At 33.1% G+C, this 115343-nt stretch carries 96 protein-coding genes and 1 tRNA gene (2 of these 97 only partly in view); 33 read left to right on the top strand and 64 right to left on the bottom strand.

The features are described from left to right. Both DFQ09_RS01105 and DFQ09_RS01110 read right to left on the bottom strand, forming a co-directional pair. A protein-coding gene (locus DFQ09_RS01105) for a Na(+)-translocating NADH-quinone reductase subunit F (protein ID WP_115807747.1) crosses the window boundary here: on the bottom strand, positions 1-14 show its 5' end (the start). 364 nt of this gene lie to the left of the window's left edge; only the first 14 of its 378 coding nucleotides appear in the window; its start codon is at positions 12-14; its stop codon lies off the left edge, out of view. 20 nt (positions 15-34) lie between these two features. After that, positions 35-901 carry a DUF4846 domain-containing protein gene (locus tag DFQ09_RS01110; RefSeq protein WP_115807748.1) on the bottom strand — a complete coding sequence of 289 codons (867 nt, stop codon included), beginning with the start codon at positions 899-901 and terminating at the stop codon, positions 35-37. Between the two features lie 126 nt (positions 902-1027). On the opposite strand from DFQ09_RS01110, the gene DFQ09_RS18805 reads away from it, so the two are divergent. From DFQ09_RS18805 to DFQ09_RS01130, 4 genes are all read left to right on the top strand, one after another. Then, positions 1028-1306 (top strand): hypothetical protein, encoded by a 279-nt coding sequence (locus tag DFQ09_RS18805; protein WP_179348099.1) that lies wholly within the window; start codon positions 1028-1030, stop codon positions 1304-1306. A gap of 248 nt (positions 1307-1554) precedes the next feature. Further along, the gene (locus tag DFQ09_RS01120; protein WP_181897125.1) at positions 1555-1932 is read left to right on the top strand and encodes a cupin domain-containing protein; all 378 of its coding nucleotides are present in this window, start codon (positions 1555-1557) and stop codon (positions 1930-1932) included. A 115-nt stretch (positions 1933-2047) separates the two neighbouring features. Beyond that, positions 2048-3535 (top strand): sensor histidine kinase, encoded by a 1488-nt coding sequence (locus tag DFQ09_RS01125; RefSeq protein ID WP_115807749.1) that lies wholly within the window; start codon positions 2048-2050, stop codon positions 3533-3535. Continuing rightward, positions 3528-3929, top strand: coding sequence for a response regulator (locus DFQ09_RS01130; protein WP_115807750.1), 402 nt, complete (start codon positions 3528-3530; stop codon positions 3927-3929). The genes DFQ09_RS01125 and DFQ09_RS01130 overlap by 8 nt, the downstream gene beginning before the upstream one ends. 159 nt (positions 3930-4088) lie before the next feature. Here the strand turns inward: DFQ09_RS01130 and nqrF are convergent, their stop codons facing one another. The 6 genes from nqrF to DFQ09_RS01160 all read right to left on the bottom strand — a co-directional run bounded on the left by nqrF (position 4089) and on the right by DFQ09_RS01160 (position 10220). Then, positions 4089-5402 (bottom strand): NADH:ubiquinone reductase (Na(+)-transporting) subunit F, encoded by a 1314-nt coding sequence (nqrF, locus tag DFQ09_RS01135; RefSeq protein ID WP_115807751.1) that lies wholly within the window; start codon positions 5400-5402, stop codon positions 4089-4091. Positions 5403-5410: 8 nt separating this feature from the next. Next, positions 5411-6154 (bottom strand): NADH:ubiquinone reductase (Na(+)-transporting) subunit E, encoded by a 744-nt coding sequence (gene nqrE, locus DFQ09_RS01140; RefSeq protein WP_115807752.1) that lies wholly within the window; start codon positions 6152-6154, stop codon positions 5411-5413. 75 nt (positions 6155-6229) lie between these two features. After that, the gene (locus DFQ09_RS01145; RefSeq protein WP_115807753.1) at positions 6230-6874 is read right to left on the bottom strand and encodes an NADH:ubiquinone reductase (Na(+)-transporting) subunit D; all 645 of its coding nucleotides are present in this window, start codon (positions 6872-6874) and stop codon (positions 6230-6232) included. A gap of 6 nt (positions 6875-6880) precedes the next feature. Then, positions 6881-7630: a Na(+)-translocating NADH-quinone reductase subunit C gene (locus tag DFQ09_RS01150; RefSeq protein ID WP_115807754.1), complete on the bottom strand. Its 750-nt coding sequence runs from the start codon at positions 7628-7630 to the stop codon at positions 6881-6883. A gap of 3 nt (positions 7631-7633) precedes the next feature. Beyond that, the gene (locus DFQ09_RS01155) at positions 7634-8860 is read right to left on the bottom strand and encodes an NADH:ubiquinone reductase (Na(+)-transporting) subunit B (protein WP_115807755.1); all 1227 of its coding nucleotides are present in this window, start codon (positions 8858-8860) and stop codon (positions 7634-7636) included. A 10-nt stretch (positions 8861-8870) separates the two neighbouring features. Continuing rightward, on the bottom strand, positions 8871-10220 hold the full coding sequence (locus DFQ09_RS01160; protein WP_115807756.1) for a Na(+)-translocating NADH-quinone reductase subunit A: 1350 nt from the start codon (positions 10218-10220) through the stop codon (positions 8871-8873). 163 nt (positions 10221-10383) lie between these two features. Between DFQ09_RS01160 and DFQ09_RS01165 the strand changes: the two genes are divergently transcribed. From DFQ09_RS01165 to DFQ09_RS01180, 4 genes are all read left to right on the top strand, one after another. Beyond that, positions 10384-11637 carry a type IX secretion system plug protein gene (locus tag DFQ09_RS01165; protein ID WP_115807757.1) on the top strand — a complete coding sequence of 418 codons (1254 nt, stop codon included), beginning with the start codon at positions 10384-10386 and terminating at the stop codon, positions 11635-11637. Between the two features lie 171 nt (positions 11638-11808). Beyond that, a complete protein-coding gene (gene apaG / locus DFQ09_RS01170) occupies positions 11809-12195 on the top strand; it encodes a Co2+/Mg2+ efflux protein ApaG (protein WP_115807758.1) in 387 nt (128 codons plus the stop codon). A gap of 327 nt (positions 12196-12522) precedes the next feature. Continuing rightward, positions 12523-14148 carry an L-glutamate gamma-semialdehyde dehydrogenase gene (gene pruA / locus DFQ09_RS01175; protein ID WP_115807759.1) on the top strand — a complete coding sequence of 542 codons (1626 nt, stop codon included), beginning with the start codon at positions 12523-12525 and terminating at the stop codon, positions 14146-14148. A gap of 146 nt (positions 14149-14294) precedes the next feature. Next, a complete protein-coding gene (locus DFQ09_RS01180; RefSeq protein WP_115807760.1) occupies positions 14295-15983 on the top strand; it encodes a T9SS type A sorting domain-containing protein in 1689 nt (562 codons plus the stop codon). 77 nt (positions 15984-16060) lie between these two features. On the opposite strand, the gene DFQ09_RS01185 is transcribed toward DFQ09_RS01180, so the two are convergent. Both DFQ09_RS01185 and rsmG read right to left on the bottom strand, forming a co-directional pair. Continuing rightward, entirely contained in the window at positions 16061-18628 is a 2568-nt protein-coding gene (locus DFQ09_RS01185) for a toxin-antitoxin system YwqK family antitoxin (protein WP_115807761.1), read from the bottom strand. 167 nt (positions 18629-18795) lie between these two features. Then, positions 18796-19425 carry a 16S rRNA (guanine(527)-N(7))-methyltransferase RsmG gene (gene rsmG, locus DFQ09_RS01190; protein ID WP_115807762.1) on the bottom strand — a complete coding sequence of 210 codons (630 nt, stop codon included), beginning with the start codon at positions 19423-19425 and terminating at the stop codon, positions 18796-18798. A gap of 144 nt (positions 19426-19569) precedes the next feature. Between rsmG and DFQ09_RS01195 the strand changes: the two genes are divergently transcribed. Next, positions 19570-20667, top strand: coding sequence for a fatty acid desaturase family protein (locus tag DFQ09_RS01195; protein ID WP_115807763.1), 1098 nt, complete (start codon positions 19570-19572; stop codon positions 20665-20667). Between the two features lie 32 nt (positions 20668-20699). After that, positions 20700-21884, top strand: a complete 1185-nt coding sequence (locus DFQ09_RS01200; RefSeq protein ID WP_115807764.1) for a pyridoxal phosphate-dependent aminotransferase — start codon at positions 20700-20702, stop codon at positions 21882-21884. A 106-nt stretch (positions 21885-21990) separates the two neighbouring features. On the opposite strand, the gene DFQ09_RS01205 is transcribed toward DFQ09_RS01200, so the two are convergent. The 5 genes from DFQ09_RS01205 to trkA all read right to left on the bottom strand — a co-directional run bounded on the left by DFQ09_RS01205 (position 21991) and on the right by trkA (position 26101). Then, positions 21991-22245: a hypothetical protein gene (locus DFQ09_RS01205; protein ID WP_115807765.1), complete on the bottom strand. Its 255-nt coding sequence runs from the start codon at positions 22243-22245 to the stop codon at positions 21991-21993. A gap of 180 nt (positions 22246-22425) precedes the next feature. After that, positions 22426-22704 carry a hypothetical protein gene (locus DFQ09_RS01210; RefSeq protein WP_147298303.1) on the bottom strand — a complete coding sequence of 93 codons (279 nt, stop codon included), beginning with the start codon at positions 22702-22704 and terminating at the stop codon, positions 22426-22428. Positions 22705-22828: 124 nt separating this feature from the next. Next, positions 22829-23077, bottom strand: coding sequence for a hypothetical protein (locus DFQ09_RS01215; protein ID WP_115807767.1), 249 nt, complete (start codon positions 23075-23077; stop codon positions 22829-22831). Between the two features lie 164 nt (positions 23078-23241). Next, positions 23242-24744 (bottom strand): TrkH family potassium uptake protein, encoded by a 1503-nt coding sequence (locus tag DFQ09_RS01220; protein WP_181897126.1) that lies wholly within the window; start codon positions 24742-24744, stop codon positions 23242-23244. Positions 24745-24751: 7 nt separating this feature from the next. Further along, on the bottom strand, positions 24752-26101 hold the full coding sequence (gene trkA / locus DFQ09_RS01225) for a Trk system potassium transporter TrkA (RefSeq protein WP_115807769.1): 1350 nt from the start codon (positions 26099-26101) through the stop codon (positions 24752-24754). 135 nt (positions 26102-26236) lie between these two features. Here trkA and ubiE point away from each other — a divergent pair, with 135 nt between their 5' ends. Beyond that, on the top strand, positions 26237-26968 hold the full coding sequence (gene ubiE / locus DFQ09_RS01230) for a bifunctional demethylmenaquinone methyltransferase/2-methoxy-6-polyprenyl-1,4-benzoquinol methylase UbiE (RefSeq protein WP_115807770.1): 732 nt from the start codon (positions 26237-26239) through the stop codon (positions 26966-26968). A gap of 2 nt (positions 26969-26970) precedes the next feature. After that, the gene (porT, locus tag DFQ09_RS01235; RefSeq protein WP_115807771.1) at positions 26971-27687 is read left to right on the top strand and encodes a type IX secretion/gliding motility protein PorT/SprT; all 717 of its coding nucleotides are present in this window, start codon (positions 26971-26973) and stop codon (positions 27685-27687) included. Here porT and DFQ09_RS01240 read toward each other — a convergent pair. After that, complete coding sequence (locus DFQ09_RS01240; protein WP_115807772.1) at positions 27674-28408, bottom strand: TrmH family RNA methyltransferase; 735 nt, start codon at positions 28406-28408, stop codon at positions 27674-27676. The two genes, porT and DFQ09_RS01240, sit on opposite strands and share 14 nt — an antisense overlap. 218 nt (positions 28409-28626) lie before the next feature. On the opposite strand from DFQ09_RS01240, the gene tamL reads away from it, so the two are divergent. The 3 genes from tamL (at position 28627) to accD (ending at position 33542) form a co-directional block, all read left to right on the top strand. Continuing rightward, positions 28627-31158, top strand: a complete 2532-nt coding sequence (gene tamL / locus DFQ09_RS01245; RefSeq protein WP_181897127.1) for a translocation and assembly module lipoprotein TamL — start codon at positions 28627-28629, stop codon at positions 31156-31158. Positions 31159-31318: 160 nt separating this feature from the next. Further along, the gene (fbaA, locus tag DFQ09_RS01250) at positions 31319-32386 is read left to right on the top strand and encodes a class II fructose-bisphosphate aldolase (protein ID WP_115807774.1); all 1068 of its coding nucleotides are present in this window, start codon (positions 31319-31321) and stop codon (positions 32384-32386) included. A gap of 298 nt (positions 32387-32684) precedes the next feature. Continuing rightward, positions 32685-33542 carry an acetyl-CoA carboxylase, carboxyltransferase subunit beta gene (gene accD / locus DFQ09_RS01255; RefSeq protein ID WP_115807775.1) on the top strand — a complete coding sequence of 286 codons (858 nt, stop codon included), beginning with the start codon at positions 32685-32687 and terminating at the stop codon, positions 33540-33542. Between the two features lie 69 nt (positions 33543-33611). Here accD and DFQ09_RS01260 read toward each other — a convergent pair whose 3' ends face one another. Both DFQ09_RS01260 and DFQ09_RS01265 read right to left on the bottom strand, forming a co-directional pair. Continuing rightward, complete coding sequence (locus DFQ09_RS01260; RefSeq protein WP_115807776.1) at positions 33612-34724, bottom strand: sensor histidine kinase; 1113 nt, start codon at positions 34722-34724, stop codon at positions 33612-33614. Positions 34725-34857: 133 nt separating this feature from the next. Continuing rightward, the gene (locus DFQ09_RS01265; protein WP_115807777.1) at positions 34858-35964 is read right to left on the bottom strand and encodes a sensor histidine kinase; all 1107 of its coding nucleotides are present in this window, start codon (positions 35962-35964) and stop codon (positions 34858-34860) included. A gap of 191 nt (positions 35965-36155) precedes the next feature. Between DFQ09_RS01265 and rpsO the strand changes: the two genes are divergently transcribed. The 9 genes from rpsO (at position 36156) to rpe (ending at position 46131) form a co-directional block, all read left to right on the top strand. After that, on the top strand, positions 36156-36425 hold the full coding sequence (rpsO, locus tag DFQ09_RS01270; RefSeq protein WP_020895709.1) for a 30S ribosomal protein S15: 270 nt from the start codon (positions 36156-36158) through the stop codon (positions 36423-36425). Positions 36426-36622: 197 nt separating this feature from the next. Next, on the top strand, positions 36623-38878 hold the full coding sequence (locus DFQ09_RS01275) for a polyribonucleotide nucleotidyltransferase (protein ID WP_115807778.1): 2256 nt from the start codon (positions 36623-36625) through the stop codon (positions 38876-38878). Positions 38879-39119: 241 nt separating this feature from the next. Next, entirely contained in the window at positions 39120-40556 is a 1437-nt protein-coding gene (locus DFQ09_RS01280; RefSeq protein ID WP_115807779.1) for a glycosyltransferase, read from the top strand. 297 nt (positions 40557-40853) lie between these two features. Then, positions 40854-41660 carry a pyrroline-5-carboxylate reductase gene (proC, locus tag DFQ09_RS01285; protein WP_115807780.1) on the top strand — a complete coding sequence of 269 codons (807 nt, stop codon included), beginning with the start codon at positions 40854-40856 and terminating at the stop codon, positions 41658-41660. 7 nt (positions 41661-41667) lie between these two features. Beyond that, the gene (gene proB / locus DFQ09_RS01290; RefSeq protein ID WP_115807781.1) at positions 41668-42447 is read left to right on the top strand and encodes a glutamate 5-kinase; all 780 of its coding nucleotides are present in this window, start codon (positions 41668-41670) and stop codon (positions 42445-42447) included. 103 nt (positions 42448-42550) lie between these two features. Continuing rightward, positions 42551-43750, top strand: coding sequence for a glutamate-5-semialdehyde dehydrogenase (locus DFQ09_RS01295; protein WP_115807782.1), 1200 nt, complete (start codon positions 42551-42553; stop codon positions 43748-43750). Positions 43751-43838: 88 nt separating this feature from the next. Beyond that, a complete protein-coding gene (locus DFQ09_RS01300; RefSeq protein ID WP_115807783.1) occupies positions 43839-44213 on the top strand; it encodes a hypothetical protein in 375 nt (124 codons plus the stop codon). A 95-nt stretch (positions 44214-44308) separates the two neighbouring features. Then, positions 44309-45172, top strand: a complete 864-nt coding sequence (locus DFQ09_RS01305) for a sigma-70 family RNA polymerase sigma factor (RefSeq protein WP_020895716.1) — start codon at positions 44309-44311, stop codon at positions 45170-45172. Between the two features lie 296 nt (positions 45173-45468). After that, positions 45469-46131, top strand: a complete 663-nt coding sequence (gene rpe, locus DFQ09_RS01310; RefSeq protein ID WP_115807784.1) for a ribulose-phosphate 3-epimerase — start codon at positions 45469-45471, stop codon at positions 46129-46131. Between the two features lie 461 nt (positions 46132-46592). On the opposite strand, the gene DFQ09_RS01320 is transcribed toward rpe, so the two are convergent. From DFQ09_RS01320 to DFQ09_RS01465, 29 genes are all read right to left on the bottom strand, one after another. Further along, complete coding sequence (locus DFQ09_RS01320) at positions 46593-47012, bottom strand: CBS domain-containing protein (protein WP_115807786.1); 420 nt, start codon at positions 47010-47012, stop codon at positions 46593-46595. 98 nt (positions 47013-47110) lie between these two features. Then, on the bottom strand, positions 47111-49447 hold the full coding sequence (locus DFQ09_RS01325; protein ID WP_115807787.1) for a GumC family protein: 2337 nt from the start codon (positions 49445-49447) through the stop codon (positions 47111-47113). Between the two features lies 1 nt (position 49448). Beyond that, a complete protein-coding gene (locus tag DFQ09_RS01330; protein ID WP_115807788.1) occupies positions 49449-50207 on the bottom strand; it encodes a polysaccharide biosynthesis/export family protein in 759 nt (252 codons plus the stop codon). A 72-nt stretch (positions 50208-50279) separates the two neighbouring features. Then, entirely contained in the window at positions 50280-51401 is a 1122-nt protein-coding gene (locus DFQ09_RS01335; protein WP_115807789.1) for a glycosyltransferase family 4 protein, read from the bottom strand. A 91-nt stretch (positions 51402-51492) separates the two neighbouring features. Further along, complete coding sequence (locus tag DFQ09_RS01340; RefSeq protein WP_115807790.1) at positions 51493-52242, bottom strand: glycosyltransferase family 2 protein; 750 nt, start codon at positions 52240-52242, stop codon at positions 51493-51495. After that, the gene (locus DFQ09_RS01345) at positions 52243-52794 is read right to left on the bottom strand and encodes a WcaF family extracellular polysaccharide biosynthesis acetyltransferase (protein ID WP_115807791.1); all 552 of its coding nucleotides are present in this window, start codon (positions 52792-52794) and stop codon (positions 52243-52245) included. Between the two features lie 14 nt (positions 52795-52808). Continuing rightward, on the bottom strand, positions 52809-53759 hold the full coding sequence (locus DFQ09_RS01350; RefSeq protein ID WP_115807792.1) for a UDP-glucuronic acid decarboxylase family protein: 951 nt from the start codon (positions 53757-53759) through the stop codon (positions 52809-52811). Positions 53760-53763: 4 nt separating this feature from the next. Next, complete coding sequence (locus DFQ09_RS01355; protein ID WP_115807793.1) at positions 53764-54921, bottom strand: glycosyltransferase; 1158 nt, start codon at positions 54919-54921, stop codon at positions 53764-53766. Positions 54922-54926: 5 nt separating this feature from the next. Next, positions 54927-55910 (bottom strand): glycosyltransferase family 4 protein, encoded by a 984-nt coding sequence (locus tag DFQ09_RS01360; protein ID WP_115807794.1) that lies wholly within the window; start codon positions 55908-55910, stop codon positions 54927-54929. Beyond that, on the bottom strand, positions 55894-57171 hold the full coding sequence (locus DFQ09_RS01365; RefSeq protein WP_147298305.1) for an O-antigen polysaccharide polymerase Wzy: 1278 nt from the start codon (positions 57169-57171) through the stop codon (positions 55894-55896). Before DFQ09_RS01365 ends, DFQ09_RS01360 begins: the two co-directional genes overlap by 17 nt. A gap of 535 nt (positions 57172-57706) precedes the next feature. Beyond that, positions 57707-58810, bottom strand: a complete 1104-nt coding sequence (locus tag DFQ09_RS01370) for a glycosyltransferase family protein (RefSeq protein ID WP_115807796.1) — start codon at positions 58808-58810, stop codon at positions 57707-57709. After that, positions 58807-59820: a CgeB family protein gene (locus DFQ09_RS01375; protein WP_115807797.1), complete on the bottom strand. Its 1014-nt coding sequence runs from the start codon at positions 59818-59820 to the stop codon at positions 58807-58809. The genes DFQ09_RS01370 and DFQ09_RS01375 overlap by 4 nt, the downstream gene beginning before the upstream one ends. Positions 59821-59828: 8 nt before the next feature. Then, positions 59829-60857, bottom strand: a complete 1029-nt coding sequence (locus tag DFQ09_RS01380; protein ID WP_115807798.1) for a glycosyltransferase — start codon at positions 60855-60857, stop codon at positions 59829-59831. Continuing rightward, complete coding sequence (locus DFQ09_RS19135) at positions 60857-61609, bottom strand: acyltransferase (RefSeq protein WP_115807799.1); 753 nt, start codon at positions 61607-61609, stop codon at positions 60857-60859. The genes DFQ09_RS01380 and DFQ09_RS19135 overlap by 1 nt, the downstream gene beginning before the upstream one ends. Before the next feature lie 193 nt (positions 61610-61802). Then, complete coding sequence (locus tag DFQ09_RS01390) at positions 61803-62750, bottom strand: glycosyltransferase family 2 protein (protein ID WP_147298306.1); 948 nt, start codon at positions 62748-62750, stop codon at positions 61803-61805. 12 nt (positions 62751-62762) lie between these two features. Next, positions 62763-63698 carry a glycosyltransferase gene (locus DFQ09_RS01395; RefSeq protein ID WP_115807801.1) on the bottom strand — a complete coding sequence of 312 codons (936 nt, stop codon included), beginning with the start codon at positions 63696-63698 and terminating at the stop codon, positions 62763-62765. Positions 63699-63708: 10 nt separating this feature from the next. Beyond that, complete coding sequence (locus tag DFQ09_RS01400; RefSeq protein WP_181897128.1) at positions 63709-64452, bottom strand: acyltransferase; 744 nt, start codon at positions 64450-64452, stop codon at positions 63709-63711. Beyond that, positions 64449-65330 carry a glycosyltransferase family 2 protein gene (locus DFQ09_RS01405; RefSeq protein WP_115807803.1) on the bottom strand — a complete coding sequence of 294 codons (882 nt, stop codon included), beginning with the start codon at positions 65328-65330 and terminating at the stop codon, positions 64449-64451. The genes DFQ09_RS01400 and DFQ09_RS01405 overlap by 4 nt, the downstream gene beginning before the upstream one ends. Beyond that, positions 65317-66465: a glycosyltransferase family 4 protein gene (locus DFQ09_RS01410; RefSeq protein ID WP_115807804.1), complete on the bottom strand. Its 1149-nt coding sequence runs from the start codon at positions 66463-66465 to the stop codon at positions 65317-65319. The genes DFQ09_RS01405 and DFQ09_RS01410 overlap by 14 nt, the downstream gene beginning before the upstream one ends. Next, complete coding sequence (locus DFQ09_RS01415) at positions 66466-67119, bottom strand: DUF1919 domain-containing protein (RefSeq protein ID WP_115807805.1); 654 nt, start codon at positions 67117-67119, stop codon at positions 66466-66468. It abuts the gene before it with no gap. Positions 67120-67123: 4 nt separating this feature from the next. Further along, the gene (locus DFQ09_RS01420) at positions 67124-68584 is read right to left on the bottom strand and encodes a lipopolysaccharide biosynthesis protein (RefSeq protein WP_115807806.1); all 1461 of its coding nucleotides are present in this window, start codon (positions 68582-68584) and stop codon (positions 67124-67126) included. 24 nt (positions 68585-68608) lie between these two features. After that, a complete protein-coding gene (locus tag DFQ09_RS01425; protein WP_115807807.1) occupies positions 68609-69604 on the bottom strand; it encodes a GDP-L-fucose synthase family protein in 996 nt (331 codons plus the stop codon). Between the two features lie 227 nt (positions 69605-69831). Then, a complete protein-coding gene (locus tag DFQ09_RS01430) occupies positions 69832-70182 on the bottom strand; it encodes a four helix bundle protein (RefSeq protein ID WP_115807808.1) in 351 nt (116 codons plus the stop codon). 256 nt (positions 70183-70438) lie between these two features. After that, on the bottom strand, positions 70439-71554 hold the full coding sequence (gene gmd / locus DFQ09_RS01440; protein ID WP_115807809.1) for a GDP-mannose 4,6-dehydratase: 1116 nt from the start codon (positions 71552-71554) through the stop codon (positions 70439-70441). A gap of 195 nt (positions 71555-71749) precedes the next feature. Further along, positions 71750-72547 (bottom strand): 3'(2'),5'-bisphosphate nucleotidase CysQ, encoded by a 798-nt coding sequence (gene cysQ, locus DFQ09_RS01445; RefSeq protein WP_115807810.1) that lies wholly within the window; start codon positions 72545-72547, stop codon positions 71750-71752. A gap of 274 nt (positions 72548-72821) precedes the next feature. Next, entirely contained in the window at positions 72822-74078 is a 1257-nt protein-coding gene (locus DFQ09_RS01450) for a sulfate adenylyltransferase subunit 1 (RefSeq protein WP_115807811.1), read from the bottom strand. Positions 74079-74172: 94 nt separating this feature from the next. Next, positions 74173-75078, bottom strand: a complete 906-nt coding sequence (gene cysD / locus DFQ09_RS01455; RefSeq protein ID WP_115807812.1) for a sulfate adenylyltransferase subunit CysD — start codon at positions 75076-75078, stop codon at positions 74173-74175. 5 nt (positions 75079-75083) lie between these two features. Then, positions 75084-75674, bottom strand: coding sequence for an adenylyl-sulfate kinase (gene cysC, locus DFQ09_RS01460; protein ID WP_115807813.1), 591 nt, complete (start codon positions 75672-75674; stop codon positions 75084-75086). An 8-nt stretch (positions 75675-75682) separates the two neighbouring features. Continuing rightward, positions 75683-76111, bottom strand: coding sequence for a DUF2061 domain-containing protein (locus DFQ09_RS01465; RefSeq protein WP_115807814.1), 429 nt, complete (start codon positions 76109-76111; stop codon positions 75683-75685). Positions 76112-76745: 634 nt separating this feature from the next. Here DFQ09_RS01465 and DFQ09_RS01470 point away from each other — a divergent pair. The 6 genes from DFQ09_RS01470 (at position 76746) to DFQ09_RS01490 (ending at position 89671) form a co-directional block, all read left to right on the top strand. Beyond that, positions 76746-80318: a T9SS type A sorting domain-containing protein gene (locus DFQ09_RS01470; RefSeq protein WP_115807815.1), complete on the top strand. Its 3573-nt coding sequence runs from the start codon at positions 76746-76748 to the stop codon at positions 80316-80318. A 442-nt stretch (positions 80319-80760) separates the two neighbouring features. Then, positions 80761-85764 carry a GEVED domain-containing protein gene (locus tag DFQ09_RS01475; protein WP_115807816.1) on the top strand — a complete coding sequence of 1668 codons (5004 nt, stop codon included), beginning with the start codon at positions 80761-80763 and terminating at the stop codon, positions 85762-85764. A gap of 677 nt (positions 85765-86441) precedes the next feature. Further along, entirely contained in the window at positions 86442-86603 is a 162-nt protein-coding gene (locus tag DFQ09_RS18815) for a hypothetical protein (RefSeq protein ID WP_179348046.1), read from the top strand. Positions 86604-86622: 19 nt separating this feature from the next. Beyond that, a complete protein-coding gene (locus tag DFQ09_RS01480) occupies positions 86623-87762 on the top strand; it encodes a phosphoenolpyruvate carboxykinase (ATP) (protein WP_147298307.1) in 1140 nt (379 codons plus the stop codon). A gap of 28 nt (positions 87763-87790) precedes the next feature. Further along, a complete protein-coding gene (locus tag DFQ09_RS01485; protein WP_115807818.1) occupies positions 87791-88843 on the top strand; it encodes a nucleotidyltransferase family protein in 1053 nt (350 codons plus the stop codon). Between the two features lie 255 nt (positions 88844-89098). Next, positions 89099-89671, top strand: coding sequence for an outer membrane beta-barrel protein (locus DFQ09_RS01490; protein WP_115807819.1), 573 nt, complete (start codon positions 89099-89101; stop codon positions 89669-89671). Between the two features lie 71 nt (positions 89672-89742). Here the strand turns inward: DFQ09_RS01490 and DFQ09_RS01495 are convergent, their stop codons facing one another. Continuing rightward, the gene (locus DFQ09_RS01495) at positions 89743-90600 is read right to left on the bottom strand and encodes a zinc-dependent peptidase (RefSeq protein ID WP_115807820.1); all 858 of its coding nucleotides are present in this window, start codon (positions 90598-90600) and stop codon (positions 89743-89745) included. Positions 90601-90836: 236 nt separating this feature from the next. Between DFQ09_RS01495 and DFQ09_RS01500 the strand changes: the two genes are divergently transcribed. Next, entirely contained in the window at positions 90837-92156 is a 1320-nt protein-coding gene (locus DFQ09_RS01500) for a sugar MFS transporter (protein ID WP_115807821.1), read from the top strand. Positions 92157-92316: 160 nt separating this feature from the next. On the opposite strand, the gene DFQ09_RS01505 is transcribed toward DFQ09_RS01500, so the two are convergent. Beyond that, positions 92317-93621: a Glu/Leu/Phe/Val family dehydrogenase gene (locus DFQ09_RS01505; protein WP_115807822.1), complete on the bottom strand. Its 1305-nt coding sequence runs from the start codon at positions 93619-93621 to the stop codon at positions 92317-92319. 385 nt (positions 93622-94006) lie between these two features. Beyond that, complete coding sequence (gene nhaA, locus DFQ09_RS01510) at positions 94007-95317, bottom strand: Na+/H+ antiporter NhaA (protein WP_115807823.1); 1311 nt, start codon at positions 95315-95317, stop codon at positions 94007-94009. Between the two features lie 298 nt (positions 95318-95615). Here nhaA and DFQ09_RS01515 point away from each other — a divergent pair, with 298 nt between their 5' ends. Together DFQ09_RS01515 and DFQ09_RS01520 are read left to right on the top strand one after the other, a co-directional pair. Then, a complete protein-coding gene (locus DFQ09_RS01515) occupies positions 95616-97205 on the top strand; it encodes an FMN-binding glutamate synthase family protein (RefSeq protein WP_115807824.1) in 1590 nt (529 codons plus the stop codon). Between the two features lie 297 nt (positions 97206-97502). Beyond that, a complete protein-coding gene (locus DFQ09_RS01520; RefSeq protein ID WP_245940303.1) occupies positions 97503-99584 on the top strand; it encodes an FUSC family protein in 2082 nt (693 codons plus the stop codon). A 107-nt stretch (positions 99585-99691) separates the two neighbouring features. Here DFQ09_RS01520 and DFQ09_RS01525 read toward each other — a convergent pair whose 3' ends face one another. The 14 genes from DFQ09_RS01525 to DFQ09_RS01590 all read right to left on the bottom strand — a co-directional run. Next, positions 99692-100216 (bottom strand): hypothetical protein, encoded by a 525-nt coding sequence (locus DFQ09_RS01525; RefSeq protein WP_115807826.1) that lies wholly within the window; start codon positions 100214-100216, stop codon positions 99692-99694. Between the two features lie 101 nt (positions 100217-100317). Next, positions 100318-100689: a hypothetical protein gene (locus DFQ09_RS01530; protein ID WP_115807827.1), complete on the bottom strand. Its 372-nt coding sequence runs from the start codon at positions 100687-100689 to the stop codon at positions 100318-100320. 715 nt (positions 100690-101404) lie between these two features. After that, positions 101405-101478 (bottom strand) — tRNA-Arg (locus tag DFQ09_RS01535). A 39-nt stretch (positions 101479-101517) separates the two neighbouring features. Then, positions 101518-101967, bottom strand: a complete 450-nt coding sequence (locus DFQ09_RS01540) for a GatB/YqeY domain-containing protein (RefSeq protein WP_115807828.1) — start codon at positions 101965-101967, stop codon at positions 101518-101520. A gap of 165 nt (positions 101968-102132) precedes the next feature. Then, positions 102133-104064: a cell division protein FtsZ gene (gene ftsZ, locus DFQ09_RS01545; protein ID WP_115807829.1), complete on the bottom strand. Its 1932-nt coding sequence runs from the start codon at positions 104062-104064 to the stop codon at positions 102133-102135. A 123-nt stretch (positions 104065-104187) separates the two neighbouring features. Continuing rightward, positions 104188-105519: a cell division protein FtsA gene (ftsA, locus tag DFQ09_RS01550; protein ID WP_115807830.1), complete on the bottom strand. Its 1332-nt coding sequence runs from the start codon at positions 105517-105519 to the stop codon at positions 104188-104190. Positions 105520-105522: 3 nt separating this feature from the next. After that, positions 105523-106245: a cell division protein FtsQ/DivIB gene (locus DFQ09_RS01555; RefSeq protein WP_115807831.1), complete on the bottom strand. Its 723-nt coding sequence runs from the start codon at positions 106243-106245 to the stop codon at positions 105523-105525. Further along, entirely contained in the window at positions 106232-107584 is a 1353-nt protein-coding gene (gene murC / locus DFQ09_RS01560; RefSeq protein WP_115807832.1) for a UDP-N-acetylmuramate--L-alanine ligase, read from the bottom strand. The genes DFQ09_RS01555 and murC overlap by 14 nt, the downstream gene beginning before the upstream one ends. After that, positions 107581-108678 (bottom strand): undecaprenyldiphospho-muramoylpentapeptide beta-N-acetylglucosaminyltransferase, encoded by a 1098-nt coding sequence (gene murG / locus DFQ09_RS01565; protein WP_115807833.1) that lies wholly within the window; start codon positions 108676-108678, stop codon positions 107581-107583. Before murG ends, murC begins: the two co-directional genes overlap by 4 nt. Continuing rightward, complete coding sequence (locus DFQ09_RS01570) at positions 108678-109868, bottom strand: FtsW/RodA/SpoVE family cell cycle protein (protein WP_115807834.1); 1191 nt, start codon at positions 109866-109868, stop codon at positions 108678-108680. The genes murG and DFQ09_RS01570 overlap by 1 nt, the downstream gene beginning before the upstream one ends. Before the next feature lie 88 nt (positions 109869-109956). Continuing rightward, positions 109957-111294, bottom strand: coding sequence for a UDP-N-acetylmuramoyl-L-alanine--D-glutamate ligase (gene murD / locus DFQ09_RS01575; RefSeq protein WP_115807835.1), 1338 nt, complete (start codon positions 111292-111294; stop codon positions 109957-109959). 51 nt (positions 111295-111345) lie between these two features. Continuing rightward, a complete protein-coding gene (gene mraY, locus DFQ09_RS01580) occupies positions 111346-112587 on the bottom strand; it encodes a phospho-N-acetylmuramoyl-pentapeptide-transferase (protein WP_115807836.1) in 1242 nt (413 codons plus the stop codon). Positions 112588-112645: 58 nt separating this feature from the next. Further along, positions 112646-114109, bottom strand: a complete 1464-nt coding sequence (locus DFQ09_RS01585) for a UDP-N-acetylmuramoyl-L-alanyl-D-glutamate--2,6-diaminopimelate ligase (RefSeq protein ID WP_115807837.1) — start codon at positions 114107-114109, stop codon at positions 112646-112648. Then, on the bottom strand, positions 114106-115343 hold the 3' portion of the coding sequence (locus DFQ09_RS01590; RefSeq protein WP_115807838.1) for a penicillin-binding protein. Its footprint extends 721 nt past the window's final position; the window shows 1238 of its 1959 coding nt (coding positions 722-1959); the start codon falls outside the window, past its right edge — the gene reads right to left on this strand; it ends in the stop codon at positions 114106-114108. The genes DFQ09_RS01585 and DFQ09_RS01590 overlap by 4 nt, the downstream gene beginning before the upstream one ends.

Raw genomic sequence — 115343 nt, forward strand, 5'->3', positions numbered from 1 at the left:
AGTGGTTTACTCATTATGCAAAGATACAAACTTGCTATTTAAAACGCACAAATTTGGAGCTTCCAAACGTATAATTTGAAACTGAAATCACAGCATCATCTTCTAAATGATACCATGGAGAAATCGTTGAATCTACAAGATTTTTAACCAGATGTACACTTTGCGCTGGAGTATTGCCTTGAGACAATAAAAATAACTTTTCCCCTTTAGTATTAATAATCTCATCTGTAATCATAACAATATGTCCGGGAGAACCTCCTTTAATAAGCATATCACCGATTTTTAAATCTTTAGCGGCAACGGATTCTAACTCGTTGTAAAGTGATAAAGTCCCAGAATACATGTAAATTAAATTCAAATATTTATAGAAGTTTTCTTTTGAAGTATTGGCACTTGCCGTTTTATGAAACCTTACTTTATTACCGTTAATTTTAGGCCTATACCCTTCTGCATATTTAGTCCAAGAACAATAATGCCCTGAGGTAAATTTGAAACCAATTTCATCCTTTCTGTTATTGTCCCAAAGGTATTCGCTTCTAATTCTAATTAATGCATCTGCACATTGTTGTAATCCGTTTTTAGGCACAGGAACTTCTAAAATTCCGATATGACCTCCTTGCCAAAAATAATTGGTATCATCGTAATTGATAATTTTACTTCCGAAGGGTTTTAGTTTGTAGTTTCTGAGATAATCTTGAAAACTTCCTTTTTTATAAGTTACACGTTTATAGCTTTCGGGTAAATTCACTCGCGAAGCAATCGTTAAACTATCCTTATTAACAAGGCTAGGAGTTTCGATACTCGATGTAACTATAGTAACCGCTTTTTTTACAGGTTGAAACTGAAAGGCTAAAACAGCAAGCGATGCCAATATAAAAAGGATGAGTATAACTTTCTTCATACTTAAACTAACGCAAAAGTTATGATTTTTCGTATGTTGACCTTTGAATTACAACTCGTTATTGTACGACTTTTTGATTAATTCAGCTTTACTATTAATCGCTAAAGCCTTGTAGATGTTTTTAATATGTGTACGAACTTGTATCTATGGAAACAAACAAATCATTGGCAATCCTTTGACGACTTAAATACTGAGACATTCGACCTTACATGCAATTATAAAGAGTTACTGAATAATAAAAATTTCGAATTATTAAACCCAATTGGTGTTGCATTAATTGACTATTACAATCAAATCTCTTTATTTGAAAGAGACTTAAAATTGTATTATTTTTATTTGTCTTGGACGCAAAAATCGACTAAAAACCTGATTGCTGATTTAGAAAAAGAATACGGAATCTTTTAGTACGAAATTAGACTTTACACCAGATGTCATTGATTTTAGAAAAATCATAGAAATGAAGCCATAAATAGAACTCATTGAGACCTAATAAAAATAGACCAACATATAAAAATAAAATATCAGAATTATGAAAACATAATTACTGGTATTTACCGTATTCGGATCAAGAACCGCAAATTAGACTTCTCTAAATCACAAACTAGTAATGGATAACATTCCTGAAATGATTATCTTGCTTGCAAATGAATTGAATGAAACAGAAACTTGCTTTTAAACTCGTTTTCCTTATTGCAATAGGGTTTTCAAGTTGCAAAAATAAAAACGCATTACCAGATCCTTTAGAGGCAGGTTGGAAAGGTAATGCTGTATGCGAAGTTTTAGAAGATAATAAAGAACTTAGAGTTCTTAAATGCACTTTTGAGCCAGGTGTAGGCCATGAGAAACACTATCACAATCCACATGTTGGTTACACTTTAGTTGGAGGTAAATTTAGAATTACTGATCATACAGGGACGCGAGAAGTCAATGTACCAACAGGTTATACCTTTAGCAAAGACTCAATAACATCGCACGAAGTTTTAAATATTGGAGAAACCACGTCTGTTTATTTGATTATGGAATACAAATAATATAAGTTATTTCCTACAAAAAAATCACCTTTATCGTTTTATTTAGTCATTTAGTACTGGTTTATTCCGAATTAAAATTTATATTTGCCTTTTAACCCCCTATAACTCATCTATTTTGTCTATCCCTAATACACAAAACAAGAGTAGTATTGATTTGTTAGATTTTATCCAAGAACGTGCCACCATTGGTACTTGGGAATATAATCCTATATCTACTATTCTAAACTGGAGCATTCAAACAAAAAAAATACACGAAGTTCCTCTAGATTATATTCCTAACGTTGAAATTGGTCTCTCTTTTTATAAAGAAGGCTACAGTCGAGATACAATCACTAGATTATTTACCAATTGTATTGAAAACCACAAAGATTTTGATATTGAAGTTCAAATTATCACCCATACAGGAAAAGATAAATGGATAAGAGCAATAGGCATAGCTGTCGTTGAAAATGACAAATGCGTTTTAGTTCAAGGTTTATTTCAAGATATAGATAAAACAACAAAAGATTCAAAAAAACTAGCCTTTAAAGAACTTCAACTTAGAAGAACATTTGAAACTGCTTTAGTTGGAATGGCCATCGTAGATTTAGAAGGTAATTGGCTTGAAGTTAATAAAAGTCTATGTGAAACTTTTGGTTATAGTAAAGAAGAAATAGAAAAGTTAACCTTCATGGATATTACACACCCTGATGATTTACGAAAAGACTACAAGGCCATGATGAGTATGATTAGTGGTAACATTGATCATTATGAAACTGAAAAACGTTATATAAGTAAACAGCAGGAAACGATTTGGGCGCAGTTATCTACATCAATTGTGAGGGATGACAAAGGACAACCACTACATTTCGTTGCTCAAATAAATGATGTTACTGAAATAAAAAAAACGAGCAAAAAGATTTCACAATTATTGACTACAACCGAAGATCAGAATAAACGTTTATTAAATTTTGCTCATATTGTATCGCATAATCTCAGATCGCATTACGGTAATTTAGATATGTTATTAGATATTGTAAAAATGGACTTACCAGAAACTACAGATAATGAGATTTTCCCTTTAATAAGTATGGCTGTAAATCATCTCGGTGAAACTGTAGAAAATCTAAACGAGGTCGCTGCAATTAACATTCAAAAGGATCTAAAAACAGAACCATTAAACCTACTAGAGAATTTTAATAGAGCATATTCTAGCATTTCTGCACTCATAATAGATTCTAAAACTACAATTTCTATAAATATTGATCCTAATATTGTAGTGAAAGCAGTACCCGCCTATTTAGATAGTATTCTATTAAATTTTTTAACCAATGCCATCAAATATAAAAAGCCTACTGAGCCCGCAAAAATCGAAATAAACACAAGAATTAAAGATCGTTTTATCGTATTAGAAATTAGGGATTATGGTCAAGGTATTGATTTAATCAAATATGGAGAAAAACTATTTGGCATGTATAAAACATTCCATAAGCACGATGACTCTCGTGGTTTAGGTTTATTTATAACTAAAAATCAAGTGGAAGCCATTGGTGGAAAAATTGAAGTAGAGAGTGAAGTTAATGAAGGAACAACCTTTTATATACATTTAAAAACACATGAATAAAATTGACGTAGCATGTATCATCGATGATGACCCAATATTTGTTTTCGGCGCAAAAAGAATGATGGAATTATCAGATTTTTGTAACTCATTTATGGTATTTAAAAATGGACAAGAGGCCCTAAATAGTTTAAAACCAATAATGATTGCTGGTGAAAATGTTCCGGATATTATACTACTAGATATTAACATGCCTATAATGGATGGTTGGCAGTTCTTAGAAGAGCTTGTTAAGATTGAATCTCATAAATTGCTTACTATATACATCGTAAGTTCTTCCATTGACCCAGCAGACATAAATCGCGCAAAACACTATAAAACGATATCTAATTACATTATAAAGCCCATTTCTACAGATACGTTAAAAGAAATATTACAAATAGAGTTGGCCAAATAAAAATAGCCACCGTCTTTATATTAAAATCGAAGCTTGAAATTAGATATTAAATCTTTAGAAATTTAAGCAAAAAAAAACCAACTCTTCTGAGTTGGTTTTTTTTTATAAAGATTCTACTTTTAAAAGTAGAACGACAATTTTAAACATAGTGTCTTAAGACTAGCCGCCAAAGTCATCAAATCTAATGTGCTCATCCGGAATTCCGAAATCTTCACCCATTTTTTGAACGGCTTGGTTCATTAATGGTGGTCCACAGAAATATAATTCAATATCTTCAGGTGCTTCATGATGACTTAAGTAATTATCTATTACACAATTGTGAATAAAGCCTACGAAACCATCACCTTCCTCATCATTAATATCTGTTTTAACTTTCCAGTTATCACTTTCCATTGGCTCTGATAATGCCAAATAGAATTTAAAGTTTGGAAAATCTTTTTCTAAAGCTCTAAAGTAATGGATGTAAAACAATTCAGCTTTAGAACGTCCACCATACCAATATGTTACTTTACGACCTGTTTTTATAGTTCTAAATAATTCATATAAATGCGAACGCATTGGAGCCATACCTGCACCACCACCAACATACAACATTTCTGATTCAGAATCATTAATAAAGAACTCACCGTAAGGTCCTGAAATTGTTACTTTATCTCCTACTTTTTGATTAAAAATATAAGATGACGCAATTCCTGGATTTACATCCATCCAGCCACCTTTGGCGCGATCAAAAGGAGGAGTAGCTACACGTACATTTAGCATAATTCGTCTTCCTTCTGCAGGATAAGAAGCCATAGAGTAAGCACGTTCCACAAGCTCTTCGTTTTTCATAACTAAAGGCCATAACCCAAACTTTTCCCAATCTGACTTAAACTTATCTGGTTCACCTGGATGATCTTCCGGATGCGCAGTAACGTCCATATCAGCATATTTAACTTCTATTTCTGGAATTTCAATTTGAATATAACCTCCCGCTTTGTAACCCATATCTTCAGGAATTTCAACTACAAATTCCTTAATAAACGTTGCTACGTTATAGTTAGAAACAACCGTTGCTTCCCATTTTTTAATACCGAATACTTCTTCAGGAATCGTAATCTCCATATCCTGCTTTACCTTAACTTGGCAAGATAAACGAGCACCTTCTGCTAATTCCTTTCTAGAAAAGTGAGGTGTTTCTGTTGGAAGTGCTTCACCTCCACCATTTAAAACATGACATTCACACTGAATACATGTTCCACCACCACCACAAGCAGATGGTAAGAATATTTTTTGAGCTCCTAAAGTACTTAATAAGGTACTTCCTGAAGCTACTTCTATCTCTCTTTCACCATTGATAGTAATTTTTACTGGTCCCGAAGGAGACAGTTTTTGTTTCACTACAAGTAAAAGCGATACCAATAATAAAGTAACTACTAAAAACGCGACAACTGTAGCGATGACCGTTCCTATTGTGCTTGCTGCTAATACCATATTCTTAATTAATTTTTATCTGAATCTTTTATTGTTTCAATCGCAAGACTAGACGCCTCGTCCTTTTTCTCATCAGCAATAGCTGTAACCATGCCTACCGTATTTTCTACAGTTTCTTCTGTTGCTTCTTCTTCACCTCCTGTAAGCATACCACCGAAGCTCATAAAACCAATTGCCATAAGTCCTGTTATAATGAATGTAATCCCTAAACCTCTTAAAGCAGGTGGTACATTACTATATCTAATTTTTTCTCTAATTGCAGCAATGGCTACAATCGCTAAAAACCACCCAATTCCAGATCCAATACCATAATTAAGTGCTAAACCTAAAGTTTCAATTTCACGAGATTGCATAAATAAAGACCCACCTAATATGGCACAGTTTACTGCAATTAATGGTAAGAATATACCTAGTGAATTATACAATGATGGAGAAAATTTCTCTACAATGATTTCAACTAATTGCACCATCGTTGCGATAGTTGCAATAAACATAATGAATGATAAGAACCCTAAATCGTAATCTGCATACTCTGGTCCTAACCATATTAAGGCACCTTCTTGTAATAGATACTGATCTAATAACCAGTTTAAAGGCACTGTAATTGCTAATACAAAAATTACGGCAGCTCCTAATCCTACTGCTGTAGATACTTTTTTAGACACTGCTAAGTAAGAACACATACCTAAGAAGTATGCAAAAACCATGTTGTCTACAAATATCGATTTAAAAAATAACTCTAAATGTTCCATATATTTTGTTTTTAGTTGTTAGTCTTTAGTTGTTGGATACTGCTATCAACAAACAACTAGTAACTATAAACTAATTTAGTCTTCTATTAATTCTTTATTTCTACTACGTTGTACCCAAATGATCAAACCAACTACAATTAAAGCCATTGGAGGCAAAACCATAAATCCGTTATTCTCATAGCCAATAGCGTATAATCCTGTTTTTTCCACAGAATCTCCAAGTACTTTAAACCCGAATAAAGTTCCCGAACCTAAAAGCTCTCTAAAGAAACCAACGATTATAAGGATTAGACCATACCCCGCTGCATTACCAATACCATCTAAAAATGATTGCCATGGTTTATTTGCTAGTGCAAAAGCTTCAAAACGTCCCATTATAATACAGTTGGTAATAATTAAACCAATAAATACTGAAAGCTCTTTACTTAAACTATAAGCAAATGCTTTTAATACTTGATCTACAATAATAACCAAAGTTGCAACAACTATTAATTGTACAATAATTCTAATTTTAGAAGGAATGATATTTCGCATTAAAGAGATAACTACGTTACCTACACTAAGTACGAAGACCACAGAAATAGCCATTACAATAGATGGTTTTAACTGTGCTGTAATCGCTAAAGCAGAACAGATACCTAAAACCTGAATGGTAATTGGGTTGTTATCCGCTAAAGGATCTAATATTAGTTTACTATCTTTTTTTGATAAAAGTCCCATACTTTTTTAGTTTAATGTCTTGAAATAAGGCACGTACATTTTTAAATCTTTCATAATCATTGCGGTTACACCATCACCTGTAATTGTTGCTCCTGCAATGGCATCTACTGCATTGTCGCTTTTCCTTTCATTCTTAGGATCTGCATTTCCTTTAGCTACATTTATTCCTTTAAAGACACCTGCATCATTCAATAAATGTTCTCCTGCAAAATCATCCATAAAGTATCGTTGTTTAATCTCTGCACCTAAACCTGGTGTTTCACCTGCATGGTCAAAAAACACACCTTGTATTGTCATTGATTTATCAACGGCTACAAACCCCCAAATAGCATCCCATAAGCCTTTACCTCTAATAGGAATTACATAGATTGGGTTACCATCTTTTACTCCTTCAAACAAAGGTAATTTCCTTGTATAATTAGGATCTTTTGCTTTTGTTTCTTCTTTCTTAATATCTATTAAATATGCTTCAGAATTTTCAGTAGCCTTAGTACCTTCAATTACATATTGCTTAGTAATAGTGTTCGTAAATTCTTCTTCTACTTTATCTGTAGAAATGAATGCAACATCACTTGTACCTTCATTGGCATTAATGCCCATGGCATACAATATATTCTGTTGTTTTTCAAAACGTTTATTAGCATCCACTAAAGGTTTTAAGCCTGAAGCAAGTCCTGCAAGTATAGAACCCACTACCAACACCATAACAATGGCAAAAATAATGGTATAACTATTTTTTTCTGTATCGATTGCCATAATTTAAGCTGTTTTTAATTTTGCTCTTTTTAATCTTCTTTTCACATTGCCTTGCACTACATAATGATCTATGGTTGGTGCAAATACATTCATTAACAATATTGCTAACATCACTCCTTCTGGGTACGCTGGGTTAAATACACGAATCATAATAGATATAAAACCTATTAGGAAACCGTATATCCATTTTCCTTTATTAGTTTGAGATGCGGTAACAGGATCTGTTGCCATATACACAATACCAAATGCCATACCTCCAATTAATAAATGATGCCAGAACTCAGTACTCATTAAGCCGTAAAATTTACTTGTATCTGTGATCCATCCTGCTGCTACGACTAGGTTAAAGATATACCCCATTACTAAAGCACCAATAACAGAACTTAGCATTATTCTCCAGCTTCCAATTTTTGTAAAAATCAGAAATAAACCACCTAACAAGATTAACAATGTAGATGTTTCACCTATTGAGCCAGGAATAAAACCGAAAAACATATCCATTACGGAATAGTCAACTCCATGCGATTGGGCTAAACTACCTAAAATAGTTTCTCCTGAGATCGCATCGGCCGTTGAGCCATTTGCTATTTCTCTAGTTCTTTCTACAGCTCCTTCTACCCAAACTTTATCACCACTCATCCAAGTAGGATAAGCGAAGAACAAGAATGCTCTAATGGTTAATGCAGGATTTAAAATATTCATTCCTGTACCTCCAAATACTTCTTTACCAATAACAACACCGAAAACAACTGCAACAACTAACATCCATAATGGAATATCGATTGGTACAATTAATGGCACTAACATCCCTGTTACTAAGTATCCTTCTTCAACTTCGTGCCCTTTAATAACGGCGAAAAGAAATTCAACACCTAAACCAACACCATAAGAAACAAGTAGTATCGGTAATATTTTCCAGAAACCTAGAGAAAAATTCTGTAATGTCCAGAATTCACTGCTAAAGAAACCACTTGTTACCGCTTCTATTTCTCCTGCTGCTACATAATGCTGATAACCTGCATTGAACATACCAAAGATTAAGCACGGAATTAAAGCCATAATTACCGTGTTCATAGTACGTTTTAAATCGTCTGCCGCCTTGATATGTGTACCACCATGGGCAGTATCATTAGGCGTATAAAGAAATGTATGTAAGGCATTGAAAGCCGGAGCCATCTTAGTTCCTTTATATTTTTCTCTTAAACTATGTAAGTTTTGTTTTAAACCCATTATCTATTTTTTAACCGATTTCTTCTAACATTAAATCCAAGCCTGCTCTAATAATTTGCTGATGTGGCTGCTTAGACACACACACAAATTCTGTTAAAGCAAAATCTTCTGGTGCAACTTCGTACATACCTAAAGCTTCCATTTCATCTAAATCTTTATACAAGCATGCTTTTAAGATTTGCATTGGATATATATCTAATGGAAAAACTTGTTCGTAATTACCTGTAAGAACAAAATTTCTATGTTCACCATTCATATTGGTATTTAGATCGTATTTTTTATTTGGTGTTAACCAAGAAAAAGTTAAAGCTCTAGTATTAGATACTTTATCAAAAACGGGTTTATTCCATCCAAATAATTCGTAGTCATTACCTTCAGGGATTACAGAAATTATATTGCTATAATAATCTAAATAACCATCTGGCTGAACACGTTTTCCAGACAATACATTTCCTGAAATAAAACGATCATTACCATCTCTTTCAACTCCGTTATCATAAACCATAGTTGAGATTTCCGAACCTAATTTTGTTCTAAAATAACGTGGTTTTTTAACTGAAGATCCAGCTAAAGCAATAATACGTTCAGCGTTAAACTTACCTGTTAACAACAACTCACCAATAATTACTAAATCTTGTGCATTAACGGTCCAAACTGTTTCTCCTTTATTAACAGGACTAACCTTATTAATTAAAGTACCGACATTACCTGATGGATGTGGGCCAGAAACGTTATGTGTTATTGCATTTTGCAAATTAGCTAGAGGTGACTTAGAACTGCCTATTGAAATATGAACTCCGCCTTCTGTTAATTTAGACAACGCAGTTACTGCCGCTTGCAATTCAGCTTCTTTACCTGCCAAGGTAAAGTCTAAATTAGCTGCTAGAGGCGCACTTGCGTAACCCGAAATAAAGATAGCTTTTGGCGTACTGTCTGCTTTTGCTACAACATCGTAAGGACGTTGCTTAATAAAAGCCCAACAACCTGAAGCTAACAAATGAGCTTTAGTTTTTTCTGCATCTGAAGCCAAATCAAACTTACCATGATCTACATAAGTTTGTTCTTTATCTGCTGTTATTTTAATAGCGTCTATACGACGTCTTGGTCCACGTTGCACTTCCGTTATTTCACCAGAAACTGGAGAAACAAATTTCATTGTTTCGTTATCCTTGTTATAAAATAAAGTCTCACCTGCTTTTACACGTGCCCCTTCTTTTGCAACAAGTTTTGGAATAATACTGTGGAAATCTTCGGGTTTTATAGAGTAGAAATTGCTAATAATAGCATTCTCTGTCGTTTGCTCGGCTTCGCCGACCAACCTTATATCTAAACCCTTTTTAATTTTGATGTCTTTTGACATATACTTAAAGATTAGTTACCTAAAAATCGGTGCAAATTTACGAATTAATGCTTAAAAAAGACCCAAAATAAAGCTTCTTTTTTATTTGTAATGATTATAAATAAGAGATTTGTGTTAAGGCACAGATTTTGATTATATTTATACGCTTAGATTTCAAAATAAAATGAAAAAAAACCTTTTTAGCCTTTCAGTACTATTACTATTTCCTATAATTCTGCTCTCTCAAGTTGTTGAAGAACTTAATCCGCCAGATTTTATAAAAACAGTAACCTTTAAGAGTAACACCACACAAGGACAACTCCCTATTTTAAAGCTTGGTGAATCTCTTATGTTAGAGTTTGATGCCTTAACAGGTGATGAAGAAGACTTTTATTACGTTATTGAACATTTTAATTTTGACTGGACTCCATCTAATCTCGTGAAGTCAGAATACCTGAGTGGACTAGACAATCAACGTATTTTAGATTACGAGAACTCTTTTAATACGTACCAAATTTATTCGCACTACAATTTAGTCATTCCAAATACGCAGACACGAGGATTATTGAAAAGCGGAAACTATATGATTTCTATTTACGATGATTATGATGAACTGATGTTTAGTAGAAAATTTATGGTTTACGAAAGTCTAGCTAGTGTTGGTGTCAATGTAAAGCGCTCTAGAGACGTTAAAGTTATTGCAGAAAAACAATCTGTAGATCTTGTCATCACTACTAATGGCATGAACCTGAATAACCCATTAGAAACCATTAAAACACTTATTATTCAAAACAACAATCTCAATACGGCAATTTCAGATCTAAAACCACAATACACACTGGGCAACGAACTTATTTATCGTTACGATACTGAATCTGCATTTTGGGGAGGAAACGAATACCTGTTTTTTGAAAACAAAGATGTTAGAGCAGCGAACGTTGGCGTTCAATTTATTGAGTTAAGGGATCTTTATCACAACTATCTATACACTAATATTAATCGTAAAAACAGACCCTACACCTATAATCCAGATATTAACGGAAACTTTTTAGTCACTATTATAGATAGAGACAACCCTGATATTGAGGCCGATTATGTGATGGTTCACTTTTCATTACTACAAGAGGAATTGAAGTCTAAAGACATTTATGTTTATGGTAACTTTAACTATTATATGCTTGAACCCTTAACTCAAATGTTTTTTAATCCTGAAAGCAAGCGTTATGAAACCACACTTTTATTAAAACAAGGCTTTTACAATTACAAATATGTGACCGTAGACAAAAAAACAGGAGTGTTAGACGAGGGAGCTATCAGTGGTAATTTTTGGGAAACCGAAAACAATTATAAAGTTTTGGTGTATTACAAAGATCTTGGTTCGCGTTACGACAGACTAATTGGTTTTGGGGAAGCGACTTCTGTAAACATTTCTAATTAAAACTTTTATAAGCGATCCATTATTAAAATAAAAATAACAGCAAGAACTATTAACATATTCACATCACCTACCACATTTATAACCAATTTGTTAAAAATGGCATCCTCTCAACCGATTTATAACGCTTCATTAAAAAAATATGCTATTTTAGCATAGAACAACATCCCAATCATGGTACAACAAGTAACTAGCGGCATAAAAATCACTGTAGAAACCAATTTTGAAGGTACATTTTATAAAAACTATAAAGTACACTTCGCCTTTGGCTATAAAGTCACTATTGAAAACCAAAGTAAAGATTCTGTTCAATTGAACTCTAGACACTGGAAAATACTCGATGCCTTAAATAATGAAGAAATTATTGAAGGTGAAGGTGTTATCGGCAAAAAACCTGTATTAAAACCAGGGGAATCACACACTTACAATTCAGGCTGTTTATTAACCTCGCCTTTTGGCGCTATGAGCGGTCATTACAATATGATCAACTTATCGAAAACCAACAATTTTAAAGTCTATATTCCTTCTTTCAAATTAAGCGCTCCTTTTGCACTTAATTAATTCTTAGAATCTCACTTTTTTAATAGACAATATCTCCTTTTAAAAATCAATAGTCATAATATTGAGTTTATCTTGTGAACCTACAGGATTGTTGCTGCAATAACCACAATCCTAACAAATTACCATCATAAGTTATTTCGAATACCAACGTCAACAGGTAACACATTAGCTTGACGATTCGATAGAAATATTATCCACATTTCTGACCCTAGATTACAACGACTATATTTCCAATCTTCACACAACTATAACGTTTGAAAGAAATAATATCTTTTAAAAATCGTACATTTGCACTTTCAAAATTCAAACTAAAAAAACAAATATATTATGGGAAAAGGATTCTTTAATGTACCAGTAGCAGTTAACGAACCTGTTATGTCTTACGCACCTGGTTCTGCAGAACGTAAAGCAGTTTTAGAGGCTTATAAATCAATGTTTAATTCTAAGGTTGAAGTTCCTTTATACATAAATGGAAAAGACGTAAAAACTGGAAATACCAGAACTATGTCTCCTCCACACGATCACCAACACGTTGTAGGTGAATACCATTTAGCAGAAAAAACACATGTTGAAGACGCTATTTCTACAGCACTAGAAGCACGTAAATCTTGGTCACAAATGCCATGGGAACAACGCGCAGGTATTTTCTTAAAAGCTGCAGAATTAATCGCTGGTCCATATAGAGCTAAGATTAATGCTGCAACAATGATTGCACAATCTAAAAACATTTATCAAGCTGAAATTGATGCCGCTTGTGAACTTATAGATTTCTTACGCTTTAATGTTCAGTTTATGTCAGACATATACATGGAGCAACCAGAAAGCACTAGTGCAGCATGGAACAGAGTAGAATATAGACCTCTTGAAGGTTTTACGTACGCTGTAACCCCTTTTAACTTTACAGCGATTGCAGGTAATCTACCAGCATGTATGGCTTTAATGGGTAATGTGGTCGTTTGGAAACCAAGTGATAGCCAAGTCTATTCTGCAAAAGTAATTATGGATATTTTTAAAGAAGCAGGTGTACCAGATGGTGTTATCAATGTTGTTTTTGGAGATCCTGTAATGATTACAAATACAGTATTAGCAAGTCCTGATTTTTCTGGTTTACATTTCACAGGTTCTACGCATGTGTTTAAAGAACTATGGAAGCAAATTGGAAACAATATCCACAACTACAAGACATACCCAAGAATTGTTGGAGAAACAGGTGGAAAAGATTTTATAGTAGCACACAAAACAGCAGATGCTAAACAAGTAGCAACCGCTATTGCACGTGGTGCTTTTGAATTTCAAGGTCAAAAATGTAGTGCAGCCTCTAGAGCTTATGTGCCTAAAGGAATTTGGGCAGATGTAAAGAAGTATTTAATTGAAGACTTAGAATCTTTCAAAATGGGCTCTCCAGAAGACATGAGTAACTTTATTACGGCAGTCATCCATGAAGGTTCTTTTGATAAATTAGCTAAATATATTGATGCAGCTAAAGCAGATAGCGATGCAGAAATCATTGCTGGTGGTAACTACGATAAATCTAAAGGTTACTTTATTGAGCCTACAGTCATTGTAACTACAGACCCAAAATACACTACAATGTCTACAGAATTATTTGGTCCTGTAATTACAATATATGTGTATGAAGATGAAGCTTACTCTGAGACTTTAAAATTAGTTGATGAAACAAGTGAATACGCATTAACTGGTGCTATTATTTCTAGAGACAGATATGCTGTTGAAGAAGCTACAAAAGCGCTTCAGAATGCCGCAGGAAACTTCTATATAAACGACAAACCAACTGGTGCTGTTGTTGGTCAACAACCATTTGGTGGAGCTAGAGCTTCAGGAACAAATGACAAGGCCGGAAGTCCTCAAAATTTATTACGTTGGGTATCTCCAAGATTAATTAAGGAAACATTTGTAACTCCGACAGATTATAGATATCCTTTTTTAGGATAATACCAACACTATATTAAAATTTAAATCCTTAGAAGTTATATACTTTTAAGGATTTTTTTTGCTTTTAATAGAAATCACATTTATAATCAGCAATTTACAAATCAAAGTTTGTATCTTTTCGAGATAACAATTCAAATTCTGTACTTATGAAAAAACATTACTTTATTCTTTTATTATTGTTACCTTTTCTAAGTGTTGCTCAAATTTCGATAACTTCTGGAATTACTCCAGATTTATCTGCTTATGGAGAAGCCACAAACTATCCTGGCGAAGGTGAATATCAAATATTTCTAAGTCCAGATAACATTTTAGACCAACCTATTTTTGTAGTTGATGGTTTTGATCCCGGAGACGCAAGAGATATCAATGGCTTATATAACTCATTAGACTTTGTAGGAACAGCCGGAAATCAAAATTTAGCAGACTTGGTAAGAGCTGAAGGATTTGACGTTATCATCTTAAACTTTCCTACATATACAAGAACAGCTGATGGTGCAACTGTAGATGGAGGAGCTGATTTTATGGAACGTAATGCTATGATACTAGTAGAACTTATTGAAACTATAAACGCAGATAAAGCTGGAAACAGCCCTGAACAAAATGTAATTATTGGCCCAAGCATGGGTGGAGTAATTGCGCGTTATGCATTAAATTACATGGAAGCAAATTCAATAGATGCAGATACCAGACTTTACATCTCTTTTGATTCTCCTCATCATGGAGCAAATGTCCCAATTGGCTTACAACATCAATTAAACTTTTTAGCCAATAATAACACCACTGGAGTTGCAGAAGTACAACCTTTAATAAATGGACTATTAAAATCCGCAGCAGCAAGACAATTACTGACAGATCATTTAGAAGCTCATTTATCTGGAGCAGATTTAGTATCGTTTGATCCAGCACTTAAATTACCCGTAGCACATCCTTTCAGAGGTATATTTGATACTAATATTAATGCATTAACCCCATCTGGATTTCCAGAGATGACAAGAAACGTCTCAATAATTAACGGAAGTGGCATTAACAATCCGTACTTCGCTATAGGGAATTCTGGACCAACGGTTACCAATAACTATCCCGTAATAAGCACCACACTAGATGTTCCTTTTTCTATTTTTACAGCTAACATTATAATTGATGTGAATTTTACTCCGGAGGCAGGAGAAACAAATACCGTTAGTAGTATTTCAATAGAATTATTTGGATCTGAAATTGAAGGTTCTGAAGCAGAAAGTGAATCTTTTAGTTATTCTGATGGTGTAGATGCTGCGCCAGGAGGTTTATTTGATTTATCCGGATTTACTGGTGAGTTAGGAGCCGACGGAGGAGTTGCAGGCGATTTTGTAAATGCCCTCGCTATCGATAAATTTAATTTTATCCCTTCAGTTAGTGCTTTAGCAGTAGCGTTTGCAAATGACGAAATAAATTGGAACCATACCATAGATTTAGAGGGTTCTAACCCAACAACGGACACGCCCTTCGCCAATACATTTACCCCAAACGATAATGAACCACATGTTCAACTTACCGAAGCCAATGTCGCTTTTGCTTTAGACGAAATATTAAATATACCATTACGCGTTTCTGATTCAGAATTATATTCCGTAAAACTAGAGAAAAATCCTATTAAAAATGAATTAGTACTTCTTTCTAATCTAAATAGTAAAGCCTCTATTTTAATCAGTGACTTAACAGGGAAAATTGTTTACAGTTCCTCTAAAGAATTAACAGGCAGAGATGTTATAACTATTAATTTAAACTCAGGTTTTTACATTTTAAATATCACCAGTGAAGTTAGTACGTTTACAACCCGATTTATAGTCAGCAAATAAAGTTCCTATTTCCACTAAAAAAAGACCGTTTAAATAAGTTTAAACGGTCTTTTTTTTTGCCCTACAAATTATAGCTTTTAGTATAATGATTCTGGGTGCAGGTAATCGATGTAGACATTTAATTTATCAATGTATTTCGTGCCGTAACCTTCTTCCACTTTTTCTTCAGCGTAAAAGAGCGTTTCTTCTTTTTCGCCAACTAAAGTTAATTGTACGATATCCTCTTTTCGTTTTAAGATAATATAGGCCACCCTGTTGTCATATAAACTATGGGCCGATAAATAAATGACACCCGATTCTAATTTATAGTTTTTTACTACGCCACGATGTTGCTCTTTTCCGTTTTTATCATAACGAATGACTTCACCATCAATATAATTTTTATTTAAGGAATATTGTAATCGCTTATGATTAGAATCTATATGATATGCTATTGTTTCAGCAAGCTCTCCATCTTTATAGGTTGACACATTTTTGCCATGGAGATCATAAGAAATACGTTTCGTAATGAGACCATTTTTATAAATTTCTTGCGTAGACTTACTATTATAACCTACAGGTAGCACCTTAGTGCCTTCAAAAGGCTTTCCGTCTTTATATATAATGCTAGAGACCTCTTTTCCGTCTTCGTTATAATTGATAGATTTCCCCTCTAAAATATCGTTCTTATACGTGCTTGTAAATTGTAATAGACCAGACTGATTGTAAAGATTAAAAGAGCCTTCTTTTTTATCATTCACATAATGCCCCTCTTCTAGAACAATTTCGTGATTATAATTAAACTTCTTATAAGTTCCATTACGTTTTCCTTCTTTTACAGTGTACATAACTCTTGAGGCCATATCGTACATTTCACCATCCCAAGGTAATTTGTTTTTAAAATTAACTGTAGCTAAGACCTCTCCATACTTATCAAAGAAGGTAGCACAACAGTTAACATCAACGTCTTCGATTAATACAGGATCAATAACGCCGTAAGCTCTTCCCACACCATAATCAAACCGTTTTGACGCCACTAAATCACCATTTTTTTCCTCTTTAATAAACCTTATTTCATCTGAGAGATTGAAAAATTCATATAATTTACCATGCTTTTTATCATAATCGTAAGTACCTATTAATTCGTTTTGGTCATTGTAAAACTCCCCTAGTGTTTTATCATAATCCGTGTATGTGATATCGCTTTGTTTAGCCCCATTACTGTAATAGTTTACCTCTCTCGTTTTACTATATTGATCAGCATTATAGTATTCGGTGACCTTAAAATCGACTAAATTATCTTTACCCACTTGTTTCGTTATAAATTTAGTCCGCTCAATAACGTTACCTTCTTTATAAGTTTCAATATTTGAAATTTTAGAATCGTAACCAATTTCGTAACGTGTACCATTTAAAGGTTGCGCATATCTATTTTTGTACTCCACTTTTAAGATTCCCAATACATCACCATCTTTATTATAAAAGACCTCTTCTTCTTTATTCTTTTTACTAAAGAGAACATTAGTATCCGTATAATATTTTAGTTCCTCTATAAGTTCCCCTTCTTTGTAAGTTGATGTTTTGTTTCCTTTAATTTCTACACCAGTATATGGGTAATAGCTTTTATAAATCATTCTAGACAACTCATTACCTGCTTCATCATAACTAACTTGAAGCTCTTTAATGTTGTTAGTATATGTTGTTAGGGATTTTATCTTACCGCCATCATAGTATAGTTCTTCTTTTTCAAGTAGACCGTTATTGTAGGTTCTAGAAGACAAAATTTGCCCCATGACCTCTTCCTTATAACTGTACGAAAATACAATTTCGGTGCCTTCCATCGGTTTTAAATAGTCATTGTGAAGATTGTAAATAACACTTCCTATTTCGGTTCCATCCTCAGTAAAATATGTCTTTTTATATTCTGGTTCAGTTTGGAATTTTGTCCGAATCTGACCATTAGGATAATAATCCTCGTGACCTAACAACCTCTCAAACGGATAATAGTTAATTTGCTTCACTCGCATAGGGTCAAAATAATAAAACACTTCAACCCCTTTTCGAAATCCATTTTTTAGAGTATTAATTTCACCAATGGCATCCCCTTTTTTATCGTAGTATTTCGTTCTAAAATGACCTTTTTTAAGCGTTCTGAAACTTTCGTAACGAATTCCGTTTATATCATCGTCATACACAACCTCTTTTACGGTATCGTTTTTAACTTCAGTATAAATGCGATTAGTCAATTGAGTATGATTCTGAGCACCAGATTTGATCAGGCCATTTTTATAAATAGCCTTTAATTTCTTGTCATTTAAAAAGGTAATAAACTCTCCATCTAATCTGTTTTTGGTGTAATTACCTTGTTGGTATAACTTGCCGTCTTCCGTAAACCAGCTCACTTTTTCTACCCAAAAATCCTTATCTTCATACTTAGACAATCCGCTCATTTGCTTTTGGCCCGAAATGTAATAATCTTCAACCCTATAAAAATCACCCTCTTTTTTAACTGGTGGCCTAAAAAAAATAGCACTATCTTTTATAGTGTGTTTCCAAGACCTGTTGTAATAAATGGTGTCTTGTTGGGCGTCCAAATTTAAAGGCATAAAGAAAACGCTGACCATAAATAGAAGTACAGCAGTTTTAATAGAATTTGATAAAATCATTGTTGAATAAATTTTAAAATGAGATCGATATAATTTAAAAAATACATCTATTTGATTAACGCATTTCAGCGTCATAAATTTTTAGCTCGTGAATTTCTCAATACTAAACATAGGTCAACAGTCTGTTTCTAAAAGTAGTATTTAGACAACCCCAAAACTACTACTTATTAAGCTTTGAATTTTAATGGTAAATGAATTACCTTTTTAGTTTCAAAAAACGCTTCATCAAAATAATCAGAAAGCAAGAATGCTTTAACCGTTTTATACTGCTTCAATTCCTCAGTTAAATCACCTCCTTTTAAATAAAGGATACCATTTTTCAACTCATTTTTCTGAGTACGGGCTACTTTTCCTTTTACCCAAGTCGTAAATTCTGGCATCGTCGTTACAGCTCTACTTACAATAAAATCGTAAGTTTCATCTATAGCTTCTACTCTACTATGCGTTGTTTTTATATTAGTAAGTTCTAATTCTTCAGCAACTGCATTAATAACTTTTAGCTTTTTATTGATACTATCTACCAAATGAAATTGACATTCTGGAAACAAAATCGCCAAAGGCACTCCCGGAAATCCTCCACCTGTACCAACATCTAAAATTGAAGAACCTGGTGCAAAGTTGATCACTTTAGCAATACCTAGAGAATGTAAGACATGTCTTAAATATAACTCATCAATATCTTTACGAGAAATCACGTTGATTTTACTATTCCAATCTTTGTATAACGCTTCTAAAGCTTCAAATTGTTGAATTTGAGTTTCAGTTAAATTTGGGAAGTATTTTAAGATCAATTCCATTTTTAAAAATTTTAGCAAAAATACTTAATTTTAATCTGCATAATTTAACGTTCGTCGAATAAGGTTGCTTTTTATTTATTAACTATCTTTGCATTGTTATAATGATTTACAATCCCTAACGTTATAATATAAAAAACTGATTAAATGGCACAACAAACCGTAAAATTCTCTCGAACGGATTCTGCAAAGTTCTTCAGAACACTTAACAAACGCGTTAATAGTTACTTCAAAGACAACAATATAAAAAAAACAGGAAACTGGAAACTATACACAAAGGCTATAATAATGTTTACATTATTACTTGGACCATTAGTAGTATTATTAACGGTTGACAACATACCTGTATGGCTTCAAATTATATCCATGATGATTATTGGTGTTGGAATGGCAGGAGTGGGCATGAATGTTATGCACGATGCCAACCATGGTTCCTTTTCTAGTAAAGAATGGGTAAACAAATTGATGGGAAGCAGTATTCATATATTAGCTGGCAACGATTACAATTGGAAAGTACAACACAATGTACTACACCACACCTATACCAATATTCAAGGCCATGATGAAGACATTGATGCCGGACGAATAATTCGTTTTTCTAAACATGCTAAATGGTTAAAGATTCATAAATACCAAAAATATTACGCCTTCTTATTATACGGATTACTAACTGTGAATTGGGCGATTACAACAGATTTTAAGCAAACGTACCAATACCTTAAAAGAAAATTATCTTATGGTGAATTTCCTAATCCTGCGACACAATGGACGAAATTAATTATTGGTAAGATATTATACTATTCTATTTGGGTTGTATTACCATTGGTTTTAGGTTATGCATGGTGGCAAGTATTAATCGGATTTTTAATTATGCATTATACAGCTGGTATGATTCTAAGTGTTGTTTTTCAATTAGCACACGTTATGCCAAATACAGAAATGCCTATACCAGACGAAAATGGAAACATGAAAAATACTTGGGCAATTCACCAATTATTTACAACGTCTAATTTTTCACCTAAAAGTTGGATTGTTGAGTTTTATACTGGAGGTTTAAATAGACAAGTTGAACATCATTTGTTTTCAAATATTAGTCATGTTCACTATAAAAACATAGCAGATATCGTAAGAGAAACAGCACATGAATTTAGTTTACCTTATAACGAATATAATTCTATTTGGACTGCTATTTCAGAGCATTATCAACAACTAAAAGAATTAGGTAGAAAGCCAAGTATGGCATAATATAAGTTCCAGTTTTAAAACAACCAACCACAATGAATCAACTATCGGATAGAATTAATAATCTAGCCACCTCAGCTACGCTTGCTATGGCAGCAAAAGCTAGAGAACTTAGAGCAGAAGGAAAAGACATTATTGGATTAAGTTTGGGAGAACCAGATTTTAATACACCTGATTTTATTAAAGATGCTGCGATTGAAGCCATCAACCAAAACTACAATAGCTATACCCCTGTAGATGGTTATGTAGAATTGAAAGAGGCGATTATTACAAAATTTAAACGGGACAATAACCTTAACTATACCTTACCACAAGTTGTCGTTTCTACAGGTGCAAAACAATCATTAGCTAATATAGCTGCTGTAATGCTTAATCCTGGAGACGAAGTTATTTTACCTTGTCCGTATTGGGTGAGTTATAGTGATATTGTAAAATTAAGCGATGGAGTTCCTGTGGAAGTTCAAACCTCAATTGATAATGATTTTAAAATGACAGCCGAGCAACTAGAAGCTGCCATTACACCAAAAACTAAAATGATTTGGTACAGTTCTCCTTGTAACCCAAGTGGTTCTGTTTATAGCAAAGCTGAATTAAGAGCTTTAGCTGATGTGTTGAAAAAGCACCCAAATATTTATATCGTTTCAGACGAAATATATGAACATATTAATTTTAAAGGAGGTCATTTTAGTATGGCTGAATTTGAAGACATGTTTGATAGAACTATAACCGTAAATGGAGTGTCTAAGGCATTTGCCATGACAGGTTGGAGAATTGGTTACATCGGAGCACCAGATTGGATCGCTAGAGCATGTAACAAAATGCAAGGTCAAATTACGAGTGGTGCCAATTGTATTGCGCAACGTGCCGTAATTACCGCTTTAGAAGCAGATCCATCAAGCATTAAGTATATGGTTGATGAATTTAAAGAAAGACGTTCTCTTATATTAAATTTATTGAGCGAAATCGACGGTTTTAAAACCAATGAGCCAGAAGGAGCATTTTATGTGTTCCCTAATATCTCTTCATACTTTGGAAAGACTATAAAGGGAAAAACAATAAATAACGCCTCTGATTTTTCTCTATTTTTACTTGAGGAAGCTTTAGTTGCCACTGTTACAGGTGAAGCTTTTGGAAATAAGGATTGTATCCGAATTTCTTATGCAGCATCACAGAAAGAGATTATTGAAGCTATTAAACGTATTAAGACAGCATTGAGCTAAATATATAATAAGCTATTTTAAGACAAAAGTTGTAACATTATATGTTGCAACTTTTTTTATGCCTTATTTTAACTAAATTGTTTTATAAAAAAACACCAAACAATATTTAAACACAAGCCACAAGTGCAACGCTTGCAAATACAGAGACTTTCAATACCATAGAAGTTGCATGGCTAGTTTTACACATTCTAGGTGATTTAACTCTTTGCTTAATACCAAATAGGGATTTTTTACTTGCTCTTTTGAAATTAGATTTTACAGTGCGCTTATAATCGGAGTTCAATAAACCTTTAGTTGTAAAATGTGAACGCTTCGCGCGTACTGTTTTATCTTCCATATCATTTGTCATTCTAGCTTTCATATATAAAACTGTTTAAGTAACTATTGTTAATGTTGAAAATACGAAATAATTTACGAAATAATCAAAATAAATGAATAAAAATAGGATTTTCACCGTAAAGCTCGTAAAATATTACGAATATTAACCACCACTTACAATCCCTTAAATTTAAGAGATGGACTTTTCATTATTAGTTAAAACCTAGCTTAATAATTCTATCATACCATCCATAGAATATACTAAGACGCAATAAAAAACAAGTAATAAAACAAAAGTAAGTACGATTACTTTTAGCATCCTCACTTTTCGTTCTTCTCGTAATCGTTTCCCCATTTCCTTAAGCTGCTTCGTTGTCGCTTTAGGCAAATTATATTCCGTTTTACGATCTGATTTATAACCACCAAGCACATTCTTAAACTTATCGCGCTGTGGAAGTTGACTTCGATTATAGTTAATAACGTTCATTGAGTTAGAAGGCATAATTCTTTAGGTTTTAAATTTAAAACTGAGGTATAAGGATTCACATCAATACATAATGTAACATGTGCTATATAGGTTATAAAAGACACAAAACTGTGTCAGTTAAAAGGATCAGTGTATACGCTTAAAATAGAGCGATGAGAAAGATGGCAAATACAGCTAATTTTAAGATAACAGCTGTATGATTTACCGTATTGAATTGAATAGATTTTGAGCGTTGTCTAATTCCAAATACAGATTTTGAAGCTAACGTTCTAAAGTTTTGTTTCACTATGGATTTGTAATTTGAATTTAATAATCCTTGTGTTGTAAAATGAGATACCGCAATGGGTTCTGGTACAAATTCTAATGTGGTGTTTAATGCTAATTCCATGATTGATGATTTTAATTGATTATACAAATAAGACGTACAATCCATATAAATGTTACAGCTGGTGTTTCAAGTATATCGGGAATTTGAGCATTACAAACTCACAAAGTATTAGTAAAAATATAGGCTAGCTATGTTTTAAAAAAATCTTAAAAAAGTTGAAAAATTTATCTATTCCTCCAAAAGAAAGGAGTCAATAATATCAGAACGGTAAACAATTCCAATCGACCAATAAGCATTAAAAAAGACGCCCACCATTTTCCTAAAGGTGGTAATGCAGCATAATTATTTACAGGTCCAAAATCACCCAAAGCAGGCCCGACGTTTCCTAAACTAGATGCTGACAATCCGATCGCAGATGTAAAATCCATATCAAACATAGAAAACACTAAGGCTCCAACAATAAAGGACAACATATAAAGAATAAAAAATCCAAGTACGTTAAATACAATATCTTTAGATACCGATTTACCATTATAGCGCACAGGTATAATAGCATTAGGATGTAAAGCACGCTTAAATTCTAAAAAACTGTTTTTAATTAAAATCAATTGACGCATTACTTTTACACCACCAGAGGTACTTCCGGCAGAACCACCTAAAAACATCATTCCAAAAAAGAAAACGGTTAAAAAGGGTGTCCACATGGTATAATCCGCACTTATAAAACCTGTTGTTGTAATTACAGATAACACCTGAAACAACGCGTGTCTTAACGCACTTTCCGCTTCACCTAAAACCATTGGATGAATTATAGTGGACTGAGACACATCGGCTTTAAAATAGATTAAAACGGCCGCGATAAGCGTGAAAATGACAATAAATTTAAAGTAGAGTTTAAACTCTTCATCTTTTAAAATTTTAGACACTTTTCCTTTAAATAGATAATAACTCAGCACAAAATTAGTACCAGCTAAAAACATAAAGAATATAATAATGTATTGTATCAAAGGATTATCATTCCAATAGGCAACACTCGCATTTTTAGTAGAAAAACCTCCCGTAGATAATGTACTCAACGCATGGTTTATGGCATCGAAGAAGGACATACCAGCAAGTTGTAACAATACAGTTTCAGCAACTGTATATCCCACATAAATAAGCCATAATCGTTTTGCTGTATCTGTAATTCTTGGATGTAATTTATCTGCACTAGGCCCTGGAGCTTCTGCAGTAAACAATTGCATACCACCTACTCCTAATAATGGTAATATTGCAATCGCCAAAACGATAATACCCATACCACCAATCCAATGCGTCATACTTCTCCAAAACAAAACGCCTTCAGGAATGATTTCAATATCATTTAAAATACTAGCACCAGTCGTCGTATAACCAGACATGGTTTCAAAAAAAGCATCGGTAAAAGAAGGAATAGCTCCAGTGGCTATATACGGCAGTGTCCCTGTAAGTGACATTACAATCCAACCAAAAGCAACAATAATATAGCCTTCGCGTTTATTCATCTCCTTGCGATGGCCCTTTGTTCTATACATTGCCAAACCTCCTATTAAAAGGGTTACGAGACCTGCTAAAAATAATTCGAAAGTGACACCGTCTTTGTAGATAAGACTTATTAATGTTGCAGTAAGCATAAAGCCACCATTAAACATTAATAGCAATCCAAAGAAGTGAAAAATGATTTTATAATTAAGTTTTATTCTAGACATATCGCTATTACGAGAAAAAACGTTCTACTTCAGAAATAGACCGTGGTAAACAACAAACCACAACCCGATCCCCAGGTTGAATTTTGAAACTCCCTAATGGTATTGATCCTTTTCCATCTCTAATCACTCCGCCAATAATAGCAGATTTCGGAAATTTCACGTCTTTAATAACCTTATTCGTGATTTTAGATTTTGGTTTCACAACAAACTCTAAAAGTTCAGCATTCATGTTGGTTAACTTGGTCATAGCAACCACCTCGCCTTTTCTTATATACCTAAAGATATTGTTTGCTGCTAATAATTTTTTATTGATTAAGGTATCAATTCCAATAGATTGTGATAATTGATAATAATCCATATTTTCAACCAAGGCAATAGTTTTCTTTACGCCTTTAGATTTCGCTAACAGACAAGACATAATATTGGTTTCTGAATTACCCGTTACGGCAATAAAGGCATCCATATCCGAGATATTTTCTTCATCTAAAATATCTACATTTCTACCATCACCACAAATAACTAAAGCATTTGGAACGTCTTCAGCCAATTCCTCAGCTTTACCTCTCCTACTTTCAACTAACTTAACATTAAACTTGCTTGAACACAAATCCTTAGCTGTTTGAAAACCAATTTGGCTCCCACCAAGAATCATAACATTCTTAATCGCAACTTTAACTTTTCCTGATAATTTAAATAACTCATCATCACCTCCTTTAGACGTCATAAAAACAACTTTATCTCCTTCTTTAAAAATGGTATCACCACGTGGAATGATAGTGTATTGTGTCCCTAAACGCTGAATTGCAATAGGAATAAAATTTAATTCCGGATAAATTTCCGCCGCTTCTTTCACCGTTTTATCCACAAAAGTTGCTGTTCTAGACAAACGCAAACCTAGCATGGTTAATGCTCCGTCTTCAAACTCATAGGTATCATTAAAACCGTACTGATTTAAAAGTAATCCTATTTCTGAGGCCGCTAAAGATTCTGGTGAAATCAATTCATCAATTCCAAATTTCGAAAACCCAACAGTTTCTTTATTATCAATAAATTCAGTATTTGAAATACGTGCAATCGTTCGTTTTGCACCTAACTGTTTCGCTAAAACACAAGCCGTAATATTTGTAGTTTCTGAAGATGTTACAGCAATAAATAAAGCTGCTGTATCTATACGCGCATCTCTTAAAATTGAAATAGAGGTAGCATCTCCCTTAATAGTTCTAATATCCAAGTGCTCAGCAGCATATCCTAAACTATCTTTCTTTGTATCAATTAAAGTGATTTCTTGTGATTCGTAGGATAAAAGTTTCGCCAAATGAAATCCTACTTCACCTGCACCTGCGATTATTATTTTCATTATATTTCTTTGAAATAAGAGTACAAATATACTAAGAACTTCTAACTAGGTACAACTTTAAACACTTTAGGTACTGATAAACTTATAAGTTTTAGCTCCCCTTATAACTTCTTAGTATATTTGCCAAAAATTTTTATGGCTGAAAAAGTAAACCCATATAAGGACAGCGACCAATCTAAAAAAGATCAGGTCACTAAAATGTTCGATACCATTTCTAATGAATATGATGGTTTAAACCGTGTGATTTCTTTTGGAATAGATGTAAAATGGAGAAATAAGGTTGTAGAAATGGTTGCCAAAACCAAACCAGAAAATATTTTAGACATCGCAACAGGAACTGGAGATTTAGCGATTAGTTTAACCTCTACAAACGCTAAAGAAATTATTGGTTTAGATATTAGCGATGGCATGCTAGAAGTTGGTCGTAAAAAAATTAGCTCTAAAAATTTAGACGGTGTTATTTCTATGATTATTGGTGACTCTGAAGATTTACCTTTTGAAGACAATACCTTTGATGCCATAACCGTAGCTTTTGGTGTTCGTAATTTTGAACACTTAGAAAAAGGACTTGCAGAAATTTTAAGAGTGCTAAAACCAAATGGTATCTTTGTTATTCTCGAAACTTCTGTACCTACAAATCCTTTTTATAAAGCGGGTTACAACGTACATTGCAAACTAATTATGCCAACCATAGGAAAACTCTTTTCAAAAGATAAAGTAGCTTATAGTTATCTAAGCGAATCAGCATCTCTTTTTCCTTACGGAGAGGCCTTAAACAATATTTTAAGAAAAATTGGGTTTATTAATGTGGAACACAAACCACAAACGATGGGAGTGGCAACTATTTATTCAGCATCTAAAGTATAGTAATGAAGCGTTTCTTTTTTCTTTTAGTATTTATACTCGCATTTCAAAGCATGTCTGCTCAACTTTTTACAAAAGAAAAAGTAGCAAATGCTGTAGATAATATTGATCAAAAGTTTTTGACTTGGGGTTATTTTTTAGGTTTTAACCAATACGACTTTAATTTCGACTATTATGAAAATTTAGAAGATGTCTTAGTGGATAAAACTTTTGGGTTTCACCTAGGACTTATTGGTGACATGCGTATTAATGAATACATGAATTTAAGACTTGAACCAGGAGTATTTTTCACGACAAGAAACTTAAATTACGATGAAAGCTATTTTCAGGGTACAACATTTAATGACTCGGATTTATTGCGAGAAGTAAAATCCACATACGTGCATATTCCTTTGTTATTAAAAATATCGACAAAACGTATTAATAATTTTAAACCTTTTATTGTTGGTGGATTTTCTACGGCTTTAAACTTATCTAGTAATGAAGACAACCCTAATGATAATAGTTCTGGAGAGTTTAGAATGACTAAGAACACCTATTTCTACGAACTGGGTTTTGGTATTGATTTCTATCTACCTTATTTTAAATTTACACCATCTATCCGTGGTATATTTTCTTTAAATGACGAAATCATTCAAGATGTTGATCCTGATAGTCCGTGGACAAGCAACATCTCACAAATGCAAACTAGAGGTGTTTTTATCAATTTTACTTTTCAATAGTCCGGCGTCTAAACTCACTTAACAATATTGCTGTTGCATTAGCAACATTTAAACTTTCCGTTTCCTTAACTGTACCAAATTGAGGAATAGTTATTTTTCTATTCACTTTTTCTTTAATGGCTTCTGAAATCCCATTGGCTTCATTTCCGAGAATTATAACACCTTCATTTGGCAATGTTGTGGTATAAATGTTTTCACCAGCTAAAAGCGTACCAAACACTTCTGTTTTACGAGATTCTAAATAGTCCTCTAAATCTACATATTGCACATTTACACGCGTTAAAGACCCCATCGTTGCTTGTACTACTTTAGAATTATAACAATCTACAGTATTTAAACTACACACTAAATCTTTAATACCGTACCAATCGCAAAGTCTAATTATAGTCCCTAAATTACCAGGATCTCTGACGTCATCTAAAGCAACAATTAAACCATTGTCTTGAGATGGTATTTCTATTGGAATTTCAAAAATAGCTAAAGCTGTATTTGGGTTTTTAAGTGCTGATATTTTTTTTAATTCAACTTCTGAGATTTCCGAAATCAAATCAATTGAGGCCTCAAAAATAGATTCAGTAGTATAGAGATGTTTCAAGTTATAGTCGGACTTTAGAAATTCTGAAATTCCCTTTATGCCTTCAACAATAAACAGACCGTTTTGTTGTCTGCTTTTTTTTTGACTTAAACTCTTAATTAACTTTATTTGATTCTTTGATAACATTAAAATGTCTTTACATTTGTTAGACGAAACGCTTAAAAAGACAAAGTAAACCTTTTTTGATTTAAAATCGTTTCGAAATTAAGTTGACTATGCTATTTCTAAAGGAGAAATGGTATTATTTTTGTTTCACTAACAATCAATTAAATAAGATACCTCTTTTAAGTTTGCAAAAATTCAATTTAATATCAATTACAATCTCAAAGTCATTGTATCGCTATATGATACTGTTGCTATGCGTACTAATGGTAAGTTCTTGTAATATTGCAAAACGAGTTAAGGCCGGAAATCATCTTATTACTAATAATACAATTCTAGAAGATAGTGTTCATGTCTCTGACGAACGTATTAATAATATAATTTCGCAAAAGGTAAACTCTGGTATGCGAAAGTTTTTAGGCTTTCCTTTAAAACTTCATGTGTATAATTTGGCTAGACCAAACATCGATTCTATTATAAATGCTAACGTTTTAAGTGATTCTACTAAAGTAAAACGAAGAATAGCTTTACTTTCTAAAAAGCAATTTGATAAACAAATAGAATCACGACGCGATTTTAATGCTTGGTTAAAGCGAACAGGTGAAGCTCCTGTTATTTACAATGAAGATCAAACCATAAAAACGTCTAAAAACTTAAGGAAATATTATTACAGCAAGGGTTGGTTTAATAACGAGGTGACTTACAATGTAGAAAAAGACAGTACTAAGTTGGCCCAAGTAACTTATAATGTTACAAAAAAGAAACCTTATATTTTAGACTCTTTAAAACCTTCAATAAGCAGTCCGGCAATAGATTCTATTTATAGAAAACTCATTAAAGCGACCTTACTAAAAAAAGGAGAGCAATATGATGAACAGAATTACGAAAACGAGCGTGAACGCATCAACACATACTTAAGAAATACTGGTTTTTATTATTTTGGGCAAGATTATGTCCGTTTTGAAATGGATACTATAGACACCAATCATAAAATAAATACTGATTTAATTATAGCTAACCGAACCATTAGAGGTGACGATTCTACAACAACGACACCGTTTAAAATTTATAAAATTAAAGAAGTCAACATTTTTACCGATGACAATTTTGAAAATCGATTTAGAGCGATTTCAGATACTACAGTTCACAAAGGCTTTACCCTTTACAGTAAAGACAAATTAAAATTTAGACCCAAGGCATTAACCGATGCTGTTTTCATTAATGCAGGCGACAATTATAGCGATTTAGCAAGAAGTAGAACATCGCGCTATCTCAACGATTTGCAAATGTTTAGATATCCGAATATTGATTTTATTGAAAACGAAAATGACACAACCCTTACGGCTAATATATTTTTAGAACCCAAAAAGAAATATGCTTTAAGTTTTGATCCTGAAATTAACACTAGTAATATCCAAACCATAGGATTCTCATTTGGTACAGGTTTAAAAATAAGGAATGTTTTTAGAGGCGCAGAGTCCTTAGAAATATCAGGTATCGCAGCCATCGGGGCGTCTAAAACTCGAAATGTTCTAGAGGATTCTTTCTTTGATATTAATGAATTTGGAGGAAATATTCGTTTAACGATTCCGAGATTATTCAGCCCATTTAATACAGATAAGATTATACCTAAATACATGTCGCCTAATACCATCATTAACTTATCTGCAACAAGCCAACAAAACATTGGATTAGATAAACAAGCCCTTTCTGGTATATTTAGTTATAATTGGTTTCCATCAACTACGGTGACTAATTCTGTAGACTTATTTAATATTAATTATGTCAAAAATTTAAACACTAGTAATTACTTTGGGGTTTACACCAATTCTTTTTCAAGTCTAAATAGCATTGCCCGAGACATTGGTTATATTGATAGCGACGCTAGCCTTTATGATGAAAGTTTAACAAATCAATATTCGCCTGCTAATATATTTATTAATGATGTTTTAAGTGGTAACACAAGTTTAACATCGAGTGATGATGATTATCTATCTGTAAATAATATTGAAGAACGAAAAGAACGACTTACGGAAAACAACCTTATATTTTCAACAAGTTTCGATTACAAAAAAGATAAAAGAAAAAACATTTTTGACAACGACTTCTCCGTTATTAAGTGGAGAATTGAATTAGCTGGAAATCTATTGTCTAGTATTTCGAGCATGACAGGAAACACGAAAAACGACGCTGGTAATTACGAAGTATTTGGCGTCGCATTCTCGCAATACATTAAGTCAGAAATAGATTACGTTAAGTATGTCGATTTGGGTAATAAAAACGTTTTAGCGTTTCGTAGCTATGCTGGTATTGCTATTCCATATGGCAACTCTAACAGTATTCCTTTTGCTGAGAGTTTCTTCGCTGGTGGCCCAAATGACAACAGAGCTTGGACGGCTTATAACTTAGGACCAGGAAGCTCTCAAACCACTAATGAATTCAATGAAGCCAACTTTAAAATTCACTTAAGTGCCGAACAACGATTTAGTTTACTTGGGTCGTTTCAAGGAGCTATTTTTATTGATGCTGGTAATATTTGGAATGTTTTAGATAACGTTACAGAAGATGCAGCCACATTTACTAATTTTAATTCTTTAAAAGATATTGCAATAGGTTCTGGTTTTGGAATCCGTTATGATTTCGATTTTTTTGTACTACGTTTTGATACCGGTTTTAAAACTTACGACCCTTCACTAGATGAGAATAAACGATGGTTTAGAGATTATAATTTCAGAAACGCCGTATATAATATCGGTATCAATTATCCTTTTTAGGAATTCATTTTTTGATTGTTAGGCATTAAAACCGAAAAAATCCTCGAGTATATTATTCCCTTCACACTACAACGTTTTCGACATTTTATAACTGTTTAGGCATCATAAATACTGAAATTTTACGTATTTTTGATAACATAAAATTTCAATTCAAAAAATTATGAGTCATAATATTAAACCTGGAGTTGCCACAGGAAAAGAAGTTCAGAATATTTTTAACCATGCTAAAGAAAAAGGCTATGCTTTACCAGCTGTAAATGTCATTGGCTCTAACACTATAAATGCTGTTTTAGAAACTGCAAAAGCATTAAATGCACCAGTTATTATTCAATTTTCTAATGGTGGAGCACAATTTAACGCAGGTAAAAGCTTAAGTAATGAAGATCAAAAATCAGCTATAGCAGGCTCTATTGCTGGCGCAAAACATGTTCACCTTATGGCAGAAGCTTACGGTGTTCCAGTGATTTTACATACAGACCATTGTGCAAAGAAATTATTACCTTGGATTGATGGTTTATTAGATGCCAGTGAACAACATTACAAGGAAACAGGAAAATCATTATATAGTTCTCATATGATTGATTTATCTGAAGAACCTTTAGAAGAAAATATAGCAATTTGTAAAACATACCTTGAGCGCATGAGCAAAATTGGTATGACTTTAGAAATTGAATTAGGTATTACAGGTGGAGAAGAAGATGGTGTTGATAACACTGATGTAGATGATTCTAAGTTATACACACAACCAGAAGAAGTAGCTTATGCTTACGAAGAATTAAGCAAAGTAAGTGATCAATTTTCTATTGCAGCTGCTTTTGGTAATGTTCATGGTGTTTATAAGCCAGGAAACGTAAAATTAACACCAAAAATCTTAAAGAACTCTCAAGAATTCTTATCTAAAAAACATAATTTACCTCACAATCATATTGATTTTGTATTCCATGGTGGATCTGGTTCTACAGTAGAAGAAATTAGAGAAGCAATAGGTTACGGAGTTATTAAAATGAATATTGATACCGATATGCAATATGCGTTTTTAAGCGGTGTTAGAGATTATGTACAAGATAAAAAGGATTATCTACAAACTCAAATCGGAAACCCTGATGGAAGTGATGTACCTAACAAAAAGTACTACGATCCTCGTGTTTGGTTACGTAAAGGTGAAGATGCATTTGTAGAAAGACTTAAAAAAGCATTCGAAGATTTAAACAATGTAGACACATTATAAGTTTATTTTACTAAATATTTATCGACCCATTAGAACTCAAAATCAGAGTTTTAATGGGTTTTTATTGGTTAATAAAACTCGAATATTGAGATACTTTTCTCTATTTTTGAGTTATATTTAATAAAATAGTAAGTTTGTACGCTATTTAATAGCAACATAAAACGAACTAAAAATACCGATTAGAGATTAAAATCAATAATCGTAAACCTGTCCTGAGACTTTAACTAATTAAAGCTTTTGCTAATCATAGCCAAAGCATCTAACTAGTAGTATCGAAGGATTAAAATCGTAACCTCATATGGCTTGGTTTAAAAGAAAAGATAAAGGTATTCATACCTCAACAGAAGAAAAAAAGGACACACCTAAAGGACTTTGGTATAAATCTCCAACAGGTAAAATAATAGACACAAAAGAACTTGAACAAAATTTCTATGTAAGTCCAGAAGATGGATATCACGTAAGGATTGGAAGTAATGAATATTTTCAAATTCTTTTTGATGACAATAAGTACACCGAATTAGATGCTAATTTAACATCTAAGGATCCACTTAAATTTGAAGACACTAAAAAATACCCAGACCGTTTAAAAGCTGCACAAGCAAAAACGAATCTTAAAGATGCGGTACGTACAGCTGTTGGTAAATCTAAAGGTGAAGATTTAGTTATTGCATGTATGGACTTTGCTTTTATTGGTGGTTCTATGGGAAGTGTTGTCGGTGAAAAAATTGCTAGAGCAGCAGACTATGCTATAAAGAAGAAGTTACCATTAATGATTATAAGTAAATCTGGTGGTGCACGTATGATGGAGGCCGCTTTATCATTAATGCAACTAGCGAAGACTTCAGTTAAGCTTGCTCAGATGGCAGATGCTGGTATTCCTTATATCTCTTTATGTACAGATCCAACAACGGGTGGTACAACAGCTTCTTTTGCGATGCTAGGAGATATTAATATTGCAGAACCTGGAGCATTAATTGGTTTTGCTGGCCCTAGAATTGTAAGAGATACTACAGGAAAAGAATTGCCTGAAGGATTTCAAACTTCAGAATTTTTATTAGAACATGGATTCTTAGATTTTATTACACATCGTAAGGATCTTAAGAAACAAGTGAATCTTTATATTGATTTAATAAAAAATCAACCTGTAAGAGCTTAAATAAAAAACGAAGAAAGAGGTGTAAAAACACCTCTTTTTTTTTCCTTCAATTTTGATATACTATTATAGCTACGCAGTATTTAAGCCACTTAAAAAGTAAACAGAAAAACAAGTACCTTCATTAACCGTACTTTCTACTTCTATTTTACCACCGATACTTTCAATATGATTTTTGGTAATATATAACCCAACGCCTCTCGAGTCTGGATGTTCGTGAAAAGTGCCATTTAAAGTAAAAAGCTTATTGAAATTAGATTTTAAATCAATTCCTAAACCATTGTCTTTAATTTTAAGCACAACGAATTCATCTATTAAACTACTTGAAAGTTCAATAGTAGCCAATCTCTGATTCGATTTGTATTTAATTGAATTTGTAAGAAAATTGAGAATAATACTATCGATATAAGCTTCAATTCCCATAATAGAAAATCCGCGATCTACCTTATTTATAATTTTACACTTTTCCCTTTTCGCTATAGCACTGACGTTATAAATAGAATTTTCAATATACTTATGCAACGAGAGCTTGTTCAGAATATTAAATTTTTTAGGCTTGTCTAATCTCATTAAATTAAGATGATTTATAGTTTCATCGAGATTCGTTAAAGAGCCCTTTAACATTTTATAATTTTCACTAGATTTTAACCTGCCTTCAAATTCCTCTTCAAGAAATTCCGTAATTGAAAATAAATTACCGACATGTGTTCTTATATCGTGAGTAGCAATATGGGCGAAATCTTTTAATTTTTCGTTTTGACCTTTAATAACATTTATTAAAAACTCCAAATGCCATGTCGCTGATTTTTGAGTCGAAATATCTGTTATTTGAGCAATAAAATAAATAGGTTCATTAGCTTCATCTCTAACTAACGAAACGGATAATAGCGCCCAAACGACATAACCCTTTTTATGAAAGTATCTTTTCTCTATTTGATAGTTCTCAATCTCCCCATCAATTAGTTGCTTCATATGTGCTAAGTCCAATTCTAAGTCATCACGATGGGTAATATCTCTAAAGTTGAGCTGATATAGTTCCTCTTCCTCATATCCTAATAAATCGACAATACTTTGATTAACCTTAATCCATACCCCTTCAGGACTCACAATAGAAATCCCTCCATTTGCATTATCAAAAATATTTTGAAATACTTTGTCTTTTAATCTATCGAGATTTTTTGGCATGAAATAGCGTTGAATATTGAATACCAAAATTAGAATATACTATTAATTAGTTTTAACTCAATAGATTATTAAGTTATCATAAAAGCTAAAATTTCACGAAGTAACATCCTAACCTGCTTTAAATTAACTGAATCTAAGGTTTCTTAAAATAAATAGTAAATTCTGTTCCTACATCTACGTCACTCTTCACCTCTACTTTTCCACCCATAGATTCAATATGGTTTTTAGTAATAAAAAGTCCGATACCAATCGCATCGGCATTACAGTGAAAGGTATTATACATTTGAAAAAGTTTATCTCCAAATTTTTCTAAATCAATACCTAAACCATTATCCTTTATTTTAAGCACCACAAATTCATCTCTAAATTCAGAACTCAATTCTATAATAGGTTTTCTTTTTTCAGATCTATATTTAATGGCATTGGTTAGAAAGTTAAGAATTATACTATCTAAATAAGCTGGTATCCCTTTTATATAAACAGCATCATCTATATGATTATATATAATAGCTTCAGCGTTTTGGGCTAATGCTATAATATTGTAAGTGGCTTTTTCGGTATAATTATACAAATTAAGTACTTCCATTTTAGACTCCTCAATTTCTCTAATTTTAGCCACCTGTGTTAAATGCGAAACGGTTTCTTGAAGATTATCAATTGCTTGTTTTAATAATTGAAAATTTTCATTTTCAATCAAATTAGCATAATCTTCCTCTAAAAACCCTGTTAAAGCTGATAGATTACCAGAGTGGGATCTCAAATTATGAGTCACGATATCAGCAAATGAGGTTAATCTTTCATTTTGTTCTTTGGCAACACTTAGCATGGTTTTTAACTTGTCCTCACTTTTCTTGCGGTTGGTAATATCTGTAAACTGCCATATCATGTGTGGTCTTCCTTCTTTAAAGTAAACCAAAGACACCGAAATTAGCATCCAAATAATAGAACCATTTTTATGAAAATAGCGCTGCTTTACACGGTATTTGTCAATTTTACCATTAATAAGGTTTTCAAATTTTTCTTCGTGAACACCAAGATCTTGAGCATAGACAATGTTATTAATGTCCATATTAAATAGTTCCCATCGCGTATATCCAAAAATATCGCAGACGCTTTCATTAACTTTTAACCAATTCCCATTTAAATTCACAATAGCAATACCGTTATAGGTATTGTTAAACGTGCGCTCTAATACGTCGTAAGCGTTAGAGAAATTCCTCAGATGATTTGAAACTTTCATACATATCGTTTAATAAGGATTAATCAATTGAAAGCTATTTTGCTATTAGGGAAATTTTAATTAGGACATAATTATACTCTTTAGGATATCAAAAAGTTACGAAAAAAATCCCAAATCACAAAAAAGTAGTATATTTGCCGCTCGAAAGAGAGGCTTTCGTGTACATAAAAATCATTTACAATAATATTAGCATGTATTTAGATCAAAAAGCAAAAGAAGAATTATTCACTAAACATGGTGGTAACGCAAAGAATACTGGTTCTGCAGAAGGACAGATTGCATTATTCACACATAGAATAGAACACTTAACACAACACTTAAAGAAAAACCGTAAAGATTACAATACGGAACGTTCTTTAGTAATGTTAGTAGGTAAGAGAAGAAGCTTATTAGATTACTTAACTAAGAAAGATGTCTTAAGATATCGTGCGATAGTTAAAGAATTAGGATTAAGAAAATAATCTCAATATAAAGGCCACGCATTTAGCGTGGCTTTTTGTTTTTATATAACTCAAACGTAAGAGTAAAACAATCGTAAAAAAATAGCAGAAAAATCCTAAAATGATTTTAGGATTCGCGGTTTTTCATTGGTCATCAACAACAACAACAACTACACAACAACACAACGACCATTGTTTAATTTAGAATTAAAAAATTTATGATTCCAAAAGTTTTTAGAGAGGTCATAGACCTTGGTGACGGTAGAGAAATTTCTATCGAAACCGGAAAATTAGCAAAACAAGCGCATGGTAGCGTTGTTGTGCAATCAGGAAAATGTATGTTGTTATGTACAGTTGTTTCCAATTACGAGCAAAAAGACCTTAATTTTTTACCATTAACGGTAGACTATAGAGAAAAATTTGCTGCTGCTGGTCGTTATCCAGGTGGTTTCTTCAAAAGAGAAGCAAGACCTAGTGATGGAGAAGTATTAACAATGCGTTTAGTGGACAGAGTTTTACGTCCATTATTCCCAAAAGATTATCATTCTGAAACTCAGGTGATGATTCAGTTAATGTCTCACGATCCAGAAGTTATGCCAGATGCTATGGCAGGATTAGCGGCTTCTGCTGCAATTCAATTATCAGATTTCCCTTTTGAATGTGCTATCTCTGAAGCTAGAGTTGGTCGTGTAAACGGAGAATTTGTAATCAACCCAACACCAGCACAAATGGAAGAGTCTGACTTAGACATGATGATTGGTGCTTCTGCAGATTCAGTAATGATGGTAGAAGGTGAAATGGATGAGATTTCTGAAGAAGAAATGGCTGATGCTATTAAGTTTGCACACGAAGCGATTAAAGTACAATGTGCTGCTCAATTAAGATTAGCAGAAGCATTTGGAAAGAAAGCTGTACGTGAGTACGAACCAGAAAGAGAAGATTTAGATTTAGAGAAGAAGGTACATGACATGGCATACGATAAAGTATATGCTATTGCCAAAGCTGGATCTGCTAAACATGAAAGAAGTGCTGCATTTCAGCAAATAAAAGAAGACATTAAAGCAACATTTTCTGAAGAAGAATTAGCAGATTATGGTGGTTTAGTTTCAGATTATTACAGAAAAGCTGAAAAAGCTGCGATTAGAGATTTAACCTTAAATGAAGGGTTGCGTTTAGATGGTCGTAAGACTGACGAAATTAGACCAATCTGGTGTGAAGTAGATTACTTACCATCGACTCATGGTTCTGCAGTTTTTACACGTGGAGAAACTCAAGCGCTTGCAACAGTTACTTTAGGGACTTCTAGAGATGCAAACCAAATAGACATGCCATCTCAAGAAGGTGAAGAGCGTTTCTATTTACATTATAACTTCCCTCCTTTTTGTACAGGAGAAGCTAGACCAATCCGTGGAACATCTCGTAGAGAAGTAGGACATGGTAATTTAGCGCAACGTGCATTAAAAGGAATGATTCCTGCAGATTGTCCTTACACAGTACGTGTTGTTTCTGAAGTTTTAGAATCTAACGGTTCTTCTTCTATGGCAACAGTTTGTTCTGGTACAATGGCGTTAATGGATGCTGGGGTTCAAATGACAAAACCAGTTTCTGGTATTGCAATGGGATTAATTTCTGATGCAAACTCTGGAAAGTACGCTGTATTGTCTGATATTTTAGGTGATGAAGATCACTTAGGAGATATGGATTTCAAAGTTACTGGTACTGCAGATGGTATCACAGCTTGTCAAATGGATATTAAAGTAAAAGGGTTGTCTTACGAGATTTTAGTAAATGCTTTACAACAAGCACGTGCTGGCCGTTTACATATCTTAGAGAAATTGACAGATACAATTGCTAAACCTAATGCTGACGTTAAAGAACATGCGCCTACAATGGTGACAAGACGTGTTCCTAACGAATTTATCGGAGCCTTAATTGGACCTGGTGGAAAAGTTATTCAGGAAATGCAAAAAGAAACTGAGACGACTATCGTTATAAACGAAGATCCAGTAACTGAAGAAGGTATTGTTGAAATCTTAGGTGTTGGTAAAAAAGGTATTGATGCTGTAATGGCAAAAATCGATGCTATTTTATTTAAGCCAGTAGTTGGTAGCGTATACGAAGTAAAAGTTATCAAAATGTTAGATTTTGGTGCTGTTGTTGAGTATTTAGATGCACCAGGAAACGAAGTATTATTACACGTATCTGAGTTAGCTTGGGAACGTACAGAAAATGTATCTGATGTTGTAAACATGGGAGACGTTTTTGATGTGAAGTATTTCGGACAAGATCCAAGAACACGTAAAGAGAAAGTATCTCGTAAAGCAATTTTGCCAAAACCAGAAGGTTATGTAGCAAGACCACCAAGAGATGATAAGCGCCCTAGTGGACGTGATAATAATAGAGGAAGAGATAATCGTGGACGTGATAACAGACGTGATGATCGTAAGCCTAGAGAAGATAAGAAGGAGGATTAATTCTTAATTCTAAACTTGATAAAAACCCTAAATAGATTTTTCTATTTAGGGTTTCTTTTTGCGTTAAAATGAAATTCAAAAAAGCTAATAAGTCATCTATTTTTTGTGTTTAAATATCCAGGGATCCCCTTCTAGGCTTCACTCTCGTTATGTTAAATAAAAATTAAAAAAAGTCTAAAGTCAATAAGTGAACGTACATCTGTTTTAGTTAATCAATCAAAAACCTAACACTTTATTATTTATGGCTTCAGAAAAACCAACTTCAAATATTATACTTTCAAACACGAAAAGCAGAACTAAAAAAATATCTAACGGTTTCAATTCTTTTCTTAACAGTAAATCAATAACAGAAAATCCTTACAACAAAATTGTACTCTTCAGTACATTTTTACTTATGCTTTTGGGTGTCTATTTCCTTTCTGTCTTTTATGGTGATTTTGAACAATTAAATCTAGACAAAATGAGTACCACAATAGGATATTCATTTATTGTTTTAGCAACGACACTTATGGCTTTTAAAGTCTCATTCTTTATTTACAAAGCCTACAATTATTTTAAATACAAGCCTATTGCATCTGTTTCAGATAAAGAATTACCAACTATTACAGTAATTGTTCCTGCTTATAATGAAGGTAAACAAGTTTGGGATACCTTAATGAGCTTAGACAATAGCAATTATCCAAAAGAGAAAATACAAATTATATCTATTGACGACGGCAGTAAAGACGATACATGGGATTGGATGCTTGATGCTAAAACAAAATTAGGAGAGCGTTTAGAGATTTACCAACAACCTGAAAACCAAGGAAAACGTCATGCACTTTACCGTGGGTTTAATTTAGGTACAGGTGAGATTTACGTCACTGTAGATAGTGATTCAATCGTTACAGAAGATACACTTAGAAACTTAGTTAGTCCATTTGTTAAAGATGAAAATTGTGGTGCTGTAGCAGGAAACATTCGAGTTTTAAATAACAAAAAAGCAATGCTACCTAAAATGTTAGATGTAAGTTTTGTATTAAGTTTTGAATTTGTACGTTCTGCTGAAAGCAATTTGAATTCTGTTTTATGTACACCAGGAGCTTTGGCTGCCTATAAAAGTACAGCGGTTCATGAGTGTTTACCACAATGGATAAATCAAACTTTTATGGGACAACCTTCAGATATCGGAGAAGATAGAGCCATGACGAATATGATCTTAAAACAAGGTAAGCACGTATTATTTCAAAAGAATGCTGTTGCTTTTACTAATGTCCCAGAGGAATATATGGGTTTATATAAAATGTTTATCCGTTGGGGACGAAGTAACGTGAGGGAAAATCTAGAAATGGCGAAATACGTTTTTACAAACTTTAGAGCAAAAGGTAAATCTGGAACTAGAATCTTATTTATCAGTCAATTCCTAAAAATACTAATGAGTTATCCATTATTAATTTCGATGTTATTCTTTGTAATAGTACATCCTTTACTTTTTATTGGTTCTACTCTAGTTACTATCTTAGTGATTTCAACATTTTCAGTATTGTTTTTTGCGAGCCAATATAAAACCACAGAAGGTTTTTGGGCGTATTCTTATAGTATATTGTTTACATTCGGACTATTTTGGATTACACCATACGCTATTGCGACAGCTAATAGAAGAGGCTGGTTAACACGTGGATTAGAAGAAAAGAAGTAAATATCACCATTTTAGTATAATTATATAAAGCCTACAAAATCCTCTATTTTGTAGGCTTTTTCTTTACTAACTTCCATTTTGTCACCGACAGCCTGTCATAATAATAGACCTCTTGATTTTTGCGAAATTTCAATTTCGGAAACAATGGTCCTAAAAATTTTCAATACCATAACATATCACACAAAAACCTTAGGATATCAAAATTCTTTAAATCATAATTTCATTTTGGCACTGTCGCATAGTAATTGCGGCTATTAAAGCAACTGACAGTAAGGTTAGTTAAAATAAAAACAAATTATGAGAGTATTAGTAATTGGAGCGGGAAACATGGGTTTAACATATGCAGAAGGTATTGCAGAATCACCACTCCTTAGTAAGCACAACTTAAGAATTTATGATACTGATCCAAAAAAAATAGAAAGCCTCAGTAAAGATTTAAGGTTTAATGTTTTTGATAATTTAGAAGATTGCTTACCGAAAGCAGATATTGTATTTATAGCAGTTAAGCCTTACCATAGTGACGGTTTATTTGAAGAGATGAAATTAATGATTAACGACAGTCAAATTTTTGTATCTCTAATGGCAGGTGTTACTATAGATACTATTCAACAAAAATTGAATGCAAAAAAAGTAATTAGAACAATGCCTAATTTACCAGCACAAGTTGGTAAAGGCGTTACATCCTACACAGAGTCTAGCGACGTTTCTAAAGTAGAAATGTTAATGGTAAGAAATCTTTTAGATACCACAGGAACATCAATACATGTTAACACAGAAAAATTCATTGATGCTTCCACAGGGATTTCTGGAAGTGGACCTGCTTACGTATTTTATTTTATGCAATCTATGTTAGAAGCGGCACAGAAAATGGGCTTCTCAGATTATGATTCTAAAATTTTGGTAAGCAGCACATTTGAAGGAGCTATAGAACTCTTCAATCAAAATAGTATATCACCAAAATCTTGGATAGAAAAAGTGGCATCAAAAGGAGGCACAACCCAAGCTGCAATTGATTCTATGGATGATAACAATGTAAAACAACTCATTGAAGATGCTGCATATGCGGCTTTTGATCGTGCGGTTGAATTAGGTAAAGAAAAATAAAAAATTTATGGATAAAGAGATAAAACGTGTGGTCGTAAAAGTAGGTACCAACGTATTAACTAATAAAGATAATAGAATTTTAGGTCCAGTACTTCGAGAATTGGTAAGACAAATTGCTGTCCTATATGAAGAAAACATTATGGTTATCTTGGTTTCATCGGGTTCTGCCATGGCAGGCATGGAAATTTTAGGCGAAACTAACATTAAAGATAAATCCATAAGACGACAAGTCTATTCTGCAGTAGGTCAGCCACGAATGATGAGACACTATTATAGTCTTTTTCACGACTATGGCATGCGATGTGCACAAGTATTAGCTACAAAACGCGATTTTGATATCGGTAAACACCGTGAAAACATGATTAATTGTTATGAAGGTTTACTTGCTGAAGGTGTCATTCCGATCGCTAATGAAGATGATGCTGTATCGCTTACGATGTCTATGTTTTCTGATAATGATGAGTTGGCAAGTTTGGTAGCAGAACTTATTGATGCCGATCGATTAATCATTCTATCGGATACAGACGGCCTTTATGATGGTAACCCAGACGATGATGATTCAAGGATTCTGAATACGGTAATCACCAATCAGAATGTTGAAAAATATGTTCAAGATTCAAATAAAAAAGAAGGCGAAGGTCGAGGTGGTATGGCTTCAAAACTAAAAATTGCGAAAGGCACAGCCAATAAAAATATTCCTACGTACATCGCTAATGGTAAGAAAGCAAATGTAATTGTGGATATCATTAATAATAAAGAAGTGGGAACTAAATTTATTTGTGCCTAAATAAATTCAATAGTACTAACTAAAACAAGCATGCTAAACGCTTTATCATCTTTATAGTTGACTAATAGCTGATGGCATGCGATAGTTTATAAAATTAAAACACATGAAACTTTTAAATACAGACATAAAAAATAAAGTCTTAAAATCAATGCTTCAGATTTTAGAGCGCGAACGAACCTCTATTATCGAAGCGAATAAAAAAGATTTGAATGCTTTTGAAAAAGAAGACCAAGCGTTATACGATCGTTTAATTGTGAACAATAAAAAGGTAGATGAAATGATTGCTGCTGTAGAAGCTGTGATGCTTCAAGACGATCCTGTTGGAAAAGAAATAACGAACAGAACCTTGAAAAACAATTTAAACATTGTTAATACCACAGCACCTTTCGGTACTATTCTAATTATTTATGAATCACGACCAGATGTTACTATCGAGGCGGCTGTTTTAGCATTTAAAGCGAATAATAAAATATTACTTAAAGGAGGAAAAGAAGCCTTAAATAGTAACCTTATTTTAGAAAAGTGCTGGCATGAAGCCTTAGAAGAAAACGGATTATCTAAAGATTGGATTAAACTTTTACATTTAAAACGTGAGGAAACCCAGGCCTTTCTTAAGAACCCTACAGAACCATTAGATTTAATTGTACCTCGTGGTGGCGAGCGTTTAATCAATTTTGTAAAAACAAATGCTACCTGTGCTGTCTTAATAAGCGGACGTGGTAATAACTTTTTATATGTCTCTGAACATGCTGATTGGAGTAAAGCGGTGAACGTTATCATCAATGCAAAAACAGATAAAATCTCTGGATGTAATGCTTTAGACAAAGTTCTAGTCAATAAGAACCTACCACAATATGAAATCAAACTAAAAATGCTTCAAGAAAAATTAGAACAGCATAAAGTTGAAATCATAGTGGATAAAAAAGTATCTCATATTTTATCTGAAAAAGAAACCGTTTCCAATCTAGATATATGGCATGAAGAGTTTTTAGCTTTAAAATTACTTATTGGAGAAGTAGACTCTTTAGATGACGCCATTGCGATGATTAACACGTATTCGGGGAAACACTCCGCCTCAATTATCACAGAAGACAAGACAGAAGCGATGACCTTTATGCACAATGTAGATAGTGCTGCGGTATATCATAATGCTTCAACCCGATTTACCGATGGAGGCCAAATGGGAGTTGGTGCTGAATTAGCCATTAGTACAGATAAATTACATCACCGTGGCCCTTTAGGTTTAAACCAATTGGTAACAAATAAATATTATGTTTATGGAGATGGACAGGTTAGAATTTAGAAATTGAACGTACATAAAACAAGCGCTCATTCTAAGTTTTAAGCCTAATAATTAGGATTTTACATGAAAAAACCTTATACTATTGGTTATGATTACACAAGACAAAATTAAATACGCGGAAGAATTAAGTACATCAATATCTTATCTTGAAAATTTAGGTTACTCTAATATCAAGGCCGATTTAGAAGGCTATGAAACGCCTAAATCTTATCACAAAAAAGGGAGTGATATCGATGTTACTCCAGACATTGTTGCAGAGAAAGAGGGACGTAAACATATTTTTGATCTCAGTTTAAAATCTGAAAAGCCCCGATTATTAAAATCAAAATGGTTATTTTTAAATACCTTAAGTAAAATTAAATCCTATCGATTTAGACTCATAACAATGAAAGGACATTATAAATTCACCAATGAAACTGTAGATGCGATTAATCTTGATACCGTAAAACTGGTAAAAATTTAAAAGTTTTTTTTATTATTGTGTAACATTTTATTGCTTTCTTACGTATAATAAAAGCAACACGTGTTGTGTTTAAATTACACAAATCTTAAAATTAAATGAGACAACTTAAAATTACCAAGCAGGTTACCAATAGGGAAACCGCATCATTAGATAAATATTTACAAGAAATTGGTAAAGTAGATCTTATTACAGCAGACGAAGAGGTAGAATTAGCTCAACGTATTAAAGCTGGAGATCAACTCGCTTTAGAAAAATTAACTAAAGCTAACTTACGTTTTGTGGTTTCTGTTGCAAAGCAATATCAAAATCAAGGATTAACATTACCAGATTTAATAAATGAAGGAAATTTGGGTTTAATTAAAGCAGCGCAACGTTTTGATGAAACACGTGGTTTTAAATTCATTTCTTATGCTGTTTGGTGGATTAGACAATCTATATTACAAGCATTAGCGGAACAGTCCCGTATTGTACGTTTACCGTTAAACAAGATTGGTTCTATTAATAAAATTAATAAGACTTTTGCCTTTTTAGAGCAAAGCCATGAGCGTCCACCTTCTGCGGAAGAAATCGCTAAAGAATTAGACATGACTATTAACGATGTTAAGGAGTCTATGAAAAATTCTGGTCGTCACGTCAGTATGGATGCTCCTTTAGTAGAAGGTGAGGATTCTAACTTATATGATGTATTACGAAGTGGAGAATCCCCAAATCCGGATAGAGATTTATTACATGAATCTTTACGAACTGAGATTGAACGCGCTTTAGAAACATTAACACCTCGTGAAGCTGATGTTGTTCGTTTATATTTTGGGTTGGGTAATCAACATCCAATGACTTTAGAAGAGATTGGAGAGACTTTCGAATTAACTCGTGAGCGTGTAAGACAAATTAAAGAAAAAGCTATTAGACGTTTAAAGCACACGTCTAGAAGTAAAATATTAAAAACATATTTAGGTTAATTCAGACTACGTTCAATTACCAAACAACGAAGCACTTAAGCAAATTCTTTGCTCATAGCCTATACTGAAGTAACACATAAAGACACATTTAGGTTAGGATTTCGTATCTTTAACGACCAACCTATAAAGGTAACAACAGTTACAAACATAACTGTTCGTTTTTTGATTGATGAAAGAACCCACGGCTGATTACCGTGGGTTCACTTTTTTAATATCTTTCAGGTTCTAATTAAAATTGATCAAATTAATCCTCACATTTTAATTACCTTTGCATAAACCTAATAGAACCTCATTTAATGACTTCAAAATTAATTGCCCCCTCAATGTTAGCAGCCGATTTTGGCAACTTGCAACGTGATACTGAAATGGTTAATAATAGTGATGCCGATTGGTTTCATATCGATGTAATGGATGGTCACTTTGTACCAAACATTTCTTATGGAATGCCAGTAATTGCTGCTATAAAAAAGCATGCAACTAAACCGTTAGACGTTCACTTGATGATTGAAAAACCAGAACGTTATATTGAAGAATTTGCAAAAGTTGGAGCAGATATTATCACTGTACATTATGAATCTACCGTTCATTTGCATAGAACATTAAGGCAAATTAAAGATGCTGGTTGTAAAGCTGGAATTGTTCTTAATATAACCACACCTCTAACTGTTTTAGAAGACATTTTACCAGAATGTTTTATGGTTTTATTGATGTCTATAAACCCTGGATTTGGTGGTCAAAAATTTGAAGACATTACTTATAAGCGTGTTAAAAATCTTCGAAAAATGATAGATGACCAAGGTTTAGATACACGTATTGAAATCGATGGAGGTGTTACTGATAAAAATATCAAAAAACTAGTGGAAGCTGGTGCTGATACTTTTGTTGCGGGCAGCCACGTTTTTAAAAGTGATAACCCTACAGCGACTATTAAAGCCTTAAAGGATTTAGCTAACTCTTAAAAGAGAAGTGATCCGAATAGCATAACTACAACTAAAATATCCAATTGAGCGCAATCACAATACATTCGACATCTATTTTTTAGATTGCGCTCAAATCGACAACTTTAAATTTTGTAGTGCTCTTTTTTACAAATGTTTTAATACATAATTGATTACATCTGTTGATGTATATTATCCATACACTATCTATACACTATCTATGGAGTATCTATGGAGTATCTATGGAGTATCTATGGAGTATCTATGGAGTATCTATGGAGTATCTATGGAGTATCTATGGAGTATCTATGGATACCATATCAAAAGGGTTTTATAAAAAGGCTTCCCTTAAAATAACTTATACTCCTACTTTTAAACGTAGTTCTCAAACTTCGTTTTGTTCTCTCTATCTAAAACAAGCACCTTCTAGTATACACTTTTAGATACTCTATTCCCCAAGGAATTAACAATAACTGCTTAGTTTATAATTCCTTTAATAAATAATTGATTAAATCTGTGGTTGTTACAATTCCAACTAATCGGTCGTCATCTACTACAGGTAACGCATGAAATTCTTTTTGAGCTAAAATCATAGCGACATCTTTTATACTTGCATCTGAAGACACTGTAATCACATTTTTAGCCATTACCTGCTCGATTGTAAACATATTATAGACCAATGCTTCAATCTCCGTTTCGGTTTCATCTACGGCATCAGCAAAGCTAATCCGCAACAAATCCGTATAACTTAACATACCTAGAATGGTCTCATCCTTCACTACCGGAATATGCCTGATCTTATGTCTTTTAAATAGAAGTTCTGCCGTCTCAAGTTCATCATCTTTTTTAAGCGTAATGATTTTGGTTGACATAATTGTAGAAACTGATTGGATATTTTTCATGACTTTGTTTTTATAATTCACTATTAAAAGTAAATTATAAAGTCTTGATAAAGTATGATAAATATCACGTCTGTGAAATAGACTAATGTATTAAGAAACTACTCCTTACTACCGTAACCGTAATTGTAACCATAATTGTACCCATAGCCATAAGAACTCCCTAAACCTACACTATTAATAACATAAGCCATATTCTTTAACTTACCAGACTCCGAAAGATCTTTAGAGAATTTTAAAAGATTCTTCTCCGTGTAATTCGCTCGAGTTAAATAAATAGTCGCATCTGCTAATTGAGAGATTAACATGGTGTCGGTCACCAAAATTGTTGGAGCTGTATCTACAATAATATAATCGTATTCTTCTTTTGCTTCTTCTATCAGTTTTGTAAAACGCCCATTTGTCAGTAGATGCGCTGGATTTGGAGGAATACTTCCCGAAAGGATTATATGGTGATTAGGATGTTTTTCAAAACCCCGAATTAAGGCATCTTTCCAATTGTAGTTAATATCATGTAAATAATTGGATAAGCCTGGTTTGTGTTTATCCTGATCAATATGTGTATGAATTTGTGGGTTTCTTAAATCCGCACCGATTAATAACACCTTTTTATTAATACTAGATAACGCTAAAGACAAGTTTAAACTCACATAGGTCTTTCCTTCCCCTTTAATCGTGGATGTACAGTAGATTACCTTACCCTTGTTATCGTTCTTTACAGGCAGAATATAGTTAACATTAGAGCTTAATATTCTAAATGCTTCAGATTGGGTAGAATTATCCTCGGGATTACTAAAAATAAGTTGTTCTGATTTCGCTTTTGGTAACTCCCCTACAATTGGCACTTTAGAATTCAATTGCATAATATCCTCACGGCCTTTTATTTTAGTATCTAACAGAGCGGAAGCATAGATGATTCCAAATGGCACTATTAAACCCAACACAAACGCCACTAAATACGTACTTCTTGAGTTCGGTGATATTGGCCCACCACCAGATATGGCATATTCAACGACTTTAATTGAAGGTTCGGTAATTGCCAAGTTAATCGCTGCTTCCTCACGTTTTTGAAGCAAAAACAAATACAAGGTTTGTTTTATCTCACGTTGTCTCGTGATATCTGTTATTTTCTTTTCTTTCCCCGGTAAACTATAGACTTGTGATGCAAACTTTCTATTCTTACGCGTTAATTGTGCTTTTGAGGCTTCTAACTGTTTAGCGTAAGAATCTATAGATGAAAATATATTCGATTTTAAATCTTGTAGTCTATTGTTTAGGAGCACAACATTGGGGTTGTTTTCACCAGCACTGACAATTAAATTATCACGCTCTAAAACAAGGATATTATAATTATTGACTAAGCCATTAATACTAGAGTTATTAACCCCGATATTAGCCGGAAGTAATTCTGAGTTAGGATTAGGCTTCTCTAATGTTTTCTTAAGTAGATCTGAAAGGATTAATTGATTTTCAGTTTCAAACAACTCCTCGTCAGACAGCGTACGTTGTGAAATTCCTAATTCTGCATCTGATTCTAAAGTAATTAAATTATTCTTTTCCTTATAATCCTTAATACCAAGTTCAATAGAATCTAATTCACGCTCTATCAGATTAAAGCGCTCATCTATAAAATCGATTGTCCTTCTTGAGATATCTTGACGGTCGTTAATACCATCTTCATTAAACACATCTATTAAGGTGTTAAGAATACGCTCGTTCTTAGCTTTACTTTGACTGGTATAACTCAACTGTAGTAAATCACTACCTTTGCCTAGCATACTAATATTAACACCTCCTTTTAAACCTCCTGTAACGGAAGCTATTGGTGCAAATTGAACAATATAGGTTTTTCCTATAAAAGTCTTATTATCTGCTGAAGGCGTCCAGCTTAATTCAAAAGGTAAATTATGCTTGGTTTTTGTGGTATCAAAATTTGGAAACACTATAGATTTTTCAGTACTCGACGGAGTCACCTCAAATGCCTGAGGCTTCACCTCTATCTTATATGATGACCAGCTATAAATACTATCGTTACTTATTGTTTTAAGAATATTAAACGGCAAATGGTTTATTTCTGTAGTAAGCACATTTCCTTCATCAAAATAACGCATCGTTAAATCTAGGCGATCCACAACGTTCTCAATAATGCGATAGGATTTTAAAATTTCTATCTCATTTTCTAAGTTTATATTTGAACGGTTAAATATAAAGGCAGATGATGGTAACTCTAATCCTTTGGTCTTATTTAAAATCTTAATTTTTGCGCTTGCACTGTAAACCTTTGGTGTATATCTCAAATATATAAAAGCCCCTATAAGTGCCACGACACTACCTAAAGCAAACCAATACCAATATCGTAAATATTTGCGTATTTCCGTTTTTATAAATTCCCCTTGATCACCACTTTTTTGGAAATTACTCTCTTCCATCTGACTCATCTTATTTCGTAATTAAGACCACTGAAGTTAATAAAATAGAAACTACAGACAATAAAGTACCTATATTCCCTATAAAACCAGCGCTTTTAACTTTTGGATTATTAGGATTAACGATGATAACATCATTAGGTTTAATAAAATTATAAGGTCCCTCTAACCAATCCGCGGACGTCAAATCTATATGCGTAATCTGCCTCACCCCTTCTTCATCTCTCATAATCATTATATCCTCACGTTTACCATTAATCGTTAAATCTCCTGCATATCCGAGAGCTTGTAGTAAGGTGATATTTTGTTCTGTAAAATTAAAGGTTCCGGGCTGATTCACTTGCCCTAATACCGTCACTTTTGCATTAATTAACCTAACATCTACTGTAGGATTTCTCAGATGCCCCTCATCCTCTAGTTTCTTTTTAAGGAACTCAGCAAAATTCTGAGTTGTCATATTAGCCACAGACAATATCCCTAAAACAGGAAAATTAATTGTCAAATTTTCAGACACTAAATAGCCATCAAGCTGCAATAAATCAACACTGACACCACCAGCGCTAGCCGACACCTTATTATAAGGAATTACGGACTCAGGAACTAACGCACTTACCGTAATACGCAACACATCATTAGGTAAGATTCTTGCATTAGCATAACTAATTTCCTTATTTGTATACTGTTCTGCATCTTGAAGATATAAAATTTCTTTCTTACCTACACAAGAAGAGATTAGTATACAGCATAATAAACTATAAAAGTATTTGGACATTTGTAAGTGTTTAATAAGATGACAAATATAAGTGGTAAAAAACTATTCACAAAGTAATAGCCATACTACTAATTAATTAGAAACTCCCATAGATTTATTTTCCTTCTCCCCTCTTATCCAGTTGAATATAAAGTATAACGAATATAAAATCGTCCCACTCATAAGCAGTGTTGCTAATTGCCAGTTAATCTCCCAATTTCTGATCAAAAAGGTTATTACGATAAGAATACTATTTGTAATCACAATAATAGCTGTGGTTTGTCTATGAGAAAAACCCAAAATCAAGAAGCGATGATGTAAATGATTTCTATCTGCTGCAAAGGGACTTTTTTTGTGAATCACTAAACGGATAAAGAAAATACGCAAGGTATCTAACAACGGAAAAAACAAAAAGGATAGTACTAATATCGGTGACGAATTGTGATAAATAGCATCAGGAGACAATTCTGACCTATTAATAAACCGAACGGCGAATACTGCAATTATAAAACCTAAGATCATGGAACCAGTATCCCCCAAAAACATTTTGTTCCGCTTTGAAAAATTCAAATACAAAAAAGGAATTAGCGCGCCAATTACTGAGGCTGCTAAAACCACCATGCTAATATCTTTATAGTTATAAAATACATAAGAAAAAGACACAATAGCCATTAAAGCCAACGTCCCTGCAAGGCCATCTATACCATCAATTAAATTAAAGGCATTTATAATTAAAATATATACAAACAGTGTAAATACCACAGACACCCAGTACGGCATAATATTGACATCAAAAATACCCGATAAGCTCACAATACGTGTGTCTGTAAAAAGGATAAGCAATAATGCGGCTAATAATTGACCTGTAAATTTTTTACGAGGAGACAAAATAAGGATATCATCTTTTAATCCTAGAAAAAACAATAAGGTCAGACCACCCAGAATTAATAATAAGATTTTAGTATCCAATACCGCTCCAATTGTTGTGATTGTCACTGCAATACTGAGAAATATCCCAATACCACCAAGGTTTGGAACACTCCCAGAGTGGCTGCTTCGTCCTCCTGAAAAAGCCATTAAATTTTTAGATTTTGCGACATTAATTATAGCAGGATAACTTGTACTAGATACAAAAAATGAAATAAAAATAGCTAGTAAAAAAAGCCAGCCTATGTGATCTTGTGGAATAAAATTCTCGAGTAATTCTTTTACCATTTCGTTTACTTCTACTTTTTTTTTTGGTAAATATCTGTTAAATATTTTTAACCGATGTAATTTAAGAGTTAGGATATGCAAACAAATCGATTTAAGCACCGAATTGCTTGATTTTACTTACATTTTTTAGTAGAATCGTCCACCAATTGCCTGTTTGATTAGCCTTTATTGCTCGGTAATCTTCTTTCGATTTTTGAAAAATATTTTTCAAACTTCTATTACTCGCACCTCCAACACGCATCTTAACAATGGTTTTTGGTAAATAGAAAAAGTTTAAGTTGGTCTGCTTAAATATACGTAAAATAAAATCATAATCTGCTGCAATTTTAAAATTCACATCAAACATGCCATAATCATCATACAAACTCTTTTTCAAATACAATGTAGGGTGTGCAGGCATCCATCCGTCTTTAAGCAACTTGTAACTAAATGGTTGACTGACCCAGTTTCTTATAATTTTATCTGTATTTTCTAAAGCTACATAATGTAAATCACCGTAAACACCGTCTACCTCCTTAGTTTCAAAGGCTTCAACAATTGAGGCTATAATAGTTGCTTCTGCTAAAAAATCATCGGAATGTACAAAGCCAATAATCTCTCCTGTTGCTTTTGCTATTCCTTTATTTAAGGCATCATAAATGCCATTATCAGATTCAGAACTTAGTTTTATATGAGGGAACTTTTCTGCAGCGGCATTCAGTTTACTTAATGTTTCTGCGTTGGACCCCCCATCTACAATGATATATTCAATATTAGGGTAGGTTTGGTTCAATACAGAATTCATGCAGGTATCAATAGTCTTTTCACTATTATATACTGCGGTGATTATAGAGACTTTCATTTAGGGCATTTTAAATTGACGTGTTTTTACTTTTACAGCAGGATTTCCACTATAGATACTATAGGCTTCTAAATTGGTTGTTGCCATAGATCCCATACTTAATATGGCATGACTTTCAAATATTACACCTGGTGCCACACTACATTTTGCTCCGACCCAACTGCCATCTTTTAAATGAATTGGCGCGACAAACAAGTCGAAACTTGAGGTTTTATAGTTATGATTTCCACAAAGTAATAAGGCACCTTGCGATATACACACATGGTCTCCTAAGGTTACTTGATCTAGATTATCTATCCAAACCCCTTCCCCTATCCAACAATGATTTCCTATACTCAGTTTCCAGGGATATTTGATGGTGACTTTAGGTTTAATCACTACACCCTCTCCTATTGTAGCTCCAAACCGTTTCAACCAAAATAGCTTTAATCCTGAAGATATATTCCATCCTCCTTCAAAAAAAATTAAACTCACCACATACCAAAGCGTGCGCTTGATTTTAGAGCCTGGCTGATACCAACTATTGTTGTATGTCGAAAGATCCGTTTTCACTAATTAAAAATTAGTTAAGCTTTATTAGCTTTAATCAGCTCATCAAAATAGGCAATTGTTTTTCCTAAGCCTTCCTTAAGATGCACATTTGGCTCCCATCCGTTTAACTCCTTTTTCGCCAAATCTATATTAGGTTGACGTTGCATAGGATCGTCTTGCGGTAACGGCAAGTGAATAATTTTAGATTTTGAGTTGGTTAACTCAATAACCTCTTGCGCTAACTCTAGCATCGTAAACTCTACTGGATTCCCAATATTTACAGGCCCTGCGAAACCATCTCTACTATTCATCATGCGTATCATCCCTTCCACTAAGTCATCAACAAATTGAAAGCTTCGTGTTTGTGTGCCTTCACCAAAGATTGTGATATCATCTCCCTTTAAGGCTTGCATAATAAAGTTAGACACCACACGGCCGTCTTGAGGATGCATACGTGGCCCGTAGGTATTGAATATTCTAATAATTTTTATATCAACTTCATTCTGTTTGTGGTAATCCATAAACAAGGTCTCAGCACAACGTTTTCCTTCATCATAACAAGAACGCAATCCTATAGGATTCACATTTCCCCAATAACTTTCTGGTTGTGGGTGAACACTAGGATCTCCATACACTTCGCTCGTTGAGGCTTGCAAAATTTTAGCTCCTACACGTTTTGCTAAACCTAACATATTAATCGCTCCCATAACCGATGTTTTTATCGTCTTTATAGGGTTGTATTGGTAATGTACAGGTGACGCAGGACAGGCTAAGTTATAGATTTCATCGACCTCAATCATATACGGATTAATAATATCATGACGTACCAGCTCAAAATAATGGTGGTCCATTAAATGTTCTATATTACGCTTGGATCCTGTAAAGTAGTTATCTAAACAGATCACTTCGTTACCTTCGTAAAGTAAGCGTTCACATAAATGTGAGCCTACAAAACCAGCTCCTCCAGTGACTAAAATCCTTTTCATGTATTTATTCTTTATTATTCGGGTTCAAAAATAAGGCTTTATTTTGTTCTAAGACTATTGGATTATTAATAACATTTTTTGCATACTGAAATGCAGCTTTAGACCATTTTAAATAGTCTGAATTAGACATTTCTATAGCTTCCTTCCAGGCCTCAATAATATCCGATTCTTTTTTGATATTAACATCCCATCCTAAATACTGGGATCTTAAATTTTTCCAAGGGGTACAATTAGATATTAGAACAGGACACCCAACAGACAAGCCTTCCAATATGGCATGTCCGAAGTTTTCACCTTCAGATAGCAATACAAAGAAATCATATTTATTAACAACCTGAGGCACCTGTTCACTATCTAACACCCCCTGATATGTGACTTTAATATCATTAGGCAACTTCTTAATTATAGTTTTGCAGGCTTCCCAATAGGCTGGATCATAGATTGGCCCATATAAATCTAAAATCAACGGTTTATTTAATTGCTGTAATGCCGATAGCATCACCAAAGTCCCTTTTTCAATAGAAATTCGACCTACATTAACAAACGTAGTGGGACTTTGTTTTTGTAATTTTAATTGTATATCTAGATTTGATTTACGAGGTAAATTTGGTGCTACTTTAACTAAACTATTCCTAAATATTATAGATTTAATATGTGCTTGTTCATCTAAATTAGTAGCATGAAAACTCACCTTATTATAAAACCCTAAACGTTTAAATACGTTTAAAAACAATTTCTTTCTCTTTCCTTTAACTGAAAATGCCTGTGGATTAAGCATCCCCCTTGCGGATATTATTATAGGCTTTTTAAACTTTTTTAGTAATACTATTGGAAGTATAGAAAAATAATAACTATAAATACCATTGATATAAGCCACATCAAAATGAATACTCTCAAAAACAGATTTGAAATGTGATTTTGACAGCCTATCTGGTGATATATAGTACACTTTAGTATATGCATTTAAGGACACCCAACTATTTGGTGTAATATTCTCATAAGATTTAGTAGAGCCATAATCTGTATTCCGTGTTATAATATAAAATTCAAAATCGTCATTGAGATGATCTATCAAATTAGCATAAGACCGAACCGGACCACCAGAACGGGTGCCAGGCAAAAACCAATCTATGGTGATTAATATTTTTTTTCGATTTGACATGACTATTATAGTTCTTTATAGATTTTTATATATTGCTTTGCTATAGTTTTTAACTGAAAGCGCTGAATATTACTGTACCCTTTATTAATTAAACTATTTCGATAATTTACATCTAACATAATGCGTTCGATTCCATTTCTTATGGAAGTCACACTATAAGGATCTACTAAAGAGGCCGAATTTTGAGCAACCTCTAACATCGCTCCAAAATTAGACGTCACAACAGGGCGACCGGTTGCTTGAGCTTCAATTATGGGCATTCCAAAGCCTTCATAGGTTGACGGAAAACACAGCATATCACATTGTGCATAAGCATCAATAATTTCTTGCTGTGATAATTGCACTCCATTTAAATAGGGTATCATTAACTTATCTAATTGTGCTTTTTGATTTGCTGTTAATTGTCCTATAATATGAAGTTGGCATTTTAAACCTGTAACAGCATTAAAAATGCGCTCTAGATTTTTATTACTTTTTGTACCAACACATAAAATAGTTGGCAGCTCGTTATTAAAGGTATAATCAGACCTAGTATACGCCTCATTTACAGGATTAGAAACCACCTGTATTTTACGCTTAGCAAACGGAATAATTTCGGTTAATTCTTTCTTTGTAAACTCAGAGATTACTATAATACGTTTCACAAAAAGTGCTGGAATCCAAAACCATAACAATTTAATGTAAAGTTTTTTAAAAGCACCACCTTTTAGTGCAGAGCCTATATCGTGTATCGTTAAAACCGTTTTAGAACCTGTAACTAGAGCTAAGTAGTGGACGTCTCCGGTAATATGCACTATTGAAGTTTTTGATGCTTTAAAACCAATACAATTTCTCAGTATGGTTATTGGTGAGCCTCCTGTATATTTTGTATAAGAGATCTCTGTAGAGAAAGATTCTGCAACTTTGTTAATTATCGTTGTATACAAGCTCTCAATACTGTGATATTGTGGCTGGGATTTGCGTAAAATATAATTAACGGTCTTCTGCATTGATAACGTTTAAATTTAATATTTTCTTGGTAAACCATAAAAACAGAAACACCAAAATAGTCGATTTAACTAAGTGATTCAAAACCACCACTAATTCTGTTTCGGCTTTTACAACTTGAAAAAATATCAACGGTAAGAAAAAAAATATGATCATATTATGTTCTATTTTCTTCGACAAAAACAACCATACCCAACCTAACACACACCCCCAGATACCCATAAAAAACATACCACCTACTCTTCCATAATTAGCATAGCCTTCACCAATCAAACTCATGCCCATTGATGTAGAGCTTCCTAATTCTATTCCTGTATATTTTTCAAAATTTTCCACACCTCCAGCTATCTTTTTATTCGGCGTCAAAAATCGTGGTAATAAAGATGCCATAATAGCTTCATTAACTGTAGATCCATCGGCATAAGCTTGCATCCTAGGAGTATGTTCCATGATAGCACTGATAATCCATCCTTGGTTAAGACGCACGTTTAATTCTCCTTGTTCCTCAGTATTTTCAGACAGTCCACCAGAGAGACGCTTGCTTAAAATATCGATAAATAATGTGGTGTAACTTCCACTATACCCTCCCCAAACCAACGTTCTATAATCTGATTTAACAGCCTGTATAATAGTACTCATAAAAAAACCAGTTAATAAAATAATGACATTAAGTTTAAACGATGGTTTCTTTTTATAAGCCCAAAACATATAAAAGAATGTGCCCCATAATATTAGATCGTGAAACATTGCGCTTCTTAATGAAGAAGACACTAATAATCCTATAGCCGCAAAAAAAACATAACGATGTTTTTTTTTCTTTGAAAAAAACAAAAGTATAGCACCTACAAATTTAAAATTTGCCAATAAGAAAAAAATAAATTTCAAACCACCTGGTGCAATTGACCTTAATATATCAGATGCAAAACCAACAATTACTAAAATAACGGCATAATTTGAGTATTTATAAAAGGTTTCAATAGGTAATGGTTTCATTTTAAGTTTTCGTAACCATATATAAATAACAATAACCAAAGCCAAATACGCAGGGACTGCATATTGCATATACTCTATTTCATCAACATACATATAGTACTTAAAATGCTGAAAACTTGTCCTATATTCGATGTAAGGCCCTACTACCCATTGTAAGCCAGCAATGAGCAGTAACAATTCTAATATAGGAATAGAATTACCTAAGGCCTTTATAAACCTGTAACTCACATAACAAACAGTTATTATTCCTACAATTGACCAAAACATCATATTTATATTCTATTCGATTATAAAGACACATAGTTCTATCTCACACTTATATGGCTAAAGTTTGTATTTAAAAAAATAATTTCAGATATGCATTTACTGTAAAATGACTTATTTCAGCTTTTTAAACCAAGCTAACATATTTAATAATATTATAATATTGAATTAACTATATATCTCTATTATCATATTATTCCTTAATCTCATTGTATTTTAAGCATACTCACAGATTTATCGTGTAAATATATTATTTTTCCAATGTATACCTTTCATATTTAGAGTACTTAAAAATCCGTTATTAAAACCAAATTATATTATGGCTGGGTCCCCTAGATTTTTTCGGGTATTAATTACTTTTAATCTTTACCAGAATATGAAATTTAAATCGTCTAATGTCTGAATATTGTCAAACTTAATAGCAAGTGTTTTAGAAGACTAGTTTTCAATAAAATAATTATTAAAAACTCCTTTATATATATATGCTAAAAACAGAACTAGTTGCATCTAAACAAGCAAAATTCATATAAAACCAAACTTATTATTTTATTAACGACTTAATTAGTGGTCTCAAAGCTTGATTTGCAATGTAAACATGTTTTTTGTCTTCTTTCCCTTTAAAAACCACATTATCATAATTAAAATCCGGTATATTTTCAAAATCTATTGAAACTACATCTTCTTCTGCATATGTTCTAATACCTAACATTTTATTAGAATACCACACTTGTAAATTACAAACTAAATATTCAAACAGTTTGTTAGGCGCATTATATTTAAAGTTTTCAGTCAGTGCCTTATAAAGAATCAACCCTATGTCATAAGAATTCAGTAAATCAGGGATTTCTTGATACTCAACACCTGAATCATAAAAATTAATATATTTACTCTTTATTGAATTCAAATATTCTAACGTCTCTACATTGTAATTGTAACCATAGATATCAAAAAGAATATCTCCATTTTTTGATATTACCCAATTGCAGTATTCTTTTATATATGAATAATCTAATGACAATGTCCCGATATAAACTGTTCTTAATGGTTTTTCTTTATGCATCTTTTTGCGCTTTATAGACCAATTTAAAGGAGGGTAATTGGGAAGTATTTCACAAACTGCAGAGTTAATCATAGGATGATCTTTTAAAAACAGATTCATTCGGTCTTGATTAGTTTGCGAAATCCAATATGCTTTGCTGTATAAAAACCTAGTTTCTAATTTATGGTAATAATTTACGAGCCGCATACCATGTATATACCAATGAGGGCTAAAATACTCATGATAATGTATGAGAATTTCCACTGACTGATTGAAAAATCTCTTATAAATATACACCGGCCATACAGAAAAACTTTCAAAGTAAACAATCTTAGATGGTCGAAAAAACAGCAATCCAAAAAGGCATTTAAGATTAAATAGGAAATACTGTAAAAGTCTTACAAAACCATTTGAATTAGAGTTTGGCAATATTGTTCTTATAATAGTAGTAAATTTTTCGCTCTTATATTCTTTTCTGTTTTTTGTATTATGAGTTGTCCAAACTTTTAACTTAATATTGTTTGCATTAGAAACTACATCCAAAAAATTTGTTGTAGGTGGATAATACTCAATTGGCATATAATGAATTACAGCTATTTTTTTCATTTCAAAATTAAGTTAAGTAATTCTTTAATAATAGATTCATAGTCATAATTTCCATTTAAAACTGTATTTCTTCCAGAGGCTATTACATTTTTAAGTTCAGCTTGATTTTTAATAAAATAAAATATTTTTTCAATCAAATCTTCTTGATTTTCATAAAAGACAACTTCATCATCTTTATAAAATAAGCGCGTTTCTGCATTTCTTTCAGTAAGTAATGCGGTACCACAAGCAGGTATCTCAAACGTCCTCGTTGTGTGAAGTTCTGGAAAGTTTTTTGATAAAAGCCCTAATCCAAATTTTGAAGACGAAATGAGTTTACTGTATTCTGAACTATAAACGGCATCTCCTATAAACTTTAAATTTTCATTGCCTTTATGCTTTTCTACAAAAGCTTCCCAACCTTTTCCTACCAACTTTAAAGTTAAATTTTGATTGATAATTTGTTCTGCTATTTTTAAGCGAGATGGTTCTGCCAAACCAATAAAGACAATCGCATTATCTTTTTGCTCAAAAGTGTGATAAGGTTTATGAATTTGCTTATCAAAGCCTTGTGTTGTTAATAAGATCTTTTCTTTTGGAATAATACGTTCATACAGTTGTAACTCTTTACTTTTAGTTGTTATGACGTAATCGAAATAAGGTACAGATTGGTTAAAGAGTCTAGATTGGTTTCCGTAAAAAGCCATATCCGGAGTAAAATGGACTAATTTATCTGCCCTTTTTCTAAGTAACTTTGTCGTTTTTGCTGTTAAAAAGACACCTTTATCAATCCAAATTAAATCAAAATATGATGCTTTTAATTCTTTAATTACAAACTTATTTATGACAGCAATAAGCGGCCCAATTTTATATCTAAATCCAAATGATCTAAATAGTTTATTAGATTTAAAAAAAGGCACATGCGTATCTATAACCTGAAAAACGTTAGGTTTTAGAATTTTTTCTATAGTTTTCGCTCGCATTTTACTTGTAGTACCTTCTGAGAACTGACCAATATATAATACTTTCAAATCTATTTCTATGAGATTAGGTTTTCAATACGTTTACAATATGTTTGGGGAGAATAAATGTCTAGCATTACTTCTCTTGCTATTTGAAATTGATTAATATCTAATTTATTCGTAATCGCTATCAAATCTGCACACCAATTATCTAAATCTTTAACCATATAATTTTCTAGATTTAAATTCTGAGCAATACAGCCAATACCACCTGAATTAAACCCAACAAAAGGTTTACCTTGGTTTAGAGCTTCTAAAAAAATCACTCCTAAAGGTTCTTCTTTATTAAAATGCAAAACTAAATCTATATTGGCATACATTTCCGATTTATCACTTACGAAACCTTCAAAACTAACATTTACATGTTTGAAGCTTTCAACTAGGTTTAAAAAAGCAACCACATTCTTATCTGTTTTATCTACATCTCCGTAAAAATAAAAATTAAAATTTTCGTTTTTATTTTTTTCTAGATAGGTAAAAAACTCTTTCATTTCATGAATTCCCTTAGAAGTTGTAAGTCGACCTATAACGCCTACATTCTTAATAGTGATATCATTATATTTATAATTCCATTTTATATTTTCATTAAATGCTCTAGCAGGAGAACTAATGACAACACTTTGTACTTGTACGTGCTCATTTAAAAGGTCTGCAATATATTTTGATGTACTTATTAAATGGATATTAGATCCTATCCCCTTCCACCTTGAAAGAACAGTATCTTCTGTTAAACGCACATGAATATAAAACGATTTCCAAAAAAACAATTTTGATAACCCTATTATATATTTTGAATGACCAGCTTCATTTATATAAACTTTTTTATACTTATATAATAATTTTATAGAAAATAAAAAATAGAAAATAGAAAGCTTATTAAAACTAAAATAACGGTGATTAAATGTATTAGATTTGAGTTTTTCAAATAATCCGTTGGGTTCATTTTTAATGTAAACATCATAACCATTAGTTAATGACAAAAAATTAAACAATGTCTGTTCACTCCCATAAAACTTACCTGATGGGCTTATAATTGCTGTTTTCATTAAATAGTTTTTATCAGTTTAGCTGGATTACCACCAAAAATCGTATTAGGCGGTACACTCTTAGTCACCACAGACCCGGCAGCTACCACAGCTCTTTCTCCAATAGTTACACCTGGTAAAATCTTAGTATTTGCGCCAATCCAACAACCATCTTTTATAAGGACAGGCTCAATATGCAATCCCCCTTTCCAAGATGGTAAATTCTTATCCGTATAATCATGATTATGCGTAAATATGAAACAGTTATTTGCAATAGCTACATTTTCCCCGATACATATATCACCACTCAAATCTAATATCGTATTATTACTTATATTTGAAGACGTACCTATTATCAGTTTGCCTTCAACACCTTTCTCTCTCGAGTAAAGTTGACAGTACGACGATATTGAAACCCCATCTCCTATTTCCCATTTAGAGTTATGTACTCTTACCATGCAATACGGTTCTAAATGAAAATTAGCGCCTGCAGTAAACATGGCATTTTTCTCAACTATTAAATAAGAATTTTGATGTAGATAAGACCGATCACCTAATTGTACATTTCCACTAAAATTAACAAATGCATTTTTTCCTATAGTACAAAAATCGCCAAATTTAGCTTGTCCTCCACCTCGTATATCTAAAGGAAAAGCTACAGAAAACCCCGTTCCAAAAGTTGCTTTTCTAAGTTTCAATAATGCATATGGCGACCTAAATATATTTTTAAATAATGATTTTAAATATTCTAAAACTAGTTTAATAAAATTCATACTATTTTTTAAATTTTGAAAGTAGTCGTTCGGTATTATAATAACCTATTAATTGATAGTATATAACGTCTTCTTGAAAAAATAAGATATTTATCAGGTTTAGACACATTTTTTATCTAAAATTTTAAGTTACCCCATTAAAACCTTATCAATTATCTATTGTGCCATTAATCATGCAATGATACAATCTTATTTATCTGCTATAGTTTTTTTTTAGTAATAAAGCACTCTTAAACCCAATAATATTTGCTAGTTGTCTAAACCTTTTCCCACCTACTGGCCACATTTTTTTATAACCCAAGTTTGTAAATTCATTTTCAGCTTGTTTTACTAATTCCGGAAAATGATTATAGTATCTATATATATAAGTCAAAAAATTATTTGCCAATCCTTCCTTTACACTTTCTATAGCATTAAAGGTTACAGCATGATTTTTATATAAAATATAAGATTTTAATAATGACTCTGCCTTTATATTACTATGTTTATTCAATTGAGAAATTGAGGACGCATTTCCCATACGATAATAGACAAATGCATCTTTAGAAAAGATAATCTCTTTTACATTAAACATAACTCTCGAAAAAAACTCACCATCTTGATTAATTCGAAGGCTTTCATCCCACCCACCTGTTTTTGTGATAATATTACGATGCGTTAACCAAACGGATGTTTGCCCCATACCCTTCCCTAGCCATGAATCAATCAACCATTGGTAAGGCTCTGAATAATCTTTATCTATATACTGTGTTTTCATAATAGCATTTTCAATACTATCTTTAAAATGAAACCATTGGCATGAATATAATGATTCGTTACCATGAACCGCTGCTAACTTTAATTGTGCGTTAATCTTATTGGGGCCGAGAACGTCATCAGCATCTAAATACTGTATATACTCACCTGTTGATAGTTCAAAACCATAATTACGAGCTGAGCAAGCCCCTTTTCTTATGTTTTTTGCATAAATTAAATTTGGCATATTAAGTGATTCTAGATATTCAAATGAACCATCTGAAGAACCATCATCAATAACAATTATCTCAATAGCCTTATAACTTTGCTCCAAAATACTATTTAAAGTATCCTTTAGATAAGGCATGGCATTATAACAAGGAATAATAACGGAAACTAAACTCACAATTAGATTTAATTAAGGTAAATTCTTTTTAATTCTAAATTTTATTTTCTCTAGCAAAGAAGGCTGATTATTATCGGCATCATAATCTTCAACTATTATAGATTTAACCCATTCCCTTAATGGTCCATGATAGTGAATAGCCGTTGGAATCTTTTCCTTAACTATAAATGTATTATTCTCAAAACGCGTATCCTTTCTTTCTATGTGCGCCATATGTACTAATTCCTCTCCAAGTTCTATGTATGGAAAATTATAAACATGCACTAAAATATTCATTAAAGGTTGATCACTATGAAAAGCTAAAATAGGATTTGATGATATCACTACAGCAAAATTAATATCTCTCAGAAAAACATCTATTTTACCAGCAAAAAAACCTGTACAAATATTAAATTCATCTTGAATATTTATTATATCTAAAGATTTAATCATTAAATGCTCTTTTGAAAACTTGATCCAATCTGTCATATAACTTGAATCACCTATTTTACTAAATTCATGATTTAGATAAATTTGATCACCATTAATTAAATCAAAAATTTTATTAATATCTTTTTGGATGTAAATATCAGCATCAAAAAAAGCAACCTTTTCTACTCTATCTCTGTAGTTATTGGCAATGAAGTAGCAATAAATATATTTAGCAGGATAAGCCCAATGTCCTGTCTTAATATTATCAAAAATTTCAGTACTAAATTTATTTTCTTCTAATAGTTTAGAAAAAACAACAACTTCAACCTTGTTTTTATCAAAAAATTCTAATTGTTCTAAAGAAAAACTACCACCTTTCTTAAAAGAGCCTGGTTTATTCCATTTTCCTTTTATTGTATTATCACAAACTACAATAATAGTGTTGTCTAATTTATCATTTTCTCTAATACTAGTAATAAAAGGAACTAGATACTCGAAATAATCAGAATTACCTCCTGTAATAACTAAATTCTTCATAAAAAAAACTTTATACCCTTGATTTTAATTTTTTAGCAGGTGTACCTGCCCATAATTCCATTTCTGGAATGGACTTATTTACCATACTACCAGAACCAACTATTGATCCTTCTCCTATTCTAACAGCATGCAAAATTGTTACACTAGATCCAATCCATGAGTTTGAACCAATTACCACCTCTCCCTTTAATAACTCCCCTTTCCAAGCTGGTACGTTTATGTCGGTATAATCATGATCATGTGTGTAAACTGTACAATTAGGTCCTATTGCAACTTTATTACCTATCTTAATATCAGCGCTTACATCTAAAATTGTACCATTACCAACACCACAGCCTTCACCTATAAATATTGCTGCTGTAAGCCCTTCTCTTGAAAATATAGAAACATCAGAAGCTATAAATGAATCTTTTCCGATCTTACTATTTTTATTTATAAATATTCGAGAATTGGATTCTATTCTTGAATAATCCTCTATTATAAACGTACTATTATTTGAAACACTAATTTGTACATTTTTATGAATCTGAACTCCTTTTCCAATTTTTAAAACAGAACCATTTTGCACTTTCAATTGTAGAGGTCCATATATCTCAGAGTCACTACCAATACTTATTTCCCCTTTACCTTCACATTGTATTGGAAAATGAAGTGAAACATTTTTTCCGAATTCTATTTTAGTTAGCCTATATAACCAATAAAGATATCTAAATATTTTATTAATTTTAAACTTTAAGTATTTAACAACTATCAATTTACTCTGAATTTTATAATTTCAACATAACTTAAATTCAAAAAACGTTTCATCTCAACGCCTTTGCTCCAACCAAACCTTTTGAAACCAGAAAGTATTGCATCTGACTTTTGTTTTAAAAATACTTTATCTAATGCTTCTTTTTCTAGTTTACTTAATGGAGAATCATCGGACACACAATGCATATGAGCTGCATGTATTGTTTTTGCAATATTCATTGGATTTTTCTTCCTTATTGCTCCTTCTTGTCCATTAGAAACCCTATACCAAACAATACCATGCGGCATTAATAATACACTGTATTCTTGTGCCAATCTATGCCATAAATCAAAATCACCATAATGTCTCACATTACTGAAACCACCAACTTCATTAAAAATTTTTCTTTTAATAATTGAAGATAATGGAGCTTTATGAAAAATATGCTTTTTCTGTATATAATGCCTGTTATACGTTGCGTATGGATTTAATTCTATAGGGAACTTACGTTCATTATCTTGTTCAATAGAACATAAACCATAGTCCGCATTTGGAAACTGTAACATGTAATACACCAATAACTCTAAGCCATACGGATAAATCATATCATCCGCATCTACATATTTTAAATATTCTCCTTTTGCATAAGACGCTGCCTTATTTCTATTAGGGTAATCTCCTAGATTAATTTCATTAATATAAACTTTTATTCTTACATCACTTGCTTCGTATTTTTTTGATATAGCCAAAGAATTATCAGTAGACCTATCATCTACAATAATTAATTCCCAGTTTTTATACGTCGAATTAATAACAGACTCAATAGCTTCTGCAATATATTCTTCACGATTATAAACGGTCATTAATACCGAAACCAAAGGTAAATTAGTGTTTATCATTTTTTAAATATAATTTTAATCGATGTGCAACGGTCATAGGTAAATAATTTAGAATACTTTTTTTAACTTGATATTTTTTCGGTATTGTACTATTGAAAGCATTTTCATAATGCTTTGCTTGTGTTAATGGATTAAACATTTGTTCTGCTTTACGAACACAAAGTTCACTCATTTTATTCAATAGTGACCTATCCAAGTGTAATTGCTCAATATATTTAGCGTAAGTTTCCACCTCTCCTGCAGGAACCGTAAAACCATTAATTTTATTCTCTATTAATTCTGGAATACCACTTTCCAAATTTGTTGTGATGGGTACTACTCCATATTTCATGGCTTCAACAATAACCACAGGTAAGCCTTCTCCTTTTGATGGTAACAAAATTATATCTTGTTCAACATATAAATCAAATACCTCACTATTGTCTAATTTCCCTAGAAAAGTCACGCGACTATTCTTTTTCCATAGTTTTTTAAGCTCCGCTTCTTTATCACCCTCTCCGATTATAGTCATTTTATAATCTATAGAAACTTTATCCAAAACAGATGTTATTCTTACTAAATACAATACTCCTTTTCTATCACATAAAGAACCTACAAACACTAACCGAATTGAAGCAGAAGGTGTTCTTGTAAAAACTTTTGCTGAAGGTACAGGAAACTTAATACTCTCTACAGGCGTATTAAAATACTCCTTAAATTTTTTATTTATTTTAGCTTTTAAAAAATCACTAACCGTTATAACTCTTCCAATCTTATCTTGTTTTTCTTTTAAAACATTAAAATAATGCTTAAAATCCCCATGAATAATATAAACTAAAGGGTTTGAATGCTCTGAATAATTTAAAGCATCTAACTCTACGCCTCCATCGTTAGAAATAACAATAGCATCTTTAGTTAATTCTTTATTAATTTTATTATAAATTGAATATTTAGAGGACCAGCTCCCATGATATGTTATTCTTACAATTTTATCGGCATTAAAATCATCTTTTATACGTCTGTTAGCATCATCGAGTAAATTATGAAGCAACAAAACTTTAGTCTTAAATCGGTTGGTTTTAAATCGCAAAAGATTTCTTACAACCGATGCTACACCTGCATCTTTATCTGGTAATATATAAACTAAAGTTTTCATTTATTTTTGATTTTTTATCCAAGACACCAGGTCAAAATCCTTAAAACATTTTATTTTATCATTATACATGTCACCAACACAATCTTTTCCTTTATAATATGAGATAACCTTTACATTATTACCCTGTCTTTGTTTAGAGGACAAAAAAACTTTAGGACATTTAATAGCATCAAATTGAGGCATTAGTTTATCTGAAAATCTATTTTGATCATTCATAATGATTAATAGATTTTCAAACTCAACTCGCTCTTTCCTTCTATTCCATTTGCTTTCCGCCTCTTGCTCAGTTTTGTAATGTAAAAAATGAATCTCAAGATTATTAGATAAAACACCAATAGGATATTTTTTAGCTTTATGCTCTTTTTTACATTCTTCAAATCTACTTTTTAATATAAACTTCAAATCCTCTTTTAAATAGTCTTCGATATTAGAAATGAATTTAATATAATCCTCTGCAAAAAAATACAATCCCACTGTAGGTGTATTATAAGGCCTATTAGTTGCTTCATATAAATGTCCGCCAAAACAATTGTTACAAATAACTGTAAACTCCTTATTTTTCAATCGAATCGTTGCATATTTAGAATAAATGATATTAACCCATTTATTATAAATAAATCTTAATTTGAAAACTATTCTAGAAATCAATCGCATCTATCTATTTTGAAATTTTTAATTTGATTAGAAAACCCTGAATTATATTTTTAAATTCTTTAAATCCTTCTGTTTTAAAAACTAAAGAATTAAGAAAAACGTATAGCGTCACATATATTAATGATTTCACTATAACTGATATAAAATAATTAATTTGAATATTCCCTAAAAAGTAATCAATAGCTACAAGCAATAAAAAAATTAACACGTAATTTAAAAAGAGTTTAAAAAAATCAATTATTCTATAATTAAAAAACTTCTGAACTAAGCCTAAGTTTAATACAATACCAATAATAGCTGCAAAAACAGTTGTCAAGATATATGCATATAAGCCATAATATATCGCAACTGGTATAGCCAATAAATACAAGCTCTTTTTATACATTTCAACTTTTAGTATAGCTCCAGATTTCCCTATACTTAAGATTGGTGAATTTAGTATTGTCGGTATTGTATAAATAAATGAAAACAATGCCAAAATCTTAAATATAGGAACACTTCCTAACCATTTTTCAGTTAGCAGAATTACAATTACAGATTTTGCATTTATAAACATTAAGCCAGAAAACAAAAACGTAGTAAAACAAACTAAATGTAATATTCTAATTAATACTTCTCTTAATTTTTCCTTATCGTGGGCTAACTTAGATAAAGAAGGAAATAAAACCCCAGAAAAAGAAGAAAAGGCATATTGTACTACTAACTTATTTAAAGATTGTGCCTTATAAAATAAACCTAAGGTTGCCGCAGAAAAAAGTTTACCAATAATTAAAGTATCTAACCTAGAAAAGATAGAATCAATAAAAATACTTAAAGAATACTTATAACCAAAGCTCCAAAGATCTTTGACTTCACTGATTTTAAATAAAAAACTAGGTTTCCATTTAGAAAAACACCATATTAAAGCAGTACCCATTACCCAACCTGCAATTTGGGAATATATTAAACTGTAAACACCATAGCCACTATATGCTAATACAATACCTAAAACACCTGAAACTATACCTGCAAAAAGTGCTATTTTAAAAGGCGTTTTAAAATCTAATTCTTTTTTATAAAGGGCATTTTGTAGTGTAGAAAGTCCTTTAATTAAAAAGGTTAGCGACATTAGCTGTGTTATAGCTTCAAGCTTTGGCATTTCAAAATATGCTGCCACCAATGGTGAACTAAAATACATAGCCAAACCTAAAAATAAAGCCATCAACATATTAATCCAAAATACTGTTGACAACTGTAGCCTACTTACTTTTTGTTTTTGAATCACCGCATTCCCAAATCCAAAATCGACAAATGAATCTGTAAGGCTCGCAAATACCATAGCCATACCTAGCAAGCCAAAGTCTTCAGGCATTAATAGTCGCGCCAATATTGTAGATACAATAAAGGTTCTCACTTGCCCCACTAACATATTAGAAAAATTCCAGCTAGCAGCGTTAATTGTGGACTGTTTTAGATTTTTACTCAATAGAAATAGATTTATTTAATGTGATTAAAATCTAGAAAGTTTTATAGTTTGGTTTAAGTTGTTTATATACCACTTATAAGTATTAGCAATCCCTTCTTTCAAACCAACAGTAGATCCCCATCCCAATTCCTCTAACTTAGAACTATCCATCAATTTACGAGGTGTCCCATCTGGCTTAGAACTATCCCAAACAAGCTCGCCAGTATGCCCAACAATGGATTGAATCGTTTCTGCTAATTCTTTTATGGTTACATCGGTACTAGTACCCACATTATATAAATGCTCTGGTAATACATGTTCTACAGCAAAAACTACAGCTTGTGCCATATCATCCACATGCAAAAACTCGCGCATTGGTGTACCGCTGCCCCATAGTGTTACTGGTGCATTGGTGGTTTTAGCTTCGTGAAACTTGCGCAACATGGCTGGTAATACGTGAGAACTTTTTAAATCAAAATTATCGAAAGGACCATAAAGATTTGTCGGCATTAAGCTTACAAAATCTTTACCGTATTGTTTTCGTATCGCTTCACAAGCTTTTACTCCTGCTATTTTAGCAATAGCATACCATTCGTTCGTTGGTTCTAAACTATCCGTTAATAAATACTCCTCTTTTAACGGTTGTGGAGCAAACTTTGGATAGATACAAGAACTTCCTAAGAACACAAATTTTGAAACAGCCGTCTTATGAGCCGTATCAATTAAATTATTTTGAATCTGTAAGTTTTCCATTAAAAACGGATAGGGATTCTCGCTATTCGCTAGTATCCCGCCTACTTTTGCTGCCGCATTTATGACAACATCTGGCTGTTCTTTATTGAAAAAATCAATTACTGCTTGTTGATTTCTTAAATCGAGTTCAGCACTTGTTTTACCTATAAGGTTTGTGTAGCCTTTTGCTTCTAGAGCTCGCCATACAGCAGAACCTACCATACCACGATGTCCGGCAATGTAGATGCGTGATTCGTGATTCGTGATTCGTTGTTCGTTACTTGTGACTTGGGGGTTTTGATTTGTCATGCGTTATTCGTGATTGGTGATGCGTGATTGGTTATTCGTTACTCGTGATGCGTTATTTGTGATTGGTGATGCGTTACTTGTGATTCGTGATGCGTGATTCGTGATGCGTGATTCGTGATGCGTGATTCGTTACTCGTGATTCGTTGTTTGTGATTCGTGATTCGTTGTTCGTGATTCGTTTCTTGTGATTGCTGATTTGTTACTTGTGGTTCGTTGTTATTTTGGGCTTATTTTGTTTTTATGTAGCGGATGAGTCCATAAATTAACTTTGTTAATCGTTCTATATCGTCTGTCATCTTTTGGGTGTCATCAATATAATTTAACCGTCTTGCGATAAGCACTTGAGTTTCTACCTCTGCTAACGACCCCAAAGCTATATATAAAAACTGAATAAATTCTTTATCACCTTTTCTCCCCGCACCTTCTGCTATATTACTCGGAATAGAAACCGCTGCTCTTCTAACTTGAGACGTCAAACCATAAACTTCATTAGATGGAAACGATTGAGAACATTTGTAAATGTCTTCTACCAAATCCATTGCTTTTTTCCAAGCGTCTAAATCTTTATGGGTTTTCATTGTTTTTGGTTCGTGGTTCGTTATTCGTGATGCGTGATTCGTTGTTTGTGATGCGTTGTTCGTTGTTTGTGATGCGTTTCTCGTGATTTGTTGTTCGTGATTCGTTATGCGTTGTTTGTGATGCGTTGTTCGTTACTCGTTATTTGTGATGCGTTGTTCGTTGTTCGTTGTTCGTTGTTCGTTGTTCGTTGTTTAAGATTTCACATTTTTCACTGTACTAATCACCAATCACCCAGCACCAATCACCCATCACACTTTATTCGTAATAATTCATTGTATTATAACCCGACTGATCTAAGAATTGCTCCTTTTTCATGAGTTTTAAATCGCTAGTCATCATATCTTTAATAAGATCGTTTAGATCATATTTGCATTCCCAACCTAATTTATTCTTAGCTTTAGAAGCATCACCAATAAGTAATTCTACTTCTGTTGGTCTAAAATAACGTGGATCTACCGCTAAAACTTCTTTACCAATTTCAATCTGGTACTCTGGATTATTACATTTTACGACAAATGCTTTTTCGTTTTCTCCTTCACCTTTAAATTCTAATTCTATACCGACTTCAGCAAAACTCATATGTACAAAATCACGTATTCTCGTAGTTTTTCCTGTAGCAATCACCCAGTCTTCTGCTTCTTCTGCTTGAAGAATCATCCACATCATACGAACGTAATCTTTTGCATGTCCCCAATCTCTTTGTGCATCGAGGTTTCCTAAGTAAAATTTATCTTGTAAACCTAAAGCTATTCGAGATACTGCTCTTGTTATTTTTCGTGTTACAAACGTTTCCCCTCTAATTGGTGATTCGTGATTGAACAAAATACCATTACACGCATACATATTGTAAGCTTCACGATAGTTTACCGTTATCCAATAAGCATACATTTTTGCTACAGCATAAGGTGAACGTGGGTAAAACGGAGTCGATTCCGATTGTGGTACTTCTTGTACTTTTCCGTATAACTCGGAGGTTGACGCTTGGTATATTCTCGTTTTATTTTCTAGGCCTAATAATCGTACGGCATCTAAAATTCGTAACGTTCCTAAACCATCTGCGTTACCTGTATATTCTGGAATTTCGAACGACACAGCCACATGACTCATTGCCGCTAGATTATAAATTTCATCGGGTTGAATTTCTTTAATCAATCGAATAAGATTGGTACTATCCGTCATATCACCATAATGCAGATAAAAATTTCGATGATCTACGTGCGGATCTTGATACAAATGATCAATTCTATCGGTGTTAAATAATGACGAGCGACGTTTTAGGCCATGAACTTCATACCCTTTTTTTAGTAAAAACTCACTAAGATAGGCTCCGTCTTGTCCTGTAACTCCTGTAATAAAGGCAACTTTACTCATATTGTACTATAAAAAAATAGTTATAAATTAGAATTATTTCAGTCTACAAAGCTAATAAAATATAAGACTAGCTAACCTTTTAGGCTTAGAAAATAAAATTTTGACTCTCGAAAGCTATTTCAGTTTCAAAACATTACATGTCTCTAAAAACTTAAATTTTCAGAATAATTATTTTAAAGCTTAAAGTCATTTCTGTTAACCAAACCCTTTTACTACAAACCAATTATTTAAAAGTTCTTCCCTATTATACAACATACGCTTTTTGGTAGCCCAATCTATAACTTCAAAACCTGCATGTTCACAAATAGCTTGCCCTGCAGCCGTATCCCACTCCATGGTAGGAGCGAATCTTGGATAACAATCCGCTTGTCCTTCCGCCACCATACATAGTTTTAACGAGCTTCCTTTAGAAATTAGATTTACATTACCATGCTTTTGGCGCATCTCAGAAACATAAGTTTCCGTTTCTGGTGACATGTGTGAGCGACTTGCTACAACTGTAAATGTTTTATCTTCTCTTTCTAATGGTAATTTTTTACCAAGATTTAATATTGAATCTATACTATAATCTTCAAGGTTTACCATTACTTTAAAAGCACCTTTTTCTTTAGTTGAAAAATATAACTCTCCTGAAACTGGGACAAAAATGACACCCAATATGGTTTTCTGATCTTCTATCAACGCGATATTAACTGTAAATTCGCCATTACGTTTTATAAACTCCTTTGTACCATCAATAGGATCGACTATCCATAGTTGACTCCAATCTTTACGGTCATTATAAGGAATAGATTTACCTTCTTCGGATAACACAGGAATATTTGTTGCTTTTAAATGCGATATAATCACATTGTGTGATGCCGTATCTGCTTTGGTTAATGGTGAATTATCTCCTTTCAGTTCTATTTCAAAATCCTCCGACTTATAGATATCTAGAATTACTTTTCCGGCTTCTAGGGCTGCTTCGATTGCAATTTTTAAATTTTTGTTCATGCTTTATTGGCTTTTGGCCGTTAGCCTTTTTCTTTTAGCTCCTTGCTGTTTGTTGGTTCGGTTTTCATTATGATAAGATTGCCATACTTCGACTACGCTCAGCACAGGCAATCGTTCGTAACTCACTTCTCGCAATGACGTTTTGATTTTTGATTGTGGTTCCCCTATTTAGGTTTTAATTCATATATTAAATCGTAAGTATAAAATTCTCTTGATTGAAAAACACCCCTAAAGTCCCCTCAAGGGGACAATACCCCGCTACAAAATGTAGTTGTTAAATAATCATCCCAGCACCAATAGTTTCATTGGTTTGTTCGTCTATAATAATGATACTTCCGGTTTGACGATTCTTTTTATACGCATCATAAAACAAAGGCTTAGCTGTTCTAATAGACAAACGCGCTATATCATTCATCTCTACTTTATCAATACCTTCTATTCGGTGTAACGTATTAATATCAATTTTATACTTTAATTCCTTAACCATACCAATAGACTCGTTTGTGGTATGTTTAATAACTACCTTCGTACGTGCCTGAATTGGTTTTGTACTCATCCAAGTCACTAACACTTCTAAATCTTGACTCACTAAAGGCACATTATTTTCGCGCACAATCATGTCTCCACGACTGTTGTCTATTTCGTCTTCTAAAGTCATCGTTACAGACATAGGTGCGAATGCTTCAGCTATTTGTTCGCCATTAAGTTCAATGGTTTTTATCGTAGACACGAATCCTGAAGGTAACGATTTCACTTTATCCCCTGGCTTAAATACACCACCATCAATACGACCTGCAAAACCTCTATAATCTTGATTATCTAAGGTGTGTGGACGAATTACAGATTGAATAGGAAAACGGCAATCTACCAAATTATGATCGCTAGAAATATGAACGGTTTCTAAATGGTACATTAAGGTACTTCCTTCATACCAGTCCATGTTTTCAGAACGGTTAACAACGTTATCTCCATTTAAAGCTGAAATAGGAATAAACTGAATATCACTAATACCTAACTTTGATGAAAAGGCTTTAAAATCAGAAACTATTCCGTTATATACATCCTCGCTGTACTCTACTAAATCCATTTTATTAACACAAACAATAGCATGCGGAATACGTAATAAAGACGCGATAAATGCGTGACGATGGGTTTGTTCTAACATCCCTTTACGTGCATCTATAAGTATAATGGCTAAGTTAGCGGTAGAAGCGCCCGTTACCATATTACGGGTATATTGTATATGTCCTGGTGTATCTGCTATAATGAATTTACGCTTTGGAGTCGCAAAATAACGATAGGCTACATCAATCGTAATGCCTTGTTCGCGTTCTGATTTTAAACCATCTGTAAGTAATGATAAATCTACATAATCAAAACCTTTAGATTTACTAGAAGCTTCAACAGCATCTAGTTGATCTTGAAAAATTGATTTACTATCGTATAATAAGCGTCCTATTAAGGTGCTTTTTCCATCATCTACACTTCCTGCTGTTGTGAACCTTAATAGTTCTATGTCTTGATATTTCATTTTTAATAGTTGTTAGTTGCTAGTTGTTAGTCTTTAGTCCTCTGCTTGTAAGCTTTTCGACTTCTAAAGTCTCAACCTAATTTCTATTTATATTTTAAAAGTAACCTTGTTTTTTACGATCTTCCATAGCAGTTTCTGCACGTTTATCATCTGCTCGTCCACCACGTTCAGTTGTACGTGTTGTCGCAATTTCTTCGATGATTTTATCTAAGGTATTTGCTTCAGATTCTACTGCACCAGTAATTGGCATATCTCCACAAGTTCGGTAACGAATCGTCATATTTACGACTTCCTCTCCTTCCTTTAATTTAATAAATTCTGAGTTTGCTAAAATCACACCGTCTCTCACGACACAGTCGCGTTGGTGAGAAAAATAAAGTGATGGCAAATCAATGTTTTCTAATTTGATATATTCCCAAACATCCATTTCTGTCCAGTTAGAAATTGGAAACACTCTAAAATGCTCTCCGTAGTTTTTACGTCCGTTAAACAAATTCCATAACTCTGGTCTTTGATTTTTAGGATCCCATTGCCCAAACTCATCTCTATGTGAAAAGAAACGCTCTTTCGCTCGGGCTTTCTCTTCATCTCTTCGTGCTCCACCCATCGCTGCATCTACTTTATACGCTTCCAAAGTATCTAATAACGACACAATTTGAAGTGAATTACGAGAAGCATCCGCACCAGTTTCTTCTTTTGCACGTCCGTTATCGATAGCTTCTTGTACAGAACCTACTATAAGTTTAACCCCTAGTTTCTCTACTAATTCATCACGAAAAGCAATTGTTTCAGGAAAATTATGACCTGTATCAATATGTATTAAAGGAAACGGTATTTTTGCCGGAAAGAACGCTTTTTTAGCTAAATGCGTCAACAAAATAGAATCCTTTCCTCCTGAAAATAATAAGACTGGATTTTCGAATTGTGCTGCAATCTCTCGAATCACAAAAATGGCTTCCGATTCTAATTCTTTTAAATGATTAATTACGTAATTACTCATGTTATTTATTTTAATTTTTGAATAATAAAGTCTAGAATAGTTTGAACAGATGCTTCAATGGACTGATTATCTGTTACGAGTTCTAAATCTGGATTGATAGGAGCTTCATAAGGTGCTGAAATTCCTGTCATATTTTTAATTTCTCCCGCTCGTGCTTTTTTGTATAAGCCTTTTACATCTCTACGCTCGCACTCTTCTAAAGAGGTGTTTATATATATTTCTATGAAATTTTCTTTACCAACGATGGTTTTAATATGCTCTCTGTCTTTAATATAAGGAGACACAAAAGCGGCTAAGGTTACAACACCTGCATCTACCATTAAGTTCGCAATTTCGGCAATACGTCTTATGTTTTCGGTTCGATCTCCTGGAGCAAACGTTAGGTCTTTATTAATACCCTGTCTTATATTGTCGCCATCTAAACTAAACGTAGAAATGTTTCTTTTGTGTAATTCAACCTCTACTACGTTAGCCAAAGTAGACTTCCCAGAACCAGATAAACCTGTAAACCACACTAAAAAAGATTGGTGATTATGTAAGCGTTCGCGATCTGCTTTTGTTATTTTATAATTATGTCTAACCGTATTTAGACTCATAATTCTCTTTAATTTTTCAAATTATTTAATCGTTGTCTTTCTATTCTTCTATCTAAACCATAGTTAATGCGATACCAAAGTTTTTCATGTCCAAAATACAATAGCATTTTTGTTACGACTTCGGCACCACCAATTTTAAGTCCAGTTAGCGGATTCCCTGAAATCAACCAACCTAAAATAATGGTATCTAAAGTACCTACACCGCGCCAAGAAAAGGTTTTAAGAATATGCCGTTTATTAGACGACTTTATTTTCGATTTAAACCAAACCCTTTCATGAATGTAATACAAGACCATTTTAGTAATCATTTCAAATGCCCCCATTTTCATACCAATGGCTAAATCACCAGAAATATACCATGACAATAATAACGTGTCCAAGGTTCCTATAATGCGCCATGTAATCGTTTTAGCGAAATGTCTTTTACTAAATTTCAAACTTTATCAATATTAAAATTTTATAGCCATTCATTTATAGTGCCTTGAACACATATATCCTTCGTACTTTCTTTTAAATAAAGGGATGATTTTCAACACTATTAGAACAAAAAACGAACCGTTATACAAATCAAAATTGAGCAAAAATACTTAATTAACAACTCATAGCTTTTAAAAAAATCATATTATTCATACAATTGATAAATTGAGAATTATTGGTCGGATATTTTAAGATTTCAAATTTTTGAACCAATATTTATGATTTAAACTCAATCTAGTCGCTTTTAAGTTTAATTTTTAGACAAATCGAAACTAAATATCATTATAAAATTTAAGTTTAAGATGTTTAATTACATAAAAATCAGCACTAAATGGTTATAACAAGAAACGCTGAAGCATGACAAAAGAAACACTCCTCACGTTTAATTAAATAAAAATGTACGATTTTTCATATAGTAAATAATATTACGTATTTGCAAGTATAATCGACAATAAAACACTCTAGCTTCAACATATTTTGTTAGGCATAGTTATCACAATTTTCATTATCTTTGACCCATCTCAAATTTAAGTAAACCTCCTACATTTCAGTAAATTAATACTACAATTTAAAAGATTTAATTAAATAGAGATTATGACTAAAACTTACATTTTTTGCATTTTGGTTTCCCTTTTTTCATATGGGTTTAGCCAAACAATCGTAACCGTAGATCGTCCCAATATTGTTGGACCAACACAAACAGACCATGTAACCTCTGTCTCTTCTAGTGGGTTTGTTCGTGGATCTGGTGTTAATCTAAGTTCTGCTAATGCTAATTTTACATCAAATGATTGGACTGTTGGTGGAGACCAACCAACTGCGGCAGCTAATGATGACTACATAGAGTGGTCTATTTCAGCTAATACTGCATTCGAAATCACATTAGATGAGTTAGATATTAGACTGAGAAGAAATCCTAATGGCCCTAGTGACTTCCAAATATTTTATAGTTTAGATGGCTTTGCCACTACTGGGACTTCCTTAGACGGATCTCGCACATTAGCAGAGAATTCGAATACCAATATAAACTTAGCTAGCTTAAGTGTTTTATCTGGAATTTCAGGAACTATAACATTTAGATTGTATGCATGGGGAGCCAGTAGTAGTGGAGGAATCTTAAGAGTACTTCCTAATGCCGCTTGGTCAATTTCTGGTGTCGTTCCTTCCCCAGGATTAAGACTGGTTGGTAGCGCATCAACAAGCTCAACGAATAGTGCTGATTCTGATATTATAGCTTCTACTTTCCCTTTATTCCCTGTTCAACAAAACATTGATTATAATTCTACATATATAACGCCTTCTGGCCTTAATCTAAGTAACTCTGTTCCTTTAGGTGCGTTTACGATTAGAGACGGTGGTATCGGTACAGATACCGATTCCGATGGCACGACATTAACATCCATTGAGTTTGACGTAGACAAATATGAAAATCTAGCCGCATTAGCTATTTTAGATCTAGGCACATTCACAATTATCTCGGAAGTTACAACTGTTACTGAATTCACAACATTTAATGGTCTAAACTTAACGGCTGCTGACAACAGCAGTAGACAATTTTTAATTTTAGGGTCATTTAAATCTGTAGTAACAGATAACGAACAACTACAACTAACCATCACTAATGCAATTACACTTGCAAGTGGTAGTTCTCTTTTCGGATTAAATAACGCAGGTGGCGCACAAACCTCAATCGTTGGTGACGATAACCGTATTGAAGTTATTGCAAGCAAGTTTGAATTTGTACAACAACCTACTAACGGAAACCAAAACGAACCTATTACACCTTTTCCTACAATAATTGCTGTTGATGTGAATTCAAATTTAGATTTAGATGCGAATATTACAGGTATTAGCGTTACCGCTTCCCCTAGTAGTAGTATTGTACCAGAAACATATAATATGGTCAATGGTGAAGCAACTTTAGATAATGTGGTTTTTACAGGTACAGTTTCAGGCGTAAGTATAAACGCTAGTGCTTCGGATATCTCTGGAACCAGTAACGTCTTTAATATTAACGGCCCATTATTAGCTATCGCTGAGCAAAACTTTGATACAGCTACAGGTTGGACTTACATTACCAATACAGCACCTTTTGGTACTATTACAGATTGGGGCGATACTATCGGTTATTTTGGAGAAATTGCCTTAGCTGATGCATCCCCATTAGATAACATATTGTTTTCTGGAGACATTTTTGGAGAAAATGATTTGAATGATGACGGAAATTCTTTTGCGACTTTAACTTTTTCGGATATCGATGTTACTGGTCGAACAGATATAAGAATAGAATTTGATTGGCAAGTTATTGGTTACCTCAACAATGCAAATGATATACAATATAGATTAGTCCTCAATGGTAGTACAAGTGGCGGATGGGTTTCTGTTTTTAATGGCGTCTCTGGGGATGACAGTAATGACAATGATCAAGGTAGAGCTAAAATTATTATACCTGATGGCAATTCTACCGTAGGGCTTCAAGTGAGACTAAGAAATAATCTTGCAAGTGGTTATTCTGGTTTTGATAATTTTAGATTAGTTAGTCAGTTTAGTGGATTAATCTACACTAATGCAGGCGGCTGGAAAGACAACATTAAGCCTGATACAACAACAGGAGCTTTAAACGCTCTAGTTATTGATGGTACATATAATGTAGATAATAATGCGAACATCAATAATTTAATAATTAATGATGGTGCTTTTACTGCAATTGACTTTGGTAAGTCCATTACAACAACGAATAACGTGATAAACGAAGGTTCTTTAATCTTAAATTCTATAAGTAATAGTTATTCAAGTTTAATAGTCAATGGTTCAATACTAAATGAAGTCACCTATAACCGTCACGTAAATCAAGTTGCCGATACAGGTTCTACTTCTGGAAATAACGATTTAATATCAGCACCAGTAACTAATGCTAGTCAAACATTCCTTGCCTTAAGAACCGTTAACACAGAGATACCATCTGGCGTTATAAGTGGAGTACCTTCATTTTTATTTGGACCTTTTAATAACAACACAAATGCTTACGTTAACTACTCTGCAGCTGACGATGCATCCGTAATAACATCTGGTATAGGTTATAGAACAGCTTCGGACACCCCTACAGGTTCTACTTTTGAATTTGTTGGAGATGTTGAGACTGGATCTGTATCTGTTCCTATTACAGTAGGTTCGAGCAGCACATTTAATCTTATTGGAAATCCTTACCCTTCTTACTTGAGTCTTTCAGAGTTCTTATCAAATAATGGAGCTAATTTTAGCTTATCTAGCTACGGAGTTTATGGTTACACTGGAGAATTATCTGTATTTACAGTATGGAATCAAGCTTATTCTGACGCGAACCCTTCTGCGAAATTAGCACCAGGGCAAGGTTTCTTTGTATCTTCAAAAACTGGAGGAGCTACTATTGCATTTACCCCGGCAATGCGAAGAACAGGAACAAGTGACGATTTTATTAGCGGTAGATCTCAAAATCAAAACTTAGCGCATTTAAATATTGAAGTTGCAAAGGAAAATGGAGCGTATCAAACCGCCTTATACTTTAACGACAATGCGACATTAAGTATGGATCCTGGTTATGATTCTGAACTATTTGAAGCTAACACACCTGCTTTTTCTATCTATTCGCGTTTAGTGGAAGATAACTTAGGAAAGGATATGGCTGCGCAATCTGTGAGCTATTCGGACTTAGACAATGTTGCTATTCCTCTAGGTATTAATATTACACAAGGTGAGCAAGCTGTAGTTAGTATTGCGGAACATAATATTCCTGAAGGTACTACGGTAATTTTAGAAGATAACGTCGCAAATACATTCACCAACCTATTAGAAGGTGATTATACGTTTACACCAGCTACAACTTTAAACACCACTGGACGTTTCTATTTACATTTCGGACAATCTACATTGGGTGTCAATGATAACTTACTTAATGGTTTAGAAATTTTTGTAAATACTAGTCCTAAGTCAATTGTTGTAAAAGGACAATTAGAAGGTCAAACAGCATTCAAATTGTTTGACATACAAGGCAGACTAGTAACCACACAATCATTAAACTTTAACAACACAGAGCATAATATTGATGCTTCTAATCTTACTGCTGGTATTTACGTTGTACAATTACAACATACAACTGGCAACAGAACTCAAAAAGTTATTGTTAGATAAGTCTAATACTTATATCATTTAAGCTAAAAGTGCATCTTAATAAGATGCACTTTTTTTTGTTTCTAAGACAATAGAACGCGAATTGCGTATAAAGAACTTATCCCGATTAAGCAATAATTTCAAATAAAATAATTAACATTTTTTCAGCTACTACACCTACCACTTAACAAATTAAAATACAACAACTTATACACAATAAAAATCTACAACCCAACGTATCACTAAATTAATCTTAATGATTTGTTAATATATTTAAAAACGTGCATTACCCACTTTTGCTATATTTGCAATCCCTTATCACTAGGGCGTTTACGCGCTTTTTTGACATTTTAGCTATTAATAACTCATTATGATGTTGTACGTCTTAAATATGTAGGATTTTTCTTTGAAAAGACCTATTTATTTATCCGTATATCATCTTAAAACTGACACAAATTAACACATGAAACACATTTACACATTTTTAATTGCTCTTTTTATTGGGAGTTTTGGGTTTGGACAAACTACTATTTATACTCAAGATTTTGAGACTTTAAATACAGGTTATACTGCTTCAGCTACTGAAGGATCAGGATTCACTGATATATTTAATAGGACCAACACTAATACTGGAGGTAATTCCTCATATTTTTGGGCTATTGAAGACACAGGTGTAACACCTGCAACAATAACTTTAGATCAAATAGATGTAACTGGTTACGCAGATTTCACCTTTTCAATTGACATGCTCGCGCATCATTATAACGACTGGGATGATGCTGACACATTTTCAATAACTTACACCCTAGATGGTGGTGCTACTCAAAATTTACTTTGGGTACGAAATGCAGGAGGACAATATAACCAAGCGGCATCACTAGACACTGACTTTGATGGCGTTGGTGATTGCGGCTCAGGTATATTACCTGCCATAACAACTGGGAATAGCGGCTGTAATGTAACAAGCAACACATTTGCTACATTTTCTTCAAGTACGATTATACTTAGTGGAAATACTACCTTGGACATTGTGCTTTCATTTGAAGGTATGACATCGGGAGATGAAGGCATGTATTTAGACAATATTGAAGTAGAAGGAAATTTAGCAGGAGGAGGCTGTACAGCACCTACTGCTCAAGCTTCAGCTTACAATACAACATCAATAGGGACAACAAGTGCTACCTTAAATTGGACTATAGGAAATGGAGATGAAGTATTAGTTCTAGTAAAAGAAGGCTCAGCTGTTGATACAGATCCTGAAATCGGAACTACTTACACAGGTAATACTGTTTTTACTTCTGGAGCCCAAATAGGAACAGGCAATTATGTGGTGCAGTCGGGTTCAGCAACAAGCTCAGTAAGCATTACTGGCTTAAGTGAAGCAACAACATATCATGTTGCTGTTTATGAATACAACACTATTGATACGTGTTATGAGCTAACCGAGTTAACCGGAAACTTTACAACAGAATGTTCGACACCTTCTGAGGTCAATACATTTACAGCTACAGCAGGTAACGAGGAGGTAGATTTAACATGGTCTAATGGTAGTTGTTTCGATGAAATTTTAGTAATAGCTAAAGAAACATCTGCAGTAACGGTTACACCATCAGGTGATGGTACAGCATACACCGCTAATGCTACTTTTGGTTCTAGCGCAGATTTAGGTACTAGTGAGTACGCTGTTTATAAAGGTATTGGTACATCAGTAACTGTAACTGGTTTAACCAACGGAAACACTTACCATTTTTCAGTATTTACAAGAAAAGCTACATCTTGGAGTACAGCAGTTGCGGATGATGCGACATTAGCTTGTACTGCTCCAGCAATACAAGCTTCTACATTTACAACTTTATCACCTACTACAACAGATGTTTCCATTGAATTTACAAGAGGTGGTGGTGACGATGTTTTAGTCGTAATGAAGGAAGGTTCTGCTGTTGATACGGATCCGACTAGTGGAACAAGCTATAATGCAAACAGCATATTTAATGGTTCTGGAGCAAGTGAAATAGGAACAGGTAATTATGTTGTATTTAATGGTAATAATGGAACTTCAAATCCTGGTGTTGGAGGAACCAGTCTGAATATATCAGTTTCTGGCTTATCTCCTAATACAACATATTATTTAGCTGTTTATGAATATAACACTACAAACACTTGTTACAATTTAACTGAGTTAACAGGGAACTTTACAACAGAATGTTCTACACCTTCAGATGTATCTGCATTTACTGCTAATGAAGGCAATACTGACGTTGATTTAACTTGGACAAATGGTACTTGTTATGATGAAATACTAGTTGTTGCTAAAGCTGGTTCAGCTGTAACAAATTCTCCTTCTGGAGATGGCACAGCATACACTGCAGATGTAGCCTTTGGTTTTGGTACAGATATAGGAAGTAGCGAGTTTGTTGTTTATAAAGGCTCAGGTAATTCAGTATCCGTAACAGGTTTAATGAATGGTACCACCTATCATTTTGAAGTATTTGCTCGTAAAGCTTCAACTTGGAGTTCAGGTATTACGGCTAATGCTATACCTAATTTAACGTATTGTGATCCAAATCCATCTAGTGTTGATGGAAGTGGAATTATAAATGTAAACATAGGAACTATTAATAATAGTACTAGTGCCGAATCTGGAAATTACGGAGACTACTCAGCACAATCGACGGATGTAAGTCAAGGACAAACGGTAACTTTTAACATTACTTTCTCAACAGGAATATATGACTATAACACTAAAATTTGGATCGATTATAATAATAATGGTAATTTTGATGATTTTGATGAAGAAGTTTTTTCGGGAACATCAGATCCAAGTAATTTGAGTGGAAGCTTTATAATTCCAGTATCAGCTTCAATAGGGCAACATCGTTTAAGAATTGGTGGCGCTGACTCAGCAACACCAACACCATGTTATACTGGCAGTTATGCTAGTTATGAAGATTACACTATAAATGTAATAGCTGCAAGTACAGACACATCAGTACAATTTACATCTACATCTACAACAGTTCTAGAAGATGCTGGCACCTACGACTTAGAGTTTTCTATAATTAATGAAGACCTTATAAATGCTACTACGTTTGATGTTGTATTAACTTCTGGAGATAATACAGATATAGATGGCTATACAACTCAAACTGTAACATTTCTTGGAGGTACAACTACAAATCAAACCGTAACTATAACTGTAACTGATGATGCTATTATTGAAGGAGATGAAACCTTAACTTTTGAAATTCAAAACGTAACAGGAGGAAGTTCTGCTGCAGCTGGTAGCAGTGATTCTTTTGATTTAACTATTACAGCTAGTGACGCTATTATACCTGCTACAGGTGACATTGTTATCTCTGAAATCATGTATAATTCTTTAAACACAGATGATGAGTGGATTGAAATCTATAATGCATCAGGAAATGATATTACATTAGATTCTGATTGGGAATTAAATTATGGCTCTAACAGCTTCGATTTTAGCGGAACTTTAATTACTGCAGGAAGTTATATCACAATAGCATTAGGGAGTAATGGAGATAGCATATTTAATAATGACAATCCTTTTACACCAGATGTCAGTACAATTGCAACACCTGCAGCAACAGCAAGTACTAATAACACCAACAACTTAGTTAATAGTTCATCAACTATCACTATTGTATTTGATCCGAATGGTGATGATATAACTATAGATACTGTAACTTATGATGACGGCTCACCTTGGCCTAATGCTGCAGATGGTGATGGCCCTTCTTTAGAGCTGGTTGATTTAGCTAGTGATAATTCATTAGGTTCTAATTGGGTAGCTTCAGATAATTTTGGTGGGACACCTGGATCAGGACATCCTGTAACTTATACATTTAACGGCACATGGTCACCAAGTGATCCAAATGGAGCAGCTACTGCTAGTGATGATATTGTAATTACTTCTGGTAATGCAATAATTTCCTCTGACACGGCTATTAACTCTGTAACGGTTAACCCTGGTGCTGGTTTAACAATTAATTCAGGTGTTACACTTACAGTCACAAACGGTTTATCGTTAGAATCTAGTTCTTCAAGTTACTCAAGCTTAATTACAGACGGCACAATTTCTGGAACCGTTAACTACGACAGGTTTGTAAATTCGATAGGTAGTGGAGCTAATGGCACAGGAGGAAACGATTTAATTTCACTTCCATTAATGCCTATAGGCTTAACATTTGACACCTTTATTACTAATGGAGATAATGCTACTGAAATAGCAGACAATGGTACATTTTACGCTTTTGCACCTTATAACAATATTAATGCTTCAGCTTATGAGAATTTCCTTATGGGAGCAAGTGATATCTTAATTAAGGCTAAGGGCTATAGAGTCGCTACAGATAGTGGAAATCTTATAACGTTCTCAGGTACTCCTGATAATAGCACTGTAAATTTCCCAATAGTTAATCCTGTTTTAGGCAATCAATGGAACCTTATAGGTAACCCATATCCAAGTTATATAGATGCTGATCTATTTTTAAGTGTTACCAATACAGCCTTATTAGATGCTTCTGCAGTAGCTATTTATGCCTATAATAGCGAAACCTATACAGGAGCAGCGCCAACAACTAGTGATTTTACTATTATTAATAAAGCAACGATAGCATCGCTAACAGGAGAAAACTTTAATATAGCACCAGGTCAAGGCTTTTTTGTAGCCTCAAACGCTATTGGAGGAGCTATTGAGTTTACACCTGCTATGCGTACACTAAGTGGAGATGATGATTATATTGCGGGCAGAAACTCTAACGAGAGTAATTACTTTAAATTAAACTTAATTGGTTCTTCAACATATTCTACTAGTATTTTCTTTAATACAAACTCTAGCTTAGGTTTAGATCCTGGTTATGATGCTGTAGTGTATGGAGAAAATTCAGATAACTACCCAATATTTACGCATTTAGTTGAGGAAAATATGGGAAGATCAATGGCTATTCAGTCTTTAGACAATGATGATTTAGCTAATGTTACTATTCCTTTAGGTATTAACGCCAACCAAGGTGAAGCGATTACTTTTAGCATTAACAGCTCCAACTTGTCTAGTACTACACTAGTTTATTTAGAAGATAATGTAACTAACACATTTACGTTATTGAACTCTGGAGATTATACATTAACGCCTAACATGAATTTAAGTGGTACTGGTCGTTTTTACTTACGTGTGTCAAATAGCACATTATCTACAATAGATCATAACTTAGACCAACTAAGTATTTACACTAACACAACAGATAAAACTATTTTTATTGCAGGTCAATTATTAGAACCTACAACAGCGTCTGTTTATGATGTTCAAGGACGTTTGGTATCTACTACGCAATTACAAACTACTGTTAGATCACAAGCTATAGACGTAAGTAACTTAAGTCCTGGTATCTATGTTGTAAAACTGCATAATGCGGCTCAAAACAAAACTCAAAAAGTGATTATAAGATAAGTCGTCTTATTATATTTCTTACTGTTAAGAAAACGCGTTAAACTATGTTTAGCGCGTTTTTTTTATAAAATACACATTTGCGTAATAACGATTTCTTAACAACGAACGTTACTTAAATGTATGCTATTGATATTTCTAGTTATGGTTATGTGAGATATATTATCCACAGGTGGGGATTTCAAAACATTAAGATTAGGACTCCCCCTACAAATTCAGTATAAGAATTCAAAACATACATTTCAGAAATCAATAGAAAACAACGAATGAATCGCTGCACTTATCCACAGGTCACATTATGCAAGTATCTATGCTCTCACGTTAACAGGTAAAATTTAACTACAACGAAAAAAGTAATTATACCTTAAGTACTTATGGTTTTTTCATAAAATATTACATATCTTGCGCCCGGTTTTGATTATAAGTGAGTTAGTAATTAGCACATTACATTTTGTAATATTATATTTGTAGCTTGAATAAGCTTCAAATATCGTAAACTATATATCATAAAATTAAAGTATGTTTTTCTTGAATTTTGAAGTCTAAGATTTTAGACATAAATTACAGGAAAACATTACCATTTTAGAGATAAAATTAATTTTTAATGTAAACCTTTTGACATTTTAGGTTGTTAAATAAATAATTTTATTATTTTTGAACTCAAATTTAGGGCAAAAGCCATGAAGAAAGAAAACAACATAGATAAAATCACTCGTAAAGAAGCCATTTCAAAAATGGGTAAATATGCTGCTATAACTGCAGTAGGAACGTTTGTGATTTTAAATCCACTTAAATCACAGGCAAGTTCACTTCCTCCAGATCCAGGCGGGTTGCCATGGTAATTAACTTTTAACTTCTATTTTGAATACTAAATTAGCACCAACATATAAAAAAATGTTCGGTGATTATTGGATATTGTGGTATTCTATTTCTAATAGTTACAGTGTTATAAATTCGGATTTTGAGTTACTCTTGGATACGTATTTAGCCTCCAATACACAAAAGGATTTTTCCAATACCCTTTCTGACCAAATCCCTGTTTCTGATAGCTTAAAACTTTCTGAAACTATTCATAATTATCTCAAGGATTGCAATAATCCTTACAGTCCACCCAATACAAGCTCAGACACTTTAGATACGTCTCACCGAAATATTTCTAAGCATTATTTATTTGACTCTAAAAGAATTCAGATTTATTACAGCTCAGAACTAGTGCTCAAAACGGTTCATCCTGCTATTGCCTATTATTGTAATACAAGCACAGCCAATACAGATGTAACATTCGATATATATTTAAAGAATGATAACCTATATCTTTTTAAGAATGGAGAATTAATGTCTTGTGTTCCTAAAAGAGAGTATCACCTTTTACAAGGTAAATTTATCATGCAGTTACTCTGTTCCTTACATAATAAAGTAGAACAAGATTGGATTGGAACGCTTCATGGGTCAACGATAACAGATGGTAATTCGTCCATCCTATTTGTTGGTAAATCTGGAAAAGGAAAAAGCACCTTATCAGCATTATTAGCCACAAATGGCTTTGAACTATTAGCTGATGATGTATCACCTTTGCTTTCCGAAAACCAACATATATATTATAATCCCTCCTCTATTTCGATTAAAGAAGGAGCTTTTAACCTGCTGCAACCCTTAGTAAAGAATTTTGAAAAATTACCAATAGTCGAATTTAACAAAACTAAAGGCCAATTAAAATATATGCCTTGCACGAAACCAAAACAAGACCATTATCCTTGCCATGCTATTGTTTTAGTGAATTACGTATCCGAGTCAGAAACTATAATTGAGCCGATTTCTATTAAACACATTTTAGAAACCATAATAGAAGATTCTTGGTTATCACCGAACCCTAAACATGCTCAGCAGTTTTTAGACTGGTTACAAAAAGTTAAATTATATCAAGTAACTTATAGTGACACAAATAGTGTATCTTCTGAAATTTCAGCTTTATTTAAACAATTTAATTACCAAAATCAATAGTCTATATTAGTAGTTTGTATTGAAATCTATGGATAATTTAGCTACTACATATCAATATATTGCAGATATCTTAAGTTTTGAAACCCCAAATTCTAAACTAGAGAAATCGATTAGTGACCCCACATTTAATTGGGATACTATAGTGATAGAAGGTAGCAAGCAATTAGTATTACCCGCCATATATTGTAGATTAAAGGCAAAACAGCTTCTTCATTTATTACCTGAAGAGTTGATTAATTACCTAGAAGAAATCACTAATATAAATAGGTCTAGAAATCTAAGAATACTCAATCAAGTACATAGCATATCACAAATTTTAAACCAACACAATATTGACCATGTGTTTTTAAAAGGTACTGCCCTACTGGCTTCAGGTTACTATAACGACGAAGGAGAACGTATGATTGGTGATATTGATATTTTAGTTGAAAAATCGGAGGTATATAATGCGTTTGATATTTTAAAAAACTCAGGCTATAATAAAACATTTGGTTTTGCGTATAACAAGAAAGATTTTAGACATCTTGATCGCTTAATTTCAGAGAACGAATTGGCTGCAATAGAACTTCACACCGAACTTTTGAATAAAAGACATTGGCCGCTAATGAATATGCCATCTATTCTTAAATCTAAAATAATAAAGAACAATATTCCTATTCCGAACACACGCCACTTAAGCCAACACCTCATATTAAGCTGGCAGCTTAACGATAAGGGACATTATTATAATATCATAAGTTTAAAATCAATTTATGACCTTATTTCTATAGAAACCTTCAAGGACAAAAATCACATAGATACTTTATTAAATTCCAAATATGGCCAATCTTATTTAGTATTGGCAAAATACTATTTTACTGAATTCTCTGATATAACTTCTAATAATTATATGACATACAGAGGTTTTTTTCATAAAATGAAAATGTCCTTTAAACCTCTACGCGTTGTTATTAATTATATCAAACTAATCACAATTTTTATAACGAGTCGCTTACACTTAATTTACACCAATAAAAGTTACACAAAACATATAATAAAAGAGAAATTTTTGAAGAAAATAAATCTTTTTAAGAGCTTTTAACCTTCGGCCTTTAAAAATATCGAAGTTTATTTTTTTCTATAATAGATTTTTTAGCTTACATTAATCCATTGCTTTTCAGTTTTATAAAAAAAACAGAATCATTTAAACGCAAAAAATGACACAAAAACATTCGATAAATTAATTTTAAGTCGAATTAAAATCACTTTTAATTTTTTTTGCTTATTATTATAAGAACTTTACCTCTATATTTGTTTTATAATCTATAAAGTTTACCTTTGACAAAATTATTTTAGTATGAAAAAAATACTTTTACTAGCATTTATATTAATATTTAGTCTATCCTCTTTTGCACAAAGACGCAATAGCGATTGGTCTATGAGTATTGGTGTTAATGCTATAAACAGCTTGGGAACTCAATCACCATTTGATCGTCCAGGAGACTGGAGCTTTCAAACCCCAATCTCTGCTGGAGTTGAATTTAATTGGACAGACAAATTTGCAATAGAACAATCTATTACTTTCAACGGTTTTAGTGATGATGAGAGTATTGATTTCGATTCTACAGATGAAGACTATAATTATATATCTTTAGATACGCATGTTAAATATTATTTTGGCGAACTTATTTTTGGTCGTGGTAGAAATGATTGGTTTGACATATACGCTAATGTTGGTGTCGGTTTCTTTCATATAGACGAAAGTAATATATCTGCAAATTTAGGTGGTGGTGTATTATTTTGGTTAAACGAGGATAGAACTTTTGGTCTAAGAGCTCAAACTATTGCAAAATTTGCTTTTGATCATGCTAACAGTGGTTACGATAATAACCATTACCAATATCATCTACAAGCTGTATTTAAGCTATAACATTTAGTGTTATATATAAAGACTCACAACAGTGAGTCTTTTTTTTTGCACATAATTTCAGAGAATAGCAGCTAATACCCCGAGAACTTAAAATTAAGCATTTGCTTCATACATTTATATAATTCAGGAAATTGAGATTTAAATTCAGAAGGAGTTTCAATAAAATTCTCTAATAAGACAGCAAAAAACTCATATTGATTGGTGTAAGCATATGCTCTAAAATATTTAGAAGCAATTAAATCCTGCCTAACAGCTTCGTGATTTTGCAAATACGTAGTTAATCTATTAAAGCCTTGGTTAAAAATCAAGCTACTTATATCATTATTTTTAGAAGCATTTAAATGTATGGCATGTCCAAATTCATGGATACCAAGATTAAGATTATCATCTTCAATGTTATGCCCATGTTTAAAATCTTCCCAAGAAAACACAATAGCCTTTAACCGAGGATTCACCTCACCTTTATGAAACTTTTTATTGATTTGAGAGTAATAGGCATTGGGATATATCATAACAGTTTCAACAATGTCTAATTGATATTTTTTAAACCCAAAGCTTAACATGGTTGCAGTAGCCGCTATCGTAACTTTCATTTCATCGGTAACTACAAGATCTTGCTTACCAACAAATGTATTCGTTTGAATAAATTTAGAAACCCTGTGTTCAAATTGAAGTTGATCTTTCCTTGATAAATTTCGAAAGAAAGAATGCTCGTTTTTTAAAATCTCATATTGCGCTCGTGATAAATTATTCAGCATAAAATAACGCTGTGCAAATAATGGCTTTTTATATATTGAGGCGTAAGAATACTGAAAAATCTTTATCAGTCTATACAGTATAAAAACACCTATTAAAACAATACCAATTGGTACTATATAATTAGAAATTAACTCCATTTCAAAAATTTCTTGTTCAGTCTTAGATACCATTAATAAACTAATTTAATAATTATGTACTCTAAATTTTGCTTAAAAATGTGAGTCTGTATTTTTAAAATTTTAATCATGCTTAAATATAAAAATATAATGAAACATAACCATTTTAAATAGGAATGTCCATATGGTATAAGTACAATTTAATAAGCAAGCATAACTAAATTATAAACAAAACTATTATCTTAACACCTAATTTCATTTCGCAAAAACTAAATACAACATTAGATCTGATGAGTACAAACGTAAAATCACAAAACAACCTAGTTCCAATTTTAATTATTGCCGGACTCTTCTTTATTTTTGGTTTTGTAACCTGGATTAATGGTGCCCTCATACCTTTTATGAAAACCATTAACGAACTTACGGATGCTCAATCTTATTTAGTAGCTTCAGCGTCCTATATTTCGTTTGTAGTGATGGCGCTTCCTGCATCGTATATTCTAAATAAAATAGGCTATCGCAAAGGCATGTCACTCGGTTTATTTATTATGGCCATTGGTGCTTTGATATTTATTCCAGCAGCGGAAGCCAGAACCTATTGGGTATTTCTAACCGGGATTTTCATTCAAGGTATCGGTATGACTATTTTACAAACAGCTTCTAATCCATATATCACCATTTTGGGCCCTATTGAAAGTGGAGCCAAACGTATTGCCATTATGGGTATAGCAAACAAAGTCGCAGGTGCTTTAGGATCTATAATTTTTGGCGCCATCCTTCTTTCCGGAATTGATGTCGTAAAGGAACAATTAGCTACGGCCTCTGATTCTGAAAAAGCCGTACTTCTAGACACTATGGCGGATAGTGTTTTTGTACCCTATGTAATTATGGCCATCGTTTTAATTATTTTAGGTGTGTTGATAAGAAAAGCTCCGTTACCTCATGTTGAGGCCATAGAAGATGAAGCAATAACTAAGGAAGGATCTTCTAACAAGACGATTTTCCAATTCCCACATTTATGGTTGGGAGTTTTAGCATTGTTTGTATACGTAGGTGCAGAAGTTATTGCAGGCGACACCATAATCGCTTATGGTATTTCCTTAGGTTTTACAGGCGAAGAAGCTAAATACTTTACAACTTACACCTTAATGGCTATGGTTGCTACGTACGCTTTAGGCGTCTTTTTAATTCCGAAATATATTAAACAAAAAACGGCATTAATTATTAGTGCTATTTTAGGAATTATATTTAGTCTTATAATTTTATCAACTACAGGATTAACATCTGTTTTATTTGTTGCTGCTCTAGGAATCGCAAATGCATTAGTATGGCCAGCTATTTGGCCACTAACTCTAGACGGTTTAGGTAAACACACTAAAACAGCCTCTGCTTTATTGATTATGGCAATTTCTGGTGGTGCAATAATTCCACCGTTATATGGAAAAATAGTTGATAGCAAAAAATTAGAACTCATCAGTTCAGGAATCAACGAATCAGAAGCTTTAGCAAATGCTTCAACAAGTAGTTATTGGATTCTTATTCCTTGTTATGCTCTCATTTTATTCTTTGCAATTTGGGGACATAAAATAAGAGGCGGCTCTAAAAAATAACATGTGCTCTATGACTAGAAGTAACAACAATCATTATTGATTCATTTTAACATTAGTATCTATTCTAGTTAAAGCTAGCAACCATCACGTAAAACTAAAAAGCAAGTACCCTTAGAAAAGGATACTTGCTTTTTTATATTAGACTTAAAAAATCTAAAGTCTATGGAAAAATACCGCGTTGTACATAGGCTTTTTCTATACGCTCAATAGCGATACAAAACGCTGCCGTCCTCATGTCTATACCTTCTCTTTCTGAATAATCGTAGACTTTATTAAACGAACCATTTAGCTTCTTAGTTAACTTCTCCATAACTTCTTCTAGATGCCAAATCTCACCACTTCTATTCTGTAACCATTCAAAGTAACTACCAATAACTCCTCCTGAATTACATAAAATATCTGGTATTATAAAAATACCTCTATCTTTTAATATCTTCTCCCCTTCAACATTTGTTGGACCGTTAGCTCCTTCAGCAATTAATTTTGCTTTTATATTGGGTGCATTCTTTTTTGTAATTTGATTTCCTAATGCAGCAGGAATACAGATATCACAATCTATTGAGAAGAATTCACCTTTTTCCACTGGTTTAGAGTCAGAATAGTTTACAATAGTTCCCTTATTTGATTCATTATATTTAAAAAGGTCTTCAACATTTAAACCGTCTTGATTTTCAATACTACCTTGAGCATCTTGAACACCAACTAATTTAGCACCATCTTTTTCTAAAAAATGCGAAGCCCAGTACCCTACATTACCAAAACCTTGAACAATAAACTTTTTACCGTTTAGATCCATATTGTTTTTCTCAGCCCAAAACTTAATAGTTAAATACACACCAAATCCTGTTGCTCTATCTCTACCTTCTAATCCTCCACTCCCATCTGGCTTACCTGTAACAACATGCTGATTCGCGGTACGCTGCGCTGGAGGTCTCGTACTCATATAAGTGTCTGCAATCCATGCCATTGTTTGGCTGTTGGTATTAACATCTGGAGCAGGTATGTCGTGCTCTGGACCAATATTATCAGCTAAAGCAAATGTAAAACGTCTAGTTATACGCTCTAATTCGTTTTCTGAATATAATGCAGGGTCAATTTTTATACCTCCTTTAGCTCCACCATATGGTAATCCGGCTAAAGACGTTTTCCATGTCATCCACATTGCTAATGCTCTTGCCGCATCTAAGTCTACCGTAGCGTGGTAACGTAAACCACCTTTATAAGGACCTAAAGCTCCATTATGCTGAACGCGATAACCCGTAAAAACCTCAACTTCACCGCTATCCATTTTTACCGGAAAATTCACTAAAATTTCATTATTAGTGATACTTAATATTTTCCTAATATTAGGGTGTAGATTAATGTGATCTGCAGCACTATTAAATTGCTCCATTACATTATCCATCATTCCTTTTAAAGGTACCTTTTTTACTTTTGGTTTGGTATTACTTTTTGAATTTCCCATTTATGTGGTCTTATTTTTGGAATTATATATTTTTATAACGCAAAAATAACACTTTCCATAATATAAAGGGGTTATATTATTAAATAACTAAATTAGATTTTACTAAAAAATTACTATTGTTTCGCAATGCCATTATGATCTACTAAATAAATGGTTTATAGGAACTCCTAATGGAATATTTCATTTTTTAAACCACGTAATTAGTTCTTAAAAAAGATAGGTTTAATGGCGTATAAACAGATCTAATTTAAACGATAACTTCTGATAAGCACTGAAGAATAATTATATTAATGTCTTTATAATAAGATAGAGTCATTTTATTATAAAGACATGAACCAAAAGCTAGTTTCGTTTTAGCACGTTTGCAATAAGCAAATCATCAACATTAATCCTTAGTTTGAATTTTAGATGATGTAGAACTCAGAATCACATAACCTATTATGGCAGAGATTAGCGACCCTATTAAAATACCAATTTTAGCTGAATCAATATATTCTGGAGTGGTTGCAAATGCTAAACTCGCTATAAATATAGCCATAGTAAATCCAATACCTGCAATAAATGAAACACCTAAAATATGCTTAAAGCTAATTTCACTTGGCACTTCTATCAATCTAATTTTTTTCGCTAAAAGCACAATTAAACTAATACCGATACCTTTACCTAAAACTAAACAAATAATAATATTAGTTACTAAAGCTATCTCAAGATTCTCGGTGCCACTAATTAATACTCCAGCATTTGCCAGCGCAAAAATTGGAATGATAAAATAAGCCACCCAACCATGTAAATTATGTTCTAAATGTTGCAGCGGTGATTGAAACTTAGAAGACCAATCTTCTAAATCATCTATATGCAAAATTTGTTCCGTAGAAAGAATTGGTTTTTTTAATACGCTTGCCGTCTTAATATCATTATAAACGTTTTCTAATTGCTCTAAAAATGTTGATGTATCTATCTTCTGTCTAATAGGAACAGAAAATGCTAATAAAATACCTGCTACTGTTGGATGAATTCCTGCTTTTAAAAATAAGAACCATATAATTACACCTAAGAAAAACACTAGAAATTTAGAGTAAAATCCTTTAAAGGATAAAAAATATAGGAAAGCAAGCATCACTAAAGCTATTAATAATAGGGTAATATTTATACTTCCGCTATAAAATAAAGCAATAACTAATACTGCACCGATATCATCTACAATGGCGAAAGCAGTTAAAAACACTTTAAGACTTAAAGGCACTCGTTTTCCTAAAACATTTAAAATAGCTAATGAAAAAGCAATATCAGTTGCCATTGGTATTCCCCAACCTTTGGTGGTGTCTGGATTTTGATTAAGCACTAAGAAGAAGATTACAGGAACCAACATACCTCCGATAGCACCAACTAATGGAAATGCAATTTTTTTAGGAGAATTCAATTCGCCTATTGAGAGTTCGCGCTTTATTTCTAATCCAATCAGAAAGAAGAAAATCGCCATTAACCCATCATTAATCCAAAGAATTAACGGTTTTTTAAACTCAAAAGTTTCAGTTACAATTCCTATATCATATTGCCATATTTCTCTATAAACATCACCATAAGGCGAATTTGCCCAAACTAGTGCTAATATTGTAGCAAACAACAGTAAAATACCACTAAAGCTTTCAATTTTTACGAATTTTTGAAATGGTGTGAGAAATACTTTTTTAATCATATAATTGGTTTTGTTACAAAAAGGTTTAACTTCAAATATAAGATTTACAGATGAAACACGTTAAAAATAAATGTTACATTTTTGTGAAAACTCATCATAAATTCTAAAAAGCAAACTTTATCATAAAAACAAAAGTCTTTTCAATTTACTCGAGTGCTCGTTTTACGAGATTTTTAAAAAATCTTAAGATAATTATCGATTCGTGAAAATAATTCGTGAAAAAAGACAAAGCACGCAATTTTAATTTATTATTTGATTGGGTAATCCTATCTTTGCCAATTAATTTAAAATTATCACCATGAAAGTCCGTGAATATTTTATTCTAGTTTCTATAATTCTTGTTTTGGCTATTATCGGAATAGCTTTTGTTTGGCAGCCTATTTTATGGGTGTTCCTGTTAATAGTTCCACTCATTATCATGGGTGTTTTTGATATTTTACAAACGTCTCATACTATACGACGTAACTTTCCATTGCTAGGACGATTTAGATACATGTTAGAATCTATACGCCCAGAAATTATGCAGTATTTTGTTGAAACTGATACTGAAGGAAGACCGCTTAATCGTATTTTACGATCTTTAATTTATCGAAGAGCAAAAGGAGAAAATGACACGGAGCCTTTTGGTACACAGATGGACATTTATCATTCTGGATACGAATGGCTAGAACATTCTATGTATGCCAAAACAAATCCTAAAAATATAGGTGAATTTCCACGTTTATTAATTGGAGGTAAAGATTGTAAGCAACCTTATTCTTCAAGTTTATTAAATATCTCAGCGATGAGTTTTGGGTCGTTAAGTAAAAATGCTGTAATGGCATTAAACAAAGGTGCCAAAATGGGGAATTTTGCTCATAATACAGGTGAAGGTGCTATTAGTGATTACCATTTAAAACATGGCGGAGATTTAATTTGGCAAATTGGTACAGGATATTTTGGTTGCCGACATGATGACGGTACATTTAACGAAGTCACCTTTAGAGAAAATGCATTGCGAACAGAAGTTAAGATGATTGAGATTAAATTGTCTCAAGGTGCTAAACCTGGTCATGGTGGAATTTTACCGGCTTCAAAAAACACCGAAGAAATCGCAAAAATCAGACACGTAAAACCTGGGATTGCGGTACACTCCCCTCCATCGCACTCAGCATTTTCGGATCCTATTCAATTTATGTATTTCATAAAAAAACTTAGAGATCTTTCTGATGGAAAACCTGTTGGTTTTAAATTATGCTTAGGTAGAAAGCAAGAATTTATGGATTTTTGTGAGGCTATGATTTTCACAGGAATTCTTCCAGATTTTATTACTGTAGATGGTGGTGAAGGTGGCACTGGTGCTGCTCCTGTTGAATTTTCTAATTCTATGGGTATGCCTTTGCGTGAAGGCTTAATTTTTGTGCATGATACCTTAGTTGGTTTCAACTTAAGAAAAGATATTAAAGTTATTGTTGCCGGAAAGATAATTACTGGTTTCCACATGGCAAGAGCCTTAGCATTAGGTGCTGACGGCTGCAATAGCGCACGTGCTATGATGCTTTCTATAGGATGTATACAAGCATTACAATGTAATACAAATACTTGTCCAGTTGGCGTAGCAACACAAAACCCTTCTTTAGTAAAAGGGTTAGTTGTTGAAGATAAGGCACCAAGAGCAAAACGCTATCACGAAGCTACAATTCACAGTTTCTTAGAACTTGTAGCTGCTGCTGGACTTAATAGTCCTGCGGAATTAACACGAGATCATATTAGCAAAAGGGTTGGTCTATACATTGTAAAAACATACCATGACATTTACCCTCCTATTGAAGAAGGGTCTTTATTAAATATTGATACGATACCTAAGGAATACGAAAAGTTTTTCCAGTTGACACGTATCATGAAATAATACGGATACGCATTATATATTTTTAGCTGTTAACTTTAGTAAAAACATAAGTTAACAGCTTTTATTTTTTCTAACCTATATTTCTTTTTGCTACAGAGAAATAAAAATTCGCTTCTCTATTCAAATCGTATCTTTGTGCGAAACCACTAAATCATTAATCCAATTTTAACTTTCATCTCAAAACCAGCAAAAGAGTTACTAGAATTCTTTAAGAGCACTAGCTTTTCAAAAGCCGTTTTAATTGGCATTGCTGTTACAATTCCTATTGTTTTAGGAATTATAGCTAATCATTTTGAAATTGGTCTTGCCCTTTGCTTTGGTGCATTTTGGTGTTCACCAAGTGATGTTAGCGGACGTTTAAAACACAAACAAGTTGGGATTCTTTTTTCTGCAATTTTAGTCGTCCTAATTAGTTTTATTGGTGGTTATCTCAATATTTCAAATTTTCTACTCTTCCCTATTTTAGGTGTATTAACGTTTAGTATTGCCTTTCTATCTATATATGGTTTTAGAGCTTCGTTAATCAGCTTTTCGGGATTATTAGCATTGATTCTAAGTTTTGCACATACCTCTGAAAACTTAGAGGTTTATGAATATGCTTTATTCATTGGACTTGGTGGCTTGTGGTATTTATTACTTTCTACATTATGGTATCAACTCAATCCAAAAGCTCAAACCGAACAAACTTTAAATGAAACATTTTTACTCACTGCTGATTTTCTAGATATAAGACGACAACTTATTGGCGACCAACCAGACCGAGAGAGCTTACAAACACAATTGATGACCTTACAGAGTGCGCTGACAGAACATCATGAAACCTTACGGGAAATATTAATCTTATCTCGAAAAAGCTCAGGGAAATCAAACTACCAAAGTAGACGCCTATTAGTTTTTGTTCAACTTGTAGATATATTAGAAACCGCGATTGCAAATCCTGTAAATTATGATAAAATGGATGTGCTTTTCGGAAAATATCCAGAGTTAAAAACTGATTTTCAAAAATTGATTTTAGAATTATCTTATCAACTTCGATCTATTGCTAAAAACATCAATAAGTCAAAATTATTTCCGTCAAACAAAGTGCTTTCTGATGCTTTGCAAACCCTTGAAAATGATATTTTAAAGTTTAAAAATGAAAACCACATAGAAGATTATGAACGCTATCTAATGCTTCAAAATTTATTAGACTATCAGAAAAAACAGTTTGAAAAATTAAAGAAGATTAAGTGGTTATTAGGGAATCCGGAATTATCATCAGACGATTTCATTAAAAATGATAAACTAAAGCGCTTTATAGGTTCACAAGATTACGACCCAAAATTAATTCTTACAAATCTGAGTTTTAGATCAACCATCTTTAGGCATTCGTTACGATTAGCCGTTGCGGTAATGTTGGGTTACGGTATTGGTTTATTCTTTGATTTTCAGAATCCTTATTGGATAATACTCACCGTAATTGTGATAATGCGACCAAGTTACGGACTTACAAAAACACGCTCTAAAGACCGAATGATTGGCACACTCATTGGTGCAGCTCTAGCAAGTGGACTCGTGTTTTTAATTTTCGACCCTTATGTTTATGGGGCATTGGGTGTATTATCTTTAGTCATTGCATTTTCTATGGTACAGAAAAATTACAAAGCCTCTGCTACCTTTATTACATTGAGTGTTATATTCATCTATGCGATATTACAACCCGATATTTTAAAAGTTATCCAATTTAGAGTTATTGATACTTTGATTGGAGCAACTCTCTCTTACATGGCCATGAGATGGCTTTGGCCTGCTTGGTCGTTTATGGAAATTGGAGATGCCATTAAGGACAGTTTAAAAGGCAATACCGCCTTTTTTAAATCTATTAATACCTTTTATCAGAAAAAGGGAGCTGTGCCAACAAGTTTAAAAGTAAATCGTAAAGAAGCTTTTTTACAAATGTCTAATTTAAGTTCTGCATTTCAGCGGATGGCTCAAGAACCAGAGTCCAAGCAAAACCATATTGATGATATTTATGAATTAGTGGTCATTAATCATAGCTTTTTATCGTCTTTAGCCTCTTTGAGTTCATACATACAAAATCATAGTACAACTGAAGCTTCAGACGATTTCATACTAATTTCGGACAAGATTAATAACAATCTCGATAAGGTATGTACACAATTGAATGCTATAAATTTCGAAGATCCTAGAACCAATAGTTCTGTCTATAAACCAGAACCTTTTGATTTCCCTTTTAATCGTATTGCAAATGATACAATTTCGCAAACAGATAGCGAACGTACCCACAGAGAAGCACATTTAGTTTGGGAACAGTTGTATTGGTTATTTTCATTAAGTGAAAAAATGCTAAAGCTAACGTCTAAGTTTAAAATCAATTAATGCTTTATTAAACCACATTAAGCTTTTAAAATATTGACAAAAAAAAAAAAAAAACGTCTTTCAAAATGATTTTGAAAGACGTTTTTTTGAAATATAATAGATTGCATTTAGGCCATAACCATTGTATTATCGCTTTCTACAGTCGAGATCTTAGTTGCTATAAGGTTATTGACATAGTCTTCCCATTTTTGCGCTATAGCAATTTCATTATTTAAAACCATTTCATCGTCGTTATTGTATAGCATTAATTCTGTAGGCTCTTTTAGATTATGATGTGTAAATGATAGTTGGAGTTTATCAATAACATCGTAATGCTTCGTTTTGTCCTTAACACGTTTGTTTTCTCTTATTGTTTTGCAAGACACTAGCGATTTTAAGTCTACAACTTGCGCAAACGCTAGTTCACTTGTTTCTTTGTAGAAAAACAACTTTTCTTCCGCTTCATCAACTCCTATAGCAAAGTTACTATCAACTTCAATTTTAGATAATTTACAATTGTTTTGCGTTGCTTCAGACTGCAATGCCTTTCTTAATTTTCGTTTTCTTTTTTTACTTCCGTTTATAAATAGTGCAAATGGTAAAATAACGATAGCGATTATAATCGCATCGATAATAAATAATCCTGTTCCCATGATTTTAATTTTTTTTGATATTAATTTAAGTGTATAAAAAATGATATGACGGTTTTACGTCATAGACAGACATCATATTACATGATGTTAGTACACTTATTTTACCAAAAGGAATGAAATGGAAAAAGAATCTCCCGTAAGTAAAGCGTATTAAAACTATGAGGCTCTGCAATACTAAACTGAGAGCGTAGGACAGCAGAAAGATGCTTACTGCGATTAGTAATTCCATTAGAATTCTCTAAAACCCTATCTACGCGAGACGGCTCAGTATCATTGAAGAAAACAACACTATAGTTCTCTGTTTGAATATCAAAAAACGAATGATGCGTTGTAGAATACGCAGCAATTTCATTAGAGCTATCAATACTTAATGACGATTCTAAATCACTATTTAGCAATTGTGTATCACAAGCATGGGCAGAAGTACCCAAACTAGCAAGAAACAATAGTATACTAAAAAGTGTTTTAATCATTTTTAAATTCAAATTATAATACAAAGTAAATCTATAATTCAATATTCCTATGCAAAATGACTGTTAAATTATTGTCTTTTTTTAACATTTTGAATTGTATTAACAGAGCTCAATATAAAATTAGAATTACTAGACATATTAAAATACATTGATAATCTCATAGTATTCTTCAAATCAAAACGGAGCCTAAAAGGATTGCTGAGCATCCCTTATGCTCCATTCTGAAAAATAGTTTCAACAAAAAAACGCTCAAGCTAGCTTATAATATTAATTCCTTTTAAAACAGAACGGAGCATAAGGGATTGCTGCGTATCCCTTATGCTCCATTCTGAAAATAGTTTCAACAAAAAAACGCTCAAGCTAGCTTATAATATTAATTCCTTTTAAAACAGAACGGTGCTCAAGGGATTGCTGCGCATCCCTTATGCTCCATTCTGAAAATAGTTTCAACAAAAAAACGCTCAAGCTAGCTTATAATATTAATTCCTTTTAAAACAGAACGGAGCATAAGGGATTGCTGCGCATCCCTTATGCTCCATTCTGAAAATAGTTTCAACAAAAAAACGCTCAAGCTAGCTTATAATATTAATTCCTTTTAAAACAGAACGGAGCATAAGGGATTGCTGCGCATCCCTTATGCTCCATTCTGAAAATAGTTTCAACAAAAAAACGCTCAAGCTAGCTTGGCGTTTTTTCTTTTGAAACTATTTATTTGTGACCGCGAAGGGATTCGAACCCCCAACCCTCAGAGCCGAAATCTGATATTCTATCCAATTGAACTACGCAGCCTTAAATTCTTGCCAAAGCAAGAATCTCATTTATATGTATTTAAGATAATTTTGCTTTTACAATACTCGATATTGTTTTCCCATCAGCTTTGCCAGCTAATTCTTGACTCACCATTCCCATAACCTTACCCATATCCTTCATGCCTTCAGCTCCTGTTGCCGCAATAGTTTTCATCACTACATCGGTAATCTCTTCGTCAGAGAGTTGTGCAGGAAGAAACTTACTAATTACTTCAGCTTGTGCTATCTCTGGCTCAGCTAAATCATTACGATTTTGTTCCAAAAAAATAGCAGCACTATCCTTTCGTTGTTTTACCATTTTAGATAAAATCTTTATTTCTTCATCCTCAGAAATCTCTTCTTTAGATCCTGTTGCTGTTTGTGCTAATAATATTTCTGATTTTACAGCTCTCAATGCAGCCAAAGCTGTTTGGTCTTTGTCTTTCATTGCTACTTTCATAGCTGTCATTATATCTACTTGTAAACTCATAATCGTGTTCCTTTAAATAAGACTGCGAAGATACTAAAAAGTTCTTCTTAGCTTACAGAAGAATAACAGATACTGTTTAAATTTTATCTAAAAAAAAGTCCAAAAAGCTAAAGGCGCTTTTTGGACTAGATTTTAGTGATTTAGCACTCTAACTTAAACGTGCTATTAATCTACATTATCGTGTAAAAATGAATTATTACTTCTTAACTGAATGTCGTCATTCTCATCGGTTCCAACAGACATTCTTGAAGCTTTTGTTTCTGATGAATGCTGAGCATCTTCTAAATTAACACCTTGCCTTTTGTAAGCAGGTACTTTTTCGATTTCGTTTATTTTAGCATCATTAAACTTATAATTGAAATCCTTCATTTTTCTTCTGCGCTCATCAGCACGCGCAATAAGCATTTCAGAAATTGGACTGTTCATTGGGTCTATTTCATCTTCAGACACCTGCTCAGTTTTTTCCATAGGAATTGTTTTCTTTTCAAAAACAATCTCTTCTTTTACTTCTGTTTTTTCTTTTTTAGTATTTATAGACGATTGAAACGTTTCAAAATCATCTAAAGCATATCGTTTTTCTCCTTGCTCATTAACTTCAGTTACTGCGATAATTTCAACAGGTTCATTAACATCAATAGATTTAACGTCCTCATCTAAACTAAAGAACATCTTTTCTTGTTCAACCTTTGGCTCTTCTACCTTTTCAGGTTCTTTATTTGCTATTGGTAAATCGAATGAAAATGTTATTTGCTCTTCTTTTACTTCTTCAATTGGTTCTGCTTTATTTACTATTGGTGTAATAACAAATTCTTCAGGTTCTATTGTAGCTTGTGGTTTTGTGTCTAAAACTTCATCATAAACTACATTCATATTTTTTAAGAAATCTGTAGTTGCGATTAAGTTTGTACCATTATTATCTTCTGCTTTAGGCACATCTTTAACCTCCTCTTCTTCAATTAATGTATGACGAACAATTGGAGCTTCTTTTTCTTTTTCTAAAACAATATCTGGAGTGATAATCGCAGGCTCTTTTTCTTGAGTACTAGTTTCAGTAGTTTCTCCTAAAGCATGAATCACTTTTTTAGTTTCCGTATTAGAAATTTCATTTTGTTGATCTAAATCAAATCCTGTAGCAATAATAGTTACTGAAATAGATTCTTGTAACTCTGCATCTTCACCAACACCCATAATAATATTGGCTCCATGACCAGCTTCATTTTGGATGTGATCATTGATTTCACCAATTTCGTCAATAGTAATTTCTTGAGATCCAGAAACGATTAGCAACAATACGTTTTTAGCTCCTGTAATTTTATTATCGTTAAGTAATGGCGAATCTAAAGCACTCATAATCGCTTCTTGTGCTCTTGTTTGACCAGAAGCTGTAGCAGATCCCATTATTGCTGTACCACTATTACTTAATACGGTTTTAGCATCACGTAAATCAATATTCTGAGTGTAGTGATGTGTTATAACTTCCGCAATACCACGAGAGGCTGTAGATAACACTTCATCTGCTTTAGAGAAACCTGCTTTAAACCCGAGGTTTCCATAAACTTCTCGAAGTTTGTTATTGTTAATCACAACTAACGAATCAACATGAGAGCGTAATTTTTCAATACCGCGTTGGGCTTGTGCATTACGCATTTTACCTTCAAATTGAAATGGCATCGTTACAATTCCAACCGTTAGAATATCGAGTTCTTTAGCCATTTTAGCAATGACTGGCGCAGCACCTGTACCAGTACCACCACCCATTCCTGCAGTTATAAATACCATTTTTGTATTGGTATCTAACATTCTGCGAATGTCTTCTAAACTTTCTATTGCCGCTTCTTCTCCAACATCTGGATTTGCTCCTGCTCCTAAACCTTCTGTTAAGGCAACACCCAATTGTATTTTGTTTGGAACACCACTATTATGAAGCGCTTGCGAATCTGTATTACAGATTACAAAATCGACTCCTTTAATACCTTGTTGAAACATGTGATTGATGGCATTACTTCCACCTCCACCGACACCAATTACTTTGATGACGTTTGATTGATGCTTTGGCAAATCAAATGAAATATTTCCAAATTCGTTGCTACTACTCATTTTATTATGGATTTACTATTATTCTATTCTTTGTAAGTAAAAACAACTTGTGAGCTGCTCTTACAGTTTTATTTATTCTATTCTATCTAATTTGAATTCTCGCGAAATAAAAATGCCTTGCACTTATTCCGCATTATCCAAAAAATCCTTTACACGTTCTGTTAACTTATCTAAAAACGAACGACGTTCCTTTATTGGTGCTTCTTCTCGAACTTCCATTTCTGGCTCTGGGGTTTGATCTTCCTCAACAGCTTCAATCACCTCTTCTTCGATGGCTTCAACTTTTTTACGTTCTTGACGTTTTAAGCCATCCATAACTAAACCAACAGCTGTGGCAAATAATGGACTCGCTATATCTTCGTCGCTATCACCAGCTAAATGCTCGTTTGGATATCCTATTCTGGTATCCATCCCTGTGATATATTCAACCAATTGTTTTAAGTGTTTTAATTGGGCTCCACCTCCTGTTAAAACAATACCGCCAATCAGTTTTTTCTTCTGCTCTTCGTGACCGTAATTTTTTATTTCAACATAAACTTGCTCTACAATTTCCACAACTCTAGCATGAATAATTTTAGACAAGTTTTTTAAGGTAATTTCTTTTGGCTCTCTTCCTCTTAATCCTGGAATAGACACAATTTCATTATCCTTATTTTCTCCTGGCCATGCAGAACCAAACTTCACTTTTAACAGCTCCGCTTGTTTTTCTATAATTGAACAGCCTTCTTTTATATCTTCAGTAATTACATTTCCACCGAAAGGAATTACAGCGGTATGACGAATGATGCCATCTTTAAAAACAGCTAAATCCGTTGTTCCACCTCCTATATCAATCAACGCAACACCAGCTTCTTTCTCTTCTCTACTCAATACTGCATTTGCAGAAGCTAAGGGCTCTAAAGTGATCCCTTCAAGATTTAAACCTGCACTTTTAATACAACGACCAACATTTCTAATTGAGGATACCTGCCCCACTACAACATGAAAATTAGCTTCTAGTCGTCCTCCATACATACCGATTGGTTCTGTAATTTCAGCCTGACCATCAATCTTAAATTCTTGTGGTAATACATGAATTATTTCTTCACCAGGAAGCATTACTAATTTATGCACTTGGTTAATTAAACGATCTATATCGTCTTCATCTATTACTAAATCAGAATTTGGACGCGTGATATAGTCACTGTGTTGCAAACTGCGAATATGCTGCCCCGCAATACCTACGGTTACATCTACAATTTTTTCGCCAGCCGCAGCTTCAGCTTCTTGCACAGCTTGCTGAATAGATTGAATCGTTTGCGTGATATTATTAACCACACCACGATGCACACCCATACTTTTAGCTTTGCCTAAACCTAAAATCTCAACTTTATCGTATTCATTTTTGCGACCAATCATGGCCACAATTTTTGTGGTTCCTATATCAAGACCAACTGAAATATTTTGTTTGTCCATAGCTTACTTTTTGGTGCAAATAACTTGTTTATCAAATTTTAGATTCACCACACTGTAGCTATCTAAAATTTGGTCCTTTATGGCCTTTTGGTAAAACGCCTTAAAGTTGTTTATCTTTTTTTCGAGTTGTTTTAAAGTTCCTAAATGAACTATAAAATCACTTTTTCTAATTTTAAAATCAATGGTATTATCATCGTTTTGACGAATCTCAATGACATGCTTCTTCAAAAAATCATCCTCGTCTGCAAATTTCGCAAATTCAAAGACAGTTTCAAGCTTATTTTTCTTAATATTTCCGGTGACGAGTGGCACTCTTGCTGCATAATTATGTGACAAAGGCATAAAACCGCCTTCATCATCTATATAATATGATGCATTTGTGTTAACTCTTGCTATAGGTCTCTTTTGTTCGATTTCAGCTGAAAGCCTACCGTTTACTGACATAAACACCTCGGCTTGCTTAATCATTGGATTAGAATTCAGGGCAATTTCTAATTCGTTCAAATCTATAATATCTTTGGGTTGCTCCGAAACAGGTTCTTGATTTAGTATTAACAATTTACTAACATTCGCTTCGGTAATAAATAATTTATTCTCCCCTAAAAATTTTATCTCAGGCTCACTCACTTTTCTAACCTTATTTCTTTGATTTGAAAACGCAAACAGAAAGCCGACCAAAACAACCAACCCTATGACTTTAATATAGTTAAAATTAATTTTCGACATAAAACGCTTCTTTTATATGTTTTACCTCTTCTCCGATATCTCCTGCCCCAATAGTCAATACAATTTGAGCATCAGATTTTTTTATTTCATTAATTAAATTCGATTTTTGAACTAATTTTTTATTTGAATTTTCAATCTTATTTAAAAGCCACTCCGAAGTCACTCCTTCGATAGGAACCTCTCTTGCCGGGTAGATATCTAACAGCAATAATTCATCAAATTTTGAAAGGCTTTCCGCAAAACCATCTATAAAATCTCTTGTTCTACTAAATAGATGTGGTTGAAATATGGCCAATACTTTTTTATCGGGATACATTTCTCTAACGGCCTGATGTACCGCGTTAATTTCTTCAGGATGATGTGCGTAATCATCAATAAACACAAAATTATCCGTTTTAATTTGATATGTAAATCGTCGTTTCACGCCTTTATAAGTCTCCAAAGCTTGAGATAGATCTTTATAAGAGCAGCCATACTCAGCAGCCATTGCTATTGCAATAATAGCATTAGAAAGATTATGCCTACCTGGTAAACTAAATTTGAAATCCTTATGCGTTCCGGTTGGTGTTTTTACATCGAACACGTAACAACCATTTTCTATAGAAATATTTTGTGCACTATAGTCCGAATCATCCTCTATACCATAAGTGATACCTTTTAGCGGCAAACCATTTTTTACAAATAACTTTCCGTTAGGCTTAATACACTCTGAAAAATCCTTAAAGGTTTTTACTAACTCTTCTGCGTTGCCGTAAATATCTAAATGATCAGCATCCATGGACGTAATGCAAGCTAAATCTGGTGATAAGGTTAAAAACGACCGATCAAACTCATCAGCTTCTACAACGGTAACTTCAGTTCCGTTAATAATTAAATTGGAATTATAATTCTCGCTAATACCTCCTAAAAATGCCGTAACAGGTGCATTACACGCATTTAACAAATGACCTAAAATACTTGTCGTTGTTGTTTTTCCGTGCGTACCAGCAACTGCAAGACACATAGTTTGCCGTGTTATTTCACCTAAAACCGCTGAGCGCTTTAAAAGATAAAAACCATTATCTTTAAAATAGTTAAATTCAGAATGCCCCTTTGGAATTGCAGGCGTATAAACCACCAAGGTTGATTTTGAATCCAAATACGGCGCATCAATTTCAGAAACACTATCATTAAAATGAATCGTAACACCCAAATCTTGAAGCGATCTTGTAATATCTGTTGCTGTTTTATCGTAACCAGCAACTTGCTTACCATTGGCTACAAAATAACGCGCAAGAGCACTCATACCGATTCCTCCGATACCAATAAAATAGACGTTATTTACAGTTTCTAAATTCATTTATTTCTCAATAGTTTTTCAACTTCATCAACAATAGCATTCGTAGCATTCACTAAAGCTAAGGCTTCTATATTTTTACTTAATTCTTTTTGTTTTTCCTCATTAGACATTAATTCTGAAAATTCGGTTTGAAAATCAGTATCTAAGTCATTTTCTCTTATCAAAATAGCTGCCTTTTTATCTGCAACCGATTTCGCATTTTTAGTTTGATGATCTTCAGCCACGTTTGGTGACGGGATAAAAACCACAGGTTTACCGACGATACATAACTCTGAAACCGAAATGGCTCCCGCTCTAGATATGATGACATTTGCTGCAGCATATGCTAAATCCATTTGGTTTAAAAACGCATGAACTTGCACATTCTTCAAGTCATTATATTGCTTGTATTGATCGTAATACAACTTTCCGCATTGCCAAATCACTTGTATGTCCTGCGCTTCAAAAAACGAAATATTCGCTTCTATGAGTTGATTAATTCGCCTCGCTCCTAAACTCCCACCTAAAACTAAAAGTGTTTGTTTATTATGTATTAAACCAAAGGCAGCTTTACCTTCACTATGTTTATGTTTTACTTGCAGCAAATCCTTTCGAATTGGATTTCCTGTTAATCTAATTTTAGCTTTAGGAAAGAATTTATCTAAACCCTCATAAGCCACACAAATTGTATTGACTTTTTTCGCTAATAACTTATTCGTAATTCCAGGGAATGAATTCTGTTCTTGTATTAAACTTGGAATTCCTTTTGAAGACGCTACTTGCAATAATGGTCCACTTGCAAAACCACCAGTACCAATAACAGCATCGGGTTTAAATGTGTTTACAATTTTCCTTGAACGCCACAAACTACTGATCAACTTAAAAGGGAATGCCAAATTCTTTAAAGTTAATTGCCGTTGAATCCCAGAAATCCACAAACCTTCAATTTTATAACCTGCTTGCGGCACTTTATCCATTTCCATTCGATCTGAAGCCCCTACAAACAAGAATTCTGCATCAGGATAGCGCGACTTTAATTCGTCTGCAATCGCAACCGCAGGATATATATGTCCTCCCGTTCCTCCTCCTGATAGGATAAATTTATAATTACTCATTAAATAGCTTCACTTAAAACCGACAATGGATTATCCTCCAAATCTTCTTGTTCTTTTAACTCTTCTCGTTTTGCACTTACACTTAATATGATTCCTATTGATAAACACGTCATCCAAATAGAGGTTCCACCACTACTAATTAATGGTAGTGTTTGACCTGTTACGGGAAATAACTCTACAGCAACCGCCATATTAATCAAAGCCTGAAACACAATTGGCAAGCCCACTCCTAGAACCAATAATTTACCAAAAATGGTATCTGATTTATGACTCACAATTACAATTCTAAATAACAACCACATATATAAAACCAACAAAAATATACCTCCATACAAACCGTATTCTTCAATAATGATGGCAAAAATAAAATCTGATGATGATTGTGGCAAAAAGTTCTTTTGAATACTTTTCCCAGGTCCCAATGGCGTAATTCCTGTAGCAATTGCAATCTTAGCTTTCTCTATTTGATAATCGGCCTCCGTATCCTCTCCATTCGAGAAGTTTTCAATTCTACTCATCCAAGTATCAACTCGGTTTGGCATGGCATCCGGAAATGCTTTAGCCACCAGAATAAAAATCGTTAAACCAACAAACCCAGACAATATCATTAGCGCCAAATACTTTAAAGGATAACCCCCTATAAAAGCCAACATCATAATCATGGTAAAAACAATAGCTGTCGTAGAAAAATTAGCTGGCAGTATTAAGATTAAAATCAAGAATACTGGTGACCACAAAGGCAGAATCGTTTCTTTAAATTGAACCTCTTTATCTTTAATTTTTGACAAGTAGCGAGCCACATAAACCATTAATACTACCGCTGCCAGCGTTGATGTCTGAAAAGACATCCCCACTATAGGAATTTGTATCCAACGACTTGCATTTGCTCCATCTATAGTAGTACCTTGTAACATGGTAACCACCAACAGCACAAGTACAATTGGAATCATAACCATAGACAAACCGCGGAAATATTTATAAGGCACTTTATGTATACCAAACATAATAGCAAAGCCTAAAAACAAATGCATAAAGTGCTTTATAAAGAAAGAAAATGTACTGCTATTCCCTCCATGATATGCCAAGTTACTTGCGGCGCTATACACAGGTAAAAACGAAAATATAGCCAACAGCGTGACTATAGCCCAAATGGCTCTATCCCCTTTTATCTGTTTGAATAAATTTTGCATTTCCCGTTTTCTTATTTCTGCATATGCAGAAATCTAATTATGTATTCTTTATATTTTGAATCCCTGCTTACACAAGAACTACAGCGTTCTATAAATTACGAACCGCATTTTTAAATTGTCTTCCTCTGTCCTCATAGTTTTCAAATAAATCGAAACTAGCACAAGCAGGAGATAACAATACATTATCACCAGCATTAGCCAATTTGTATGCTATTTTTACTGCTTCACTCATGTATTGTGTCTCTATAATAACATCTACCATGTTTTCAAAAGACTCCATAAGTTTTGCATTATCCACACCTAAGCAGATGATAGCTTTTACTTTTTCGTTTACAAATTTGAATAACTCTCTATATTCATTGCCTTTATCTACGCCTCCTACAATCCAAACTGTTGGAGCATCCATACTTTCTAAAGCGAAATAGGTTGCATTAACATTGGTTGCTTTTGAGTCGTTGATATATTGCACTTTATTAATCTTTAAGACGTGCTCTAAACGGTGCTCAACACCTTGAAAATTTTCAAGACTTTCGCGAATCGTTTGTTTTCTAATTTTAAGTAAATGCGCCACAGTAGAAGCTGCCATTGCATTCTTCACGTTGTGTTTCCCTTCTAATGCTAAATTATCTGTTGGCATAATGATTTTATTATTATCTATTGTTATTATTATATTGTTATTGTCTAAATACGCTCCTTCATCAATTTTCTTCGTCAATGAAAAAGGCAATTTTTTGGATTGAATTTGATGCGTTTTCATATAGTCTAAAATGACCTCATCGTCCGCATCATATATAAAATAGTCCTCTTCTGTTTGGTTCTCTACCACTCTAAATTTTGAAGCGATATAGTTTTCAAATTTATAATCGTACCGATCTAAATGATCTGGTGTAATATTGGTTAATACTGCAATTTTTGGTTTAAAATCAATAATATCATCTAATTGAAAACTACTAATCTCCAAGACATAGTTATCATGATTTTTCTCTAAAATTTGCTTCGCGAAACTATCTCCTATATTACCCGCTAACCCAACATCTAGTTCTTGTTTTAACACGTGATGCGTCAACGTTGCCGTAGTCGTTTTACCATTACTACCGGTAATAGCTACCAAAGTTGCTTCGCTAAATTTTGAAGCAAATTCAATTTCCGAAACCACTTTAATTCCTTTTTCACGAATTTGTTTCACCAAAGCCACTTTATCTGGAATCCCAGGACTTTTCATGATGATGTCTGCATTCAGAATTTTTGATTCTGTGTGCTGTTCATCTTCAAATTCAATCTCATTATTTAAAAGAACGTCTTTATATTTTTCTTTAATCTTTCCTTTGTCTGATACAAATACATCGTATCCTTTTGATTTTGCTAAAAGCGCTGTACCTACTCCACTTTCTCCTCCACCTAATATGACCAGTCTTTCTTTTTTCATTTTAGTATCAAATACCCTCAAGGTTTTTAAAACCTTGCAGGATTATAATCCTTATCTAATTTTCAAGGTTACTATTGTTATAATAGCAAGCAGAATTCCAATAATCCAAAAACGCGTAACAATCTTACTTTCATGATAGCCCGATTTCTGATAATGATGATGTAAAGGCGACATTTTGAAAATACGTCGTCCTTCGCCAAATTTCTTTCTTGTGTATTTGAAATAGCTAACTTGTAATACTACTGACAGATTCTCTGCTAGGAATATTCCACATAAAATTGGAATCAACCATTCTTTTCTTACCGCTATAGCAATTACAGCTATGATTCCTCCAATCGTTAAACTCCCGGTATCCCCCATAAATACTTGAGCCGGATACGTATTGTACCATAAAAACCCAATTAAAGCTCCAACGAATGCAGCGATGTATATTGTGATTTCTTCCGCTCTTGGGATATACATAATATCTAAGTAGCCTGAAAAAACGATATTACTAGAAACCCACGCAAATATCCCTAGGGTTAATACAATTATGGCCGAAGTCCCTGCTGCGAGACCATCAATACCATCTGTAAGATTTGCACCATTTGAAACTGCTGTAATAATGAAAATACTAACCAAAATGAACACTACCCATGTGTACTTTTCTAAACCTGGATGGATCCAAGTGATTAAATCTGAATAATCAAACTCATTATCTTTTAAAAAGGGAATCGTTGTTTTTGTTGACTTTTCTTCCGCTTTAAATAATTTTGCTGCTTGAGCATCTGGATTTTCAGCACGAATTTCATTCTGTTGCTGAATAGGTAATTTTTCTTTTAACGTTACATCTTGATGAAAGAATAATGTTGCTCCCACAATAATTCCCAAGCCAACTTGCCCCAACACTTTAAACTTTCCTTTTAATCCTTCTTTATCATTTTTAAATTTCTTGATATAATCATCAATAAAACCAATGGTTCCCATCCAAAGCGTGGTAACAATGAGAAGTATGATATAAATGTTTTCGAGTTTCGCTAATAACAGCACAGGAATAAGCGTCGCTAGAATAATAATGATTCCACCCATTGTTGGTGTTCCTGCTTTTTCTACCTGACCTTCTAGCCCTAAATCACGAATCGTTTCACCAACTTGTTGTTTTTGCAAAAACCGAATGATGCGTTTACCAAAAATTGTAGAAATCAACAATGACAATATAATTGCCACAGCCGCTCTAAAGGTTATAAACCCAAAAAGTGATGCTCCAGGAAATTGGAACTGTTGTTCTAGATATTCGAATAAGTAATACAGCATTATCTTGTTACACTTTAATACCTGTTAGGTTTTAAAAACCCTACAGGAAGGATTTTGTTTATTTCTGTAATTGTTTTAAATAGTCTTGAACGATTTTATAATCATCAAAATCAAAGCGCTCGCCTTTAATTTCTTGGTATGTTTCGTGCCCTTTACCTGCAATTAGAATAATATCATTTGGTCCAGCCATTTGACACGCTGTTTTAATCGCCTGCTTCCTATCTGTTATAGACAAGGTCTTTTTAAAATTCTGAGATTCTACTCCTTTTTCCATCTCTTCAATTATGGTTTCAGGCACTTCGTTTCTCGGATTATCACTTGTTAAAATCACTTTCGTACTTAAAGCCGAAGCGATATGCGCCATTTTTGGTCGTTTTGTTTTATCTCTATTCCCTCCACAACCTACAACCGTAATCAACTCTTCGTTTTTAGTTCTGATATCATTTATGGTCTGCAAAACATTCTTTAAGGCATCTGGCGTATGTGCATAATCTACAATGGCCGTAATTTTCCCTTCAGACATAAAATATTGAAAACGTCCCGCTACATTTTCGAGCTCACTTATGAGTTTTAAAATTTCAACTTTATCTAAACCTAATAGTTCAGCTGTGCCATATATTGCTAGAATATTGTAGGCATTAAAACTTCCTATTAAACGCGTCCATAATTCACTTTCATTCAACTTTAACAGCAATCCACTAAACTCATTTTCTAAAATTTGCGCTCTATAATCCGCATAATTTTTTAAAGCATAAGTATATTTTTTAGCTGCTGTATTCTGAAACATCACCAAACCATTTTTATCATCAATATTGGTTAATGCAAAAGCTTCTTTTGGTAATTGATCGAAAAACCGTTTTTTCACATCTCTATATTCTGCAAACGTGTCGTGATAATCTAAATGATCGTGCGACAGATTTGTAAAAATGCCTCCTTCAAATTTTAAACCTTCTGTTCTACTTTGATGAATACCATGAGAACTCACTTCCATGAAGCAAAATTCTACACCTTCATCATTCATTAGCTGTAAATATCTATTTATAGTTAAAGAATCTGGCGTGGTATGCGTGGCCTTATATGTCGTGTTATCTACCATGATTTTTACGGTAGATAGCAGCCCTACTTTATAACCTGCCTTTTTAAACAACTGATACAATAAACTTGACACTGTTGTTTTTCCATTCGTTCCTGTTACACCAACTAATTTTAAATTTTCAGATGGGTGACTATAGAAATTAGCCGCCATATAAGCCATGGCCTGATTAGAATTAGCGACTTCAATATAAGTAATGCCATCTTGTAGGTTATCTGGAAGCACCTCACAAATTATTGCCGTAGCGCCATCTTTTATTGCTTTTTCAATAAAATTATGACCATCTGTGATAGTACCCGATATGGCCACAAAAATATCATTGACTTCTATTTGACGCGAATCAAATTCAATTTTACCCACAGTAATACTTGTGCTGCCAACGACTGCATTAATAGTAACCTTATATAATATGTCTTTTAATACCATCATGACGCCTCTAAAACAATGGTTTGATTGGTTTGTAATTTTTGATGTTTTTCTACAGACTGTTTTTTAACAACTCCATTTCCATTTAACTTCACCCTTACATCAATTTGTAAATTCTCTAACAATGCAAGAGCGTCCATAGCTGGCATACCAACAACACTTGGCATTAACTCTTTATACTTACGAGCGTTTTCATAGTAACTTTCAAAATCTTCGTTAACCAAATTATCACTAAAATTCAACGATTTTACTTCATCTATAATTGGCGTGTCGGTATATATTTTTTGAGCAACTCTTTTAAATACTGGCCCAGCCACATCAGATCCATAAATACCTACTTTTGTGCTTGGCTTATGAATAACTACAATACACGAGTATTTTGGATTGTCCGCAGGAAAATAACCAGCAAACGAAGAAATATATTTCCGATTCTTATTCCATTCTTCCGTATTTGCATAATCCGTTCTTGCCGTACCTGTTTTACCAGCCATAGAAAACGTCTCCGAATACATACGAGCACCCGTACCACGAATAACAACATTCTTTAGAATATCGCGCATTTCATTCAAGGTCTGGTTAGAACATATTTTCTCAACAAGCACTTCTTTTTTAAACACTTCAATGTTTTTATCAAAAGACTTTACCGATTTCAAAAAACGTGGTTTTATCAATTCCCCATCATTAGCAATAGCATTATAAAACGCTAAGGTTTGCAATGGCGTCATTCTAAGATTGTAACCATAAGCCATAGAAGGCAACGCGTTTCTACTCCAGTTTGAAGCTCCAGGCTTAGGAATATCTGGTTTCCCTTCTCCAATGATAGCAACACCTAAAGGTTTATCTAGTCCCCAAGAACTCAATCGATTTAAAAACTTCTCTGGTTGTTTTGAGTAATGCTCATCTATAATCGTTGCCATACCGATATTAGAAGACACTTCTAATGCGCGTGCAGCAGAAATCTCTCCATAACCATTACCCGAATCTGTAATAACACGACCATAAAAAGACTTTCTTCCTTTTTTAGTATCAACAACTGTTGACGTATCCACAACCTTATCTTCTAATGCCGCCATCAAAGCCATCACTTTAAATGTAGAACCTGGCTCATGACTTTCTCCAACCGCATAGTTTAAGCGTTCGTAGTAGTTTCCGTTTTTGTTTCTTCCAAGATTTGAAATCGCTTTAATCTCTCCTGTTTTCACATCCATTACCACCACGCAACCGTGATCTGCTTGGT

The organism is Winogradskyella pacifica (assembly GCF_003386275.1).
GTDB lineage: Bacteria > Bacteroidota > Bacteroidia > Flavobacteriales > Flavobacteriaceae > Winogradskyella > Winogradskyella pacifica.

Bases quoted from the DNA above. Each gene is read 5' to 3' on its own strand.
- DFQ09_RS01490 (WP_115807819.1), top strand. From the start codon at position 89,099: ATGAAAAAAATACTTTTACTAGCATTTATATTAATATTTAGTCTATCC.
- ubiE (WP_115807770.1), top strand. From the start codon at position 26,237: ATGGCTGAAAAAGTAAACCCATATAAGGACAGCGACCAATCTAAAAAA.
- DFQ09_RS01570 (WP_115807834.1), bottom strand. From the start codon at position 109,868: ATGCAAAATTTATTCAAACAGATAAAAGGGGATAGAGCCATTTGGGCT.
- DFQ09_RS01150 (WP_115807754.1), bottom strand. From the start codon at position 7,630: ATGGCAATCGATACAGAAAAAAATAGTTATACCATTATTTTTGCCATT.
- DFQ09_RS01585 (WP_115807837.1), bottom strand. From the start codon at position 114,109: ATGATGGTATTAAAAGACATATTATATAAGGTTACTATTAATGCAGTC.
- DFQ09_RS01305 (WP_020895716.1), top strand. From the start codon at position 44,309: ATGAGACAACTTAAAATTACCAAGCAGGTTACCAATAGGGAAACCGCA.
- DFQ09_RS01505 (WP_115807822.1), bottom strand. From the start codon at position 93,621: ATGGGAAATTCAAAAAGTAATACCAAACCAAAAGTAAAAAAGGTACCT.
- DFQ09_RS01185 (WP_115807761.1), bottom strand. From the start codon at position 18,628: ATGATTTTATCAAATTCTATTAAAACTGCTGTACTTCTATTTATGGTC.
- DFQ09_RS18805 (WP_179348099.1), top strand. From the start codon at position 1,028: ATGTGTACGAACTTGTATCTATGGAAACAAACAAATCATTGGCAATCC.
- tamL (WP_181897127.1), top strand. From the start codon at position 28,627: ATGATACTGTTGCTATGCGTACTAATGGTAAGTTCTTGTAATATTGCA.
- DFQ09_RS01110 (WP_115807748.1), bottom strand. From the start codon at position 901: ATGAAGAAAGTTATACTCATCCTTTTTATATTGGCATCGCTTGCTGTT.
- rpe (WP_115807784.1), top strand. From the start codon at position 45,469: ATGACTTCAAAATTAATTGCCCCCTCAATGTTAGCAGCCGATTTTGGC.
- DFQ09_RS01335 (WP_115807789.1), bottom strand. From the start codon at position 51,401: ATGGTAAAAGAATTACTCGAGAATTTTATTCCACAAGATCACATAGGC.
- proC (WP_115807780.1), top strand. From the start codon at position 40,854: ATGAGAGTATTAGTAATTGGAGCGGGAAACATGGGTTTAACATATGCA.
- murD (WP_115807835.1), bottom strand. From the start codon at position 111,294: ATGAAAAAAGAAAGACTGGTCATATTAGGTGGAGGAGAAAGTGGAGTA.
- DFQ09_RS01195 (WP_115807763.1), top strand. From the start codon at position 19,570: ATGGCACAACAAACCGTAAAATTCTCTCGAACGGATTCTGCAAAGTTC.
- DFQ09_RS01220 (WP_181897126.1), bottom strand. From the start codon at position 24,744: ATGTCTAGAATAAAACTTAATTATAAAATCATTTTTCACTTCTTTGGA.
- DFQ09_RS01430 (WP_115807808.1), bottom strand. From the start codon at position 70,182: ATGAAAACCCATAAAGATTTAGACGCTTGGAAAAAAGCAATGGATTTG.
- DFQ09_RS01515 (WP_115807824.1), top strand. From the start codon at position 95,616: ATGAAAGTCCGTGAATATTTTATTCTAGTTTCTATAATTCTTGTTTTG.
- DFQ09_RS01300 (WP_115807783.1), top strand. From the start codon at position 43,839: ATGATTACACAAGACAAAATTAAATACGCGGAAGAATTAAGTACATCA.
- DFQ09_RS01370 (WP_115807796.1), bottom strand. From the start codon at position 58,810: ATGAAAAAAATAGCTGTAATTCATTATATGCCAATTGAGTATTATCCA.
- DFQ09_RS01130 (WP_115807750.1), top strand. From the start codon at position 3,528: ATGAATAAAATTGACGTAGCATGTATCATCGATGATGACCCAATATTT.
- proB (WP_115807781.1), top strand. From the start codon at position 41,668: ATGGATAAAGAGATAAAACGTGTGGTCGTAAAAGTAGGTACCAACGTA.
- nqrE (WP_115807752.1), bottom strand. From the start codon at position 6,154: ATGGAACATTTAGAGTTATTTTTTAAATCGATATTTGTAGACAACATG.
- nqrF (WP_115807751.1), bottom strand. From the start codon at position 5,402: ATGGTATTAGCAGCAAGCACAATAGGAACGGTCATCGCTACAGTTGTC.
- DFQ09_RS01145 (WP_115807753.1), bottom strand. From the start codon at position 6,874: ATGGGACTTTTATCAAAAAAAGATAGTAAACTAATATTAGATCCTTTA.
- DFQ09_RS01240 (WP_115807772.1), bottom strand. From the start codon at position 28,408: ATGTTATCAAAGAATCAAATAAAGTTAATTAAGAGTTTAAGTCAAAAA.
- DFQ09_RS01380 (WP_115807798.1), bottom strand. From the start codon at position 60,857: ATGAAAACAGCAATTATAAGCCCATCAGGTAAGTTTTATGGGAGTGAA.
- rpsO (WP_020895709.1), top strand. From the start codon at position 36,156: ATGTATTTAGATCAAAAAGCAAAAGAAGAATTATTCACTAAACATGGT.
- DFQ09_RS01450 (WP_115807811.1), bottom strand. From the start codon at position 74,078: ATGAAATATCAAGACATAGAACTATTAAGGTTCACAACAGCAGGAAGT.
- fbaA (WP_115807774.1), top strand. From the start codon at position 31,319: ATGAGTCATAATATTAAACCTGGAGTTGCCACAGGAAAAGAAGTTCAG.
- DFQ09_RS01475 (WP_115807816.1), top strand. From the start codon at position 80,761: ATGAAACACATTTACACATTTTTAATTGCTCTTTTTATTGGGAGTTTT.
- DFQ09_RS01260 (WP_115807776.1), bottom strand. From the start codon at position 34,724: ATGCCAAAAAATCTCGATAGATTAAAAGACAAAGTATTTCAAAATATT.
- DFQ09_RS01120 (WP_181897125.1), top strand. From the start codon at position 1,555: ATGAAACAGAAACTTGCTTTTAAACTCGTTTTCCTTATTGCAATAGGG.
- murG (WP_115807833.1), bottom strand. From the start codon at position 108,678: ATGAGTAATTATAAATTTATCCTATCAGGAGGAGGAACGGGAGGACAT.
- DFQ09_RS01405 (WP_115807803.1), bottom strand. From the start codon at position 65,330: ATGATAAACACTAATTTACCTTTGGTTTCGGTATTAATGACCGTTTAT.
- DFQ09_RS01200 (WP_115807764.1), top strand. From the start codon at position 20,700: ATGAATCAACTATCGGATAGAATTAATAATCTAGCCACCTCAGCTACG.
- pruA (WP_115807759.1), top strand. From the start codon at position 12,523: ATGGGAAAAGGATTCTTTAATGTACCAGTAGCAGTTAACGAACCTGTT.
- DFQ09_RS01350 (WP_115807792.1), bottom strand. From the start codon at position 53,759: ATGAAAAGGATTTTAGTCACTGGAGGAGCTGGTTTTGTAGGCTCACAT.
- cysQ (WP_115807810.1), bottom strand. From the start codon at position 72,547: ATGAACAAAAATTTAAAAATTGCAATCGAAGCAGCCCTAGAAGCCGGA.
- cysD (WP_115807812.1), bottom strand. From the start codon at position 75,078: ATGAGTAATTACGTAATTAATCATTTAAAAGAATTAGAATCGGAAGCC.
- DFQ09_RS01500 (WP_115807821.1), top strand. From the start codon at position 90,837: ATGAGTACAAACGTAAAATCACAAAACAACCTAGTTCCAATTTTAATT.
- DFQ09_RS01210 (WP_147298303.1), bottom strand. From the start codon at position 22,704: ATGCCTTCTAACTCAATGAACGTTATTAACTATAATCGAAGTCAACTT.
- DFQ09_RS01340 (WP_115807790.1), bottom strand. From the start codon at position 52,242: ATGAAAGTCTCTATAATCACCGCAGTATATAATAGTGAAAAGACTATT.
- trkA (WP_115807769.1), bottom strand. From the start codon at position 26,101: ATGAAAATAATAATCGCAGGTGCAGGTGAAGTAGGATTTCATTTGGCG.
- DFQ09_RS01395 (WP_115807801.1), bottom strand. From the start codon at position 63,698: ATGAAGAATTTAGTTATTACAGGAGGTAATTCTGATTATTTCGAGTAT.
- cysC (WP_115807813.1), bottom strand. From the start codon at position 75,674: ATGAGTCTAAATACGGTTAGACATAATTATAAAATAACAAAAGCAGAT.
- DFQ09_RS01275 (WP_115807778.1), top strand. From the start codon at position 36,623: ATGATTCCAAAAGTTTTTAGAGAGGTCATAGACCTTGGTGACGGTAGA.
- DFQ09_RS01320 (WP_115807786.1), bottom strand. From the start codon at position 47,012: ATGAAAAATATCCAATCAGTTTCTACAATTATGTCAACCAAAATCATT.
- rsmG (WP_115807762.1), bottom strand. From the start codon at position 19,425: ATGGAATTGATCTTAAAATACTTCCCAAATTTAACTGAAACTCAAATT.
- DFQ09_RS01355 (WP_115807793.1), bottom strand. From the start codon at position 54,921: ATGTCAAATCGAAAAAAAATATTAATCACCATAGATTGGTTTTTGCCT.
- DFQ09_RS01555 (WP_115807831.1), bottom strand. From the start codon at position 106,245: ATGTCGAAAATTAATTTTAACTATATTAAAGTCATAGGGTTGGTTGTT.
- apaG (WP_115807758.1), top strand. From the start codon at position 11,809: ATGGTACAACAAGTAACTAGCGGCATAAAAATCACTGTAGAAACCAAT.
- DFQ09_RS01525 (WP_115807826.1), bottom strand. From the start codon at position 100,216: ATGGGAACAGGATTATTTATTATCGATGCGATTATAATCGCTATCGTT.
- DFQ09_RS01495 (WP_115807820.1), bottom strand. From the start codon at position 90,600: ATGGTATCTAAGACTGAACAAGAAATTTTTGAAATGGAGTTAATTTCT.
- DFQ09_RS01410 (WP_115807804.1), bottom strand. From the start codon at position 66,465: ATGAAAACTTTAGTTTATATATTACCAGATAAAGATGCAGGTGTAGCA.
- DFQ09_RS01325 (WP_115807787.1), bottom strand. From the start codon at position 49,447: ATGAGTCAGATGGAAGAGAGTAATTTCCAAAAAAGTGGTGATCAAGGG.
- nhaA (WP_115807823.1), bottom strand. From the start codon at position 95,317: ATGATTAAAAAAGTATTTCTCACACCATTTCAAAAATTCGTAAAAATT.
- gmd (WP_115807809.1), bottom strand. From the start codon at position 71,554: ATGAGTAAAGTTGCCTTTATTACAGGAGTTACAGGACAAGACGGAGCC.
- DFQ09_RS01280 (WP_115807779.1), top strand. From the start codon at position 39,120: ATGGCTTCAGAAAAACCAACTTCAAATATTATACTTTCAAACACGAAA.
- DFQ09_RS01180 (WP_115807760.1), top strand. From the start codon at position 14,295: ATGAAAAAACATTACTTTATTCTTTTATTATTGTTACCTTTTCTAAGT.
- accD (WP_115807775.1), top strand. From the start codon at position 32,685: ATGGCTTGGTTTAAAAGAAAAGATAAAGGTATTCATACCTCAACAGAA.
- DFQ09_RS01205 (WP_115807765.1), bottom strand. From the start codon at position 22,245: ATGAAAGCTAGAATGACAAATGATATGGAAGATAAAACAGTACGCGCG.
- mraY (WP_115807836.1), bottom strand. From the start codon at position 112,587: ATGCTGTATTACTTATTCGAATATCTAGAACAACAGTTCCAATTTCCT.
- DFQ09_RS01540 (WP_115807828.1), bottom strand. From the start codon at position 101,967: ATGAGTTTACAAGTAGATATAATGACAGCTATGAAAGTAGCAATGAAA.
- DFQ09_RS01215 (WP_115807767.1), bottom strand. From the start codon at position 23,077: ATGGAATTAGCATTAAACACCACATTAGAATTTGTACCAGAACCCATT.
- DFQ09_RS19135 (WP_115807799.1), bottom strand. From the start codon at position 61,609: ATGAATTTTATTAAACTAGTTTTAGAATATTTAAAATCATTATTTAAA.
- DFQ09_RS01365 (WP_147298305.1), bottom strand. From the start codon at position 57,171: ATGATGTTTTGGTCAATTGTAGGAATAATAACTGTTTGTTATGTGAGT.
- DFQ09_RS01330 (WP_115807788.1), bottom strand. From the start codon at position 50,207: ATGTCCAAATACTTTTATAGTTTATTATGCTGTATACTAATCTCTTCT.
- porT (WP_115807771.1), top strand. From the start codon at position 26,971: ATGAAGCGTTTCTTTTTTCTTTTAGTATTTATACTCGCATTTCAAAGC.
- DFQ09_RS01485 (WP_115807818.1), top strand. From the start codon at position 87,791: ATGGATAATTTAGCTACTACATATCAATATATTGCAGATATCTTAAGT.
- DFQ09_RS01265 (WP_115807777.1), bottom strand. From the start codon at position 35,964: ATGAAAGTTTCAAATCATCTGAGGAATTTCTCTAACGCTTACGACGTA.
- DFQ09_RS01295 (WP_115807782.1), top strand. From the start codon at position 42,551: ATGAAACTTTTAAATACAGACATAAAAAATAAAGTCTTAAAATCAATG.
- DFQ09_RS01165 (WP_115807757.1), top strand. From the start codon at position 10,384: ATGAAAAAAAACCTTTTTAGCCTTTCAGTACTATTACTATTTCCTATA.
- murC (WP_115807832.1), bottom strand. From the start codon at position 107,584: ATGAATTTAGAAACTGTAAATAACGTCTATTTTATTGGTATCGGAGGA.
- DFQ09_RS01425 (WP_115807807.1), bottom strand. From the start codon at position 69,604: ATGACAAATCAAAACCCCCAAGTCACAAGTAACGAACAACGAATCACG.
- ftsA (WP_115807830.1), bottom strand. From the start codon at position 105,519: ATGGACAAACAAAATATTTCAGTTGGTCTTGATATAGGAACCACAAAA.
- DFQ09_RS01470 (WP_115807815.1), top strand. From the start codon at position 76,746: ATGACTAAAACTTACATTTTTTGCATTTTGGTTTCCCTTTTTTCATAT.
- DFQ09_RS01415 (WP_115807805.1), bottom strand. From the start codon at position 67,119: ATGCGATTGATTTCTAGAATAGTTTTCAAATTAAGATTTATTTATAAT.
- ftsZ (WP_115807829.1), bottom strand. From the start codon at position 104,064: ATGAGTAGTAGCAACGAATTTGGAAATATTTCATTTGATTTGCCAAAG.
- DFQ09_RS01530 (WP_115807827.1), bottom strand. From the start codon at position 100,689: ATGATTAAAACACTTTTTAGTATACTATTGTTTCTTGCTAGTTTGGGT.
- DFQ09_RS01155 (WP_115807755.1), bottom strand. From the start codon at position 8,860: ATGGGTTTAAAACAAAACTTACATAGTTTAAGAGAAAAATATAAAGGA.
- DFQ09_RS01360 (WP_115807794.1), bottom strand. From the start codon at position 55,910: ATGCAGAAGACCGTTAATTATATTTTACGCAAATCCCAGCCACAATAT.
- DFQ09_RS18815 (WP_179348046.1), top strand. From the start codon at position 86,442: ATGAAGAAAGAAAACAACATAGATAAAATCACTCGTAAAGAAGCCATT.
- DFQ09_RS01160 (WP_115807756.1), bottom strand. From the start codon at position 10,220: ATGTCAAAAGACATCAAAATTAAAAAGGGTTTAGATATAAGGTTGGTC.